At 71.8% G+C, this 113,472-nt stretch carries 94 protein-coding genes, 1 tRNA gene and 7 pseudogenes (1 of these 102 cut by a window edge); 48 read left to right on the forward strand and 54 right to left on the reverse strand.

Translation table 11 applies throughout. The annotated features are described in order from the left end of the window. Positions 1-417: 417 nt before the first annotated feature. Positions 418-780: pseudogene (locus tag ABZ919_RS01840) on the reverse strand (isocitrate lyase/phosphoenolpyruvate mutase family protein); the annotation flags it as partial. 138 nt (positions 781-918) lie between these two features. Here ABZ919_RS01840 and ABZ919_RS01845 point away from each other — a divergent pair. The 3 genes from ABZ919_RS01845 (at position 919) to ABZ919_RS01855 (ending at position 4,848) form a co-directional block, all read left to right on the forward strand. Further along, a complete protein-coding gene (locus ABZ919_RS01845; RefSeq protein WP_361241222.1) occupies positions 919-2,544 on the forward strand; it encodes an ABC-F family ATP-binding cassette domain-containing protein in 1,626 nt (541 codons plus the stop codon). Positions 2,545-2,839: 295 nt separating this feature from the next. Further along, positions 2,840-3,616, forward strand: a complete 777-nt coding sequence (ddaH, locus tag ABZ919_RS01850) for a dimethylargininase (RefSeq protein ID WP_361241225.1) — start codon at positions 2,840-2,842, stop codon at positions 3,614-3,616. 257 nt (positions 3,617-3,873) lie between these two features. Next, positions 3,874-4,848 (forward strand): acyl-ACP desaturase, encoded by a 975-nt coding sequence (locus tag ABZ919_RS01855; RefSeq protein ID WP_361241228.1) that lies wholly within the window; start codon positions 3,874-3,876, stop codon positions 4,846-4,848. Between the two features lie 412 nt (positions 4,849-5,260). Here the strand turns inward: ABZ919_RS01855 and ABZ919_RS01860 are convergent, their stop codons facing one another. From ABZ919_RS01860 to ABZ919_RS01875, 4 genes are all read right to left on the reverse strand, one after another. Beyond that, the gene (locus tag ABZ919_RS01860) at positions 5,261-6,460 is read right to left on the reverse strand and encodes a ribonuclease inhibitor (RefSeq protein WP_361241231.1); all 1,200 of its coding nucleotides are present in this window, start codon (positions 6,458-6,460) and stop codon (positions 5,261-5,263) included. Next, positions 6,454-7,773: an SDR family NAD(P)-dependent oxidoreductase gene (locus ABZ919_RS01865; protein WP_361241805.1), complete on the reverse strand. Its 1,320-nt coding sequence runs from the start codon at positions 7,771-7,773 to the stop codon at positions 6,454-6,456. Before ABZ919_RS01865 ends, ABZ919_RS01860 begins: the two co-directional genes overlap by 7 nt. Positions 7,774-8,025: 252 nt before the next feature. Then, positions 8,026-8,097: transfer RNA gene (locus ABZ919_RS01870), tRNA-Ala, on the reverse strand. 164 nt (positions 8,098-8,261) lie between these two features. After that, complete coding sequence (locus tag ABZ919_RS01875; protein WP_361241234.1) at positions 8,262-8,507, reverse strand: WhiB family transcriptional regulator; 246 nt, start codon at positions 8,505-8,507, stop codon at positions 8,262-8,264. A 271-nt stretch (positions 8,508-8,778) separates the two neighbouring features. Here ABZ919_RS01875 and ABZ919_RS01880 point away from each other — a divergent pair, with 271 nt between their 5' ends. Next, positions 8,779-9,570, forward strand: coding sequence for a VOC family protein (locus ABZ919_RS01880; protein ID WP_361241237.1), 792 nt, complete (start codon positions 8,779-8,781; stop codon positions 9,568-9,570). A 235-nt stretch (positions 9,571-9,805) separates the two neighbouring features. Here ABZ919_RS01880 and ABZ919_RS01885 read toward each other — a convergent pair whose 3' ends face one another. Continuing rightward, a complete protein-coding gene (locus ABZ919_RS01885; protein ID WP_361241240.1) occupies positions 9,806-10,906 on the reverse strand; it encodes a LacI family DNA-binding transcriptional regulator in 1,101 nt (366 codons plus the stop codon). Between the two features lie 670 nt (positions 10,907-11,576). Next, positions 11,577-12,596, reverse strand: coding sequence for a non-homologous end-joining DNA ligase (ligD, locus tag ABZ919_RS01890; protein ID WP_361241243.1), 1,020 nt, complete (start codon positions 12,594-12,596; stop codon positions 11,577-11,579). Between the two features lie 73 nt (positions 12,597-12,669). Between ligD and ABZ919_RS01895 the strand changes: the two genes are divergently transcribed. Then, positions 12,670-13,746 carry an ATP-dependent DNA ligase gene (locus ABZ919_RS01895; protein WP_361241246.1) on the forward strand — a complete coding sequence of 359 codons (1,077 nt, stop codon included), beginning with the start codon at positions 12,670-12,672 and terminating at the stop codon, positions 13,744-13,746. Between the two features lie 65 nt (positions 13,747-13,811). On the opposite strand, the gene ABZ919_RS01900 is transcribed toward ABZ919_RS01895, so the two are convergent. The 3 genes from ABZ919_RS01900 to ABZ919_RS01910 form a co-directional block, all read right to left on the reverse strand. Continuing rightward, positions 13,812-14,354, reverse strand: a complete 543-nt coding sequence (locus ABZ919_RS01900; RefSeq protein WP_361241249.1) for a TetR/AcrR family transcriptional regulator — start codon at positions 14,352-14,354, stop codon at positions 13,812-13,814. A gap of 59 nt (positions 14,355-14,413) precedes the next feature. Beyond that, a complete protein-coding gene (locus ABZ919_RS01905; protein ID WP_361241252.1) occupies positions 14,414-15,283 on the reverse strand; it encodes a 3-hydroxyacyl-CoA dehydrogenase family protein in 870 nt (289 codons plus the stop codon). 201 nt (positions 15,284-15,484) lie between these two features. Then, a complete protein-coding gene (locus ABZ919_RS01910) occupies positions 15,485-16,516 on the reverse strand; it encodes a LysR substrate-binding domain-containing protein (protein WP_361241255.1) in 1,032 nt (343 codons plus the stop codon). Here ABZ919_RS01910 and ABZ919_RS01915 point away from each other — a divergent pair. After that, positions 16,509-17,243, forward strand: a complete 735-nt coding sequence (locus ABZ919_RS01915) for an acetoacetate decarboxylase (RefSeq protein WP_361241257.1) — start codon at positions 16,509-16,511, stop codon at positions 17,241-17,243. The two genes, ABZ919_RS01910 and ABZ919_RS01915, sit on opposite strands and share 8 nt — an antisense overlap. A gap of 182 nt (positions 17,244-17,425) precedes the next feature. On the opposite strand, the gene ABZ919_RS01920 is transcribed toward ABZ919_RS01915, so the two are convergent. Next, a complete protein-coding gene (locus ABZ919_RS01920) occupies positions 17,426-18,616 on the reverse strand; it encodes a zinc-dependent alcohol dehydrogenase (RefSeq protein WP_361241260.1) in 1,191 nt (396 codons plus the stop codon). 411 nt (positions 18,617-19,027) lie between these two features. Here ABZ919_RS01920 and ABZ919_RS01925 point away from each other — a divergent pair, with 411 nt between their 5' ends. Beyond that, complete coding sequence (locus ABZ919_RS01925) at positions 19,028-20,041, forward strand: DUF3048 domain-containing protein (RefSeq protein ID WP_361241263.1); 1,014 nt, start codon at positions 19,028-19,030, stop codon at positions 20,039-20,041. Positions 20,042-20,081: 40 nt separating this feature from the next. Here the strand turns inward: ABZ919_RS01925 and ABZ919_RS01930 are convergent, their stop codons facing one another. Continuing rightward, positions 20,082-20,546, reverse strand: coding sequence for a MarR family transcriptional regulator (locus ABZ919_RS01930; protein WP_361241266.1), 465 nt, complete (start codon positions 20,544-20,546; stop codon positions 20,082-20,084). Positions 20,547-20,728: 182 nt separating this feature from the next. Between ABZ919_RS01930 and ABZ919_RS01935 the strand changes: the two genes are divergently transcribed. From ABZ919_RS01935 to ABZ919_RS01975, 9 genes and pseudogenes are all read left to right on the forward strand, one after another. Continuing rightward, positions 20,729-21,484, forward strand: a complete 756-nt coding sequence (locus ABZ919_RS01935; protein WP_361241269.1) for a CoA transferase subunit A — start codon at positions 20,729-20,731, stop codon at positions 21,482-21,484. Beyond that, positions 21,484-22,128: a CoA transferase subunit B gene (locus ABZ919_RS01940; RefSeq protein ID WP_361241271.1), complete on the forward strand. Its 645-nt coding sequence runs from the start codon at positions 21,484-21,486 to the stop codon at positions 22,126-22,128. The genes ABZ919_RS01935 and ABZ919_RS01940 overlap by 1 nt, the downstream gene beginning before the upstream one ends. A gap of 9 nt (positions 22,129-22,137) precedes the next feature. After that, a pseudogene (locus ABZ919_RS01945) lies at positions 22,138-22,365 on the forward strand (3-oxoadipyl-CoA thiolase); the annotation flags it as partial. Further along, the gene (locus tag ABZ919_RS01950) at positions 22,352-22,483 is read left to right on the forward strand and encodes a hypothetical protein (protein WP_361241274.1); all 132 of its coding nucleotides are present in this window, start codon (positions 22,352-22,354) and stop codon (positions 22,481-22,483) included. The pseudogene ABZ919_RS01945 and the gene ABZ919_RS01950, both read left to right, overlap by 14 nt. Before the next feature lie 41 nt (positions 22,484-22,524). After that, complete coding sequence (gene pcaH, locus ABZ919_RS01955; protein ID WP_361241277.1) at positions 22,525-23,298, forward strand: protocatechuate 3,4-dioxygenase subunit beta; 774 nt, start codon at positions 22,525-22,527, stop codon at positions 23,296-23,298. A 5-nt stretch (positions 23,299-23,303) separates the two neighbouring features. After that, complete coding sequence (pcaG, locus tag ABZ919_RS01960) at positions 23,304-23,906, forward strand: protocatechuate 3,4-dioxygenase subunit alpha (RefSeq protein ID WP_361241280.1); 603 nt, start codon at positions 23,304-23,306, stop codon at positions 23,904-23,906. Next, positions 23,903-25,243 carry a 3-carboxy-cis,cis-muconate cycloisomerase gene (pcaB, locus tag ABZ919_RS01965; RefSeq protein WP_361241283.1) on the forward strand — a complete coding sequence of 447 codons (1,341 nt, stop codon included), beginning with the start codon at positions 23,903-23,905 and terminating at the stop codon, positions 25,241-25,243. The genes pcaG and pcaB overlap by 4 nt, the downstream gene beginning before the upstream one ends. Beyond that, entirely contained in the window at positions 25,240-26,376 is a 1,137-nt protein-coding gene (pcaD, locus tag ABZ919_RS01970; protein WP_361241286.1) for a 3-oxoadipate enol-lactonase, read from the forward strand. The genes pcaB and pcaD overlap by 4 nt, the downstream gene beginning before the upstream one ends. Positions 26,377-26,440: 64 nt before the next feature. After that, positions 26,441-26,784, forward strand: a pseudogene (locus ABZ919_RS01975) (SDR family NAD(P)-dependent oxidoreductase). A 6-nt stretch (positions 26,785-26,790) separates the two neighbouring features. On the opposite strand, the gene ABZ919_RS01980 reads toward ABZ919_RS01975, so the two are convergent. The 11 genes from ABZ919_RS01980 to ABZ919_RS02030 form a co-directional block, all read right to left on the reverse strand. After that, the gene (locus ABZ919_RS01980) at positions 26,791-29,469 is read right to left on the reverse strand and encodes an AAA family ATPase (RefSeq protein ID WP_361241288.1); all 2,679 of its coding nucleotides are present in this window, start codon (positions 29,467-29,469) and stop codon (positions 26,791-26,793) included. 294 nt (positions 29,470-29,763) lie between these two features. Beyond that, entirely contained in the window at positions 29,764-30,060 is a 297-nt protein-coding gene (locus ABZ919_RS01985; RefSeq protein ID WP_361241291.1) for a DUF6059 family protein, read from the reverse strand. Continuing rightward, positions 29,964-30,983, reverse strand: coding sequence for a methyltransferase (locus ABZ919_RS01990; RefSeq protein ID WP_361241294.1), 1,020 nt, complete (start codon positions 30,981-30,983; stop codon positions 29,964-29,966). Before ABZ919_RS01990 ends, ABZ919_RS01985 begins: the two co-directional genes overlap by 97 nt. A 100-nt stretch (positions 30,984-31,083) precedes the next feature. Then, entirely contained in the window at positions 31,084-32,568 is a 1,485-nt protein-coding gene (locus tag ABZ919_RS01995; RefSeq protein ID WP_361241297.1) for a methyltransferase, read from the reverse strand. Position 32,569: 1 nt separating this feature from the next. Next, on the reverse strand, positions 32,570-32,848 hold the full coding sequence (locus tag ABZ919_RS02000; RefSeq protein WP_361241300.1) for an acyl carrier protein: 279 nt from the start codon (positions 32,846-32,848) through the stop codon (positions 32,570-32,572). 43 nt (positions 32,849-32,891) lie between these two features. Further along, positions 32,892-34,088: a ketosynthase chain-length factor gene (locus ABZ919_RS02005; RefSeq protein ID WP_361241808.1), complete on the reverse strand. Its 1,197-nt coding sequence runs from the start codon at positions 34,086-34,088 to the stop codon at positions 32,892-32,894. A gap of 29 nt (positions 34,089-34,117) precedes the next feature. Further along, entirely contained in the window at positions 34,118-35,398 is a 1,281-nt protein-coding gene (locus tag ABZ919_RS02010; protein ID WP_361241303.1) for a beta-ketoacyl-[acyl-carrier-protein] synthase family protein, read from the reverse strand. A 1-nt stretch (position 35,399) separates the two neighbouring features. Then, entirely contained in the window at positions 35,400-35,816 is a 417-nt protein-coding gene (locus tag ABZ919_RS02015) for a cupin domain-containing protein (RefSeq protein ID WP_361241306.1), read from the reverse strand. A 43-nt stretch (positions 35,817-35,859) separates the two neighbouring features. Beyond that, entirely contained in the window at positions 35,860-36,189 is a 330-nt protein-coding gene (locus tag ABZ919_RS02020) for a TcmI family type II polyketide cyclase (protein ID WP_361241308.1), read from the reverse strand. A 2-nt stretch (positions 36,190-36,191) separates the two neighbouring features. After that, complete coding sequence (locus tag ABZ919_RS02025; RefSeq protein ID WP_361241311.1) at positions 36,192-36,527, reverse strand: antibiotic biosynthesis monooxygenase family protein; 336 nt, start codon at positions 36,525-36,527, stop codon at positions 36,192-36,194. Positions 36,528-36,531: 4 nt separating this feature from the next. After that, a complete protein-coding gene (locus tag ABZ919_RS02030) occupies positions 36,532-38,223 on the reverse strand; it encodes an FAD-dependent monooxygenase (protein WP_361241314.1) in 1,692 nt (563 codons plus the stop codon). Positions 38,224-38,758: 535 nt separating this feature from the next. Here ABZ919_RS02030 and ABZ919_RS02035 point away from each other — a divergent pair. Then, entirely contained in the window at positions 38,759-39,571 is an 813-nt protein-coding gene (locus tag ABZ919_RS02035; protein ID WP_361241316.1) for a class I SAM-dependent methyltransferase, read from the forward strand. A gap of 99 nt (positions 39,572-39,670) precedes the next feature. On the opposite strand, the gene tcmA is transcribed toward ABZ919_RS02035, so the two are convergent. Further along, positions 39,671-41,314: a tetracenomycin C efflux MFS transporter gene (gene tcmA / locus ABZ919_RS02040; protein WP_361241319.1), complete on the reverse strand. Its 1,644-nt coding sequence runs from the start codon at positions 41,312-41,314 to the stop codon at positions 39,671-39,673. Between the two features lie 136 nt (positions 41,315-41,450). On the opposite strand from tcmA, the gene ABZ919_RS02045 reads away from it, so the two are divergent. Then, positions 41,451-42,113 (forward strand): TetR/AcrR family transcriptional regulator, encoded by a 663-nt coding sequence (locus ABZ919_RS02045; RefSeq protein WP_361241322.1) that lies wholly within the window; start codon positions 41,451-41,453, stop codon positions 42,111-42,113. A 42-nt stretch (positions 42,114-42,155) separates the two neighbouring features. Here ABZ919_RS02045 and ABZ919_RS02050 read toward each other — a convergent pair whose 3' ends face one another. Further along, positions 42,156-43,301: a class I SAM-dependent methyltransferase gene (locus ABZ919_RS02050; RefSeq protein WP_361241324.1), complete on the reverse strand. Its 1,146-nt coding sequence runs from the start codon at positions 43,299-43,301 to the stop codon at positions 42,156-42,158. Between the two features lie 322 nt (positions 43,302-43,623). Between ABZ919_RS02050 and ABZ919_RS02055 the strand changes: the two genes are divergently transcribed. After that, positions 43,624-44,703: a DUF2510 domain-containing protein gene (locus ABZ919_RS02055; RefSeq protein WP_361241326.1), complete on the forward strand. Its 1,080-nt coding sequence runs from the start codon at positions 43,624-43,626 to the stop codon at positions 44,701-44,703. A gap of 149 nt (positions 44,704-44,852) precedes the next feature. Here the strand turns inward: ABZ919_RS02055 and ABZ919_RS02060 are convergent, their stop codons facing one another. Beyond that, complete coding sequence (locus tag ABZ919_RS02060; RefSeq protein WP_361241329.1) at positions 44,853-45,467, reverse strand: TetR-like C-terminal domain-containing protein; 615 nt, start codon at positions 45,465-45,467, stop codon at positions 44,853-44,855. A gap of 251 nt (positions 45,468-45,718) precedes the next feature. Here ABZ919_RS02060 and ABZ919_RS02065 point away from each other — a divergent pair, with 251 nt between their 5' ends. Further along, the gene (locus ABZ919_RS02065; protein WP_361241332.1) at positions 45,719-46,528 is read left to right on the forward strand and encodes a phosphatase PAP2 family protein; all 810 of its coding nucleotides are present in this window, start codon (positions 45,719-45,721) and stop codon (positions 46,526-46,528) included. Next, positions 46,525-47,484: a hypothetical protein gene (locus ABZ919_RS02070; protein WP_361241334.1), complete on the forward strand. Its 960-nt coding sequence runs from the start codon at positions 46,525-46,527 to the stop codon at positions 47,482-47,484. Before ABZ919_RS02065 ends, ABZ919_RS02070 begins: the two co-directional genes overlap by 4 nt. Before the next feature lie 7 nt (positions 47,485-47,491). On the opposite strand, the gene ABZ919_RS02075 is transcribed toward ABZ919_RS02070, so the two are convergent. Then, entirely contained in the window at positions 47,492-47,827 is a 336-nt protein-coding gene (locus tag ABZ919_RS02075; protein ID WP_361241337.1) for a hypothetical protein, read from the reverse strand. A gap of 111 nt (positions 47,828-47,938) precedes the next feature. On the opposite strand from ABZ919_RS02075, the gene ABZ919_RS02080 reads away from it, so the two are divergent. After that, positions 47,939-48,901 (forward strand): SDR family NAD(P)-dependent oxidoreductase, encoded by a 963-nt coding sequence (locus ABZ919_RS02080; RefSeq protein ID WP_361241340.1) that lies wholly within the window; start codon positions 47,939-47,941, stop codon positions 48,899-48,901. Between the two features lie 106 nt (positions 48,902-49,007). Here ABZ919_RS02080 and ABZ919_RS02085 read toward each other — a convergent pair whose 3' ends face one another. Both ABZ919_RS02085 and ABZ919_RS02090 read right to left on the reverse strand, forming a co-directional pair. After that, on the reverse strand, positions 49,008-49,892 hold the full coding sequence (locus tag ABZ919_RS02085; RefSeq protein ID WP_361241343.1) for a phospholipid scramblase-related protein: 885 nt from the start codon (positions 49,890-49,892) through the stop codon (positions 49,008-49,010). Between the two features lie 66 nt (positions 49,893-49,958). Further along, positions 49,959-52,007 (reverse strand): phosphocholine-specific phospholipase C, encoded by a 2,049-nt coding sequence (locus ABZ919_RS02090; RefSeq protein WP_361241346.1) that lies wholly within the window; start codon positions 52,005-52,007, stop codon positions 49,959-49,961. 755 nt (positions 52,008-52,762) lie between these two features. On the opposite strand from ABZ919_RS02090, the gene ABZ919_RS02095 reads away from it, so the two are divergent. Both ABZ919_RS02095 and ABZ919_RS02100 read left to right on the forward strand, forming a co-directional pair. After that, positions 52,763-54,811 carry a spermidine synthase gene (locus tag ABZ919_RS02095; RefSeq protein ID WP_361241349.1) on the forward strand — a complete coding sequence of 683 codons (2,049 nt, stop codon included), beginning with the start codon at positions 52,763-52,765 and terminating at the stop codon, positions 54,809-54,811. 3 nt (positions 54,812-54,814) lie between these two features. After that, a pseudogene (locus tag ABZ919_RS02100) lies at positions 54,815-54,954 on the forward strand (oxidoreductase); the annotation flags it as partial. Positions 54,955-54,967: 13 nt separating this feature from the next. Here ABZ919_RS02100 and ABZ919_RS02105 read toward each other — a convergent pair. The 3 genes from ABZ919_RS02105 to ABZ919_RS02115 form a co-directional block, all read right to left on the reverse strand. Next, positions 54,968-57,145, reverse strand: coding sequence for a discoidin domain-containing protein (locus ABZ919_RS02105; protein ID WP_361241352.1), 2,178 nt, complete (start codon positions 57,143-57,145; stop codon positions 54,968-54,970). A 144-nt stretch (positions 57,146-57,289) separates the two neighbouring features. Beyond that, positions 57,290-58,288: a LacI family DNA-binding transcriptional regulator gene (locus ABZ919_RS02110; RefSeq protein ID WP_361241355.1), complete on the reverse strand. Its 999-nt coding sequence runs from the start codon at positions 58,286-58,288 to the stop codon at positions 57,290-57,292. 158 nt (positions 58,289-58,446) lie between these two features. Beyond that, entirely contained in the window at positions 58,447-59,118 is a 672-nt protein-coding gene (locus ABZ919_RS02115; RefSeq protein ID WP_361241358.1) for a hypothetical protein, read from the reverse strand. Positions 59,119-59,358: 240 nt separating this feature from the next. Between ABZ919_RS02115 and ABZ919_RS02120 the strand changes: the two genes are divergently transcribed. The 3 genes from ABZ919_RS02120 (at position 59,359) to ABZ919_RS02130 (ending at position 61,354) form a co-directional block, all read left to right on the forward strand. Beyond that, the gene (locus ABZ919_RS02120; RefSeq protein WP_361241361.1) at positions 59,359-60,015 is read left to right on the forward strand and encodes a helix-turn-helix transcriptional regulator; all 657 of its coding nucleotides are present in this window, start codon (positions 59,359-59,361) and stop codon (positions 60,013-60,015) included. A gap of 14 nt (positions 60,016-60,029) precedes the next feature. Continuing rightward, positions 60,030-60,587: a toxin-antitoxin system, toxin component gene (locus ABZ919_RS02125; RefSeq protein WP_361241363.1), complete on the forward strand. Its 558-nt coding sequence runs from the start codon at positions 60,030-60,032 to the stop codon at positions 60,585-60,587. A gap of 539 nt (positions 60,588-61,126) precedes the next feature. Beyond that, positions 61,127-61,354 (forward strand): hypothetical protein, encoded by a 228-nt coding sequence (locus ABZ919_RS02130; protein ID WP_361241366.1) that lies wholly within the window; start codon positions 61,127-61,129, stop codon positions 61,352-61,354. Between the two features lie 47 nt (positions 61,355-61,401). On the opposite strand, the gene ABZ919_RS02135 is transcribed toward ABZ919_RS02130, so the two are convergent. Together ABZ919_RS02135 and ABZ919_RS02140 are read right to left on the reverse strand one after the other, a co-directional pair. After that, the gene (locus tag ABZ919_RS02135; RefSeq protein ID WP_361241369.1) at positions 61,402-62,082 is read right to left on the reverse strand and encodes a 4'-phosphopantetheinyl transferase superfamily protein; all 681 of its coding nucleotides are present in this window, start codon (positions 62,080-62,082) and stop codon (positions 61,402-61,404) included. Further along, positions 62,030-62,935 (reverse strand): metallophosphoesterase, encoded by a 906-nt coding sequence (locus tag ABZ919_RS02140; protein WP_361241372.1) that lies wholly within the window; start codon positions 62,933-62,935, stop codon positions 62,030-62,032. The genes ABZ919_RS02135 and ABZ919_RS02140 overlap by 53 nt, the downstream gene beginning before the upstream one ends. A 310-nt stretch (positions 62,936-63,245) precedes the next feature. On the opposite strand from ABZ919_RS02140, the gene ABZ919_RS02145 reads away from it, so the two are divergent. Continuing rightward, positions 63,246-64,355: an ATP-grasp domain-containing protein gene (locus ABZ919_RS02145; protein ID WP_361241375.1), complete on the forward strand. Its 1,110-nt coding sequence runs from the start codon at positions 63,246-63,248 to the stop codon at positions 64,353-64,355. A 73-nt stretch (positions 64,356-64,428) separates the two neighbouring features. On the opposite strand, the gene ABZ919_RS02150 is transcribed toward ABZ919_RS02145, so the two are convergent. Beyond that, on the reverse strand, positions 64,429-65,766 hold the full coding sequence (locus ABZ919_RS02150; protein ID WP_361241378.1) for a 6-phospho-beta-glucosidase: 1,338 nt from the start codon (positions 65,764-65,766) through the stop codon (positions 64,429-64,431). 229 nt (positions 65,767-65,995) lie between these two features. On the opposite strand from ABZ919_RS02150, the pseudogene ABZ919_RS02155 reads away from it, so the two are divergent. Both ABZ919_RS02155 and ABZ919_RS02160 read left to right on the forward strand, forming a co-directional pair. After that, positions 65,996-66,610 (forward strand): annotated as a pseudogene (locus ABZ919_RS02155) (beta-galactosidase domain 4-containing protein); the annotation flags it as partial. Positions 66,611-67,030: 420 nt separating this feature from the next. Then, positions 67,031-68,861, forward strand: a pseudogene (locus ABZ919_RS02160) (LamG-like jellyroll fold domain-containing protein). A gap of 237 nt (positions 68,862-69,098) precedes the next feature. Here ABZ919_RS02160 and ABZ919_RS02165 read toward each other — a convergent pair. Beyond that, complete coding sequence (locus ABZ919_RS02165) at positions 69,099-71,009, reverse strand: hypothetical protein (RefSeq protein WP_361241381.1); 1,911 nt, start codon at positions 71,007-71,009, stop codon at positions 69,099-69,101. Positions 71,010-71,331: 322 nt separating this feature from the next. Between ABZ919_RS02165 and ABZ919_RS02170 the strand changes: the two genes are divergently transcribed. Further along, positions 71,332-71,715, forward strand: a complete 384-nt coding sequence (locus ABZ919_RS02170; RefSeq protein WP_361241384.1) for an AQJ64_40280 family protein — start codon at positions 71,332-71,334, stop codon at positions 71,713-71,715. Between the two features lie 695 nt (positions 71,716-72,410). On the opposite strand, the gene ABZ919_RS02175 is transcribed toward ABZ919_RS02170, so the two are convergent. Continuing rightward, a complete protein-coding gene (locus tag ABZ919_RS02175) occupies positions 72,411-73,085 on the reverse strand; it encodes a formylglycine-generating enzyme family protein (RefSeq protein ID WP_361241387.1) in 675 nt (224 codons plus the stop codon). A gap of 307 nt (positions 73,086-73,392) precedes the next feature. On the opposite strand from ABZ919_RS02175, the gene ABZ919_RS02180 reads away from it, so the two are divergent. Further along, entirely contained in the window at positions 73,393-74,793 is a 1,401-nt protein-coding gene (locus ABZ919_RS02180; protein WP_361241390.1) for a glycoside hydrolase family 16 protein, read from the forward strand. 479 nt (positions 74,794-75,272) lie between these two features. Then, a complete protein-coding gene (locus ABZ919_RS02185; protein WP_361241393.1) occupies positions 75,273-79,454 on the forward strand; it encodes a S8 family serine peptidase in 4,182 nt (1,393 codons plus the stop codon). Between the two features lie 86 nt (positions 79,455-79,540). Here ABZ919_RS02185 and ABZ919_RS02190 read toward each other — a convergent pair whose 3' ends face one another. Then, entirely contained in the window at positions 79,541-80,446 is a 906-nt protein-coding gene (locus ABZ919_RS02190; protein ID WP_361241396.1) for an AraC family transcriptional regulator, read from the reverse strand. Between the two features lie 146 nt (positions 80,447-80,592). Between ABZ919_RS02190 and tkt the strand changes: the two genes are divergently transcribed. From tkt to ABZ919_RS02225, 7 genes are read left to right on the forward strand one after another with little or no spacing between them, the layout of a single operon-like run. Continuing rightward, on the forward strand, positions 80,593-82,668 hold the full coding sequence (gene tkt / locus ABZ919_RS02195; protein ID WP_361241399.1) for a transketolase: 2,076 nt from the start codon (positions 80,593-80,595) through the stop codon (positions 82,666-82,668). A 31-nt stretch (positions 82,669-82,699) separates the two neighbouring features. After that, positions 82,700-83,845 (forward strand): transaldolase, encoded by a 1,146-nt coding sequence (gene tal / locus ABZ919_RS02200; RefSeq protein WP_361241402.1) that lies wholly within the window; start codon positions 82,700-82,702, stop codon positions 83,843-83,845. Then, on the forward strand, positions 83,842-85,431 hold the full coding sequence (gene zwf / locus ABZ919_RS02205) for a glucose-6-phosphate dehydrogenase (protein WP_361241405.1): 1,590 nt from the start codon (positions 83,842-83,844) through the stop codon (positions 85,429-85,431). The genes tal and zwf overlap by 4 nt, the downstream gene beginning before the upstream one ends. After that, positions 85,428-86,354 carry a glucose-6-phosphate dehydrogenase assembly protein OpcA gene (gene opcA, locus ABZ919_RS02210; RefSeq protein WP_361241407.1) on the forward strand — a complete coding sequence of 309 codons (927 nt, stop codon included), beginning with the start codon at positions 85,428-85,430 and terminating at the stop codon, positions 86,352-86,354. The genes zwf and opcA overlap by 4 nt, the downstream gene beginning before the upstream one ends. A 1-nt stretch (position 86,355) precedes the next feature. After that, complete coding sequence (pgi, locus tag ABZ919_RS02215) at positions 86,356-88,002, forward strand: glucose-6-phosphate isomerase (RefSeq protein WP_361241410.1); 1,647 nt, start codon at positions 86,356-86,358, stop codon at positions 88,000-88,002. A gap of 16 nt (positions 88,003-88,018) precedes the next feature. Further along, a complete protein-coding gene (gene gnd, locus ABZ919_RS02220; RefSeq protein WP_361241810.1) occupies positions 88,019-88,897 on the forward strand; it encodes a phosphogluconate dehydrogenase (NAD(+)-dependent, decarboxylating) in 879 nt (292 codons plus the stop codon). Between the two features lie 6 nt (positions 88,898-88,903). Further along, complete coding sequence (locus ABZ919_RS02225; protein ID WP_361241412.1) at positions 88,904-89,497, forward strand: histidine phosphatase family protein; 594 nt, start codon at positions 88,904-88,906, stop codon at positions 89,495-89,497. 17 nt (positions 89,498-89,514) lie between these two features. Here the strand turns inward: ABZ919_RS02225 and ABZ919_RS02230 are convergent, their stop codons facing one another. Then, positions 89,515-91,473: a glycosyltransferase family 39 protein gene (locus ABZ919_RS02230; RefSeq protein WP_361241415.1), complete on the reverse strand. Its 1,959-nt coding sequence runs from the start codon at positions 91,471-91,473 to the stop codon at positions 89,515-89,517. Between the two features lie 306 nt (positions 91,474-91,779). Between ABZ919_RS02230 and ABZ919_RS02235 the strand changes: the two genes are divergently transcribed. After that, positions 91,780-92,445 carry a TetR/AcrR family transcriptional regulator gene (locus ABZ919_RS02235; RefSeq protein ID WP_361241418.1) on the forward strand — a complete coding sequence of 222 codons (666 nt, stop codon included), beginning with the start codon at positions 91,780-91,782 and terminating at the stop codon, positions 92,443-92,445. Positions 92,446-92,495: 50 nt separating this feature from the next. Here the strand turns inward: ABZ919_RS02235 and ABZ919_RS02240 are convergent, their stop codons facing one another. Together ABZ919_RS02240 and ABZ919_RS02245 are read right to left on the reverse strand one after the other, a co-directional pair. After that, a complete protein-coding gene (locus ABZ919_RS02240) occupies positions 92,496-92,837 on the reverse strand; it encodes a VOC family protein (RefSeq protein WP_361241421.1) in 342 nt (113 codons plus the stop codon). A 70-nt stretch (positions 92,838-92,907) separates the two neighbouring features. Continuing rightward, entirely contained in the window at positions 92,908-93,504 is a 597-nt protein-coding gene (locus ABZ919_RS02245; protein ID WP_361241424.1) for a helix-turn-helix domain-containing protein, read from the reverse strand. A gap of 106 nt (positions 93,505-93,610) precedes the next feature. On the opposite strand from ABZ919_RS02245, the gene ABZ919_RS02250 reads away from it, so the two are divergent. Then, a complete protein-coding gene (locus tag ABZ919_RS02250) occupies positions 93,611-94,489 on the forward strand; it encodes an NAD(P)-dependent oxidoreductase (protein WP_361241426.1) in 879 nt (292 codons plus the stop codon). Positions 94,490-94,510: 21 nt separating this feature from the next. Here ABZ919_RS02250 and ABZ919_RS02255 read toward each other — a convergent pair whose 3' ends face one another. Beyond that, positions 94,511-94,960, reverse strand: coding sequence for a PPOX class F420-dependent oxidoreductase (locus ABZ919_RS02255; protein ID WP_361241429.1), 450 nt, complete (start codon positions 94,958-94,960; stop codon positions 94,511-94,513). Positions 94,961-95,049: 89 nt separating this feature from the next. Between ABZ919_RS02255 and ABZ919_RS02260 the strand changes: the two genes are divergently transcribed. The 3 genes from ABZ919_RS02260 to ABZ919_RS02270 all read left to right on the forward strand — a co-directional run bounded on the left by ABZ919_RS02260 (position 95,050) and on the right by ABZ919_RS02270 (position 98,745). Next, the gene (locus ABZ919_RS02260; protein ID WP_361241432.1) at positions 95,050-95,634 is read left to right on the forward strand and encodes a TetR/AcrR family transcriptional regulator; all 585 of its coding nucleotides are present in this window, start codon (positions 95,050-95,052) and stop codon (positions 95,632-95,634) included. Next, complete coding sequence (locus ABZ919_RS02265) at positions 95,631-97,049, forward strand: MFS transporter (RefSeq protein WP_361241435.1); 1,419 nt, start codon at positions 95,631-95,633, stop codon at positions 97,047-97,049. The genes ABZ919_RS02260 and ABZ919_RS02265 overlap by 4 nt, the downstream gene beginning before the upstream one ends. A gap of 472 nt (positions 97,050-97,521) precedes the next feature. Further along, the gene (locus ABZ919_RS02270) at positions 97,522-98,745 is read left to right on the forward strand and encodes a serine hydrolase domain-containing protein (protein ID WP_361241438.1); all 1,224 of its coding nucleotides are present in this window, start codon (positions 97,522-97,524) and stop codon (positions 98,743-98,745) included. Positions 98,746-98,798: 53 nt separating this feature from the next. On the opposite strand, the gene ribA is transcribed toward ABZ919_RS02270, so the two are convergent. Beyond that, positions 98,799-99,470: a GTP cyclohydrolase II gene (ribA, locus tag ABZ919_RS02275; protein ID WP_361241441.1), complete on the reverse strand. Its 672-nt coding sequence runs from the start codon at positions 99,468-99,470 to the stop codon at positions 98,799-98,801. A 35-nt stretch (positions 99,471-99,505) separates the two neighbouring features. Between ribA and ABZ919_RS02280 the strand changes: the two genes are divergently transcribed. Further along, a complete protein-coding gene (locus tag ABZ919_RS02280; RefSeq protein WP_361241444.1) occupies positions 99,506-100,285 on the forward strand; it encodes a creatininase family protein in 780 nt (259 codons plus the stop codon). Positions 100,286-100,410: 125 nt separating this feature from the next. Here the strand turns inward: ABZ919_RS02280 and ABZ919_RS02285 are convergent. The 5 genes and pseudogenes from ABZ919_RS02285 to ABZ919_RS02305 form a co-directional block, all read right to left on the reverse strand. Continuing rightward, positions 100,411-101,676 (reverse strand): annotated as a pseudogene (locus ABZ919_RS02285) (lysylphosphatidylglycerol synthase transmembrane domain-containing protein); the annotation flags it as partial. Continuing rightward, a complete protein-coding gene (locus tag ABZ919_RS02290; protein WP_361241447.1) occupies positions 101,673-102,815 on the reverse strand; it encodes a class I SAM-dependent methyltransferase in 1,143 nt (380 codons plus the stop codon). The gene ABZ919_RS02290 and the pseudogene ABZ919_RS02285, both read right to left, overlap by 4 nt. After that, positions 102,812-103,993, reverse strand: coding sequence for a glycosyltransferase family 4 protein (locus tag ABZ919_RS02295; RefSeq protein ID WP_361241450.1), 1,182 nt, complete (start codon positions 103,991-103,993; stop codon positions 102,812-102,814). Before ABZ919_RS02295 ends, ABZ919_RS02290 begins: the two co-directional genes overlap by 4 nt. Continuing rightward, complete coding sequence (locus ABZ919_RS02300; RefSeq protein ID WP_361241452.1) at positions 103,990-104,388, reverse strand: 6-carboxytetrahydropterin synthase; 399 nt, start codon at positions 104,386-104,388, stop codon at positions 103,990-103,992. The genes ABZ919_RS02295 and ABZ919_RS02300 overlap by 4 nt, the downstream gene beginning before the upstream one ends. Before the next feature lie 111 nt (positions 104,389-104,499). Then, positions 104,500-105,489 (reverse strand): zinc-binding alcohol dehydrogenase, encoded by a 990-nt coding sequence (locus ABZ919_RS02305; protein ID WP_361241455.1) that lies wholly within the window; start codon positions 105,487-105,489, stop codon positions 104,500-104,502. Between the two features lie 107 nt (positions 105,490-105,596). Here ABZ919_RS02305 and ABZ919_RS02310 point away from each other — a divergent pair, with 107 nt between their 5' ends. After that, positions 105,597-106,367 carry a CDP-alcohol phosphatidyltransferase family protein gene (locus ABZ919_RS02310; RefSeq protein WP_361241459.1) on the forward strand — a complete coding sequence of 257 codons (771 nt, stop codon included), beginning with the start codon at positions 105,597-105,599 and terminating at the stop codon, positions 106,365-106,367. A gap of 64 nt (positions 106,368-106,431) precedes the next feature. Here ABZ919_RS02310 and ABZ919_RS02315 read toward each other — a convergent pair whose 3' ends face one another. Further along, the gene (locus tag ABZ919_RS02315; RefSeq protein WP_361241462.1) at positions 106,432-107,151 is read right to left on the reverse strand and encodes a YcnI family protein; all 720 of its coding nucleotides are present in this window, start codon (positions 107,149-107,151) and stop codon (positions 106,432-106,434) included. A gap of 38 nt (positions 107,152-107,189) precedes the next feature. Beyond that, positions 107,190-107,873: a hypothetical protein gene (locus ABZ919_RS02320; RefSeq protein ID WP_361241465.1), complete on the reverse strand. Its 684-nt coding sequence runs from the start codon at positions 107,871-107,873 to the stop codon at positions 107,190-107,192. Between the two features lie 806 nt (positions 107,874-108,679). On the opposite strand from ABZ919_RS02320, the gene ABZ919_RS02325 reads away from it, so the two are divergent. After that, entirely contained in the window at positions 108,680-109,585 is a 906-nt protein-coding gene (locus ABZ919_RS02325; RefSeq protein ID WP_361241813.1) for a YceI family protein, read from the forward strand. 194 nt (positions 109,586-109,779) lie between these two features. Here ABZ919_RS02325 and ABZ919_RS02330 read toward each other — a convergent pair whose 3' ends face one another. The 4 genes in view from ABZ919_RS02330 to ABZ919_RS02345 are tightly spaced (at most 34 nt apart) and all read right to left on the reverse strand, a layout consistent with a single transcriptional unit that may run on beyond the window. Continuing rightward, positions 109,780-111,144: a GH1 family beta-glucosidase gene (locus ABZ919_RS02330; RefSeq protein WP_361241468.1), complete on the reverse strand. Its 1,365-nt coding sequence runs from the start codon at positions 111,142-111,144 to the stop codon at positions 109,780-109,782. Between the two features lie 29 nt (positions 111,145-111,173). Continuing rightward, positions 111,174-112,013 (reverse strand): carbohydrate ABC transporter permease, encoded by an 840-nt coding sequence (locus tag ABZ919_RS02335; protein WP_361241471.1) that lies wholly within the window; start codon positions 112,011-112,013, stop codon positions 111,174-111,176. A gap of 34 nt (positions 112,014-112,047) precedes the next feature. Then, positions 112,048-113,037: a sugar ABC transporter permease gene (locus ABZ919_RS02340; protein WP_361241815.1), complete on the reverse strand. Its 990-nt coding sequence runs from the start codon at positions 113,035-113,037 to the stop codon at positions 112,048-112,050. An 8-nt stretch (positions 113,038-113,045) separates the two neighbouring features. Further along, on the reverse strand, positions 113,046-113,472 hold the end of the coding sequence (locus ABZ919_RS02345; RefSeq protein ID WP_361241474.1) for a sugar ABC transporter substrate-binding protein. Its footprint extends 890 nt past the window's final position; the window shows 427 of its 1,317 coding nt (coding positions 891-1,317); its start codon lies off the right edge, out of view; the stop codon is at positions 113,046-113,048.

The following is a 113,472-nucleotide window of genomic DNA, read 5'->3' on the forward strand; positions in this document are numbered from 1 at the left end:
GTGAGGCGGCGTACCCGGCCGGGCGCTACGCGCGCGTGAGCAGCTCGTTGAGCTCGCCGTAGTCGTAACCGCCGGCCGGCGCCCCGTACGTCCCCGCCTCCAGCAGCTCCCGAGCGGCGGCTGACCAGGGCGTGGACGGCCCGGGCGAGCCCGGAGCCCGCGCTGATCCGGGCGCCGCCGAGGGACGCCGGCTCGGCGACGGACGGCGCGCCTGGAAAGACCGTCCCGTCGACCGGGCCGTCGATGCCCGCGACCAGCTCCTTCACCGTCCCCCGGGTCGACGGCCCCGGGGGACGAAGATCCCGTCGGTGCCCGCGGTGCGGAAGGCCGCGGCCCGCTCCAGGGTGGCGTCCGCTCCCCCGCCCCGTGCAGGAACGTGTCGATCCGCGCGTTCACGGCCAGCGGTACGCCCGCGTCGTCGGCGCCCGCGCGGGCCGCGGCCAGTCGCTCGGCCTGCTCGACGACGGGCAGCAGCGGCTCGCCGCCCTGCTCGTGCCGGGCGCCCTCGATGTTGACGCCGACCGCGCCCGCGGGCAGCACGGCCCGGACGGTGTCGGCGACCCCGGCCGGGTCCGCTGCGTAGCCGGCCTCGAGGCCCGCTCCCGAAACGCCGGAGCACCGGGGCGGAACACAGCCGGTCGGGGCCGCTTCAATTGCGTTGACAGCGCTCACGCCCGTTCCTACGGTGTATATCGGTCCTGTTGCCGTCGATTGGAGAAGGACGTTGCTCGTCTGAGGTCCTGAGGCATCGCGTCGCACCGGTTGAGGTGTGCGCGGCATGCGACCTCGGCGTCCGAGCCGTCCTCCGGCACAGGCCTTTTCTCATGGCCTCTTCCGTGCCCCACGACTCTTCGGTTCCCGCCTCGCGGTGTCTCGACATGCGCCCACCCGACCGCACGAAAACCTCGCGAGGCCCTCATGTCAGCTTCCCTCACCTGTACGTCCCTGTCCTTCACCTGGCCCGACGGCACCGCCGTCTTCGACGGCCTCGACATCGCCTTCGGATCCGGCCGTACCGGACTCGTCGGCGTCAACGGGTCGGGAAAGTCGACCCTGTTGAAGCTCCTGGCCGGCGAACTCCCGTCGGCCGCCGGCACCGTCAAGGTGGCCGGCGAGGTCGGCTACCTCCCGCAGAACGTCACCCTCGACACCGCCCTCCGCGTCGACCAGACCCTCGGCATCGCCGAACGGCGTGCGGCGCTGCACGCCATCGAGGCGGGCGACGTGGCCGAGGAGCACTTCGAGACGCTCGGTGACGAGTGGGACGTCGAGGAACGCGCCCTGGTCACGCTCGGCGAACTCGGTCTCGGTCACATCAGCCTGGACCGCACCGTCGGCGAGGTCTCCGGCGGCGAGTCGGTGCTGCTGCGGCTGGCCGCGCTGCTGCTGCGCCGGCCGGACGTGCTGCTGCTGGACGAGCCCACGAACAACCTCGACCTGTACGCGCGCCGCCGGCTGTACCAGGCCGTGGCCGCGTGGCCGGGCGTGCTGGTCGTGGTCAGCCACGACCGGGAACTGCTCGACCTGGTCGACCGGATCGCGGACCTGCGCTGCGGGGAGGTCACCTGGTACGGCGGCAACTTCTCGGCCTACGAGGAGGTGTTGGCCCTCGAGCAGGAGGCGGCCGAGCGGATGGTGCGCGTCGCCGAGGCCGATGTGCGCAAGCAGAAGCGCGAACTCGCCGACGCCCAGGTCAAGCTGACCCGCCGCAAACGGTACGGGCAGAAGATGTTCGAGCAGAAGCGCGAACCGAAGATCGTCATGGGGGCCCGCAAACGCGCCGCCCAGGAGTCGGCGGGCAAGCACCGCATCATGCACGAGGAGCGGCTCGCCGAGGCCAGGGAACGCCTGGACGAGGCGGTGGAGGCGGTACGGGACGACGACGAGATCCGTGTCGACCTGCCGTACACGGCCGTGCCGCCCGGCCGGCAGGTGCTCACCCTGGAGAACCTGGCGATCGCCTACGGGGCGCGGGTCAAGGGGATCCTCGACCTGCGCGGCCCGGAGCGGGTCGCGCTGGTCGGCCGGAACGGCGCCGGCAAGACGACGCTGCTGCGCACCGTCGCCGGGGAGCTGGCACCGGTGGCCGGCGAGGCGCGGGCGCACGTCCCGCTGCGCTTCCTGCCGCAGCGGCTGGACGTGCTGGACGACGCGCTGACGGTCGCCGAGAACGTGGCCCGGTTCGCGCCGGGCACCACCAACAACCGGATCCGGGCGCGCCTCGCCCGCTTCCTGTTCCGGGGCGCACGGGCCGACCAGCAGGCGGCCACCCTGTCGGGCGGTGAGCGCTTCCGGGCGGCCCTGGCCGCGCTGATGCTCGCCGAACCGGCGCCCCAGCTGCTGCTGCTCGACGAGCCGACCAACAACCTCGACATGGCGAGCGTGCGGCAGCTGACCTCGGCCCTGGAGTCGTACGAGGGCGCCTTGCTCGTGGCCAGCCACGACCTGCCGTTCCTGGAGGCGATCGGCATCACCCGCTGGCTGCTGATGGAGGAGGGAGAGCTGAAGGAGATCGCGCCGGAGGATGCCGAGTATCCCGCCTAGGGCCTGCAAGTCCTCGGTACGACACGGGTGGTTCGCGGGGCTTGCCCGAAGATGTCTGCCCGGAGTGCCGCGTGGCACGGCTGCACCGGCCGCTCGGGGCGCGGGACCGGCGACGGTGGAGCGTGTGCGCCGTGTGCGCCGTGTGCGCCGTGTGCGCCGTGCGACGGGTGACGTCTCAGGAGAGGCACAGCCTGACGACGGGGGTTTTGTCCTGGCCGGAGCGGACTGCATGATGGCGGACCGGCGCCGCGTTCACCGGCGCCGGCCACCGCACCACCGATTCGAAAGGCCCCTCGTGCCCAGCAAGAAGGCCCTCGTCCGCCGCCCCAGCCACCGCCTCGCCGAAGGCCTGGTGACGCACATCGAGCGGGAGAAGGTCGATTTCGGGCTCGCCGTCGAGCAGTGGGAGGCCTATGCCGAGGCCCTGCGCACGCACGGCTGGGAGACCATCGAGGTCGACCCGGAGGACGACTGCCCGGACTCGGTGTTCGTCGAGGACACCGTCGTCATGTACAAGAACGTGGCGCTGATCACCCGGCCGGGCGCGGAGTCCCGGCGCGCGGAGACGGTCGGCGTGGAGGAGGCGGTGGCCCGCCTCGGCTGCTCGGTGAACTGGATCTGGGATCCGGGCACGTTGGACGGGGGTGACGTCCTGAAGGTCGGCGACACGGTGTACGTGGGCCGCGGCGGGCGGACCAACGCGGCCGGTGTGCAGCAGGTGCGGGCCGCCTTCGAGCCGCTGGGCGCGCGCGTGGTGGCCGTGCCGGTGAGCAAGGTGCTGCACCTGAAGTCGGCGGTGACCGCGCTGCCCGACGGCACGGTGATCGGGCACATCCCGAAGGTCGACCGGCCGTCGTTGTTCCCCGGTTTCCTGTCCGTACCGGAGGAGTCCGGCTCGCACGTGGTGCTGCTCGGCGGGCACAAGCTGCTGTTGGCGGCGAGCGCCCCGATGACCGCGGAGATGCTGACCGATCTCGGCCACGAGGTGGTCGCGGTGGACATCAGCGAGTTCGAGAAGCTCGAGGGATGTGTGACGTGTCTCTCGGTGCGGCTGCGGGAGCTGTACGCCTGACGGGTGGTTCCCTCACGCTGAAGGTCCCGGGATCCGCGGGCCCGGGGCCGTCCTCGATGTCGGGGCAGTGCCGGGGAAACCGCGCGGCCGTGCGCCGCGGCGGCCGGTCCGGCCCCGCTGATCAGCAGCCTTTACGGAGGCCTTAACCTACGGCTTCGTAACCTACGGCTTCGTAGCCTACGATCACGTAGGTTCCGGCACCGCTCGCCGGACCGCCCTCATGCCTCCCCGTTGTTCGGCGTCCCCCTGGAGTTCCCGTGACGATCACCTCTCCTCACCTCGGCAGCCCGTCCGCATGGACCGACGCGCGGCTGCTCTTCGCGCTGGAGGAAGTGGTCGAGAACGAACTGAACCGGCATCTGAAGGTAGCCAAGGACTGGATGCCTCACGAGTACGTGCCGTGGAGCGACGGCCGCAACTTCCCCGGCCTGTTCGAGGACGGGGAGGCCTGGGACAAGGACCAGTCCGAGGTGACCGAGATCGGCCGTATCGCGCTCGTGGTCAACCTGCTCACCGAGGACAACCTGCCGAGCTACCACCACGAGATCGCCTCGCTCTTCGGCCGCGACGGCGCCTGGGGCACCTGGGTGCACCGCTGGACGGCCGAGGAGGGCCGGCACGGCATCGTGATGCGCGACTATCTGCTCACCTCGCGCGCGGTGGACCCGGACAAGCTGGAACGCTTCCGTATGGCACACATGAGCGAAGGGTTCGAGTCCGACAACCGGCACTCGATGCTCCACTCGGTCGCCTACGTCGCCTTCCAGGAACTGGCCACCCGGATCTCGCACCGCAACACCGGTCACCAGTCCGGCGACCCGGTGTGTGACCGCATGCTGGGCCGCATCGCGACCGACGAGAACCTGCACATGATCTTCTACCGCAACCTCCTGAAGGCCGCGTTCGAGCTGGCCCCCGACCTGACCATGCAGGCGGTGCGGGACGTCGTGGTGAACTTCCGCATGCCCGGACACGGCATCCCCGGCTTCGAGCGGGCCGCCGCGCAGATGGCCATCGGCGAGGTGTACAACCTGCGCATCCACCACGACGACGTGCTGCAGCCCGTGCTGCGCTTCCTGAAGGTCATGGAGATCGACGGGCTCGGCGCCGAGGGGCGTCAGGCGCAGGAGGAACTCGGCCTGTTCATGGGCGGGCTGAACGCGGAGGCCTCCAAGTTCGACGAGAAGCTGGCCGCACGCAAGGCGCGGATGGCGGCGCGCGCGGAAGCCTGACCGACACGGCCGGGCGGCGGTCCCGCGCACCCGTCTCGCATCCGCGGGCGGCAACCCTCGTGCGGCCCGTCCACGGCCTTCGGCATCGTGCCCGCATGCGGGCTCGCACCAGGGCGGCACAGGCCGTCGGCTTCCTTGTGAGGCTCGTCGACGAGCGGACCGCGGCACGGATCCGGGGTGGACGGGCCTGCCGCGCTCCCGAACGGCCTGAAAGTCCTCGCAGCGCCCCGGCGCGAACTGCTGCCGGCGAGGGGCACGGTGCACCTCGGCGACGGCGTGTACGCGCCCGCGCCGCCCACCGCTCCGATCGACCGCTTCGAGGGCAGACCGCTGAGGGGGCGTCGGAGAAGCGGCAGCGGTTCTGGACGCAGGTGTTCACGAGCACGGGCCGCGGCGGACCGCGCCCTGCCGGTCATCCGGCGCCGCGCGGTGGTGCGGTGCGGTGCACGCTGCGGACGGCCATCACGTCGGCCGGGACCTCGGGCTCGGGGACGTGGGAACTGAGGTCGGCGAGGCGGCGCTTGACGCTGGCGGCGATGCCGGTGCCGAGGCGGTAGCGGGTGGCGGTGGGTGCGTGGACTGCGTGGTCGAGGAGGCGGTGGGCCTCGCGGCTGCGCATGCCGGTGTGGGCGAGGACGAGATGGCTCAGGCGGTGCTCGGCGCCCGCGAGGGCACGGCCGATGGCGTCGGTGGCGGTGAGGTCCAGCCGGTTGTCCTCGGCCGCGAGAACCGCGGCGGCCCGGACCCGGCCCAGGTCGAGCAGGGTGACCCCGGCCGTGGCGGCGGCAGCCACCAGCCGGGCGGCGGCTCGCGGGCCGATGCCGTTGCCGGCCGCGGACAGCCGGGTGAGCCGCCCGTGCGGGGCGCGGTCCAGCGCCGCGGCCAGTCGCAGGGCGCCGGCGTCCCCCAGCCGAGCGGCGGAGACGTACAGTTCGTCGACCGCGCCGGCGGCGACCACCTCGGCCAGCGCCTGGGCGCCCGGCTCCCCCAGCGGGTTGCCGCCGACGAAGAGCCGTTCGATGCGGCGTCCGCCGTCGGCCGCGGCCAGCAGCGCGTCGGCGAGAACGGCAAGGCCCGCCGGGTCCAGCCCGGTCTGCACCAGGTCGAGGGTGCGCAAGCTGCGCGCCGACTCGATGAGTTCGGCGGCCGCCTGCCCACCTGCGCCGCCCAGCGGGTTCCGCTTGAGCCAGACGCCCGTGACGACCTGGGGGGAGGCGCGCAGCTGATCGGCGATCCGGCAGGCACCGGCCGCGGTGATGCCGTTGCAGCCCAGATAGAGGGTCTCGACGGCCGTGCCCGCCCCGGCCACGGCGGCGGCGCCGTCGTCACCGAGCGCATCCGTGCCGAGCAGCAGATGCCGTACCGGAGAGGGCCCTTGGGCCAGGGCACCGGCGATCAGCGCGGCGCCCTGCGCCCCGACGGCCTGTTTGCACAGGTCGAGCCGCCCGTCCGGCAGAGCCGTACCGGCCGCGAAGTCCAGCCGCTGCCCGGCCGGGCGTCCGGCACGCAGCCAGTCCAGCAGGGGCACGAGGTCGGCGAGCGGGCGCGGAACGACCTGTGGAACCCCGGCGAACCCGGTCGCTGGCTCGCCGCTCGTCCCCGCGCTCACCATGCCGCCTCCCGGTAGTCCTTCAGGAACACGCCCGACACCGGGTCACCGGCCTCGCCGCGCACGATCGGGTCGTACACCCGGGCCGCCCCGTCGACCACGTCCAGGGGCGTGCGGAATCCGGCGCGCGCCATGCGGGTCTTCTTCGGTGCCGGGTTCTCGTCGGTTATCCAGCCGGTGTCCACCGCGCACATGTGCACACCCTGCGCGGCGAGTTCGCCGGCGCTGGTGCGGGTGAGCATGTTCAGGGCGGCTTTGGCCATGTTGGTGTGCGGGTGACCGGCCGTCTTGTTGCGGACGGCGAAGCGGCCCTCCACGGCGGTCACGTTGACCACGTAGCGGCGCGGGTGCGGCGAGGCGAGCAACAGCGGCAGCAGCCCGTCGCACAGCAGGGCCGGGGCGAGCGCGTTGACCAGTTGGGTCTCCAGCACCTCGGCCGGGTCCAGCGCGCCCAGCCGGGCCGACCAGGAGTTCTGCGGGGACGGGTCGGGCAGCAGACCGGCCTCGTCGGCCTCGCGCAGCAGCACGGGCAGGGCGGCGGCCGAGCCGGGCAGCGTCCGCATCGGTGCGAAACCGGGCGCCTGCCGGGCACCGTGGGGCAGTGCGTCGGCTTCCCCGGCGGCGAGCAGCGCGTACGACTCGGGTGGCCGGCGCACCGTCTGGGCCGCGTTGTTCACCAGGACGTCGAGCGGCCGGCCCTGCCGCCTGAGGTCCTCGCACAGGCCGAGGACCTGGCGCGGGTCGCGCAGGTCGACGGCGATGACGGTCAGCCGCTCCAGCCGGCGCGTGCTGCCCGCGGCGGCCCGGAAGCGACGCATGGTGTCGTGCGGGAAACGCGTGGTGACCAGCACCTCCGCACCGTCGCGGAGCATCATCAGGGCCAGTTGGAAGCCGATCTTCACCCGGCCTCCGGTGAGCAGGACACGGCGGCCGGTCAGGTCGGTGCTCAGGGCGCGGCGGGCCGTGTTGTCGGCCGCGCAGCGCGGGCAGAGCCGGTGATAGAACGAGTCGACCTGTCGATAGGGCGACTTGCAGACGTAACAGGTGCGCGGCTTGCGGAAGACGCCTTCGGCGCCGGCCTCGCCGAGGGGGGCGTCCTCGCGCCGGTCGAGGGCTCCGGTGGCCGTCGCTGCCATGGCCGCCGCGTCGGCCGCCGACGCCTGCGCGCCGCGCGCCCTGCGGCGCCTGAGCCTGCCGTCGCGGGCGAAGGAGGCGGCGACCTGTTCGGCCCGCAGCCGCACCGGGTCGTCCTCGGGCAGCGCGCGGAGCTTGCCCACCACCTGGTGGAAGGCCGCCAGTTCCGCCTCGGTGACCACCGGCTCCGCCTCGGTGACCGTGTCACCGGCGGGGTCTCTGGCGGTGTTCCCGGCCCGGTGTGCGGTGCTGTCTGCGGCCCGGGTTCCGACGGGCCGGTCCGCGGTCCCGGTGCTCGTCTTCCCGGTCGCCTCGCCCATCCGTCCCGCCCGCCCCATTCCGTCGCACCGCGGTGGTCCCGACCGGATTCCAGCCGGCGTGACCGCCTGAGCAGGAGGCGAGTCTGCCTCTGCTCCGCAGGACCCCGAGACGCGTCCGGACGACCGGATTCGAACCGGTGTGTCCCGCATGCCATGCGGGTGCGCCTGCCTCTGCGCTACGTCCGGACGCGCCTCTGGATCTTAACCGCAGACCCCGTCGCGGCCCATGGGCCGACCGGAGCGGTTCAGCGGGGGTCCGCCGGCGTACGCGGCAGGTCTTCAGCGGGGCGTCCGCCGGGGTGCGCGGCAGGAGTTCAACGCGAGGTCCGCCCGGAGTGCGCGGCAGGAGTTCAATTCGAGGTCCGCCGGAGGGCGAGGCGCTCCTTCTCGGACAGGCCGCCCCAGACGCCGAAGCGCTCGTCGTTGGCCAGCGCGTAGTCCAGGCAGGCCGGCCGCAGCTCGCACATGGCGCAGATGCGCTTCGCCTCGCGTACCGAGCTGCCGGGCTCGGGGAAGAAGAAGTCCGGCCCGGTCTGCGCGCACAGGGCCTGCGCCTTCCAGGTGTCGTCGGCCGGGTTGATCGTTTCGGAGTGCATGAGCAGGATCGTGTCGCTCGGCGAAAAACGTTCGATCAACGCCGGGTCAACGCCGCCGGCGGGGCCTCCGGCCACCCCGATGATCCTCCCCCGCCTCGCACGGGCGCACGGCGGCGCGCGGGGCGCCGCGGAAACCCGCGGAACGCGTCCGGTCACCCAGGGTGAGGGTGCGATCAGGTCCGGCGCGTCGCGGTCTTCCGGCGGCGTTTGTCAGTGGGCGGTGCCAGACTCGGCAGTGCAGAGGACGGGACCCCTTTCGAGGAGGGCGAAGATGCTCACCACCCGTTTCGTCGACGGCGCCCCTAACTGGATCGACATCGGCACCCCGGACATCGACGGCGCCATCTCCTTCTACGGCGGTCTTTTCGGCTGGCAGTTCCAGTCGGCGGGGCCGGACGCCGGAGGCTACGGATTCTTCCAGCTGGGCGGCAGGACCGTCGCGGGCGGCATGCAGTCCGGCCCCGAGCAGGGCCCGCCGGCGTGGACGGTGTACTTCCAGACCGCGGACGCCCAGGCCACGGCCAAGTCCGTCGAACAGGCCCATGGCAGTGTGCTGGTCCAGCCGCTGGACGTGATGGGCCAGGGCCACATGGCCGTACTCGCCGACCAGGCACACGTGCCGTTCGGCATCTGGCAGCCCGGGCAGACCAGGGGCGTCGACGTGGCGAACGAGCCGGGTGCGCTGTGCTGGGTCGAGCTGTACACCCCGGACGTCGCGGCGGCCGCCGCCTTCTACCACCGGGTGCTGGGCCTGGAGACCTCAGCCGTGCCGTTCCCGGGCGGCACGTACACGTGCGTCAACCCGGCGGAGGGCGGGGACGACGCGATGTTCGGCGGCATCGTGCCGCTGGCCGATGCCCCGTCCGAGGCCGAGGGCGGCCCGTGCTGGCTGCCGTACTTCGAGGTCGAGGACACCGACGCCGCGGTCGACAAGGTCCAGCAGCTCGGCGGGACGGTGCGCATGCCGGCGACGACGATGGAGGGTGTCGGCCGCATGGCCAAGTTCACCGACCCCTACGGCGCCCGCTTCGCGGTGATCAGGAGCGAGCCGCAGCAAGGCTGAGCCGGTCGGCCCACCGGGCCGGGGCCGCCCGCGCGGCGGCTGGTGCTGTGACCGGAAAGGTGTGCCGGAAGGCTCGCGGCGTCCGGTGCCGGGGGCACCTCCCACGCCCTTCAGGCACTGGGGGAGCATCGCAAGGCGGAGCGTCGCCCGCGTACGGGATGTACCCGGGTGAGGCGACAACGCGGCGAGGTCCCGTGCCGGGTGTCGCGAGCCGGTGACCTTTCCGGCCGCAGCACTAGGCGGACGCCCGTCGGATCAGCGTGGTCGGGAGGATCACGCCGCCGGCGGCAGCCCGCTCCGCAGTGGCTCCGGTCCGGTCGCGGCCGTCGGACAGCCCACGCAGCAGCAGGCGGGCCATCAAACGCCCCATCTCCTCGATGTCCTGACGGACCGTCGTCAGGGGTGGATCGGCCTCTTCGGCGACGGGCAGCATGTCGTCGAATCCGATCACGGCCACGTCCCCGGGCACTCGCCGGCCGCTCGCACGCAGCACGCGCAGGGCACCGAGCGCGGTGAGGTCGTTGGCGGCGAACACGGCGTCCGCGTCCGGGCAGCGGTCGAGGAGTTCCCGCATGGCGCGTTCGCCCCCGGCCGGGGTGAAGTCGCTCTCCACCACGAGCCGGGGATCGTTCCCGCCCGGTATCTCGTTCATGACATCCCGGTAGCCGTCGAGCCGGTCCACCGCCGACGTCTGGTCCAGGGGGCCGGTGAGGTGCGCGATGCGGCGGCGGCCGAGGCCGACCAGATGCCGTACGGCCGCGCGGGCCCCGCCCCGGTTGTCGCAGTCGACGTACGCCACGCCCGGAATTCCCGCCGCCCGTGCCGGACGCGCGGCGGCGGCCGCCCGGCCTTCGTCGCCCCAGCCGGGCCGTCCGCCGAAGACGGTGGGCACGCCGGCGTCGTGGATGAGACCGGGCAGCGGGTCGTCGAGGTGCAGCGAGAAGACGAGCGCGCCGTCGACATGGCCTCCGGCGAGATACCGGGCCACGCGGGCGTGATCGTCACGGCCCTCGGTGAGCAGCAGCACCAACTGGTTGTCTTGGGCGGTCAGTTCCTTGCTGATGCCCCGCAGTTGCAGCGCGAAGAAGGGGTCGGCGAAGACCCGTGTCTCGGGCTCGGCGATGACGACCGCCACGGCGTCGTGCCGCCGGGTGACGAGGCTGCGCGCCGCCTGGTTGGGAACGTACCCCAGCTCCGCCACGGCCTGCCGGACCCGCTCGGCCAGGGGTTCGCGCACCCCGTCGCCGCCGTTGACGACCCGCGACACGGTGGCCCGGGACACACCGGCCCGCGCGGCCACGGCCTCCAGCGTGGGACGCGACACTGCCTCGGTCACTTCGGGACTCCTCATCGGCGGCTGCCGGTCAGGATAACCGCGTGGTGAACGCGCCGTCCGCGCCGCGACGGGGGCTTGCCTCAAGGCTGGTTAGGGGCTCGCGCCGCCGGCCGGCGGGGGTGCCGGTGCTGGTGCTGGTGCCGGGTCCCGGTTCGGGTGCCGGTCCTCGTGGTTCGGGTGCCGGTCCTGGTGCGGGTACCGGTCCTGGTGCCGGTACCGGTCCTGGTGCGGGTGGCGCCATGTTTCTCGGCGGGTACGGCGGCGATCACGACCGACTCGCCGACCGCCGATTGCCGAATGCCGACTGGCCGGGAGGCCGGGAGGCCGTGCAAGTGGTGGCGGAACAGCGGCTGACGGGCCCCGGCGGCGCCCCGCTCGGCCGCCGCGACCGGATCCTCCCTCCTGCCTCCTCCCCCCGGGGGCCCGGCGCTGCGTCCGGCCACACCAGTGGGCCGAACCGCGGGCCGGCGGGGCCAAACCAGTGGGCCGGGCCCGTGGGGCCAAACCAGTGGGCCGGACCGGTCGGGCGGGCGGGCCGCTCGTCCAGGGCGCGGAAGCGCTCTGTCGGTCGGCCCGGGCAGTCGGGCCGCCCCCGCAGTGACCGACGGGGTCGCCTCCGGTCGGGCCGGCCGGGTGCGAGGACGGCGGCGTGCCCGATGCGGCCACGCCTTCAGGACGTGGACCCCGGCCGGGCCCGGCTCGGCTGGACGCGCTTGGGCTCGCCGGGCATCTTCGGGTACTCGGGCGGGTAGGGCAGATCGCCCAGGCCGTGGTCGTGCTCGTCGCGGCGGGCCAGCTCCAGCAGGGCGTCCAGGGAGTAGGCGTGGTCGTCCATGTCGGCGTGCACGTCGCCGAGCTCGGCGAAGCGGGCCGGCATGGTGGCGAGGTCGAAGTCGGCCGGGCGGGCGACGCCGACCTCCTCCCAGCGCAGGGGCGCCGAGACGGGGGCGTCGGGGCGGGGGCGTACGGAGTAAGCGGAGGCGATGGTGCGGTCGCGCGCCGTCTGGTTGTAGTCGAGGAAGATACGGCGGCCCCGCTCCTCCTTCCACCACTTGATCGTCACCTGGTCCGGCATCCGGCGTTCCATCTCCCGGCCGACGGCGATCGCGGCGCGGCGCACCTGGGTGAAGGTCCAGCGCGGTTCGATCGGGACGAACACGTGCAGGCCCCGGCCGCCGGAGGTCTTCGGCCAGCCGCGCAGTCCGCCGAACTCGTCCAGGACGGCGCGCAGTTCGTGCGCGGCGCGGACCGCGTCGTCATAGTCGGTGCCGGGCTGCGGATCGAGGTCGATGCGGAGTTCGTCGGGGTGGTCGACGTCCGCGGCGCGCACCGGCCAGGGGTGAAAGGTGAGCGTGCCGTACTGAGCGGCCCAGACGACGGCGGCCTGCTCGGTGGGACACATCTCGTCGGCGCTGCGGCCGCTCGGGAAGGTGATGTGGGCGGTCGGGATCCAGCCGGGCATGCCCTTCGGGGCGCGTTTCTGGAAGAACCACTCGCCGCCCACCCCGTCCGGGTAGCGCTCCAGGGTGGTGGGGCGGTTGCGCAGCGCGCGCAGGATGCCGGGGCCGACGGCGACGTAATAGCGCGCGAGGTCCAGCTTGGTGAAGCCCCGCTCCGGGAAGAAGACCTTGTCCGGGCTGGACAGCCGTACGGTCCGGCCGGCCACCTCCAGTTCCACCGCAGCACCCATGCGGCCACGGTAGGCGCACGCCGCACAGCTCGCACACCGGGCGCCACGCCGCGTATGCGAGCAGAATCGGAGCATGGATCTGCCGGTGATGCCGCCCGTGAAACCCATGCTCGCCAAGTCCGTGGCGCGGATCCCGCCCGGCATGCACTACGAGGCGAAGTGGGACGGCTTCCGTTCGATCGTGTTCCGGGACGGCGCCGACGTCGAGCTGGGCAGCCGCACGGGAAAGCCCTTGACCAGATATTTCCCCGAGCTGGTCGAGGCGCTCGAGGAGCGGGTGCCCGCGCGGTGCGTGCTGGACGGGGAGATCGTCATCGCGCGGGACGGCCATCTGGACTTCGACGCGCTGACCGAGCGGATCCACCCGGCCGACTCACGGGTGCGGATGCTGGCCGAGAGGACACCCGCCTCCTTCGTCGCCTTCGACCTGCTCGCCCTGGACGACCAGTCCCTGCTCGACGTACCGCTGACCGATCGGCGGGCCCTGCTGGAGCGGGCGCTCGCCGGCGCGACACCGCCGGTCCATGTGGCGCCTGCGACGACGGACATCGAGGTGGCGCAGCGGTGGTTCGAGCAGTTCGAGGGCGCCGGCCTCGACGGGGTGGTCGCCAAGCCGCGCGACCTGCGCTATCTGCAGGACGAGCGGGCCATGTTCAAGATCAAGCACGAGCGGACGGCGGACGTCGTGGTGGCCGGGTACCGGTTCCACAAGAGCGGGCCGGTGGTGGGCTCCCTGCTGCTCGGCCTGTACGACGGCGACGGGCGGCTCCAGCACGTGGGCGTGTCGGCCGCCTTCTCGATGAAGAAGCGGGCCGAACTGGTGCAGGAGCTGGAGTCGTTGCGCATGGACGACGTGGCCGGGCACCCCTGGGCGGCCTGGTCGGACGAGGCCGCCCACGAGACGGCCCGGCTGCCGGGTGCGCCGAGCCGCTGGTCCGGCAAGAAGGACCTGTCCTGGGTGCCGCTCCGGCCCGAGCGGGTCGCCGAGGTGGCCTACGACCACATGGAGAGCGGCCGGCGCTTCCGGCACACCGCCCGCTTCCGCCGCTGGCGGCCGGACCGTACACCGCAGAGCTGCACCTACGCCCAGCTGGAGGAGCCGGTGCGCTACGACCTCGCGGAGATCCTCGGCGAGAAGGACCGCGGCTGAGCCGGGCGGGACCCGCCGCGCGTACGAGGAGTACGGCCGTACGAGGAGTACGGCGCCGGCAGTGATCAGCCTGCGGTGATGGCGCTCAGCACGCGGGGGATGATGCGTTCGCGGAACGCGACGGCCGACGCGCCGTGAATGATTTCCCGTGCGGTGATCCCCTCGTGCATCGCGGTGACCAGAAGGGCGATGTCGCGCCTGTCTTGCGGTGCGGTGTCGTGAAGGAGGCCGGAGAGGATTCGGACCATACCGGCGATGAGACGGTCCTCGCGGGGCGCCAGCTCGGCGGCGATGCCGGGATTGCGCCCGGCGTGAAGGGTGAACTCCATGGAGGCGAGGAACCACTGCTCGTCATCGCGGCGGTGGGTGGCGAGCAGTTCGAGGACTCGCCGGGCCGCGGACTCGCCGCCGGCGTCGTCGTGCGCGGCACGTTCGAGATTGCCGAGGATACGGTCGGTCTCGGTGTCGTAGAGCGCGAGGAACAGGTCTTCCTTGCTCCGGTAGTTGGAGTAGAAGGCGCCGCGGGTCAGGTTGGCGTGCCCGCAGATGTCGCTTATGGAGGTTGCGTGGTAGCCGCGCTCGATGAACAGTGTGCGGGCGCTGTTCATCAGGGCGGCCACCGTTCGTGGCCGGGTCTTCGTCGGCGACTTGGGCATCGTGTACCTGGTCAGCCCTTCGCGTAGTCGTCGTGGAATCCTGCGCCGCTCTTCACGCCGAGCCGGCCCCTGCTGATGTAATCACGCAGCACCGCACGGGGGCCCTCCGGGTACTCGGGGTGTTCGGCTGCGTAGTGCTCCTCGATGTCGAGCACGACGTCCAGGCCGACCTGGTCCATCATCCGGAACGGTCCGCGCTCGAGGCCGGTGTTGACGCGGAAAATCGCATCGATGTCCTGCGGGGTGGAGACTCCTTGCGCCACGAGTTCCAGGCATTCCCGCTTCACGGCCGCCCATACCCGGTTGAAGATGAACCCGGTGCTCTCCTTGTGGGCTTCGAAGGGTGACACACCGAACTCGGGGAGGGTGGCCAGCACGAAGTCCAGCACGGCGCGGTCGGTCTTGCCGCACGACATCACGTCGACCGCGTTCTGCGTGGGCGGCATATAGAAGTGGATGTTGAGAACGCGCTCGGGATGCCGGACGTGGTCGAGGAAGTTGCTGCTGGCGTAGGACGAGGAGTTGCTCGCCAGGATCGCGTCCGCCGGGACGATCGCGTCCAGGTCGCCGAAGATCTTCTTCTTCAGTTCGAGCCGTTCCGGGACCGCCTCGATCACCAGCCACGCGTCCTGGACCGCTGCGGCGAGATCCGCGGTGGCGACCGCGGTACCCGGCCTGCCCCCCGGGAGACGTCCGGCGACCTCGGCGACGTTGTGGCCGACATAGTTCACCGCCGCTTCGCGCTGTGACCGGGAGAGATCGTAGATCCGCACGAGGCCACCACGGGTGGCGAACATGAGCGCCATGCGGCGGCCGAGAGTTCCGGCGCCGATGACAGCCACCGGACGGGATGCGTAGTCGGTGGGCAGGGTGGAGCTCACGGCACTCACTCCTTCCGTGAGGTCTCCGCCGCGGCCTTCGCGGCGGGGAGAGGGGGAGAACGACGCCCTGTGAGGTGCGCGCCCCGAAACGAGTACAGCATGAATCCGATACATACTGTATGCGTTTCGGGAACGGATGGGCCGGTGCGGGCCGGAGAGTGAGATGTGCAACGCGTAGGTTCCCGGCCGTGAGTGGGGAAGTCACCCGAGGTTTCGGCGGGTGATCAGCTCGAGCAGACGGAGTACGGCCACGTCCGCTTCCGGTCGCCGTACGGCGACGACGGTGGTTCTCAGATAGGGCGACTCGCCCCGCAGAGGAACGAAGGCGACCCCGGGCACGGGAAAGCCGCGGAGACGTTCCGGCAGCAGGCTCACGCAGAGCCCGGAGGCGACGTAACCGATCAGGCCCGTGAGATCGTCGGCCACCGCGCGGCTGCGAGGTATGAACCCCGCCTCGTGGCAGGCGAGTTGCACTTGCTGGGCCATGGCCGGCAATGCCGCGGCGCCGGGCAGGACGAAGTCCTCGTTCCGCAGGTCCTCCAGGCCGATGTCGTCGGCTTCGGCCAGAGGGTGGTCGTGCGGTACGGCCGCGGCGATGCGCTCGACGGCGAATTCCTGGGTGACAAGGTCGGCCGACAGGGGCGTGGGGTCACGGATGAACCCCAGGTCCAGCGTGCCGGAGCGCACCATGTCAGCGAGCGTTGCCGTCGGCTCCTGCCGCAGATGGATGCGCAGCCCTGGCAGTTCCTCGGCCGACGCCCGGAGGAGTCCGGGCAGGTAGTAGTGGCCGAGGACGCTCACGTATCCCACCCGGACTTCTCCGTCCAGGCCGCTCGCGACCCGCCTGACCCGCTCGATGGCAGCGGCCTGGGCGTCGAGGAGCCGCTGTGCGTCGACGGCGAACGCCTCGCCCGCCGGAGTCAGGGTCACCCCTCCCGGGCCCCGCTGGAACAGCTGCACGCCCAGTCCTCGCTCCAGGCGCTGGATCGACTGACTGAGCGGCGGCTGACTCATGGAGAGACGTTCCGCGGCGCGGCCGAAATGCTTCTCGTCGGCCACCACCAGGAACTTCTCCAGCAGGCGCTTTGTCAGGCTGATATCGTCACCCATATGGATCACGATTAAATTATATATTGGACAGAATTGCATCGAAGGGCATCCACTGGACGCCGGGTGCTCACCGATGAATCGGGCGCCCTGTTCGAGAATTCGATGCGAGGTCGAGATGGACAAGCAAGAGGTCGCACGGCTGGTCACCACACCGCTGGATTCCCCTGCCTACGCACCCACCCGGTACCGGTTCAGCGACCGTGAGTATCTCAATGTCGTGTACCGCACCGATCCTGAAGTGCTGCGCCGACTCGTGCCCGAGCCGCTGACGGTCAGCGAGCCGCTGGTCCGCTTCGAGGTCATGCGGATGCCCGACACCACTGGCCTGGGTGACTACACCGAGGCGGGTCAGCTCATTGCCGTCGAACACGACGGCGAGGCGGGTGAGTTCAACCTGGCCATGTACGTGGACAGCGTCCCCGCGATCTCCAGCGGACGCGAATTCAGCGCCTACCCGAAGAAATCCGGTTCCCCCGCCCTCTACGTCGACTCCGACACCTTGATCGGAACTCTCGACTACGGCACCGTGCGCGTGGCGACGGCCACCATGGGCTACAAGCACCGCGCGATGGATCTCGGCGAGGCCCGCGCGGAAGTCTGCCTGCCCAATTTCATGATCAAGACCGTGCCGCACTACGACGGCACGCCCCGGATCTGCGAACTGGTCCGCACCCAGATCACCGATATCACCGTCAAGAGCGCTTTCACCGGCCCCGCACGGCTGCAGCTCTTCGCCCACGCGATCGCTCCGCTCGCTGATCTGCCCGTCCTCGAAGTGGTCAGCGCCAGCCACATCGTGACGGACCTGACCCTCAACCCCGTCGAGGCCGTTTACGACTACCTCGCCTGATCGGGTTCGCCGTGCCGCGTGCCCGGGCACGTCCGGCCATGGGGGAATCGAGATCGTGTCCGCGAAGCGGCACCGCCTGAGGGGCACCTCTGCCCCCGGACCTGACGACGCCGCGAACCGGGCACACCGCTTTGCGGACGCGGCACGGGCCCGCATCCAGGCCCTGAGGCCGCATCCGCGATCTACGGCTGCATGAGGATCTTGATGGCGCCGTCCTGCTTGTGCTGGAACATCTCATAGGCGTGCGGTGCCTCGGCGAGCGGCAGCCGGTGGGTGGCGAAGTCCTCCACGCCGAGCGGATCCTCGTCGGTCAGATAGGGCAGGACCTCGTCGGTCCAGCGGCGGACGTTGGCCTGGCCCATGCGCAGCTGGATCTGCTTGTCGAACAGGGTGAGCATCGGCATCGGGTCGGCCATCCCGCCGTACACGCCGCTGAGCGAGAGGGTGCCGCCGCGCCGGACCAGGTCGATCGCCATGTGCAGGGCACCGAGCCGGTCGACCGAGAAGCGCTCCGCGAGCGGTCCGCTCAGCTTGCGGGGCAGCAGCCCGGTGGCCGTCTGGGCGAGCTTGGCGGCCGCGCTGCCGTGTGCCTCGGTGCCGACGGCGTCGATCACGGCGTCCGGGCCCCGGCCGCCGGTCTCGTCGCGGATCGCGTTGACCAGAGCCTTCTCGTCGTCGAACGCCCTCAGGTCGTAGGTCTCCACGCCGTTCCGGCCGGCCCGCGCGAGCCGTTCCGGCACCAGGTCGATGCCGAAGACCCGCTCGGCGCCGCGGGCCCTGGCGATGCGGCAGGACATGTCGCCGATCGGCCCGAGGCCGAGGACGGCGAGGGTGCCGCCCGGCGGGACGGCGGCGTACTCGACCGCCTGCCAGGCTGTGGGCAGCACGTCGGAGAGGTAGACGAAGCGGTCGTCCGGCGGGCCCTCGGGGACCTTGATCGGGCCGAACTGCGCCTGCGGTACGCGCAGATACTCGGCCTGGCCGCCGGGGACCGCGCCGTACAGGCGGGTGTAGCCGAACAGGGCGGCGCCCATGCCCTCGCCGGTGACCTGGGTGGTCTCGCACTGCGTGGGCAGCCCCGTCAGACACATCCAGCAGTTGCCGCAGGCGATCTGGAACGGCACCACGACCCGGTCCCCGGCCATGAGGTCGGGCACTGCTGGGCCGACCTCCTCGACGATGCCCATGGGTTCGTGCCCGAGGATGTCGCCCGGGGTCATGAACGGGGTGAGCACCTCGTACAGGTGCAGGTCCGAGCCGCACAGTCCGGTGGATGTGACGCGGATGACGGCGTCCGTGGGCTCCTCGATCCGCGGGTCGGGCACGTCCTCGACCCGGACGTCCCGCCTTCCGTGCCAGGTGACTGCCTTCATGGGGTCGCGCTCCCTCGGTCGCGTGGACTTTTCGCGGTGGCGCCCGGGTACCCGTGCCACCTGCGACGAACCCCTCGCCGCGGCCCGGCACGCCACCGGTCAGGCCCTGCCCCGGCCTGTCACCCACCACCGGCGTCACCCAACCACCGGCCGGCCGCCGCCCGTCGCCCGCCACCTGCCGGCCGTCACCTGCCGACAGCGCCCACCACCTGCCGGCAGCGCTCGCCACCTGCCCGCCACCCGCCACCCGCCACCCGCCACCCGCCGGCCAGGTGCCCACCATGTGCCGCCAGGCTGCCCACCAGCTTGCGCCCGCCAGGGTGTCGCGGGTCCGATCGGCCCATGGCGCGCCCGTGGCGGTAAGCGTTCGGGTATGGCCAGCAATGACCTGATGAGCGCACAATCGGATGAATGAACGGCGTGGCCACGGTGGGCATGGGGCAGGGAAAGCGCACGCGACGTGCAGCACTGACGGCGGCCGTGCTGGCCGCCTCGCTGACCGTCTCGCTCACGGCCGGCTGCGCCCACCACGGCCGGGACGACCACCGCGCCCCCGGGCACACCCCGGCGCCCACCGCGCCACCGGCTCCGACGCGCTCGGTCGCGGCGGCCGGTTCACCGCTCGCCGTGAAGATCGACAACGTGTCCGCGGCCCGCCCGCAGACCGGTCTCGACGCCGCGGACGTGGTGTACGCCGAGCAGGTGGAGGGTGGGCTGAGCCGGCTGATGGCGGTGTACGCCACCCGGCTGCCGAAGAGCGTCGGACCGGTGCGCAGCGCTCGCGAGTCCGACCTGGAGCTGCTGCGTCAGTTCGACCGCCCGACGCTCGCCTTCTCCGGCGCCCAGCGCAAACTGCTGCCGCTGATCGGCGAGGCGCCGCTGCGGGCGGAGTCCCCGGACAAGGCCCCCGCCGCCTACTACCGCGGCAGCGGCAGGGCCGCCCCGCACAACCTCTATCTGCACCCCGCCAAGCTGCTGCCGTCCGCGCCGGGCAGGGCGGCGCTGACCACCGGCTTCCACTACGGTCCGGCCCCGTCCGGCGGCACCCGGACGGCCGCGCGCACCGTCCGCTACCCGGCCGCCCGTCTCACCTTCACCTGGTCCGCCGAGCGGCACCGCTGGCTGGTCGCGATGGACGGCACGCCCACGGTGACTGCGGACGGCACGCCGGTGGCACCGGCCACGGTCGTCGTGCAGTACGTGCGGGTCCGCACCTCCCGCTACCACGACGTGCTCGGCAACCACACGCCGTACACCGAGACGGTCGGTTCGGGGAAGGCCCGGGTGCTGCGCGACGGACGCTCCTTCGACGCCTCCTGGTCACGGCCGGGGGCGACGGACGGCACGACCTTCACGGCGGCGGACGGCAGCCGGATGAACTTCGCCGACGGTCAGGTGTGGGTGGTGTTCGCAGCGGCGCCGTGACACGTGCGGCCGGGCCCGCCCGGTTCGGAGCGGCGTGGGGTCAGCTTTGTGCCGCCAGTGGCTCGGCCGGGTTGCGCAGGCCCTCGGCCGCGTCCGCCACCCTGCGGATCAGATCGAGGAACACGGTCTGCTCCTCGGCGGACAGCGGCGCGAGGAAGACCTGGTTCATCCGCGCGGTGCGCAGGGTCAGCCTGCGATGGGTGCGCGAGCCCTCGTCGGTGAGGCGGAGCAGGAAGCGCCGGCCGTCCTGGGGGTCGCGCACCTTGTGCAGCAGCCCGCGGCGGCCGAGCCGGCTGATGACCTCGGCGACGGTCGACCGGTCCAGGCCCACCCGCTCTCCGACGGTCCGCTGATCGACGCCCGGCTCGGCGACGAGGGCGTTCATGACGGCGAACTGCGGAGAGGTGATCTCCTCCGAGACCATCGCGTTCCACAGCAGGTAGTGCGCCTGCTGCAGCCGCCGGGCCAGGTGCCCGGGATGGGTGGTGAGGTCCACCGCGTCCATGTGCACTCCCCTGGTCAGTTCGTTGGTGCACTGAACAATACCTGGCGGCCACCGAGCTGTCGCTCATGAGAATCGCCGGTAATCCCATGTCTTGACGGCTCCCACACGCAATGGCAGCGTGTGGAACACCTCGTTGAAACACTCAGTGCGCTGATTAATGGCGAAGAGATGAGGCTTCACGGATGGACAAGGTGGTCGCCACCGCCCTGGAGGCGGTGGCCGATGTACCGGACGGCGCGTCCCTCGCGGTCGGCGGGTTCGGGCTGAGCGGTGTGCCCAACGTGCTCATCGAGGCGCTGTACGAGCGCGGCGTCGGCGGGCTGAGCGTGGTGTCGAACAACTGCGGGGCGATGGAGACCGGGCTGGCGGTGCTGCTGGCCGCCGGGCGGATCGCCCGGGTGACCGGCTCGTACATCGGCGCCAACAAGGAGTTCGCCCGCCAGTACCTGGGCGGCGAACTGGAATTGGAGCTGATCCCGCAGGGCACGCTGGCCGAGCGGCTGCGCGCGGGTGGTGCCGGCATCCCGGCCTTCTACACCCCCGCCGGGGTCGGCACCCAGGTGGCCGAGGGCGGGCTGCCCTGGCGTTACGACGGCGCGGGCGGCGTCGCGGTGGCCTCTCCGCCGAAGGAGGTACGGGAGTTCGACGGCGTGGACCACGTGCTGGAGCGCGCCATCCGCACCGACTTCGCGCTGGTCAGGGCCGCGAAGGGCGACCGGCACGGGAACCTGGTCTTCAACAGGGCCTCCCGCAACTTCAACCCCCTGGCCGCCATGGCGGGGAAGGTCACCATCGCCGAGGTGGAGGAGCTGGTCGAGCCCGGCGGGATCGACCCGGACGCGGTGCACCTGCCGGGGATCTTCGTCCAGCGGGTCGTGGCGCTGACCCCGGAGCAGGCGGCGGACAAGCGGATCGAGCAGCGGACGGTGAGCGGCTGATGGCCTGGACACGCGAGGAGATCGCCGCCCGCGCGGCACGCGAGCTGCGCGACGGCCAGTACGTCAACCTGGGCATCGGGCTTCCGACGCTGATCCCGAACCACCTCCCGCCGGGCGTCGAGGTCGTGCTGGAGTCGGAGAACGGGATCCTGGGCACGGGCCCGTACCCGACCGACGACCAGGTCGACCCGGACCTGATCAACGCCGGCAAGGAGACCGTCACCGTCCTGCCGGGCGCCTCCTTCTTCGACTCGGCGCTGTCCTTCGCGATGATCCGCGGCGGGCACATCGACGTGGCCGTGCTCGGCGCGATGCAGGTCTCCGCCGGCGGCGACCTGGCCAACTGGGCGGTGCCGGGCAAGCTGGTCACCGGCATCGGCGGCGCGATGGATCTCGTACACGGCGCCCGGCGGGTGATCGTGGTGATGACACACACCGCGAAGGACGGTTCACCGAAGATCATGGAGCGGTGCACCCTGCCGCTCACGGGCAAGGCGTGTGTGAACCGGATCATCACGGACCTGGCCGTGCTGGACGTCACCGAGGGGGGGCTCGTCCTGGTGGAGACCGCGCCGGGCGTGTCCGTCGAAGACGTCGTCATCAGGACCGACGCGGAGATGAGGATCGGGGAGAACGTGCTGTGAATCCTGACGGATCCGCAGTGGACGGTACCGCTCGGCGAGAGCGCCGGGCTGACCGCGGACAAGCACGGGATCACCCGTGAGCAGCAGGACGGGTTCTCCCCCGCCTCGCACCGCAAGGCGGCCGCCGCTCGGGAACAGGGCCTGTCCGGCGCGGAGTCGGTGCCCGTGGCCGTCCCGCGGCGCGGGGGCGAGCCGGTCTCCTCGGCGGCCGACGGGTGCGCGCGTGCGGACGCCTCCCGGTGCCCGGCTCGCCGCTACGGTTGCCCGCCGGCTCGCCCGCCGCGGCTCCGGCACCGGCGTGGCCGGCCTCTGCACCGGCGTCGGCCAGGGCCTCGCCCGCGTGCTGGAACGCTGAGGACCTCACCCTCGAACGCCAAGGAAACGTCAGGTATCCCCATGACACTCACCCAGCAGGACATCGACCGGGAGATCGCCGCCGAGCACGCCGCGTACGAGAAGCGCGTCGCCGCCGGCGGCCCCGTCGAGCACCATCCGCGCCGCGACTACCCGCCCTACCGCTCCTCGGCGCTCCGCCACCCCGAACAGCCCCTGGTCGCCGTCGACACCGCGCGGGACCCGGAAATGGTGGAACTGCACTCCCCCGCTTTCGGGGAACGCGACATCACCGAGATCGACAACGACCTGACCCGGCACCACCGGGGCGAGCCGGTCGGCGAGCGGATCACCGTGTCCGGGCGGCTGCTGGACCGTGCCGGGCGCCCGGTGCGCGGCCAGCTGATCGAGATCTGGCAGGCCAACTCGGCCGGCCGCTACGCCCACCAGCGAGAACAGCACGACGCCCCGCTCGACCCGAACTTCACCGGGTTCGGCCGCACCCTGACCGACGCCGAGGGCCGCTACCGCTTCACCACGATCCGGCCCGGCCCCTATCCGTGGCGCAACCACGTCAATGCCTGGCGTCCCGCGCACATCCACTTCTCGGTGTTCGGCACGGCGTTCACCCAGCGCCTGGTCACGCAGATGTACTTCCCGAACGACCCGCTCTTCCCGTACGACCCGATCCTGCAGTCGGTGACGGACGACGCGGCCCGGCAGCGGCTGGTCGCCGCCTACGACCACAGCCTCTCGGTGCCGGAGTTCTCGCTGGGCTACCACTGGGACATCGTGCTGGACGGCCCGGCCGCCACCTGGGCCGAGGACGGACGCTGACCGCCATGACGAAGAACCAAACGAGTGGCCCGGAGCAGGTGCCGCCCACTCCGTCCCACACGGTCGGCCCCTTCTACGGCTACGCGCTGCCCTTCCGCGGCGGCGAGGAGATCGCCCCGCTGGGTCATCCGGACACGATCACCGTGCACGGGTACGTCCTCGACGGCGCGGGCGGGCCGCTGCCGGACGCGCTCGTGGAGCTGTGGGGTCCGCGCCCCGACGGCACGGTCCCGCGGGTGGACGGCTCCCTCCGGCGCGATCCGGCGACCGGCGGGTATGCGGGCCGCAACGGCGTGGAGTTCACCGGCTGGGGCCGCGTCCAGACGGACGCCGACGGGCACTGGTACGCCCGTACGCTGCGACCCGGTGCCCGGGGGCAAAGCGCACCGTACCTGAGTGTGTGCGTTTTCGCGCGCGGCCTGCTCGTGCACCTGTTCACCCGGATCTACCTGCCGGGCGACGAGGCCGCACTCGCGGTGGACCCGCTGCTCGACCGGGTGGGCGACCGGCGCGACACGCTGATCGCCGCCGAGGAGGTACCGGGCACCTACCGTTTCGACATCCGCCTTCAGGGCGAAGGCGAGACGGTCTTCCTGGAGTTCCAGTGACATTTGCGTCTCCTCCCTGCGCCGACACCGGCCTGCTCGCCCCCGAGTGGGGGCTGTCGAAAGCCGCGTCCGAGACCGGTGACCACGCGTATCTGCGGGCGCTGCTCGACGCCGAGGCCGGGCTGACCCGGGCGCAGGCCGCCCTGGGACTCGCCCCGGCCGAGGCCGCGGCGGCGGTGACCGAGGCGGCCGTCCCGGACCGGTTCGGCCTCGGCTCCCTGGCGGCGCGTACCCCGGACGGCGGCAACCCGGTCATTCCGCTGGTGGCCGATCTGACCAGGGCGGTCGGCGAGGAGTACGGCCCCTACGTCCACCGGGGCGCCACCAGCCAGGACATCATGGACACGGCGACGATGCTGGTCGCCGTGCGGACCCTCGGCCTGGTCCTGGCCGACCTCGGCCGCACCGAGCGGGCGCTGGCCGCACTCGCCGCCGAGCACCGGGACACGGCCATGCCGGGACGGACGCTGACCCAGCACGCCGTACCGACCACGTTCGGGCTGAAGGCGGCGGGCTGGCGCTCGCTGGTCCTGGACGCGGCGGACCGCGCCACCCTGGTTCGCGATTCGCTCCCAGCCCAACTCGCAGGCGCCGCCGGGACCCTGGCGGCCTTCCAGGCGTACGGAGCCCCGGACGCGGCTGCCCTGACACGGGAGTACGCCCGCGAAGTCGGTCTGGCCGCACCGGCGTTGCCCTGGCACACGCTGCGTACGCCGATCGCGGACCTGGCGGGCTGCCTGGCCCTCACCGCGGGGGCTCTGGGCAAGTTCGCCGTGGATGTGCTGACGCTGTCGCGCACCGAGATCGGCGAGGTGAGCGAGGGCAGCGGCGGCGGTTCGTCGGCCATGCCGCACAAGGCGAACCCCGTGCGCTCCACGCTCCTCGTGGCCGCCGGCCGGCGTGCTCCCCAGCTCGCCGCCACGCTGTACGGCTCCCTCGCCGCCGAGGACGAGCGGCCGGCCGGCGCCTGGCACGCCGAGTGGGAGCCGCTGCGCGACCTGCTCCGGCTGGTGGGCGGCGCTGCATCCCACGCGGCCGGGCTGGCCGAGGGGTTGCGCGTGCACCCCGCCGCGATGCGCCGGAACCTGGACGCCACCCGGGGGCTGATCGTCTCCGAACGGCTGTCGGCCGCCCTCTCCCCCGTCCTCGGCCGGACGCGCGCCAAGGAGCTGCTGACCGAGCTGGCCCGCCGCGTCCACGCCGAGGACCGGTCCCTCATTGAACTCCTCGCCGAACAGGCGGAGTTGCAGGACGTCGACCTGGACGACCTGACCGACCCCGCCCGCTGCACCGGTTTCGCCGGTGCCCTCACCGACCGTGCCCTGGAGCGACATTGACCACGAAACTCCTCAACCACCTGGCGGAAGGCCCCTCCTCCGCTCCCGCACTGCTGCTCGGACCGTCGCTGGGCACCTCGTACGCCCTGTGGGACGCGGTGGCGCCGGAGCTGTCGGCCGCCCATCGCGTGGTGCGCTGGGACCTGCCGGGGCACGGCGGTTCGGCACCGGACCTGATCGGGGCGGGCGCGACCGTCGGCGACCTCGCCGCGCTGGTGCTGGGCCTCGCCGATGCGCTCGGCATCGACCGGTTCGGCTATGCGGGCGTCTCCCTCGGCGGCGCCGTCGGCCTCCACCTGGCCGTGCACCACCCCGACCGGCTGACCTCCCTGGCGGTGCTCTGCTCCTCCGCCCACTTCGGCGAGGGCACGCTCTGGCGCCAGCGGGCGCGGCGGGTGCGCGGCGAGGGCATGGAGTGGCTGGTGGAGAGCGCCGACGCGCGCTGGTTCACGCCGGGCTTCACCGTGCCCGCACTGGTCCAGGACCACCGGGAGGCCGATCCGGAGGCGTACGCCGCCTGCTGCGACGCGCTCGCGGCGTTCGACCTGCGCGACCGGCTCGCGGACATCGCCGTACCGACGCTGCTCGTGGCGGGCCGGCAGGATCCCGCGACGCCGCCCGCCCATCTGCGGGAGATCGCCGACGCCGTGCCCGGCGCGGCGCTGGTGGAGCTGCCCGGTGCCTCCCACCTGGCGCCCGCCGAATGTCCGCGGGCGGTCCTGGCCGCGCTGCGCACCCGGTTCGACGGGCCGCCGGCGCGCGGGATGGCGGTGCGCCGGGAGGTGCTGGGCGACGCGCACGTGGACCGGGCGCAGGCTGGGCAGACCCCCTTCACCGCCCGGTTCCAGGACTTCATCTCCCGCTACGCCTGGGGGGAGATCTGGACCGATCCGACGCTGTCCCGGCGCGAACGCAGCCTGATCACACTGACCGCGCTGGCCGCCCACGGACACTACGACGAGCTGGCGATGCACGTACGGGCGGCGCGGCGCAACGGGCTGACGCCGGAGGAGATCGGCGCGGTGCTGCTGCAGACCGCGGTCTACTGCGGGGTGCCGGCCGCCAACTCCGCCTTCGCGACGGCTCAGCGTGTCCTCGCCGAGGAGGCGGATGAGAGCGAGGGACCGCGGTGACCCTGCCGGTCGTAGCTTCGACAGCACCCCTCTCACGGCAGCGGGGCATGCCTGCGCTGGGAGCATGTCCACCCTCCTGATCACCGGCGCCACCTCCGGACTCGGCCGGTACGCCGCCTTCGAACTGGTCCGCTCGGGCCATGTCGTCCTGGCCCACGGCCGCGACCGGGACCGTACCGAGCGGCTGGTCGCGGAGCTCCGCACCGAGGGCGAGGCCGAGGGGTTCGTCGCCGACCTGGGAACTCGGTCGCCGACGGCGCTCCGGGCGTCCTGGCGCCGGCCACGCAGGAGAGGGGCAGCGGCGGCTACCTCGACGGCACGCGACCGGCACGGGCGCACGAGGAGGCGTACAACCCCCGGATGCGCAGGCGACTGGCGGCGGTCACGGAGCAGCTGCTCACGGTGTGAGCCGGCTCACCGCAGCCCTCGCCCCGTCTCCAGCACCTCCCGGGCCTGGGCCACCAGCCCGTCCGCGCCGCAGGCCCGGGCGAGGTCCAGGCCCCGGCGAAGCTCCGCCACGGAGCGGGCGGCGATGCCGTACTCCACCCGGGCCGCCGCGTGTTCGTACTGGCAGGGCGAGGCTTCCAGGTAGGTGACCGCCTGGGCGGCGAGCTGGACCGCGCGGCCGCCGGTCGCCAGGGCGGCGGAGCAGCGCAGGGCCTCGCCGATGGCGGTGTCCGTGCCGAAACGCTCGGCCTGCCGGCGGGCGTCGGCGGCGAGCTGTGCGGCACGGACCGGGTCCTGGCCGGCGAGGGCCCTGGCGAGTTCGGTGGACCAGGGCGACAGGACCGGGTTGTGGCCGCCGCGCGAGGCGGCCGTCTTCTCCGCGGCCTCCAGTTCGTGGATCCCGTCCTCGGTGCGGCCCACGGCGAGCAGCAGGCGGCCGCGTACGGAGCGGATGTCGGGCAGCACGATCGTCGACGGGTAGGGAGGTGCGAAGCCGTACTGCTCGGCGATCGACCAGGCCTCGTCGACGCGGCCGCGGGCCAGCAGGGTGTCGACCAGTCCGCAGGTCGCCGACCAGTACAGCGGCAGCCGGCGGCCGACGCGTTCGGCGAGGACCAGGGCCTCGCGCAGGATGGACTCGGCGTCGCGCAGCCGGCCCTGCCTGCGGTAGGCGAGCCCGAGGAAGGCGTTGGCGAGGGACAGGTGGCCGCCGCGCCAGCCGGCACCGGTGTAGACGCGCAGCGCCTCGGCGAAGAGGCTCTCGGCGCGGTCGAGCCGGTCGGCGTAGGCGTACGCGCTGCCGAGCATCATCAGCAGCTCTATGCCCCACTCGGGGTCGGTCCAGCCGAGGCCGGGCGCGAGACGGCCGTTGACGAGGGCCCGGTCGCACAGTCGGAGGACCTCGTCGGCGCTCTCGCCGTGGGTCATGGCGTCGAAGCCGCGCAGGATGAGCAGGGCGCGCTCGGAGTTGTCGCGCCCGGTGCAGGTGCTCGCGAGCTCGGACAGGCGCCGGGAGCGGGCCGGGGAGACGGTCTCGCCGTGGATGCCCTCCCACATGAACTGCACGGCCTGCAGCCGCATCCTCTCGGGGCCCGGTTCGTGCCGGGCGGCCTCGGCCTCGACCGTGCGGACGGCCTCCTCCAGCTGGTCGTTGTGGAGCAGCGCCTGGGAGAGCCGGACCACCGCGTCGACCCGCCGCTCGGGGGCGAGGCCGGGCGTGCCGAGGGCGTGCTGGAGGTGCTCGATGGTGACGGCGGGCGCGGTGAGCAGGGTGGCACAGCCCAGTTCGTACAGGAGGTCCGCGTGCACCGCGGGCAACGGCGGCTCCAGCAGCGCGCGCTCGAGACAGGTACGGGCCGCGTCGGGTGCGCCGACGGCGAGATGTTCGCGGGCGGCCTCGCGCAGCTGCTCGACGAGTTCCTCGTCGCCGTCCGGGTGCACCTTCAGCAGGTGCCGGGCGGCCTGGGCGGCGCCGCGTCCCAGTTCGGTGATGAGCTGGGCGGCGACGCCGTGCATGGCGGTGCACACCCCGGAGGGGATGGAGTTGTAGACGGTGGTGGCGATGACCGGGTGGACGAACTCCAGCTCGCCCTCCTGGCGTTCGCCGCCGGGCGCCGGCTCGGTGAGGATGCGGGCGGTGCGCAGCAGTTCGGCGCAGTGCCCTGCGACGGCCACGTCCATGGTGGCGAGGCGGGCGACCATGTCGACGCTGATGTCGGTGCCGAGGATGGCGGCGGCCCAGGCGAACTGGGTGGCCTCCAGGCCGAGCCCCTTGAGCCGGTCGACGAGTCCGCCGCCGCGGGCGGCGCGGTTGAGGGCGCGCAGTTCGCCGGCCCGGGCCTCGACCGGTGTCACTTCGCTGTCCTGCACCTTGGCGAGGAGTTCGACGGTCTCGTAGGGGTTGCCCGCGGTGACGGCCCAGACCTCGCGGCAGAACGCGTCGTCCGCGTGCCGGCCGAGGGTGGCGCGGGTGAGTCCCGCGGCGGCGTCGGGGCTGAGGGCCCTGAGGCTGGTGACGGGACGGCCCGCGGCGGCGGCCACCGCGTCCAGGTGGCGCGCGCCTTCGCCGCCGACTTCGCCGGGGCGGCGCGCGACCACGACGAGGACGGAGAGGTCGTCCAGGCGCTCGGCGAAGGCGGCGAGCCAGCGCAGGCTCTCCTGGTCGGCCCAGTGCGCGTCGTCGATGAGGAGCACGAGCGGCCACTCGCGACGGGCGAGCCGGCGTACGGCGGCGACGAGGCCGTCGCACACGTACTGCGGATCGGCGCTGCCCTCCTGCGGGTCCGCTATGCCGAGGGCGGGACCGGCGATGTCGTACCAGTCGCCGAGGTACTCGCGTGCCTCCTCGGGCAGTAAGGACAGCAGGGCCGGCTGGAGCAGCTGCCTCACCACGTTGAAGGGGACGGACCGCAGGGTCTCCGCGCCGCGCGCGGACCACACGGCGCAGCCCCGGCGTTCGGCGATGCGGCGCGTCTCGGCCAGCAGCGCGGTCTTGCCGAGGCCCGCCTCGCCGCAAAGGACCAGCAGACTGCCCGCGGACGACTGGTCGGCGCACAAGAGGTCGAGTGTGTGTGCGACGGCGGCGATCTCCGCGTCCCGCTCCCACAGGGGAGCCGAGGCGGCCGCCGGGGGCCGTCCCTCCGTCATCCCGTTCCCTCCCCAGGTCGCCCGAGTGACGTACAGACATGAGCCTAGCCGTCCGCCGGGATGTGTGGTGTCCGGTCGGGGCAGCCGTTGCCCCGGCGGGTGAAAGCGGGGGCGGTCGGGCGACGCGCAACCGGGCCGAGCGGCCTGCCGGCAGCAGACCGGGCGTCAACTTCCCCTGATCGAGAGCGATTTCGGCACACCCGCTTCCTCGCGCGGACCGGCGGTGCGCGCGGTGGCGGTGGGGTGGGTGGCGGTGGGGTGGGTCGTCGTCACCTCCTGGCGAGCCCCTGTTCCTCACAGGTCGCGGATCCACCCGAGCTCGCGCGCCAGGATCCGCTCCTGGCGCGTCAGCGCCCCGGGGACGAGCCTTTCGGGATGCCCGGTCGGCGGTAGGCGAGCAGTCCGGCCGTACCCTTGCAGGCCCACGGGTGGCTGCCCGGTATGGAACGAGCCGAGGCTGATGAAACCCAGCCAGATCGTCCTCCCGAGCCACCTCACCGGTGCTTGCGGCCGATCGCGAGGGTGTCGGGCCCGCTCACCGCGGTGGTGCGGATGTCCGTGAAACCGGAGGCGGACAGCCACCGCGTGCACTCGGCGGGGGTGTACTCACGTCCTTCGTCGGAGGTCAGCAGCATGTTGAGGCTGCCGAGAAGGCTCAGTGCGGCGCTTCGCCGGTCGTCGTCGATCATGCGGTCGTAGACGAGCACGACGCCGCCCGGGGTGAGCGCCTGGTGGATGCGGGCGAGCAGATCCTCCCGCTGCCGGAGACCGAAGTAGTGGAGGATGTGCCCGACGACGAAGACATCGGCTTCGGGCAGGGCGTCCTGGAAGAAGTCGCCCGCGACGAAATGCACCTGGCCCGTCATGTCCAGGGACTTCATGTGCTCCTGGAAGAACTGCTCCATCTCCGGCAGATCGAAACAGGTGGCGTGCAGGTGGGGATGAGCCCTGTACAGGTGGGAGGCGAGGTTCCCGCGCGCACCGCCGAGATCGACGAAGGAGGAGTGCTCCTTCCAGTCCAACGCCCCGGCCAGAGCGTGACCGACGCCGCTGTTGACGGCGTCCATGGCGCCGAGGAAACTGCGGGCCGCTTCGGGGTCCGCATAGCCGCCGAAGAAGCCCCCCTGGCTCGGTACCTGCTTCTCGCCCGTTCGCAGGGCGTCGGTCAGATGCGCCCAGACGGGGAACAACTTGGTGTCCGCGAGGCGGGTGTAGCCGCCGACGTATCCGGGCTTGCACCGGTCCAGACAGCGGTCGGCGGCCGGACTGTTGGCGTAGGTCTCGTCGTCCTCCCGCTCCAGGAGCCCGAGTGCCACCAGAGCGTCGAGGAAGTCCCGCGCGCCGCGGGGATGCATACCCGCCCGGTCGCACAACTCCCCGGCGGTCATGGGCTTTTCGGCGAGGAGGGTGAAGAGGTCCAGCTCGACGGCGCTGATGAGGGCCCGCGATCCGTAGAAGGCCATGGTCAGCTGCAGGATCTCGCGCGGTCCGCTGACTTCTGTGTGCGGTGTCATGTGTGACGGCTCTCCTTGACGTGAGGATGGCAGAGCAGGCGCGCGGGGTCCGGTACGGCCGGGCCCCGCACTCCGAAGCGTCCGAGAAGGGTCCCTGGCACTAGACGGGGCGGCACTCCAGCGTCGTCCACGTGTGGGACGGGGTGTTGACGAGTTCGAAGCCGGCCTGGTGGAGAAGCTGCCGCCACTCGGCCGGCGTCCGTTCACGGCCTCCGAAGAGGACCAGCATGTCGACGTCCAGCAGCTTGGAGTGGTCCCATTCGTTCTCCGGGGCCATGACCTGGTCGAAGATCAGGAGGCGTGCGTCGTCGTCACCGACGGCGTCCCGGACCCGGCGCAGCACGGTCACGGCCCGGTCGTCCGACCAGTTGTGCAGAACACCCTTGAAGAAGTAGGCGTCGCAGCCGGTGGGGACGGGATCGGTGAAGAAGTCACCGGGCAGCACGGTGACGCGGTCGGCGACACCGGCCTCCTCCAGTACCGGCCGGGCCGACGCGGCCACCCGCGGGAGGTCCATGAGGATGCCCGTGGCTTTTGGATTGCGGCTGAGGACCTGGGCGAGGAACCAACCGTCTCCACCGCCGAGGTCGGCGATGCGCGAGAAGCGCTCCATGCCCGTGTCGGCCAGCCCGTCGAGGACGAGCCGGCGGCTCCAGTGCGCCATGAAACGCTCGAAGAACTCGCCTTCCTCCGGGTTCTGTTCCAGGTGCTCGAAGAACGACCTGCCGTACACCTGCCGGAACGCCGGTTCTCCGGTGCGCACACTGTGCATGATCTCGTCGAACGGCCGCCTGGTGAGTTCCATGTTGTTGTACCTCACCAGCGGCAGCACGCCGTCCGGGTTGTCGGCGCGAAGCCCGTCCGACAGAGGCGTCCCGGAGAAGGTCCCGACGGGCCCCTCGGCGAAGATGCCGACTGCGGCGGCGCTTCGCAGGATGCGGTAGAGGGACAGCTCGTGGGCGCCCGCCTCCTTGGCCAGTTCCTCGACACTGCGGGGGCCGCCGGCCAGCAGGTCGGCGATCCCCAGCTCGACCAGCACGTGGACGACCCGGGCCAGGCGGCCGGGGGCCGCCAGCAGGAGCAGCTGCTGGGCGTGGAGTTCTGCGGGAAGAGCGGACTCCGCGGTCTCCTGGCGCGCGCGGTGCCTGTCTTCGATGACTTTCTTGATGCGTTCCATGTTGGCCCGCGTCGTGGAGTTGATGTGTGCCGTCATGTGCTCGTTGTCGAACGGGGCCCCGGCCTTCATGTCGAACTGCTGGACCCACCGCATCTCGGTTCCTCCGGCGACGGCCCGGTAGGTCCAGTGCAGGTTCATGTAGGCGAAGGGCCCGGTCTCGATGCGGTGGGCCCGGACGGTGCGGGACTCCTTGTCGGGCGACCGGTGCGAGACCCACTCCCAGACGTTCCCGTTCGCGTCGGGGCGGGTCTTGAGCCGGAAGTCGATTCCGTCGTCGTCCCGTCGGAGTATCTCCGCCTCGGCGTACTCGGAGAACAGTTCGGGCCACGACTCGACGTCGTTGGTGATGTCCCACACGAGCTCGAACGGGGCGTTGACCACGATGGAGTTGTCCGTGCGCGCTGCCATGTCAGGCGGCCTCCCCGGCCATCTTGGCGTTGATGAGCTGCAGAGTGTTCCGGGGGGTCCGTATCTCGTCCTCCGGTATCGCCACTCCGTAGTCCTGTTCGATCTTCGCGGAGATCTCCAGAAGGGCGAGCGAGTCGTAACCCAGGTCCTGGAAGGTGACGTCGAGAATGTCGCCGTCCAGATCCCGTTCGTCGGAGTCTCCGGCGCATTCCCGGATGATTCGGACGAGTTCGGACAGGTTGATGTGGGACACCATGATCCTCCGGGTGAGTGACGTCATGTGCTGAGGTGCGCTCGAGCGCGACCGGAACGAAGCGGCTCGGTCAGTGGTGCCGCTGAACGACCAGGGCGGAATTGAACCCGCCCGCTCCCCGCGCGACGACCAGGGCGGTGTCTATCCGCGTCTCGCGGGGCTGATGGAGTACCAGGTCGAGGCCGAGCGCCGGCGCGACCGCACCGGTGCCGATCGTCGGGGGTATGACCGAGTCCCTGATGGACAGCAGCGCGGTCGCGGTGTCCAGCGCCGCTCCGCCTGCGTAGAGTCGTCCGGTCATCGTCTTCGGTGCGGTGACCGGCACGTTCGCGGAGCCGAAGACGTCGGTCAGGGCTTCTGCCTCCGCCCGGTCGAGGGCCGGTACCCCGAAGGCGTCCGCGAAGACCACGTCGACGTCGTCCGGGTTGACCCGGGCTTCGTCGAGGGCCAGGCGGATGGCCCGGGCCAGTCCGGCGGGCCTGCCGGTGCCGGGGCGCGCGTCGAAGGTGGAGGCGTGCCCCGCGATCTCCCCGTAGATCGAGGCGGCGGCCCGTTCCCGCGCGGTGTCCGCCCGCTCGACGGCCATGATGGCCCCACCCTCACCGGGCACATATCCGCAGGCCTCCGCGTCGAACGGCAGATAGGCGCGGTGGGGGTCGGTGGCCCGGCTCAGCAAGCCGCCCGGAATCTGGGCGACCAGGCCCCAGGGGCAGAGCGAAGCCTCGAATCCTCCGGTCAGGGCGCTTTCCAGCGTGCCCTTCCGCAGCAGGCGTGCCGCCTGGGCGGCTGCGTCGAGTCCGCCGGCCTGTTCCGTGACGAACACGGAACTGTGACCCCGCATACCGTGGCGGATGGAGATCTGGCCGGTGTTCACCGCGTAGAACCAGGCGAACGACTGATAGGCGCTGACGCGCTCGGGGCCGGTTCCCCAGAGTTTCTGCATCTCGCGCTGGCCGAACTCGAACCCTCCGGATCCGGCGGCCGTGAGGACTCCGAGCCCGTACTCGTCGTGTTTCCCGGGTTCCAGCCCGGCGTCGGCCAGCGCCCGTTCGGCGGCCACCAGGGCATGCTGGGTCATGCGGTCGGTCTGCGGCAGCAGGCGCTTGGGGAGGTGTGCGGCGGCGTCGAAGGCGAGCACCTCACCGCCCACCCGCACGGGGTACCTCCGGGGATCGAAGCGCCGGATGACGTCGATGCCGCTCTTCCCCGCGAGCGTGGCCGCCCAGTACTCCTCGGTTCCGATGCCGTTGGGTGCCACGATTCCCATGCCGGTGACCACGGCGGCATGTGGTGTGCTCACGAGGTGGCCCTCCCTGGCCGGCCCAGCACCGCGGCGCTCTGGAAGCCGCCGAATCCGCTGCCGACGCTGAGCACGGTGTCCACCTGCTGCTGCCTCGCCACGTTCGGCACGTAGTCGAGGTCGCACTCGGGGTCGGGCTCCTCGTAGTTCGCCGTGGGCGGGATCACGCCGTGTTCGATGGCCAGCGCCGAGGCGGCCAGTTCAAGGGATCCGATGGCGCCGAGCGAGTGTCCGATCATGGACTTGATGGAGCTCACGGGCACGTCGTACGCCTGCCGGCCAAGGCTTCGCTTGAAGGCGGCCGTCTCGTGCCGGTCGTTCTGCCGGGTGCCGGAGCCGTGCGCGTTGATGTAGTGCACATCGTCGCCCGTGCAGTGGGCCTGACGCAGGGCCGCCGTGATGGCCTCCGCCATCTCCCGGCCGTCCGGCTTCAAGCCGGTCATGTGATGGGCGTTCGACCGGGTCGCGAAGCCGCGGATCTCCGCGTACGCGTGCCCTCCTCGCCGTCGCGCGGCCGACAGCTCCTCCAGGACGAAGACCGCCGCGCCTTCCCCGAGCACGAATCCGTCGCGGTTGCGGTCGAACGGGCGCGACGCGTGGGCCGGGTCGTCGTTGTTCGCCGACGTGGCCTTGATGGCGTCGAAGCAGGCCACGGTGATGGGGGAGATGGGAGCGTCGGTGGCGCCGCAGACGACCACGTCGGCACGTCCGTCCCGGATGAGCTCCGCGCCGTGTCCCACGGCGTCGAGGCCGGAGGTGCACCCTGTCGACACCACCGTCACCGGGCCCTCGGCGCCGGCCTCCCAGGCGACCTCCCGGGAGATGGAAGTGGGCACGAAGTAGTCGAAGAGCTGCTCCACGGCGACGGTGTGGTCCACCAGCCATTGCGCGCCGCCACCGCTGACCCGCTCGTACTCGCGATCGAGGCTGGTGGTGCAGCCGACGGCGGTGCCGATACTGACTCCCACCCGTTCCGGATTCAGCTCCGCCGGGACGAGTCCACTGTCCGCCAGCGCCTCGCGGGTACAGAGGACGGCCAGCTGCGTGGCACGGTCGTACGTGGACACCTGCTGGGGTGACAGGCCTTCACCGAGCGGGTCGAGGTCGATCTCGGCGGCTATCCGGGACCGGAAGGGAGACGGGTCGAACAGGGAGATCTTCCTGGTGGCGGTGCGTCCGGCAGTCAGCAGATCCCAGAAGGCCGCGGTTCCGACGCCTCCTGGGGCCCGTACGCCGATACCGGTGATCACCACCCTCTTCTCCACGTGTTCCGTCATGTCAGCCTCCTACCTTCGGTGGTGCGGACTGCGGGTGGGGCACGGGCTCGGTGTCGACGTGGCCGAGTTCGGGCCGGGGCGCGAGCGGCGCGATCTGGAACACCAGCCGTGCGGGGACGTTTCCTTTGTTCTCGATGCGGTGCCGCTGGCCACGTGTGACGAACAGCGCCTCGTCCTGCTCGAGGCTCACCTCCTCGCCGTTCACCCGGACGATGACGGTCCCCTCGACCAGGTACAGGTACTTGTCCGAGAAAGGGTGGTAGTGCTCTGTGATGATCTCCTCGGGCGCCAACTCGATGTGGCCCAGGAAACCGGACGTCGTACCCACCGATGACGGAGTCAGCAGGGCTCGGGTGCTTCCCCCCTGCCGGTGACTGGGTGCCACACTGGACATGGCGATCTTGGTGGCGGCTGCCACGGCCTCTTCTCCTTCGTACGGGGTGCTCACTGATGGCCGGCGTTCAGGAGTCAGGGGCGGTCCAGGTGTAGAACACCTCCGCCTTGGAGTCCCTGATCTCCCTCCAGTCCTGGGCGTACGGGGTGAGGAACTGCCCCACACGCTCGTTGACCTGCTGGAAGAGCGGGTTGCTCCGTGCCTCGTAGAGCCGGTCCATGATGTCGTCGTCGGCTTCGATCAGGTGCATGTACAGGTCGTGGAACCTGAAGAGGACCCGTCGCCTGACCCCGATCTCCACCGGCAGTTCCGTCTTGTCGTGCTCGGCGAAAGCGGCCGCCACGTGGTCCGCGTCCGCGGGGTCCATGCGCAGCACCATGAGTGCCCGGTAGGCCATGTTCACTCTCCATCGGGTTCGGCGTCGTAGACGTACGCGACGTCGCAGAAGATCGGCTTGGGCCGGGAGACGGACCGGCAGTAGTCGAAGTGCTCGCGCAGCCGCGGGTCGGCGTGCATGGCGCGGAAGTCGGCTTGCGACCTCCACTGGGCGTAGTTGACGACATGCTCGCCGTCGTGACTGAGATGGAAGGCGGCGGAGACGAACCCCGGCATGTGCCGGATGAGTTCCTCGGTCACCTCGGTCAAGTGGTCGCAGAGCTCCTTCTGGTGGCCGGGTGCGACGGTGAAAACGTTGACGAGAGTGAACAGTTGCGAGGCCGGTGAGATGGTCGCCATCCGGTCAGCCCTCCGTCGCCGGCGCCGTGGCGGGAGCCGTCCGCGTCGGGCGGGCCAGGATCCGATCGAGCACCGTGCGCAGCGTGCCGGGAGCGTCCTCCGGCAGGCTCTCCGCCCGCCACGCCACGAAGTCGTCCGGGCGGATCAGCAGCGCGCCGCTGTCGGTGAGTCCGGTGGTGCTCAGGAAGGCACCGTCCGGATCGGTCAACTGGCCCTCAGGTCCGACCGTGCAGCACTGCAGGGGTATGCCCGTCTCCTGGGCGACCTTGTCGGCCGCCGTCTGCCACTCGGCCCCGGCCGGCCCGGTGAGCAGGACGAACTGGTCCGTGCTGAGATCGACCGTCGACACGCGGTCGCTGCCACGTCCCAGCCAGAGGTGGGGGACACGGTGTCCTGGCGTGCCGGTGAGGTCGTGCTCCGTGGGGATGGGTTCGGGGTGGGCGGGACCGGCGATCGCATCGGAGGTGTAGCGATAGCCCGTGGCGACCAGTGTCGACTCACGCAGCGCGCGGCGAAGCTCCTCGGAGTCGTTCAGCCTCCAGGTGTGGCGGATCCAGGCCTGCTCGGCGACGGCGGCACCGATCGGCAGCCGCTCCTGCTCGTAGGTGTCCAGCAGAGCGTCGCCGGCTGTTCCGTTCAGGACGGCCGCCAGCTTCCAGGAGAGGTTGTGCGCGTCCTGGATGCCACCGTTCGCGCCGAAGGCACCGGCAGGCGGGTGCACATGAGCGGCGTCCCCGGCGAGGAAGACCCTTCCGTGCCGGTAGGACCGGGCGCTGTTGTGGGACATCTCCCAGGGCCTGGCCATCTGCACCTCGACCGCGAGGTCCGGCATGCCGGTCGCGGTGCGGATGATCTGCGCGCAGCGCTCGTCGGTGAACTCCTCGGCCGCGGCTTCCCGGGGGTCGTAGAAGAAGCCGAAGATCCAGCGCTCCTCGTCGAACAACTGGAGCACGGCCGGTACCTCCGGCATCTGGAGCACTCCGGGTTCGGCGGGGTTGGGCAGGTAACAGATGACGAAGCGCCGGCCCTTGACCGTCTCCTTCAGGTCCGCCTTGAACAGGACGCTCATGGCGTTGCCGATCGTGCCGTGCCCGGTGCGGGTGATCCCGAGCTCCTCTCGCACCGGGCTGCGCACCCCGTCGGCTGCGATGAGGTACCGGGCGCGGACCGTGGTCTCCTCTCCGGTGGTCCGGTCGACGATCGTGGCCGTCACGCCGTCCGTGTCCGCCGTGAACGCGTCCATACGGGTGTTGAAGTCGATGCGGGCTCCACGGCGGACCGCCTCGTCGCGGAGGATGGGTTCGAGCCTGTCCTGTCCGCACCAATAGGGCCTGGTCGGGCTGAGGTGTCCGACGTCGAGAGACGGTTCCTCGACGGTCACCGCGTTCTCCAGGTCGTGCAGCCCGTTCGCCCGGATCACGACCCAGGGGATCTGGTTCGCCGGCTGCCCGAGTTCGCGCCAGCGGGCCCCTTCGATGAGCTTCGGCCCGCGCTCCACCACGGTCTGCTCCAGGCCGGCGTCGCGCAGCAGCTCCATCGTGCGGGAGCTGATTCCGGACGCCCTGGTGAGCACCGTGGTTCCGCGGTGCTTCTCGACCAGGCGGCAATCGACTCCGTGCTGGCTGAGAAACAGTGCCGCGGAAAGTCCTGTCAGACCTCCGCCAACGATGAGTACGGGAACTTCTTCAGCGGGCAAGGTTCATCCTTCCACGGGAACCGGAGCCGCGCGCACAAATGGCCCGGCAGCTGAAATCGAACGCTCACCAGACGACGGGTGCGGCGGTGCATGGCCCATACAGGCGAACATTGCAGCACTTGCCGAGTCAACTGAGATAAATCCTTCAACATTGGTCCGGAAAATCACACCTGACAATCTGTCAGCCGCGTGTCCCCCAAATTGGCCCGGCATGTATACCCGGGAAATCCGTTCTGCAAACACCGCCCCTCCGGGCTTCCGGATTCCCTCCCGAAAGAAAGCGAAATCCCTGCCGGAAAGGAGGGTGGCCGCATTGTTATGTACCGAAAAGATCCGGCCGCTTCGGGTGCAAGGCACCTATGGTCCTGCGGTCAAAATCGCGCCAAGCCAGGTGGTGATAGCACAGCCTGTTTGACTGGCAATATCGAGAAGTGTCCTAATATCTCGATCGACTGAATGTGTCCAGAAATGTCGTCTGCGGCACAGTCGGTATGCGCTTGACGCTGCACGGAGCGAACTCGGAAAGTGCTGTCCCATGGGTGAAAAGATCCGGCTGGCCGGCGTGCACGAGACGCTTCTGGCCACACTTCAGGCCCGAGCCATGGACTATCGACAACCGGAGCCCGTACTGGGCGATGCAACGGCGGCTGACCTGCTGCGTCGTATCGACTACGACTTCAGCCGCATCAGGACCGCCACCAAGGACGTGCGGATCGTGACGTACCGCGCGAAGAAACTGGACGAGTGGACTTCGGAATTCCTGTCAGCGCATCCGGACGCCATGGTGCTCCACCTTGCGTGCGGTCTGGACAGCCGCGCATTCCGCCTGAAAGTGCCACCCCGTGTCCAATGGATCGACGTCGACGTGCCGGACGTCATCGAGTTGAGAAACCGGCTGTACCCGAACCGCGACCGATACCGGATGATCGGGGCATCGGTCACCACGGACGAGTGGCTCAGCGCGGTGGCAGACGATCGCCCGACGCTCGTCGTCGCCGAAGGGCTGACGCCTTATCTCCGGGAATCCGACGGAGAGGCAATGCTCCGGAGGCTCACCCGGCACCTCCCGACGGGAGCAGTCATGTTCGATGCCGTGCTCCCGTGGACCCTCCGATTCGCCAAGTACTTGCAACTTCTGCGAGCCACAGGTGCCACATTCGGCTGGGGAATAGGAGATCCACGAACACTGGAGCACCGGGTCCCGGGTATGCGGTTCGTAGCACAGTGGTCTCTGCTTGACTCGCCGCACCTGGCCAGTTCCCGCCCCACCGAAAGGGCTTTGGGAGCCGCTATGCGAAGCATTCCGCAACTGCGATACGCACACCGGCTTCTGCGCTACGCCTTCTGAATCCAAAACGCCGGCGCAGCCGGTGTGCTGACATGGTGGTGCCGCCGACGGGGGCCCGGCGGCACCACCATGGGCTGGTGTTGCCCGCGCCGACGGCTCCTAGGTGTTCCGGGCGGCCGATGCGCGGTGCGGTTCGCCTCCTTGGACGGAGTCCGTGGAGGCGGCGGGGCCGGGTGCTTCCGCCGGCTTACCCTTCTTGGTCAGCACGGCGACCATGGCCGCTACGAACGCGACGATGCCGGCCACGGTGAAGGCAAGTCCCATTCCCGAGATGAACGAGGAGTGCACGACGTCCGACGCCGTCCCGGCGTTCCGGCCGGGCAGGGCCGCGGGTGAGGGAACGACGCCGACCTTGGCCGCGTCCTCCCAGACCGCGGTCTCTTCCCGGCCGAGCCGCGGCAGCTTCGCCTCCGCCCACCGGCCGGGGAAGACGTCGCTGACCCGTGACGCCATGAGGACGCCGAGGACCGCGGTGCCGAGACTGCCGCCGACTTGCATCGCCGACTGCTGCAGACCGCCTGCCACACCGGCCAGTTCGGCCGGAGCGTTGCTCACGATCACATCCGTCGTTCCCACCATCACCGGGGCGAGGCCGAGGCCCAGCAGCACGAACCAGACCGAGGTGACGCCCATACCGCTGTCGGCCTTCAGCGTCGCCATGCCCCACAGGGACGCGGCGGTCAGGAGCATGCCCACCACCAGCGGAAGGCGTGGTCCGAACCGGCCGATCACGGCACCGGAAACCGGAGCACCGACGATCATCATGCCGGTGAGCGGCAAGAGGTGCAGGCCGCTCTGCACCGGGCTCATGCCATGGACGTTCTGCAGGTAGAAGGTGACGAAGAACAATCCGCCGATGAACGAGAAGGCCATCAGTACCATGAGCACGGTGCCGGCGGAAAGCGGCACGGAACGGAACATGCTCAGGGGCACCAGCGGTTCGGCCGCTCGGTTCTCACGCAGCGCGAAACCGGCGAACGCGAGTACGGCGGCGGCCAGGAACCCCAGTGTCCGCGCGTCGCCCCACCCCCATGCCGGAGCCTTGATAAGGCCCCAGACCAGGCAGAACATGGCTCCGGACAGGAGCACGACGCCAAGTGCGTCGAAGGACTTCGGTGCGCGCTCTGCGCGCGCGTCCTTCAGGATGAGCACGCCGCACACGAGCGCCGCCAGGCCGACAGGCACGTTGATGAAGAAGACCGCTTCCCAGCTGACGTGCTGGACGAGGAGCCCACCGATGATCGGGCCGGCGGCGGTCGACGCGCCCACCACGCCACTCCAGATGCCGATGGCCATGTTGAGCTTTTCGGGCGGGAACGTCACCCGCAGCAGGCCGAGCGCCGACGGCTGCATCAGAGCGCCGAACAGTCCCTGCAGGACGCGGAAGACGACGATGGCGGTGACGCTCTCGGACAGGCCGATGGCCGCGGAGGTGACGGCGAAGCCGGCCACCCCGATCAGGAATGTCTGGCGATGCCCGAACCTGTCGCCCAGTTTGCCCGCGGTGATCAGCGAGACGGCGAGGGCCAACAGATAGCCGTTGGTGATCCATTGCACGTCTGCCAGGGAGGCATGGAGGTCGCGCTGGATGGCGGGGTTCGCGATCGCGACGATGGTGCTGTCCAAGGCCACCATCATCACGCCGACAGCGACTGCGAGAAGAGTCGGCCAGGGACGTCCGCGCAGACCGGAAGCGGGGGCGGGTGCGACGCGTGACGGCTCATCGTGCGTTGCCGTGCTCATTCAGCGTCCCCCTAAGGATTTCCGGCATGACGGACACATGCGTGACGAGGAGAACATGCGGCGAAGCTAACAGCAGTGAGTGACATTTGACAACCTCACGCATAAGTCAGGGAGTGGCGCGAGGTAGGGTTTCCGGGTGAACTCCGGCACACCGAACTCAGCCACCAGCCCCGGTCTGCGGCAGCGGAAGCTCCGCCGTACCCGCGAGCAACTGATCCGCACGGCTCTGCGGTTGTTCCTGGCGCAGGGCTACGAGCACACGACCGTGGAACAGATCACCGATGCGGTCGAGGTGCACCCGCGCACCTTCTTCCGGCACTTCGCCAGCAAGGAAGAGGTGGCCCTCACCCCCATCAGCAGCATCGACGAGGCCTTCCTCGCCGCGCTGGAAGCCCGGCCGGCCCACGAGAACCCGTTGCAGGCCATGAGCGGCGCCTTCCGGGCCGTCCTCGAGCGCGTACGCGACGGCGAACTGGACGGCGTGGACGGCGCGCTGCACATGGACATGATGCGGCTGGTCGAGCGCACCCCCGGGCTCCTTGCGGAGCATCTGCGCCGCAGCGAGGAGATGGAGGGACGGCTGGCGCAGATCATCGCCTGCCGTGAAGGCGTGGATCTCGCCGACGACTTCCGGCCTCAGTTCATCGTGGCGGTGTTCAAAGCGGTCGGCCGCGTCGTCAGTCGCGTCTGGTACCTGCGAGCCGACGCCGACCTGCAGGCACTCTCACTGGCGTTCGAGTCCGCCCTGGACTCGCTGGGACCGGAGTTGTTCGGCGACTGGAAGCGCCCGGAAGCCTGACCGGCCCTCAGACAGGCCGGTCAGGCTCCCGGCGCCGGCTGTTCAGTGGGCTTCAGCGGGCGTCCGGACCGCTGCGAGACGCCACAGCGACGTCACCTCTGCCGTCCGCGCGGCATGCAGCGGATCGTCGGGGTTGTGGGCGCGGGGATGACGGGGCCGTGTGTCGAGGCGCCCCACCACGCTCAGGCCCGCCTCGGCGAAGAGCTCGGGCAACTCCGTGCGAGAGCGCAGGCCGAGGCGTTCGGCCAGGTCGGAGATGATGAGCCAGCCCTCGCCCCCTGGAGCCAGGTGCGCCGAAAGCCCCTCCACGAAGCCGCGGAGCATACGGCTGCCCGGGTCGTAGACGGCGTGTTCGAGCGTGGTCCGGGCCCGGCCGGGAAGCCACGGAGGGTTGCAGACGACGAGGGAGGCCCGGCCGGCGGGGAACAGGTCCGCCTGCCGGACGTCCACGGCCGAGGACAGGCCCAGGCGGCTGATGTTCTCTCGCGCGCAGGCAAGTGCCCGCGCGTCACAGTCCGTTGCCACCACCCGCCGGACCCCGCGCCGGGCCAGAACGGCGGCGAGCACGCCGGTACCCGTGCCGATGTCGAAGGCCGTGGACAGCGACGGCAGCGGCGCTTCGGCCACCAGGTCGACGTACTCGCCCCGCACCGGGGAGAACACGCCGTAGTGGGGCGTGATCGACTCGTTGAGCGCCGGGACGTGCACACCCTTCCTGCGCCATTCGGCAGCTCCCATCACCCCCTGCAGCTCGCGCAGAGACACCACATAGGCCTCATCGGACTGCCCGTACGCGTGTTCGCAGGCCAGTCGGACGTCCGGAGCCCGGCGCAACGGGATGACATGCCCCGCCGCGACCGGCAGCAGCAGCATGCCGAGGATCCGTGCGCGACGCGACTGCGCCTGACGGTACAGGTGGAAGCTGTGCGCTGCCGACGTGCCTGGTTTCTGCTGCTTCCGGTCCGCACGGCGGGCCATCGCCTGCAGCAGCTGACGCGCGTTGTGGAAGTCGCCGCGCCATAACAGCGAGGTGCCTTCGCACGCCAAGCGGAAGGCGGTGTCCGCGTTCATGCGGTCATCGGCCACCACGACCCGCTTCGGCGGCAGGGCTCCGGTCGCCGATCGCCACGGGGCACAACGCTCCTCTCCCGAACTCTCCGACCAGTTAACGGTTTGTTCTGTACTCACCTCTTCATCATCCCCGAGTGGTCACTCGACCCCCGCTCGCTGTGCGGGAGTTCGGCCAAGCCCGGCCTCGTCGTTCGGCCGGACCCGGAGCGGCCACCCGCCGCCGCGACACGGGAACCGCGGTTCGCGGACGCCGGGATGCCACCGTGATCACTGCAGCGCGGCTGACCTCACGGGGCGCCGGCACGGGTCTGCGCGGCCGGTGGCGGAGGAGGAGTCGGCCGGCGGTGGCGGAAAATTCCCGGCGCCGAAATGTCCGGTACGGTCGATTGACACCCGATCCTCTCATCACACTTTCACCGTCGCCTCATACGGTGGGGGCATGACGCAGGTGACTCCTCCCGGGTGGTACCCCGACCCCGGGCAGACGAATGACGGTCCGCCCACCGAGCGCTGGTGGGACGGCAAGGCCTGGACGGACCAGACCCGCCCCGCCGGGACGGCCGCCATGTGGGGTCCCCCGCCGCAGCATCCGGCGGCCGGCGGCCCGCAGCCGGCGTATCCGACGGCGCCCTCCGCTCCGCCCGCGTACGGCGCGCAGCCCGGGTATCCGGCGTATCCGGGCTACCCGGCCCCGCCTCGGACCGGGTCCCGGCGCGCTCGCACGGGCGCGGCCGTCGCGGTGGCGACCGTGGTCCTGGCGTGCATCGGGGTCGGCGTGTACGCCCTCACCAACCAGCACGGCGCCGGCGACGCCGACCGGGCCGGGTCCCGGCAGGGGGCGGCGCGCGGTCAGGACGGCGGCGGGTTCGGCGGCCCCGGCGGAGGCCCGGGGGGCTCGGACGGCTCCGGAGGCTCCGGAGGTTTCGGCGGTCCGGGCGGCTCCGGTGGGGCCTCGCCCTCGCCGGGCCAGTCGGAGGCACCCAGGATCAAGGGCGGCGGCACGGTGGCGGACCCGGTGAACGGCATCAGCCTGCCGGTGCCGAAGGGCTGGACCGGGCAGACGATCAGCGTCGGCGCGCAGGTGACCTCCGACGACTCCTACAAGTGTCCGGGCAACTCCGCCCAGACCTGCACCTCGGGCGGCGCCTACACGGCTCCCGCCGAGGCGCTGGGCATCTCGGGCGACACGGCCGAGCAGGTCGCCAAGGCGGACATCGCGGCCAACGCCAAGCAGTCCTACGGCGGCAGCACCTACGGCAGCATCACCTCGCACCAGGTGCTGGACTCGGGCACGGTGACGGTGGCCGGACAGAAGGGGTACATGGTGCGCTGGAAGGCGGTCACCAGCAAGGGCGCCGACGGTTACGTCGAGTCGGTCGCCTTCCCCTCGCCCGACACCGCGGGGCGGATCGTGGTGGTGCGCTTCGGCGTCGACGTCGGGCAGCAGACGGCGGTCATCGACCAGATCCTCAAGGGGATCAAGGTGTCGTCCGGTGACGGGAGCGGCCAGGACGTCTGATCCGTGGCCGCCGGGACATGATGCGGCCGGGTGGGGCACCCCTCCGCTCAAGAGGAGCCCCACCCGGCCGGGGGTGCGCGCCGCCCCCGTCCCCACGGTGCGGCGCGTCAGGCCGCCGTTCAGTCATCCCGTGAACGGCGGCCTGGGTCTCAGGTCAGTCCGAGCGTGGGCAGCACGGCGGCCTCCACGAAACGGACGAGGTAGTCGGCGTCGGCGTACTGGCCGCTGAGCACGGGCCGGACGCGCAGCACGCCGAACATCATGGCGGGGATGTACTCCAGTGCCGGGTTGTCCGCCCGGATCTCGCCCCGCGCGACGCCCCGCGCGAGCATCTCCTGCAGGGCGGCGATCTCCGGATGGACCAGCGCCTCGCGCAGCGCCTGCGCCAGTTCGTGGTCGGCGGTCACCGCGGGCCCCAGGGCCTGCAGCAGCTTGGTGTCCTTGCCGGACCAGTCGCCCGCGGCCCGCGCCGCCTGGCGCAGGTCCTCGGCGAGCGATCCGGTGTCGATCCCGGCGAACCGCACCCGGCGGCTGGCACGCAGCGCGGCCGCGACGAACTGGGGCTTGGTCTTCCACTGCCGGTAGAGCGTGGACTTGCTGCACCGGGTGCTGGCGGCGACGCCCTCCATGGTGACGGACTCGTAGCCGCACTCGCGGATCCGGTCCAGCACGGCGTCGAAGAACTCCCGCTCACGCTCCGGCGTGATCTTGGAGCGGCGCGAGGCGACGACCGTCTCCGGTCCGTCCGCGGCCTGCGACGTCATACGGTGCTTCCCCTCACTCGTGTCCGGTCATTACTGCACGGCGCGCTGAAGCATGGCCGAAGCCGGGCGCCCGACGCTGTCTCCAGTGTGTCGCACATCAATCGATACGCCAGTGTACCGGTACTCAGCCGTATCGGTACACTGGCGTATCGGTACGGGGACGTATCGATGAGCGGGGCCCGAAGACCGGCGCTCGTCAGCACCACCACATGCACCACCACACGCACCACCGTCAGCGAAGGGGCCGGGGGATGACTGCCCGAACCGAGCCTGCAGAGGCAGAAGCGGAAGCGGAGCCCGACGCGGCAGCGCGTCCGCCGCTGCTGCGCGAATTCCTGCTCGTCGCGGGGCTGTTCCTGGTCTACAAGCTCGGCCGGCAGCTGGCCACCGGCCACACCGCGAACGCCCTTCACAACGCCCGCCGCGTGTGGGACCTGGAGCGGGCACTGCACCTCCCCCGCGAGAACGCCGTGCAGTCCGCACTGCTGCACGGCGACACCCTCGCCCACCTCGCGAACGCCTACTACGCCACTGTCCACTTCCCGGCGACGCTGGCCTTCCTGGTCTGGATGTACCTCCGGCGGCCCGCGCACTACATATGGGCGCGCCGGGTCCTCGCGGTGGTCACCACGGCCGCCCTGGTGCTGCCGTTCACGTTCCCGCTGGCGCCGCCGCGCATGCTGACCGGCACCGGCCTGGTGGACACCGCCCGCCTGTACGGCCCGTCGGTGTACGGGCCGCCGTCCAGCGACCATCTGTCCAACCAGTTCGCGGCGATGCCGTCGCTGCACTTCGGCTGGGCGCTGATGGTCGCGATCGGGCTGATCGTGGCCACCCGGTCCCGGTGGCGCCTGCTGTGGCTGCTGCATCCGCTGATCACCCTGCTGGTGATCGTGGGCACGGCGAACCACTACTGGCTCGACGCGATCGTCGCGACGGCCATGCTCGGCACCGCACTCGCCGTGATCCGTCCGCCGCACCCGGCGGCCACCGTCACGGCACGCGGCGGCCGCGGCCGGCTCGCGCCGCGCGAGACCGCCCTGGCGGGAGCGGCCCGATGAGCGCCGCCGCCCTGATCGCCGTCGCCCTCTGCCTGCTCTCGGCCGTCGCCTACGCCCTGGCCGCCGTCGCCCAGGAACGCCTCGCCTCCCGCACCACCGGCACCGGCCTGCTGCGGCTGCTCGGCACCGGTGCCTGGTGGTCGGCGGTGGGGCTGAACGCGGCCGCCGCCCTGCTGCACGTCGTCGCCCTCAAGTACGGCCCCCTCACCCTCGTCCAGCCGCTCGGCGCGCTCACCCTGGTCGCGGCGGTGCCGCTCGGGGCCCGGGCGGCCGGGCGCCGGGTGAGCGTGGTGGAGTGGCGCGGCACGGCGCTGACGTTGCTCGGGCTCGCCGCACTGCTCGTCACCGCCTCCGGCCCGGCGCCCGCGCGCGTGCTGTCGCTGACCGAGGCGCTGGCGGTCGCCGGTACGACCGCCGCCGCGATCGGACTGCTCTCCTGGCCCGGCGCCCGGCCGGGCCTCAGGCACGCCACGGCGTCCGGCTTCGCCTCCGGTGTCGCCTCGGCACTGACCCAGACGGTGACCGTGGCGGCCACGGACCGCACCGGCCCCGCTCTGAGCACCGAGGTGATCGTGGTCGCCGTGCTGGTCGCCGCCTTCGCCGTCGGCGGCCTGCTGCTGTCGCAGACCGCCTACCGCGGCGGTCTAGGGGCCCCGCTGGCCGTGGTCACCCTCGCCAACCCGGTGGCCGCCGCGGTCATCGGCCTCACTCTGCTCGGCCAAGGCCTTCACGGCGGCCCGGTCGGCGTGCTGCTGGCCCTCGCCGGAGCGGTCCTGGCCACCTGGGGCGTAGTCCTGCTCACCCGGGTCGCGCCCGGCGTCACGCCGGAGCCGGAGCACACGGACGAGAACCATCCCGTGGCCGCGGTACTGGCCCTGGAACCGGGCACGGCGGCCACCGAACCCGCGTTCGTGCCCCGCCAGGCGGAACACCCCGGACATCTCACGGCGCTCTGAACCCGGATCACTCCGGGTGGGCCACTGCGTCCTTCTGCAGTTGCACCGCGGCCAGCAGACTCAGCCTCGGCTCCGCCTGACGCAGTGCCTTCAACGCCGCGATCGAGGCGACGTCCCCGTCGAAGCCGACCGCGGCCAGCCGGTGGCGGACCCAGCGGGCGCGCACCTGGCTCTCGGTGGCGGCCGCGGTGGACTCGACGAGTGCGGCGGCGCGTTCAAGGCCCGGCCGTTCCTCCGGCGATGCCCCGGCCAGTGCCTGGCGCAGGGCGGCTGCCACCATGTCCGCGTCCCGGATGACGGGCACGACGTCGTGTTTGCTTCTGAATCCCGCAAGAGTTGCCATGTGGATCATCGTGCCCGCCGCACCCCCGCCCGGCACCGCACTTGAGCCTTTTCAGAGGCACGACGGCGCACGCTTGACCTCGAGAGCACTCGAACTCGTAGCGTTCCGGACATGAGCACCGCACAGCACAAGATCGGATCGGGTTTCGGCGCCACCAGCACCGCCGACGACGTCCTGCAGGGCATCGACCTGACGGGCAAGCTCGCCCTCGTCACCGGGGGTTACTCGGGCATCGGCCTCGAGACCACCCGCTCGCTCGTCGGAGCCGGCGCCCACGTGGTCGTGCCCGCCCGCCGCCGGGCCACCGCCGAGCAGGCGCTGGCCGGCGTCCCCGGTGTCGAGCTGGACGAGCTGGACCTCGGCGACCTGGAGAGCGTGCGCGCCTTCGCCGAGCGGTTCCTCGCCACGGGACGCCACATCGACATCGTGATCGACAGCGCCGGGATCATGGCGTGCCCGGAATCACGGGTGGGGCCCGGCTGGGAGGCCCAGTTCGCCACCAACCACCTCGGCCACTTCGCCCTCGTCAACCGCCTGTGGCCCGCGATCGCACCGGATGGGGCCCGAGTCGTCTCCGTCTCCTCCCGCGGACATCACTTCTCCGGCATCCGCTGGGACGACATCCACTGGCAGCAGCGCTACGACAAGTGGGAGGCCTACGGCCAGGCCAAGACCGCCAACGTCCTGTTCGCCGTCCAGCTCGACAAGCTCGGCCGCGACGCCGGGGTCCGCGCCTTCGCCCTGCACCCCGGCGGCATCATCACCCCGCTCCAGCGGCACCTGCCCAAGGAGGAGATGATCGAGCGCGGCTGGATCGACGAGGACGGCAACGTCCTCAATCCGGAGGGCTTCAAGACGCCGCAACAGGGTGCGGCCACCCAGGTGTGGGCGGCGACCTCGGCGCAGCTGGACGGGCTCGGTGGCGTCTATCTCGAGGACTGCGACGTCGCCGAGGCGGCCTCCGGGGACGACGAGCGGTCCGGCGTCAAGGACTGGGCCGTCGACCCGGAGCAGGCCGCCCGGCTGTGGGAGCTGTCGGCGGAGCTGACCGACGTCGACGCGTTCGCCGCCTAGTGCTGTGACCGGGGCCGGCACGCGCGCGTCCCGCGCACCGGCCGCCGTCGCCGTACTCGCCGTGTCCGGGTGTTCCCCCGGCCCCGCTCTCCCCGTGGGGTCCGGCTCAGTTCCAGCCCCGCGAGTCCTGCTTGAGGGCGGTGTCGACGGTCAGGGCCGTCGCCACCACGAGGCTCAGCAGCGGCTCGGGCAGCTGGTAGTGGATCTGCAGGACGTAGTTGTCCGCGGTCGTGAAGAGCGTCTTGGCGAGGCCCTCCCAGGTCTTGGTGATCCGGGCGACCTCGTTGTCCGCGTGGTCGACGATCGCGAAGTTCCACGCCCGCCAGTTCTCCGCCTTGATCGCGCCGACCTGCTGGCCGTTCGCGTTCATCGCGAAGTTGATCTTGCCGATCATGTTCTGCTGGACGATCTCACCGACCGGCGAGCCGTCCGGACGCGTCACGACGACCCGGGACTTGAAGATCTTCGCGGGCCGGGTCAGCAGCAGCTGCGGCTGGCCGTAGGCGTCGCGGATCTCCAGCTTGTGGGTCAGGAACTGGTCCCAGTTGGAGATGAAGCGGAAGATCTTCCGCAGCACACCCTGGCCGACCTCGGTGACCGAGCCGATCTCCCGGCCGTTCTGATCCATGACCTTGTACTCGTTGGTCACCTCGATCAGCTTGGCCTTCTGGTTCACCACCAGGACGGGCTCGGTGAAGAGGGTGCCACCACCGGGGCCACCGGCCACGACTCCGGCCTGCTGCTGCACCTGGCGCTGCACCTTGGGGTCGGCGGCCGGTGCCTGCGGGGCGCCGAACTGCTGGGCGGCGCCGTGCTGCTGGGGCGCGCCGTGCTGCTGGGGCGCGGCCTGCTGATGGGGCACCTGACCGGCGGGCTGCTGGGCCGGGTTGGTGTGCTCGGTCCACTGCGCGCCGTCCCAGTAGCGGAGCGTCTGCGCCGCTCCGTGCGGATCCGGGTACCAGCCTGCAGGAGTGTTCGAATGCGTGGTCACCGGGGCACACTACCCTGATGTGACCGGTACCTGACCAGTCCGCACGGAGCGCTGTTCATCGCCCGGTCACTCCGCGGCGATCGCCGGATCGCTGACGCCGGGGTGCCCGTTCTCGACATGGCCGGCGAAGCCGCGCAGGAAGGCCGGGTCGGCGTCGCAGGTGACCGTCACGTCGTACCAGCGCCTGCTCGCCGTGAGGTCGACGGTGTGCCGGACGGTCGACCCGGGCCGCACGGTCACGGAGGCGGGGTGACCGCCGTAACCGTTCACCACCTTCAGTTTCACGGTGCCCGAACCCTTGTTGGTGAAGGTGAGTTCCAGGTCGTCGCCCGCCTGCCGGGCGGTGGCCTCGGGTCCGGCCGACTTGGCCTTGCCCTTGAAGACGCGCAGGAAGCCGTTGGGGCCGTGCACGGCGAGGTCGTGCACACCACCGGAGTAGGCCGCGTTCCAGGTGTCGGAGAGCGACTTGCCGGCCTCGGTGGTGTAGGTCCAGGGGCCGTCGGTGCGGTTGCCGGAGGTCACCAGGAAGGCGGCGCCCGCGTGCCTTCCGGAGGCGAACGTGAGCGTGAAGGTGCCTGCCGCGGTGTCCGCGCAACCGTCCACCGCCGGGGCGTACTTCAGCGGGCGGGTGGGCCGGTGGCCGCGTTCCTGCTTGGGCAGGGACGGGTTGGCGGGCGGCTTGGGCACGTAGTCCGGGTGACGGTTGTGGTCCGGCGGCTCATAGGCGGCCGTGGACGGCAGCGCGACCGGCTTGGTGTCCTTGCGGGAGAAGTCGAAGGCGCTGGTCAGGTCGCCGACGACGGCACGGCGCCAGGGGGAGATGTTCGGCTCCTGTACACCGAAGCGACGCTCGATGAACCGGACGATCGAGGTGTGGTCGAAGGTCTCGGAGCAGACGTAACCGCCCTTGCTCCACGGGGAGACGACGAGCATCGGCACGCGCTGGCCGAGCCCGTAGGGGCCGGCGACGTGGCTCGCGTCGCCCTTGTACAGGTCGAGGGAGGCGTCCACCGTCGACTTGCCCTGGGCCCCGGAGGCCGGCGGGAAGGGCGGTATGACGTGGTCGAAGAAGCCGTCGTTCTCGTCGTAGGTGATGAACAGCGCGGTCCTGCCCCAGACCTCGGGGTTGGAGGTGAGGGCGTCGAGGACCCGGGAGACGTACCAGGCGCCGTAGTTGGCGGGCCAGTTGGGGTGCTCGGTGAAGGCCTCGGGGGCCACGACATAGGAGACCTGCGGCAGCTTGCCGGCCTTGACGTCGGCCTTCAGCTGGTCGAAGAAGCCCTCGCCCTTGCGGGCGTCGGTGCCGGTACGGGCCTTGTCGTACAGCGGGTCGCCGGGCTGGGCGTTGCGGTACTGGTTGAAGTAGAGCAGGGCGTTGTCGCCGTAGTTGCCGCGGTAGGCGTCCTGGATCCAGCCCCAGCCGCCGTTCGCGTCGAGGCCGTCGCCGACGTCCTGGTAGATCTTCCAGGAGACCCCGGCCTTCTCCAGGCGCTCGGGGTACGTCGTCCAGCCGTAACCCTTCTCGTCGTTGCCGAGCACCGGGCCGCCGCCCTGGCCGTCGTTGCCGACGTATCCGGTCCACATGTAGTAGCGGTTCGGGTCGGTCGAGCCCATGAACGAGCAGTGGTAGGCGTCGCAGATGGTGAAGGCGTCGGCGAGCGCGTAGTGGAACGGTATGTCCTCGCGCGTCAGGTGCGCCATGGTCGTGGTGCCCTTGGCCGGGACCCACTTGTCGTACTTGCCCCCGTTGAAGGCGGCGTGCGTGTCCTGCCAGCCGTGCGGCAGGTCCTGGATGAAGGCCAGCCCCAGGTCGTCGGCGTCCGGGTGGAAGGGCAGGATGTCCTTGGTGCCGTCGGACTGCTTCCAGACGGACTTGCCGTTCTGGGAGACGGAACGGGGGTCGCCGAAGCCGCGGACGCCGCGGAGCGTGCCGAAGTAGTGGTCGAAGGATCGGTTCTCCTGCATGAGGACGACGATGTGCTCGACGTCCTCGACCGTCCCGGTGCGATGGTGCGCGGGCAGGGCGGCGGCGCGCTGGATGCTGCTGGACAGCGCGGTGAACGCCGTTGTGGCGCCCGCGAGTTGAAGGAAACGGCGCCGGTTGACTTCGGCCATGGGTGGGAGGGTCCTCTCGTCCTGACGTACGTGATGCCGTACAAATGACAGAATCTGCGCGGAGCGAGTGTTCCAAGAGCACCAAACGTCAGGGAAGGGTCCGGTGGCGCCCGCGTGAAACTCGGCGGTCCGTGCGGTGCCTTCCACCGGCCGCGGTGCCGGCGCGCACCAAACGGGGTCCGGGCGCGAGGGATTGCGTCGGCCGTCTAGCGGGCCGACGGCGCACGAAGGCCGCCACCCCGGCTCGAGCCGGCCGACGGCTCCTGGACCAAGCCAGTGCGTCAAGCGCCGCCCTGGCCGACGCAATGCCCGCCCCGGGGCCGGTAAAGGCTTGCGCGGGAGGGAAGTTCCCGTCGCGGCGGGCGGAGTCCGGGCTTCGGCCCCGCCGGGCGGCGCGGTTACGGCGAGTCGGCCGCTGCCCGTACCGAAGCCCACGGCGAAGAAGACTCCGCCCCCTGAACCCCCGCCACGCTCCACCCCCGCCGAGGGCCGACCCCTGATCTGTGGCCGCGGCGGCATGCATCAGGCCCCGCCCCACCTGCACGGAGCTCGCGCCGTCTTCGCATTCCGGTGCGAGGCCGGTGCCACGGTCCCCTAAGCCGCCGGGGGGTGCATCGCGGCGGATCGGCCGGGCAGGTGTTCTTCCCGCGGGCGGCGGCGGTGGCGAAGAGGGCGCATTACCGGCATAAATTGTTCATTTTCGAATCAGACTCCCGGGATGCGAAATGGCAACGAAGACGGCACCGTAAATACACATGAAGCTGACTGGAACCGGACAAAAGTTCCACCCGGTACGCTGGAGGCTGCTGCTGGCCAGCGCCACCATGCTCTTCGTCGAGTTGGCCCTGATCAGGTGGGCGGGCGCCAACGTCGTCCATCTCAGCTACTTTTCGAACTTCGTCCTTCTGGGGTCGTTTCTCGGTGTCGGGATCGGTTTCCTCATACCCGCCACGCGCGGGCAGTGGATCGTACGATGGGCACCGGTCCCGCTCGCGGTTCTCGTCGTACTGGTGCGCGCGTTTCCGGTGCAGGTGCGTCAGAGCAGCCAGCAGATCATCTACTTCACGTCCGTGAAGACCACCGGCTTTCCCGAATGGGTGACGCTGCCCGTCATCTTCCTGCTCACCGCGGTGATCATGACCGCGATCGGCAAGATCACCGCAGACCTCTTCCGCCGGCTTCCCTCACTCGATGCCTACCGCTACGACCTGCTCGGCAGCCTCACCGGCTCGGCGTCCTTCGCCCTGCTCTCCTGGCTACGGGCTCCATCGGTCGTGTGGGGCGTGCTCGCCGCCGCGGCCCTGCTGGTCCTCGGCGGACGACGCAACATCCTGCGGTACTCCGTCCCGCTCACGGCGATGGTCGCCGCGCTGTTCGTGGAGACGACGACCGTCGGCATCTCCTGGTCGCCCTACTACAAGATCCAGGTCACACCGTTGTCACCCACCGTCCCGGAGTACACCATCTCCGCCAACGGCGTCCCGCACCAGGCGATCGTGCCGCTGTCGGTGCTGATGCAAGCGGGGTCGCCCTATCGGCAGGCATACGACGAGACCCCCGCCAATCCGCACAAGCGCGTGCTCGTCATCGGAGCGGGTAACGGCAATGACGTCGCCGTCGCGCTGGCGCACGGAGCACAGCGCGTGGACGCGGTCGAGATCGATCCCCGACTGCAGCAGATCGGCGCACAGCTGCACCCCGCCAAGCCGTACGGCGACCCCAGGGTGCACGTCCACATCAACGACGGACGGGCTTTCCTGGAGCGTACGCACGCCAAGTACGACCTCGTCGTCCTCGCGCTGCCCGACTCGCTGACGCTGGTGGCCGGGGCGAGCAATCTGCGCCTGGAGAGCTACCTGTTCACGCACCAGGCGTTCGAGGCCGCGCGCGATCACCTGACGCCGCACGGTGCCTTCGCCATGTACAACTACTACCGGACGAGCTGGCTGGTCGACCGCTTCGCCGGTTCCCTCAACGCCATCTACCGCCATGCGCCGTGCGCGACGACGTTCGCCACGAACGCGGCCGTCCTGGTGGCCGGAATGACGCCCGCCGACCAGTCGTGCAAGCAGATCTGGCGGCCCAGCGGCGCGGTCCCGGCGGCCGCCGGCGACGACCACCCTTTCCCGTACCTGCTGCACCGTGACATCCCCACGCTCTATCTGGGCGTGCTGGGCGGGATCCTGCTGGTGACGCTCGTGGCGGTGCGTCTGACCGGGGTCCAGATCCGCAGCACGCTCCGCTACACCGACATGTTCCTGATGGGCGCTGCCTTCATGTTGCTCGAGACGAAGAACGTGATCGGCTTCGCGCTCTACTTCGGTACGACCTGGCTGGTCAACGCCCTGGTCTTCATCGGCGTCCTGCTCGCCGTCCTCGGGGCGGTCGAGGTCCGGCGCCGGCTGCGGCGGGTCAACCTGCCGGCGCTGCAGCTACTGCTGTTCGGCACCCTCGCGACAGCGTGGCTCGTTCCGGCGCACGTCGTGCTCGCGCTGCCCTTCCCCGGACGGCTCGCCGCCGCCATCGCCCTGGCCTTCGCCCCCATCTTCTGTGCCAACCTGATCTTCTCGGACCGCCTCGCGCTCGCCCCTGATCCGGTATCCGCGTTCGGCGCGAATCTGCTGGGCGCCCTGACCGGCGGTGTGCTCGAGTACCTCGCCCTGGTGACGGGCTACCAGGCCCTGCTGCTGGTCGTTGCCCTGCTGTACCTGGGAGCGTGCATCATCATGCGGTTCACCGGGCGCAGGCCGGACGCGCAGTCGACGTCCGCACCGGACGGCATGGTGACCGTCCACAACCAGTAGCGCGGCACCTGCGAGACGGACGTGCTGCGGGCGCCCCGGACCACCGGCACTCGGTCCTCACATGGGAGGTGCGGACCGCGGGCGAGACGACGATGATCTGCGTGTCCCGGTGCCGGGGCGCCCGTCTGGTGCTGGATCTGTGACCCCGCTCCCGGATCAGGACGTCAGGTACGCCTCCACCTCGCTGAACTGCCCGGCGGGCCAGCCGGTGTTGGCGCTGACGGTGAGGCGGAGGTACCTCAGGTTCGTGCCGCTCGGCAGGGGGACGGTGGCCGTATTGCCGGTGGCGGGGTCGAAGCGGTGGCCCTGGGAGCCCACGACGGTCGAGTAGTTCGAACCGTCGGTGCTGCCGAGCACGGTGATGGTCTGGGTGCGGGCGCCCCACGCCGAGGACGGCGGCAGCTTGAGCACCAGGCGGCGTACGGCGTAGGACGAGCCGAGGTCGACCGTCCAGGACTGCGGGAAGGCGTTGTTGGTGGACTCCCAGTAGGAGTTCGCGTCACCGTCGACCGCCTTGCCGGGTGTGTAGACGTCCTGGGAGCCGGTCGCACTCGCCGGCCGGCCCTTGGCGAGGTCGCGGTTGGGGTCCGGATCGGGGTTGCCCTGGCCGGGCTGGGGCCAGGTGGAGCAGTCCGACCAGGTGCTGTTCCACCCCGAGTCGCCGCCGCCGTCGGTGAGGGTGAACGAGCCGGAGTTCGCCGGGTAGGGGCAGTTGTAGATGCCGGCTGCGCCGACCTGGGTGGCGGTGACGTTCTTGAAGGTGGCCGCGCCCTGCGCCTCGGCCTGGACGACGACGGTGCCGGTGTTCCGCACGGTCGCGCCGGTCACGTTGACGTTCCGCACCGGGTGGCCCTGCCCGCCGCCGGAGACGAACTCGAAGGCGCTGTAGGGGCTGTCGGTGATGGTGGTGTTGGTGATGTCGACGGTGGCGGTGATCGCGCTGTCGTAGGAGTCGACGCGCAGCGCGCCCATCGGGTGGTTCCAGTTGGGGTTCATCGCTCCGGTGCGCACCAGGGTGTTGCCGTCGACTGTGATGGTGCCGGACAGCGGGGAGAACGGGTCCATGAACTTCTGGTTGGAGATCGCGATACCGCTGCCGAGGGCGTTGGTGTCGGAGACCAGGTTGTTCCGCACGGAGATGTCGGTGCCGCCGTAGATCGCGATGCCGTTGGCCAGGTTGGGCTGCGAGATCGTGTTGTTCTCGAAGCTGGAGTTCGTGTCCGGGGAGTACAGCGACCACATGGCGAGGGAGTCGTCGCCCTGGTTGCGCAGGAAGTTGTTGCGGACGACGACGCCCCTCGCGGTGCCGTTGAGGTTGATGCCGTCGGCGGTGGTGTCGAGGAAACGGTTGTTCTCCACGACCAGGTCGTCGTTGGTGCCCATCAGCCACATGCCGCACTTCATGTGCTGGATCCACATGCCAGAGACGGACGAGTTCGGGCCGAGCGAGCCGTTGACGAAGTTGTCGGGGCTGGAGTCGACGCGTTCGGTGACCTCGCCGATGACCGCGAAGTCCTTGATGTGGACGCCGCCGGAGGAGGAGGACTGGTCGATGAACCGGGAGGTGTGCACCACCGAGTACCAGCTGCCGGCGCCCTGGAGCGTCACGTTCTGCACGCCGTTGAGGGAGGAGGTGATGCGGTAGTCGCCGGGCGGGATCCAGACGGTGCCGCCCTGGGCGGCGGCGATGGCGTCCCGGAAGGCTTGGGTGGAATCGCCGTTGCCGCTGGGATCGGCGCCCCTGGAGACGACGGACACCGAGCCGGCGGGCTGGGCCGCGGGCGCCGCGACCTGCTCGAAGTCGGCGACGTCGACCGTGACCTGGGTGCCGGCGGCCTCGACGGCGACCTTGTCGCCCGGCTGGACGTCCTGGCCCAGCAGCATCCGGGTGTCGTCGAAGAAGTGGTGCGTCCTGGCGCCGGCGATCCAGCCGGTGTCGATGTACGAGTACTTGGACGTCACCGGCAGCGTCTTGGCCAGCTTCGTTCCGTTGACGTACACGTTCAGCGAACCGGACTGCCCGTCCGGGACGCTGTAGGCGAGGTTCACCGCGTTGGACGCGCGCGGCACGGTGAACTCCACCCGCTGCCCGGCCGACAGCCGGACGGCCTGCCGTCCGGAGGCCTCCGAGGCGAGGGTGCCCTGCGTGTAGTCGGGGCCGATCCTGGTGCCGGTGGTCGTCGCCGACTCGGCCTCCACGGAGGTGAAGGGCAGGGTGGCGCCCGCGGCCGCGTGTGCGGCGGGGGCCACGGTGACGAGCATGCCGGCGGCGAGGGCGACGACCGCCCCGACGGCTGGCATGCGCCTGACATTCCTGGCGGTGCTGGAGTGCATGTGCTGATCCCTTCATGGTGGGGGTGTCTGGGACAGCGGGTGCGGGCACGGGGGGCGGGCACACTCAAGCACCACCGACATCGCAATGCAATATGTCGGTACAAGATCTGCAATTATTCGACAGCTTGCTGGAGCTTCTCGATCTCAGCCTCGTGGAGCTTGCGCGGTCGACCCCCGCACCACCAGCTCGGGCTCGAACAGCAGCTCCTCCGCGGGGACGGCGGCGCCGCCGATCTGCGCGTTCAGCAGCTCGACGGCGGCGCGCCCCATCGCCTCGATGGGCTGGCGGACGGTGGTGAGCGGGGGTTCGGTGCAGTTCATGAAGGCCGAGTCGTCGTAGCCGACGACGGAGATCTGCCGGGGCACGTCGTACCCCTTGCGGCGCGCGGCCCGGACCGCACCGAGCGCCAGGGGGTCGCTGGCGCAGATGATGCCGGTGACACCGCGGTCGATCAGCCGGGACGCGGCGGCGTGACCGCCCTCCAGGGAGAAGATGGCCCGGGCCACGAACTCCTCCGGCAGGTCGCCGGCGAAGGCACGCGCGGCGGCCAGCTTGCGCGCCGAGGGCACGTGGTCGCCGGGGCCGAGGACCAGTCCGATGCGTTCGTGGCCGAGGGAGACCAGATGGCGCCAGGCCTGCTCCACGGCGACGGCGTCGTCGCAGGACACGCCGGGGAAGGCGAGGTGTTCGATGGCCGCGTTGACCAGTACGACGGGGATGTTGCGGTCGGCGAGCAGCCGGTAGTGGTCGTGCGGGGCGTCCGCCTGGGCGTAGAGGCCGCCGGCGAAGACGACCCCGGAGACCTGCTGGTGCAGCAGCAGGTCGACGTAGTCGGCCTCGGAGACGCCGCCCTTCGTCTGTGTGCACAGCACCGGGGTGAGCCCCAGCTGGGCCAGGGCACCGCCGATGACCTCGGCGAACGCCGGGAAGATGGGGTTCTGCAGCTCCGGCAGGACCAGGCCGACGAGCCGGGCGCGTTCACCGCGCAGCTGGGTGGGGCGCTCGTAACCGAGGACGTCGAGAGCCGTCAGCACCGCCTGCCGGGTGGCCCCGGAGACCCCGGGTTTGCCGTTGAGCACCCGGCTGACCGTGGCCTCGCTGACCCCGACCTTCTTCGCCACTTCGGCCAGTCGTCGCGTCATGTACGCAAGCGTAGCGCAAGTCGCGCAAATGGCTTGCGTCGGATGCGTGCACGGAAAGAACGTGCGGCAACGCGCACGGGGGCACGGGACCGCGAGGCGGACGGACGCGGCCCGTTCGACCCGGCGCCGCCGGCGACCTGAACGCCGGCGGTGCCGGGTCAGCTCTCGGGCGCCGGGACGACCGTGAGGTGGGCCGCCGTCCCCCGCGGCCGGCGCGGCCGGCGTACGGGCGCGGCGGGGCGGCGGTTCTCGCGCAGCACCATGGTCAGGCGCCGGTAGCCGAGTTCCCGCAGGACCTCGGGCGCCTCCTCGACGATGCGGCACTCCGTGGGGCCACGCCGCGGGTCGGGGTGGTGCAGCAGCCGCACGGCCCCGTCGAGCCGGGTCGCACTCTCGCCGACGGCACGGATCCAGTGCGGCAGCCCCTGCCGGAAGGCGGCCTCCATGAGCGGGTCCTGGGCGATGTCCCGGCGGATCGCCTGGAGTTCGTGGTCGTGTCCGTACACCTCCAGGGCCGACCTGAGGTGGGCCAGCATCGGCAGGCACCAGCCCTGCTCGTGCTCGGCGAGGACGTCGGCCGCGTCCGCGTGGAACAGAACGAACCGCAGGAAGTTGTCCCCGGGCATGGCCGTCGCCTGCCGGCGGACCCCGCGGAAGAGTGTCCCGAACGCGCCGTTGGCCATGACGACGTCCCAGCGGTGGTCGACGACCAGGGACGGGCAGGCGAGGGACTCCAGCAGTACGGCGTAGTCCTGGAGATACGCCTGGGTCTCGCAGGTCTCGGGGACGGGCAGCGGTGCCGGCCGCTGCCCTCCTGCCTGATGTGCCATCGGGAGGTCACCCCTCTTGCCTCTGCGGCCTTCACGCGGCTCTGCGATCCTGCGGCCCGCGACGAGACCGTGTCAACTATCGTGGCATTCCGCGCCCATGTACGGCTGAAATTCGCCACAGTTGTGGCGACACCTGGATGTGAGTTCGAGGCACCCGCTACTCTCCGGGAAGTTCACGGCGATCGCTCGTGAGAAGCACGGACGCATCTGAAACCCTCGAGAGACGTAGGAGTTCTGTCGGTGACGGATGGCTACGAGGATCCGGGCGCCACGGCGACCGCCCAGCTGCCGGCCGTCGTCGCCCGCGTCACCGCGCTCGCCGACCGGCTCGGCGTGCCGCACACCGAGGTCTACGACGTCGGGCGGCTCTCCGTGGCCTGCGGTGTCCCGGAGCCGGTGGTCAAGGCGCTGCTCGCCGGCCGGCCCGCCGGCGAGCCGGACGTGCAGGCGCGTTTTCTGCAGCGCCTGGGCCTGCTGCGCCGCACCCGGCTGAAACCCAACGGCCGCAAGTACACCCAGCAGGAGATCGCCGACGGCGCGGGCATGTCCCGTCAGCAGGCCGGCGCCCTCATCAACGGCGACCGGCGCCCCACCATGGAGCACTGCGACGCGCTGCAGCGTTTCTTCCGGGTGCACGCCGGCTTCCTCACTGCCGAGGACCCCGAGGCGCTGGCGGGCGCGCTGCAACGCACCGAGCAGGAACTGCTGCAGAAGCTCGCCGACCGGGAGCGGGCCGCAGCCGGGGCCGACCAGGATCCGCTGGAACGGCTGCTGCAGGACCACGGGGTGCGGGGAATCGCCTGGCGGGCCGCGCAGTTGCCCACCGACCAGCACCGGGACAAGGTCGCGGAGTGGCTCGACATGCTCCTGGAGAGCGTCAAACGGCCCGAGTCGTGAGCCGGGGGAGGACTGTGGGCATCGGCAGGGACATGCGCCGGCTGTGCAACGAGCTGGTGGGCGGACTGGCGCTGGCCGCGCCGGCGCCGCCGCGGGAGCTGTACGGCGCCCTGTGTACGGCGATGAGCCGCCGCCGGGGCCGCCCGGTGCACTTCCGTGCGGCCGCGTTCCCGCCGGGCACGGCGAGCGGGCTGTGGCTGGACCTGACCGACCGCGACCTCGTCGTCGTGGAGGAACGCACGGCGCCCGACCACCAGTTGGTGATCCTCGGCCATGAGCTGTGGCACATGCAGGCCGACCACCGTGGGCACCACGTGGACGGCGTGGGGGTCGCCACGCGGCTGCTGCACGACGACACCGACCAGGCCGCGCTCGAGGCCACGGTGCAGCGGGTCGCGGCCCGGACCCGCTTCGACCTCGCCGAGGAGCGGGACGCCGAGACCTTCGGTCTGCTGCTGGCCAGCAAGTGCCGTACCTGGCTCGCCGGTTCCCTCCTGCGCGGTCCGGTGCAGCGCGACGACGTGGCCGGGCGCATCGAGGCGTCCCTCGGATATCCCGGGGCACAGGGCTGAACCGGCACCGTCCGGCGCGGCACGCGGATGAACCCGGATGGCCCGGCGCGGCACGCGGATGAACCCGGATGGCCCGGCGCGGCACGCGGATGAACCCGGATGGCCCGGCGCGGCACGCGGATGAACCCGGACGGTCCGGCGCGGCACGCGGATGAACCCGGATGGCCCGGCGCGGCACGCGGATGAATCGGGACTGATCGGGCGCGGCAGAGGGGTGAGCCGGGGCCGTTCGGAGCGGCACGGAACTGATCCCGGACCGTTCGGGCGCGGCGCAGCGGTGTGCCGGGGCCGTCGGGCGCGACGCGGCGGAGCTCGTCTTCCTGCGCCGGCCGGGCGCGGCCCGCCGGCCCCGCCGCGGGAGCGGAATGCGCTGTCGGCGGTACGCCGGTCACCCCTGCAGGTGCCACCGGAAGGTTTCGCCCTCCGCTGAGCGGGCGAACCGGAACGCGGCCGAACGGCGTTGTCAGTGGTGGGCGGCAAGCTGGAGGAGTGCGCCTCACGGCGCGCGACCGTGACGCCTACTCGGGGAGAGCCGACCGATGCCCACCGCCGTACTGACCGACCGTGAGCGTACCGCCGTACAGGCGTACCTGCGGCTGCTGCATACCGTACGCGCCGCCTTCGACGGGCCGCCGGACGGCCACCGGCCCACCGTGGTGCCGCCCGCCGTGCTGGCCGAGGCGGAACAGGCCCTGGCCCGGGCCGGGCTCGTGGGCAACGAGGAGGGGTTCTTCCGGCTGCTGCGCGACTGGTGCCCTCCCGTCTGAGCGGACGCCGCAGGTCGCTGCCGGCCGCGGGGCCGCGGGGCCTTGGATCAGGGGTGCGGGACGACGACGGACGTGGCGACCACTCCGTCGCGCACCAGCCACCGGCCGTCGAACACCTGGAGCCGGCGGTCACCGACCCGGGGCCCCGGGACGAGGAGTTCGGCCCGCAGGGTGCCGCGCGAGTCGTCGCCCGGGCTCGGGGACATGCTGATGTCGGCCTCGCTGAAGTCCAGCCAGCTGCGCGTCAGCGGGAACCACGCCTTGTAGACGGACTCCTTGGCGCTGAACAGGATCCGGTCCCAGTGCACGGCGGGCCGCTGCCCGGCGAGCCGGGCGATCCGCTCGGCCTCGGCGGGCAGGCACACGGCCGGGAGGACGTCCGGCGGGAGCGGCCCGTGCGGTTCGGCGTCGATACCGAGGGAGGCCAGGTCGCCCGCGTGGGCCAGGGCGGCGGCGCAGTAGCCGTCGCAGTGGGTCATGCTGCCGATCAGACCGGCCGGCCAGCGCGGCGCGCCCCGCTCGCCGCTGAGGACGGACTGCGCCGGCACGCCGAGCTTCTCCATGGCCCGCCGGGCACAGCCGCGCACGGCGGCGAACTCCCGGCGGCGCTTGGGCACCGCACGCTCGACGAGCGCCGCCTCCCCGGGGTACAGCGGGGAGTCCCACAGCGGGTCGTCACGGTGTGCCTCCACGGCCACGACCGACTCCGGAAGCAGATCCTCGATCACCGGCTTCGACCTCCATCGGCAGGATGCGGCGCAGCTGTCCCGGCGGCTGCGGCCGCTTGCGCCATTCACGGGGATAGCCTACGGAAACCTCTTCGAAGCGGACTCCGTCGTGCCAGGTGGTGCGCGGGATGTGCAGATGGCCGTAGACCATGGTCGCGACGGGGAACCGGCGGTGCCAGTCGGCCGTGAGCGTGGTGCCGCACCACATGGCGAACTCGGGGTACCACAGCACCTCGGTGGGGTGCCGGTGCAGCGGGTAGTGGTTGACCGGTACGACCGGAAGGCCGGCGGGAAGCGCGGCCAGTCTGCGCTCGGTCTCGGCGACCCGCGCCCGGCACCAGGCGTCCCGGGTCGGATAGGGGTCCGGGTGGAGCAGGTACTCGTCGTTGCAGACGACGCCGGTGTCGTGCGCGTAGGCCAGGCCCTCGGCCTTGGTGGCGCAGCCGGGCGGCAGGAACGAGTAGTCGTACAGCAGGAACAGCGGGGCGACGACGACCGGGCCGCCGGATCCCCGCCACACCGGGTAGGGGTCCTCGGGCGTGGTGACGCCCAGCTCACGGCACAGCTCGACCAGGTGCTCGTAGCGGGCGACGCCGCGCAGGGTGACCGGATCCTTCGGGTGGGTCCACAGCTCGTGGTTGCCGGGAGCCCACAGCACCTTGCGGAAACGGCCCGCGAGTCTTTCCAGGGTCCAGCGGATGTCGGCGACCGTCTCGGCGATGTCACCGGCGACGATCAGCCAGTCCTCGTCGCTCGTGGGCCGCATGTCCTCGACGAGGGCGCGGTTCTCCGCATAGGTGATGTGCAGGTCGCTGATGGCCAGCAGCTGTCCGGCCCCGGCCGCAGACTCCACCCCGCACCCCTTCCGATCATCTTCCGCCGGGACCACGAGAACACATTTCCCCGACACCGGACAAGAGGCGCCGGGGCGTACGTCACGGTCGGGCGGACGGCGCGGAGACGGACGTCCGCGGAACCGTCCCGAGGGCGACGGAATCCGTAACATCCGCGTTGCACGCGCGGGCTCTTGAAAGCCGTATGATCGCCCCGACACCGGCACCCCAACCTCCCCCTCTCGGCAGGGGTTGTTCGGCGTCCCTTCCTCCCTCCTGCCCGGGCACGGGCCACCGAGTCCTGCCCGAAAACCGTGAAAGGCGGCCTGCATGCTCTCTCGCGTACGCGTCTGGCTCAACCGCACGTACGCGGAGAACGTGTTCTTCATGGATCAGCTCCGCAGGAATCCCAGCGACCGCGCGGTGGAGATCCACGCCACCCACGGGGACCCCGACTCCCCGGTGCTGGCCGCCGCCGACACCGCCGATCTGGAGCCGGAGGGCCTGTCCCCGGCCGCATACGTCGAGTACGCCCTCGACCAGTGCGCCCGGCGCGGCATCGATGTCTTCGTGCCCCGGCTGCACCAGGCCGCGATCGTGGCGCACCGCGCGGAGTTCGCGGCGGCCGGTACGGCACTGCTGGCCCCGACGCCCGAGGCCGTGGCGGTGTTCGAGGACAAGGCCACGGCGTACGAGGCGGTCCGCTCGGTGGGGGTCCCGGTGCCGCCGTGGTGGCGGGTGCGTACGGCCGACCAACTCCTCTGTGCTGTCGAGGAGTTGGAGGCAGCCGGATACAAGGCCTGCTTCAAACCGGCCTCGGGTGCCGGCGGGGTCGGCTTCCGGGTGATCACCCGTGCCCCGTTCTCGCTGGCCCACCTCGCGGGGTACCCGGGTCCGTACGTCCAGCTCGACCCGGTCGTCGAGGCGCTGCGACGGGCCGGGGAGCCGGTGGACTGGCTGGTGATGCCGCGCCTGGAGCAGCCCGAGGTGTCCGTCGACTGCCTCACCGGGCGGGACAACCGGCTGCGGCTCGCGGTGGGCCGCACCAAGAACGGCCGCCGGCGGGGCTTCACCCTGGACGAGCGGTGGCTGGAGCCGGCCCGGCTGATCGCGGAGGGCTTCGGCCTGCACCACCTGTCCAACATCCAGTTCCGCATGCTCGGCGACCGCCCGGTGCTGCTGGACGTCAACACACGGCCCGCCGGGGGGCTGCACCAGCTGTCGCTGTGCGGGGTGAACGCCCCGTGGGCCGCCGTGCGGTTGGCGCTGGGCGAGGATCCCGGGGTGATCGAGCCGCCGTTCCTGGGGCAGGACTACACGGTGGTGTCGGGGCCGCGGTCCCTGCTGCCCGTGGCACTGCCCCGGCAGCGGGACGCGGAGATGGCCCTGCCGGCGCTGCCCGCGCAGGCGGCTTCGGCGGTGGAGGCCCTCCCGCTGTAGGTCGTTCGCCGGCTGCGGGTCCGCCGTGGCCGGTCGCGCGGCTTCCCGCGCCCCTCGGGCGCGGGACCGGCGCTCACTTGAGGTACGCGAGGCCGGGATGGACCTCGAGGTAGCCCTCGAGCAGTCTGCGGGCCACGTTGACCGAGTCGACGAGGGGATGCAGCGCGAACGCCTTCACGGCCGTCTGCCGGGAACCGGAGTCGGCGGCGGCGAGCACCTCGCGCTCGACGGCCTTGACCGAGCAGACCAGCCCGGTGGCGTGCCCGGGGAGCGGGGTGACGGCGACCGGGTGGGCGCCGCCGGCGTCGACCAGGCACGGGACCTCGATCACCGCGTCGGCGTCGAGCGCCGGAAGCGTGCTCGCGTTGCGCACGTTGAGGATCAGCGTGGTCCGCTCGTCGCGGGCGATGGCCCGCATCAGGGCGAGCGCCACCTTCTCGTAGCCGCCGGACAGGTCGTCGTCCTCGCGCTCGCCCGCGCCGGCACTCTCCCGGTTCTCGGCCATGTAGGTGGCCTCGCGTTCGGCACGGGTCCGGTGCCAGGCCCGCAGTGCGGAGCGGTCCGTGCGCAGGGCGTCCGCGTAGAACCGGGCCTGCTGGTCGCGCAGGAAGGCACCCCGGGTCTGCTCGGCCTGCCGGTAGGCGCGCACGGCCTCCCGGTTGAAGTAGTAGTAGTGCAGGTACTCGTTGGGGATGGCGCCGAGCGACTGCAGCCAGCCGGCGCCGAACAGCCTTCCCTCCTCGAAGGAGCCGAGCAGGGCGGGGTCGGCCAGCAGACGCGGGAGTTCGTCGCGTCCGGCCACGCGCAGGCCGCGCACCCAGCCGAGGTGGTTGAGGCCGACGTAGTCGACGAAGGCCTCCTCGGGATCGGCGCCGAGGACACGGGCGATGCGCCGGCCCAGGCCGACGGGCGAGTCGCAGATGCCGATGACCCGGTCGCCCAGGTGCCGGGACATGGCCTCGGTGACCAGGCCGGCCGGGTTGGTGAAGTTGATGACCCAGGCGTCCGGGGCGAGGCGGGCCACCCGCTCGGCGATGCCGACGGCGACGGGGACGGTCCGCAGTCCGTAGGCGATCCCGCCCGCACCGACGGTCTCCTGGCCGAGCACCCCCTCGGCGAGCGCCACCCGCTCGTCGTGCGCCCGGCCCTCCAGGCCGCCGACGCGGATCGCGGAGAAGACGAAGTCGGCGCCCACGAGCGCCTCGTCGAGGTCGGTGGTGGCGGTCACGCGGGGCGCGTCGGGGATACCGGCGGCCTGTTCGTCCAGCACCCTGGTCACCGCGTGCAGGCGACGGTCGTCCAGGTCGTGCAGGACGACCTCGGTGACCCGCCCCTCGGCGTGGTCGCTCAGCAGGGCACCGTACACGAGCGGCACCCGGAACCCGCCACCGCCCAGAATCGTCAGCTTCACGTCTGCACCCTTCCCCGGACTCGCGCCACGACCACCTCGGCACCGGCCTCGCGCGGGGCGGACCGGGTGGCCGCATCCACCGGCGACCCGGTCACGACACGAGCGTCCCGTCCACCGGACATGGGCGGCTTCGGCGTCCCACCATCCTGCACCGTCACCGGACGCGCGCGCCGTCGGGGCGGCCCGGCGGGCACGGGATCGCCTGCCGCTGACCGGTGCCGGTCCGGACACGCTCGCGGACCACTGCGCGGCCATCGAGTCAACGCCGGGCCTTCAGGGCGGCTTCATCCGGGAGTTCCTGGCCCACGGAATCGTGCAACGCGTGAGCGAGGGAAGACCGGCCGGGCGCTTGGGCGCCCCACACGACAGCGGTGTCGCCGCGCCCCGACGCCCCCGGGCGCACGGCGACGACGGCGGTGGTGCGGTGCGCGACGGCGGCGGTGCGGTGCGCGACGGCCGGTTCGACGTGGCCGGAGCCGCCCTCGGCAGTCGCTCCCCCGGGCCGGCCCCGTACGAGGGCCGGGACATCGCCGCGCCGGTGCGCATCGACTGCTACCAGCACGAGGGCATCGTCCTCGGCAACCAGCAGCGCGTCCGGGGCCTGGCCTGGCTGGCCGGCGAGTGGGAGCTGGCCCTCGCCGACGGCCGCAGGCTCACCGGTGCCGCCCGGCTGCCCGATCTGCGGCCCGGCGAGACGGCGGCGGTACCGCTGCCCTTCGGAGTGCCGCGCGACGGCGGCGAGGCCTGGCTGACGCTGCGGGTGACCGTGGCGCGGGAACAGCCGGGGGCGCCGCGCGGGACCGAGGTGGGTGTGAGCCGGGTACGGCTGCGCGGGGCCGCCCCGCTCGGGACGCGTCTTGCACAACCGCCGCCGAGGCCCGGCGGCCGGCACGACGGACCGCATTCCACCCCGTCCGGGCCGTCCACCTCGTCCACGTTGTCCGAGCTGTCTGAGCTGTCTGAGCTGTCCGGGCCGTCCGTGCTGTTCGAGCTGTCCGAGACGTCCGTACTGTCCGTGCCGGACGCCACCGGCCGCGCGGTCCTGCTGGACGAGCCCCGGCAGGCCCCGGTGGCCCGGCGCCGCGCCGAGGGACGGACGGCCACGGCACGGCACGACGCACCCGTGCCGACCGGCTGCGCGGTGCGCGTGGACGCGCCGCACCGGGGACCGGACCCGGTGCCGTACGCCCCCGCCCTCGGTCCTCACCCTCAGCACTCCCCCGCCCTCCCCGTCACCTGACCCCACCTCCCTCACGGAGCGCACGTGTGTACGTCGCATGACCCCCAGGGCGAGGCCGCAGGCCGGTGCCGGAAGACGCGGTTTCCTCAGGGCCACCGCACTCCTGGGTGCCGCCGCCACGGCCGGTGTCGCCCTGCCGGCCGCCGCGCAGCCGGCCCGGGCGGCCGAACGGGCCGGCCGGCGGCCCGACACGGACAGCCGCCGGTTCACGCTCGCGGTGATGCCCGACACCCAGTACCTGTTCGACGGTCCCAGCATCCACCCGGCGCCGCTCGAGGCCTCGTTGCACTATCTCCTGGAGCACGGCGAGGAGGACGACATCGTCTTCCTGGCCCACCTCGGCGACCTCACCCAGAACGGCTCCGAGGAGGAATTCGCCGCGATCGGCGAGGCGTTCGCGGTCCTCGACCGGTGCGGTGCCGGCTACAGCGTGCTGGCCGGCAACCACGACATCAGGTCGTCGACGGACGACCAGCGCGGCTCGACGCCGTATCTGGACACCTTCGGGCCGCGACGGTTCAGGAACAGCCCGACGTTCGGCGGCGCCTCCGCGGACGGCTACAACACCTGTCACCTGTTCCGGGCCGCCGGCCGCGAGTGGATGGTGCTCGCCCTGGACTGGCGGCTGTCGGCGGAGGGGTACGCCTGGGCCAAGGACGTGCTCAGCCAGCACCCGACGACGCCGGTCGTGCTCACCACGCACGAACTCGTCGCGGGCGACGACGAGTTGTCGGCGTACGGGCAGCAGTTGTGGGACCAGCTCATCGCGGACCACGACCAGATCTTCCTCACGCTGAACGGCCACTTCTGGCCGGCGGGGCGCGCAACCCGCAAGAACGCGGCCGGCAACGACGTGCACCTGCACCTCACCAACTACCAGAACCGCTACTTCGGCGGCGCGGCCATGATCCGCCTCTACCACTTCGATCTGGACCGGAACGTCATCGACGTGGAGACGGTCTCGCCCTGGATCCTCGGCCGGGCGGGCCAGGGCCTCAACGAACTGGAGCGGCAGGAGATCGAGCTCAGCGGCGACGCGGACCGCTTCTCGGTGGGGATCGACTTCGCCGCCCGGTTCTCCGGCTTCGACCCGGTGCCGGCCCGCCCGGGCCGGCCTGCCTCGAAGATGCTCGTCCGGGGCACGGTCGCGTACTGGCGCTTCGAGTCGCCCGTCTCCGGCGGCGTCCGCGACCTGTCCGGCCAGGGCAACGACCTCACCCTCGTCAGCGTGGGCGGCGGCACGCTCGGCTGGTCCGGCGACCACCACCCCGACCAGCCCGGCCACGGCAGCCTGGAGTTCCAGGGCCACAAGTCGCCGCTGCGGGGGGCGTACCTGAGGACGGTCGACGGCGCACCGCTCAACTCGGCCACCTTCAGGGCGGGCTACACCATCGAGGCGTTCTGCCGCCTGCCCGCCGACTGGGACCCGGACCACAACGCCTGGTCCGGCGTCGTCAACCGTACGGGCACGGGTGGCGCGGCCGGGAAGACCGCCGACGACCCGGACGAGCCGCTGGCCACCCTCTCGTTGTCCGACGACCGCGAGCCGCAGTGGGCGATGCGTCCGCTCGACCAGGAGGGCATCGCCACCAACTGGGGCCAGGAGACGCCGCTGGAGACCTGGCGGCACCTCGCGGTGGTGAACGACGGCAGGCACACGACCCTGTACGTCGAGGGCTGCCCCGTCGTCCGCAACCCGGTGGCGGACGCGGTCGGCATCACGTCGGTCGGACTGCCGTGGCTGCTCGGCGGCTACGAGTACGCGGGGAAGATCGACCAGATCCTGTACGGCCGCCTCGGCGACGTCCGCATCGTCTCCAGGGCGCTGCCCGTCACGTCCTTCATGACCCACTGACCCCCGGTACGCCCGGCGCCCCCGGTACGCCCGGTGCTCCCGGGTGCTCCCCGACCGTCGGTCACGATCCGCCCCGTCCGGTGCCTGACGGACAGCGGGCGCCGGGTCCGGCTCAGCCTCACCACCGGCGCACGTACGACCGGGTACGGCGGGTCCTCGCGGAGTCGCAGCAGGGTGGCCGGCCAGGCGTGCCGGAGTTCAGCGGACCGCCACGGCCTCCGTCCGGGGTGTCGGGGTTCAGCGCCGGGCTTCCACGGCCGCGGCCAGGATGCGGTGCAGGACGGAGACCGGGATCGCCGGGTTGGTGACGGCTGCGCATGCCGTGTCGCGGTCGTGCAACAGCCCGGCCAGGACGCGGGCCGGCAGCCGCGGATTGCGCACCGCGGTGCCGCGGACGCAAGCCTCCGGGTCGTTCAGCAGCCGCACCGCGTCGGCCGGTGACAGCCGCGGGTCCTCTGCCGCGCGGCGGCGCACCTCGGCTTCGGGATCCCGTGCCAGGCGTGCGACGTCGGCCGGTGTCGACTCCGGATCGTCCAGGGCCAGGCGACGCATCCGCCCGCTGGGGTCGGCGGTATAGCGCAGCAGGCCCGCACGGGGGAAGTTGGGGTGGCTGCGGGGCCGGTCGGGGTGGCTGAAGCTGCCGCCCCACCAGCGCCAGACCTCCAGCAGCATGTCGGCCGGCGCGTCCTCGCACGATTCGGCGAGGAACAGGCGGACCACCCGGTCCCCGTCCCGTGCCAGGCGCGCCACGACATCCGGCGGGAGGTGCCGGGCCCGGGCCACACTGCGGCGGACCAGCGGGTGGGACGACGCGGCGAGACGGCGCATCGCGTCGGCGTCGCCGTGCAGGTCCTCGACCCAGGGCAGGGTGTGCGACATCGACGTCGGGTCGAAGTCGTGGCGCACCCCGGCACGTTGCTCCTCGGTGAGGTCGGGGCGCAGCGCCACCGCGGAGCGGACGTCGTCCTGCGGGTCCTCCGCCAGCACGGCGACGCCGTGCGCGCCCAGGCCCGGGTTGGCGGCCAGCGCCCGACGTACCTCCGCGTCCCCGTTCCGGACCAGCTCCTCCTCCAGCTCGGGCGCGAGGCGGCACCGTTCGAGCGCCCGCCGCGGGTCGGGCAGGTCGGCGAAGACCTCGCGAGGCATGGGTACGCCGGTGTGGTGGGCGAGCAACGCAGCCGTGCGCACCACGTAGTCGGTGTCGGCCAGCAGCCGCTCCCGCAGCGGCGCGGCGAGGTCCTCCCACCGGGCACAGGCAGCCGCCCGCACCCGGGGATCGGCGTCGGCCGCGAGGTCAGGGAGGTGCTGCGCGGGGAGCCCCGGGAGTTCGGCGGCTCGCGCACGGGACGGACCGGCGAGGAGGTCGTCGTACAGGTCCCCGGGGAGTTCGGCGCCCCAGATGCAGGCGAGCTCCGCCCAGAGCACGCGTCGATGCGGCGACGGCTCGGCGCGGACCAGGTGTACCCACTGATCGGACGTGAGCTTGGGCCGGAAGGTGTCGGCGGCCCTGGACCGCACCCGCGGATCGGGGTGCGCCACGGCGGCGTCGAGGACGGCGGGCCGGTCGCATCCGTGCAGGAAGCCCTCCTCCACATCCAGCAGCCGGATCAGCAGTTCGTCCGTCGCGGCCGGGTTGGACCCGATCCCCTCCGCCCAGTGCAGAGGCCACGCGCGTCGGCCGGGCACCGCCGCCCACACCTCGGCACGCTCGACCTCCGTCTCACGCCCGGCGGCCTCGGCGGCCTCCTCCAGCCGCTCCGGCAGTCGGTCGAGGGCCGTCACCCGGGGTCCGCCCGCGCCGGGCACCTCCGCCAGCAGCACCTGCCCGTCGGGGGAGAGCGCCACGAACCCGGGGGCTCCGGTCAGCTCCGGCACGCCGCTCCCGGCGTGCCGGACCCGGGTCCACCAGGAGTCGTTGCCGCCGATCCGGTGCCCGAGGACGGCCACGAGGAACTCGCCGCCGGCATCGCGAAGACGGCGCCACCACGCGGCTTCGAGCGCTTCCCGGGCCGCGCCGTCCGGCGCCGCGATTCCGCGCGCGATCCGCCAGCCGGCTTCAGGCGGCAACAGGCCGCCCGCGGGGACGTCCCCGACGACCGTGAGTCCGGCGCGTGCGAGTAGCTGGTGAAGTTCCTCTGGGTGCTGCACGCGGTCATGATCCCCGCCGGCCTCGCGGTGGGACAAGGCCGTCAGCCCAGGCCCAACCGGCCCTCCGGACGGACCGCCCCTGCCCTTGACGAGCGTGCGTCACGCTCCTCCCGGAGGCCGTTCGTCTCGGGGTGAGTGCCTCCCGGGCAGGGCAACCTGGCGTGGCGAAGGCATGTGTCGAGATGTCTGAAGCCGTGCTCGTTGCGGCTCGAGCAACCTTCGCGAGCGCCGGGCGGTCTTGCCGGATGCCGAGGCAGCGCCATGCCGACGCACCGTCGTACGGGCGGAAGACGACATGCCGAGTGCCTGAGTGAGGGTGGAGATGACGAATCCGAGCACCGTCGTGACGTGGGTGGACGCACGCGAGAGTCTCCCCCGGAGCGGTACACCGGTGGCAGCGGCGATCACGGGCCGCTACCCGGCCGACGACGCCGGCGAGTCCGGTGACGCGTTGGGTGAGGAGTTCTGGCTGGTGAGGCCGATGTACTTCACGACCCTGCACTGGAGCGAGGACGGGGCTGAACACCGAGACTGCTTCGTCGACTCCGACGGGGTCGTCCGTCTGCCCTACGGCCGTGCCGGTGCGGAAACCGTGACCCACTGGGCCGAGCTGCCCACCCTGCCAGGCGGGAACACGCACATCCTTCTCGGAAAAGACGTGCCGTCAGCTCTCCAGACCGCATGGGGCACGCGTCCCGGCATATGACCCACAGCTCCCCCCAGCGGATGCCTCGGCCACCTGGTCGGCAGGACAGCTCTGGCGCCCCCCGTCATGCCCCCTCGGCGGTGAGCCGACCGACCGCTCGGATGACCTGCCGGCGGCTGGCCAACCTACGGGCGAGGGCGGCCATCACCCGTCCGGGTGGCGCCAGGAGACAGGGCCAGCACCCGCAGACCGGCGCCGCGCGACTCCTCCCACAGCGCCTCGGTGAGGCTCAGCACGAATGCTTTGGCCGCCCCGTAGAGCGAGACTGGCGAACCCAGCGTTGTCGACCAAGCTGGTGACCTGCAGGCCGAGCAGATCCACCAGCGTGGCCAGGGTCTGGCCGGGGTTGTCCGTGGCCAGGTCCATCGCCACCACGTCGACCCGGATCGGATGGAGTGCGCGCAGCTCGGCGGCCAGTTCTTCTGCTGCGACCTGCGATCCAAGGCGATCGCCGCGACGGCCTTCGCCTGCGTGGACACGGCAACCGAGCTCTGGGCCGAACACGAAGGACGGCTCGTCCTGGCCGACCTCTACCACCAGTGCCTCGCAGCGGTGCGGGGCACCGACTCAGGCGCGCACCTCCTCCCCCATCACGAAGGCCCTCGGCTACCCCGACCGGACCGCCACCCGTCTCGTCACGGAAGCCAGCGGAGCCCGGAGCCGATACGCTCCCTGGGGAGCACGCACGGTGAGGGTCAGCCCCTGACAGACCGTGCGATGCGAAAGCCCACGTCGTCGACCTGGAAAGTCGGGTGGCTGCGGCGGCGCACGGAGGCCCGGCAGCTCCAGTGCTCGTCGAACCAGCCGCCGCCGCGCAGCACCCGGTAGGTGCCGTAGACCTCGGCGTCGTAGACGTCCCAGCACCACTCCCAGACGTTGCCGAGCATGTCGTACAGGCCCCACGGGTTCGGCCGCTTGCCGCCCACGTCATGCACTCGTTCCTGCGAGTTGCCGCGATACCAGGCGACCTCGTCGAGCGGCCCGTAACGCGGTCCGGTCGTCCCGGCACGGCAGGCGTGTTCCCACTCGGCCTCGGTCGGCAGCCGGTACCCATCGGCCGACGGATCCCACGCGATGCCTTCACCCTCGGCGGGGAAGCGGTAGGCGGGTGTGAACCCGTCACGCCGCGACAGGGCGTTGCAGAACCGGACCGCGTCCCACCAGGAAACTCCCTCCACGGGTGACTGGTCCTCCGGAGAGGTCCCCGGCCGCTTCCCGGTGATGTGTGCGTACAGCGCCTGAGTCACCTGGAACGCCGCCAACCGGTATGGCGCAAGCTCGAGCGACCAACTGCGTTCTGTCCGCCGGTCCGACAGCATCACCTGCCCCGGCGGAACGGCGATCATTTCGCTTCCTACGCCCGTGTCCATCAGCAGGTAACCCTAATGCGCGCGGGGCATCTCACGGGCGCCGGGCCGGCGGCCGGAACGACGCGAGCGGTGACCGTCGACGCTCGCCGATGATCCGTTCACCCGAGGCGGCAAAGCGATCTGAGCCGGTAAGGGAGGCTTCACCCCCTGAACTCCCTTGCGAAGCACAGGACTTTATTTGTTTCAAGCCTTGACGGCCGTGGGGGCGGGGAGCACATTGGCGGCACCGTGAGAGCGCTCTCAGAGAGCGTGAGGGCGCCCTGCGAGGCTCCCCGCACACCCCACCCGTATCCGAGAGGCCTCCCCCATGACCGCATCCTCCGGCACAGCAAGACCCCGCCCCCTGCGGCGCGCGCTCGTCGCCGTCGTCGCCACGCTCGGCCTGGCCGCCGCGGTCGCCACGGCGGCCACCTCGCCCGCGGGCGCCACCGCCCCCGCACCTCCCTCGGGCTGGAACCAGGTCTTCCTGGACGACTTCAACGGTGCGGCCGGCTCGGGCGTCAGCACGTCGAACTGGCAGTACGACACCGGGACTTCGTACCCGGGCGGGGCCGCGAACTGGGGCACGGGCGAGGTCGAGACGATGACGTCGAGCACGAACAACGTCTCGCTCGACGGCAACGGCGACCTGCTCATCACCCCGCGTCGCGACGCCGCCGGCAACTGGACCTCCGGCCGCATCGAGACCACTCGCACCGACTTCCAGCCCCCGGCCGGTGGCAAGCTGCGCGTGGAGGCCCGTATCCAGATGCCTGACGTGACCGGGAACGCGGCCGCCGGCTACTGGCCGGCGTTCTGGATGCTGGGCGCGCCGTACCGCGGCAACTACCAGAACTGGCCGAGCGTCGGTGAGCTGGACGTCATGGAGAACGTCCAGGGCCTGAACAAGACCTGGGCCACCATGCACTGCGGCACCAACCCCGGCGGCCCCTGCAACGAGACGACGGGCCTCGGGAACTCGACGGCCTGCCCCAACTCCACCTGCCAGTCGGGCTTCCACACGTACACGATGGAGTGGGACCGCTCGGTGAGCCCGGAGGCGATCCGCTTCTCCGTCGACGGCGTGAACTACCAGACGGTCACGGCGAACCAGATGGACGCGACGACCTGGGCCAACGCCACGAACCACGGCTTCTTCGTCATCCTGAACGTGGCGATGGGCGGCGGCTTCCCCGGTGCGTTCGGCGGCGGCCCGACCGGTGCCACCGAGTCCGGCCACCCGATGGTCGTCGACTACGTGCAGGTCCTGCAGTCCTCGGGCAGCGGCGGCGGCACCACTCCCCCGCCCCCCGGCAACCGCGACGCCTACAGCGCCGTCCAGGCCGAGTCCTACGACGGCCAGTCCGGCATCGCCACCGAGCCCACCACGGACACCGGCGGCGGTCAGGACGTCGGATACATCGCGAACGGCGACTGGGCGCTGTACAAGGGCGTGAACTTCGGCTCCACACCGGCCACACAGTTCTACGCACGCGTGGCGAGCGGTGCCGCGTCCGGGGTGAGCGGCCTGGTCGAAGTACGCCTGGACAGCCGGAGCAACGCGCCCATCGGCAGCTTCGCGGTCGGCAACACCGGAGGCTGGCAGAGCTGGAGAACGGTCCCGGCCAACATCGCCGCCGTGACCGGAACGCACGACGTCTACCTGACCTTCAGCAGCGGCCAGCCGGCCGACTTCGTGAACGTCAACTGGTTCGACTTCGGCCACTGAGCGCCCGGTGCCGGGGGCTGACCTGCGCGTACGGGTCAGCCCCCGGAGCCGCTTACACCGCCACCGGCGGTCGTGGCATCGACGGCTCGCCTCGCCGGGTGCGACGGCGTCAAGTTCCCTCTGCAGATCCGGTCCTCCCTGGTCACCAGCCGCCACCTGCCGGAATTCGGCCACGGGGCCGTCCTTGCGCGCCCTCCGCTCGAGGTGACGTCCGCCCCCGGTTCGGGCTGCTGTCCGCCGCGGGTCGCGGGCACATCGCAGGGACGGCGACGGCCCGGTGCCTGCGCCGACAGCACGTCGGACGTCGCCACGTCTCGCCGGTCGGGTGGCGACTTTCTGCCGGCTGGCCGAAGCCCGCCGCCCTCGTCGTCTTGTGCCTGCAGGTGCAGGTTGACAGATTCCCCACGGTCCGGGCGCCGCTGGGGGATCGGCGCCCCCTCCTTGGTTCCCCGAGTTCTTCTGCAAGAAGTGGAGTGCCCATGAAACGGCGGAGACGAGCGATCGCTCGCGGCCTCGCCACCATAGCCGGGGCGGCCGTACTGCTCGGCACACCCGTGGAGTACGCGTCGGCCACCGGCGGGCGGACCCCGGCGGCCGGCACCGGCGCGAGAGGTCCGTCCGCCGGGACCGCTCTGCCCTCCCCGCCCGGATCCTCGGCGCTCGGTCCGTGGCGCTCGTTCCTCAAGCCCACGCCCGCGCAGTCGGCGAAGCCCGGCTCCCATCAGGTCCTTGTGGTGCTCGGCAACGACACCCACGTGACCGGCGAGTCCCTGGGCACACAGCGCAATCTGCACGTGCACACCCCGTTGACCTCGGACGACACGGTCAACACCGCCCTCCACCGGGCCCACGCCGTCTCCTTGCGGCCCCTGCTGCCGGGTCTCACGGACGCCCAGGCCCGGCAGTTGCACTCGGCCGCCCGGGCGAAGCTGGGCCCCACGGCGATCGATCTGTCCAAGGTCCAGGTCGTCCAACTGGCCGGCGGCGACCCCTCGGCGGCTGCCCGGACACTGGCCGCCGCTCCCGGTGTCGTCTACGCCGAGCCCGACCGGACCGTCTCTCCCATGAACACCGGCGCCGTACCGCTGCCCCCATCGGTGCGCGCCGCGGCCGGCAGGGCCGGCTCGCCGGCGAAGGACCAGGACGGCGGCGCCACCGGCGCCGACGGTGTGCCCGGCAACGCGGCTCTCGGCACCTCGCTGCAGAGCTTCCTCAACGCCGGTGGCGTCGACGCGACGGGCGCCTACAGCCTGCTGAAGCGGAAGTTCGACCAACTGCCGGGCGCCGGGGAGACCATCACCAACGTCTCGGTCGGCGACCTGACGGACGCGTCGACGCCGCACCTGGGCCCTGCGGGGCCGACGACCGTCGTCCAGAACGGCCGGCGGTACCTGGACATCCCCACGATGCCCTTGATCCCCACCTACACCGCGGACGGAACCGGCGCACTCGACCCGACCGGCTCGACCCAGGGGCAGGACGCCGCGCTGGGTGAGGTGCTGCTGGACTTCTCCGTGATGGCGCCGCTGCCGCACGACCTGCAGCGCCCGGGCATGCAGGGCAGTGGGCCCTCCGACCTGCTGGGCATCGCCCCGGGGGCCGACTACCGGCTCGTCGTCCCGCAGCAGCCGACGTTCAGTCAGATCGCGGTGGCCCTGCTGGCCGCGGCCCGGCAGACGCCGCGGCCCGACGTGATCACCGCCAGCCTGGGCTACGGCACCGACGCCTACGGTGTCGCCGGCCGCTACCTGGAGGACGACCCGGTCCAGCAGTCCGTGATCGCGTCGATCGTGCAGCAGTACGGCATCACCATGGTGGTCTCGTCGAACGACGGGACCAGGCTGTACACCAACGCCGCAGTCGGGCCCGACGGCGGCAGCACCCCGACCGACGTGGCGCGCCGGGCCGCCGACGCCACCAGGATCGACGACGACCAGCTGTCGACCACGCCCAGCAGGGTCCTGGACTCCGGCTCGATCGCCGCGGGCGGCACCACGACCGACGACACGCTGTCCGTTCCGCCGCAGAACGGCTCGGCCGCCTCGGGCAACGGGACCTGGGCGACCACCAGGCTCAACGGCTCCGGGGGCTTCTCCTCGGGATTCGGCACGCGCGTGGACGTCTCGGCGCCCAGTGACGCGATCCCCGCCTTCGAACACCAGGGGCAGACCGCGCAGTCGGTCGCGGAGGTCCTCAACGGAGGCACTTCGGCGTCCGCGCCCGAGATCGCGGCCGCCGCCGCGGTCGTGCTGCAGGCCTCGCGGCTGACCGGGCAGCACCCGTCGCCGCAGGACGTCCGTTCGCTGCTGGAGCGCACCGGCCGGGCCGTACCCACGCCGCCGCAGATCGACCGGCCGCTGCACGTCGGTCCGCAGCTCGACGTCACCGCCGCGGTGCAGGCGGTCCTGGACCAGGCACACGGCGGCGGGGCCGGCGCGGGCACGCCCCGGATCGTCCGGCTCTCGGTGGCGCATCGCCAGACCACGGGCGGGCTCGGCGGCTCCTATCTGGAAGCCACCGATCCCGGACGCATCGACCTGGCGGGACCGGGCACGGGCGCCGGCGCCACCGGGGAGGGCCTGGTGGGGCCCGTGACCATCGGTGCCGACGTGACCGGCCTGCCCGACCGGCGGGGCGTCAGCTACGCCCTGCGCATCGGGAACCACGAGTTCACCTCCGACGCGCCGGCGATCCGGCTGACCCCCACGCAGATGCTGACGGCGGCGGGACTGCCGGTCCTCTCCACGACGGACCGTCAGCTCTCGCTCACCTTCGAGGTGCGCCACGGTCACCAGGTGCTGGCCTCCGCCGCCCACGAGCTGACCTTCGGGCCCACCGACGGGGGCTACGCCGAGGCACTCGCCCCGGTGGTCCGGCCGGTGGTCGAGGCGGGGCGCTCCGTGCGGGTGAGCTACGACCTCACCGGAGTGCGGAAGGTCAGCTCGCCCCAGTTGGTCGTGTCCGGAGTCGGCCACTGGAACCCCGCATCGGCGCCCATCTTCTCCCCCGCCTACACCGCCCCGCTGACGGGACTTCGCGGCACGGTCACCGTCCCGGCCGACGCGTTCTCCGCCGGCGGCGGCATCTACGGGATCGGTATCCTCCAGAACCCCACAGGCAGCTCCAAGCGCGGCCCGGTGTACGGCGAGTTCGCCTCGATCCGGGTCGACGGCGGCTCCCCCTCGCAACGCCCGGCGGCGCCGACACTGGCCGCGAAGGCATCCGGGGAGTTCGGCCACCTGCTGGAGATCGACCGGGCCGCACCGAAGTTCTCGGTGCACTACGACGTGTCGCGGGTCGAGGGCGCCACCGGCACGCTGCTGGAGTTCTCCGCGCCCGGACCGAACATGTACAACTCGTACAACATGGTCAGCAACCAGAACGGCACCACCCGCGACCACGACGGGGTGGACAGCCCGGCCACGCTCGACCGTTCCTTCCAGGGCACGCGAGGTACCGCGGACCTCGACGCCCGCGCGCTCGAACTCCCCTCCTCGGTCGCCTACGACCTGCGGGTGTTCGCCGTCGACCGGCAAGGCAGAACCGTCGGGCAGGCTTCGCCGACGTCCCTGCTGGCCTACGACGACGGGGTGGCCCCCGACGGCACGAACCTGACCGACTTCGCGATCGTCCCCGGCGGTACGTCGGTCGCGGCGGTCGAAAGCCCCACGGGTGAGGGCTCGGTGTACGACTACGACACGGCCACCGGAACCTACGGACGCAAGCTGACGAGCGATCCGGCGTACGGATCCGTCTACGAGGTGTTCGGCGTCGACTCCGGGCACCGCACGCTGGTCCTGCACAAGCAGACCACCACCGGCGAGCAGTGGCTCGAGACCTACGACACGAGCACCGGCCAAACGGTCGGCAGCCCCGTCCGGGTCGACGACCAGTACGTCGTGACGGGCGGACGGGTGGACACCGAGCGCCACCGCGCAGCGGTGCTCGCCTACCGGTCGGGCGACCGGGCGGGCTTCGTCCTGCCCGTGGACACGGCGACCGGCGCCATGGGCACCCCCCTCCAGCTCGACCCCACCCCGGACGGGAGGACCTCGTACGGGCTTCTGGACGTGGACGAGTCGACCGGCGTCTTCTCCGCGCAGCTGACCGGGAGCACCGTCAACTGCCTGGCCTCCGTGGGAGGCGGCACCGTGGCCACCGTCGACCTCGACAGCGGAACGGTCACCCACAGCCAGGGGGGAACCCCGTGCGCCGGGGACCTCGCCTCCGACCAGAAGGGCAACCTCTACGAGACGTGGTACCACTCCTACAGCGTCAACTTCGCCGGCACGGCATACTTCGCACAGTTGCCCGGCGGGGACCCGGTGAACATCGGAACGGCGCAGACACCCCTCGCGCTCGCCGTCGACGGCGAGCACCAACTCGCCCTGTTCGCCTTCCGGTTCCCGGACCTGAAGCCGACGGGCGGCTACCAGCAGTACGGCTTCGGTGACAACAACGCCACCGGCCGCATCGCCGTGGTCGACCTGAGGACGGGCCGGACGGTGGGCGCGGTCACCGGCGTCGAGTACCCGCTGTTCGGCTCCTGGAACGGCAGGCTGCAGAACCATCGCGAGCGCGTCGTCCAGCTCGACCCGGCGACCCGGACCGGCTGGACGTACGCAGCCGACGGCAGCCAGATCCAGCAGTTCACCTACTGATCGGGCACGCAGCTCGACCACCCGGGTCCGCGGGCGCCACAGCGCCCGCGGACCTTCGGCGTTCCCGGGACCGAGCGCTGAACCGCTCAGCGCAGTTCGGCCCGGAACACGGCCGGTGTCTGCCCGGTGTGCAGCTGGAAGAACTTGGTGAAGTTGGCCGCGTCGGGGAAGCCCACGGCAGCCCCGACGCGGCCGATCGGCATGTCCGTGTGGGCGAGGAGGCGTTTGGCCTCCAGGACGACGCGTTTGTCGATGAAGCCCTTGGGGGTCTCGCCGGTGGCGGCGCGGACGGCGCGGACCAGGGTGCGACGGGAGTAGCCGAGGGCGTCGGCGTAGGCGCTGACGCTGTGGTTGGTGGCGAAGCCGTGCTCGACGGCGTCGCGGAAGCGGGTGAAGGTGCTGTCCGTCTGCTGCCGGCCGGTCGGCGCGGAGCTGGCCGCGAGGTGGGCGAGGCGCAGCAGGCACGCGGTGAGGGTGTGCCTGAGGACAGCGGTGTGCAGGCTGAGGGGGAGCGTCGCCGTGTCCTCGTACTCGCGGCGCAGCTGGTCGAGCGAGGCCTGCAGGGCGGCACGGCGGGCCCGGTCGGGGCGCAGCAGGGGCGGGAGGTCGTAGCGGTACAGGCCGGTGGCCTCGACGGTGACACGGGGCAGGAAGCCGGGCTGCATGGTCAGAACGGTTCCGCGGTACACGGACTCACGGGAGAAGCGGTGGACCTGTCCGGGGCGGATCCACAGCAGGTCGCCGGCCGTGGCCTCGTACTCGGCGAAGTCGATCATGTGCCGTACGGGGCCGTCGGTGAACAGCATGACGACATGGAAGTCGATGCGGTGGACACGGTGCAGAGGGGCGTCGGCGTGCCAGGTGTGGTCCGTGCCCATGGGACCGATCTGCATGCCGACGCCGCCGACGGCCAGCTCGGCCGGGAAGGGGAAGGTTCTGATTCCGTCGTGGCCCGTAGGACCTTCGCCGGTTTGCGGCGTTGCGTCAGCCATGTCCTCTTCGTGCCGTCCCTGTCGCGCGATCACTGTCCCAGATTCACCACAGGCTGACACACCCCCACCTTCCGTCGAAAAAGTCAGACTTTTAAGTTTGAACGCGCCAGGCCAGAAATCTCGCACTGAACGAGGACTTCTTGAAGATGACCACGCAGACCTCCGATGGCTTCGAGTGGACGGACCTCGACCGGCGTGCCGTGGACACCGCCCGTCTCCTGGCGGCCGACGCGGTGCAGAAGGTGGGCAACGGACACCCCGGTACGGCGATGAGCCTGGCACCCGCCGCATACACGATCTTTCAGAAGGTGATGCGTCACGATCCCGCCGACCCAGAGTGGACCGGCCGGGATCGTTTCGTTCTCTCCCCCGGGCACACCTCGCTGACCCTGTACACCCAGCTGTTCCTCTCGGGCTACGAGCTGGAGCTGGAGGACCTGAAGGCCTTCCGCACGCACGGCTCGAAGACGCCCGGCCATCCCGAGTACGGCCACACCGCCGGCGTCGAGACCACCACCGGCCCGCTCGGCCAGGGCGTCGCCAACGCGGTCGGCATGGCGATGGCCGCCCGCTACGAGCGCGGCCTGTTCGACCCGGAGGCCCCCGCGGGCGCCTCCCCGTTCGACCACACCGTCTGGGCGATCGTCTCCGACGGCGACCTGGAGGAGGGCGTCTCCGCGGAGGCCTCCTCACTCGCCGGTCACCAGAAGCTCGGCAACCTCGTCTTCCTCTACGACGACAACCACATCTCCATCGAGGGCGACACCGCCACCGCGTTCTCCGAGGACGTGCTGCAGCGGTACGAGGCCTACGGCTGGCACACCCAGCGCGTCGAGCCCACCGCCGACGGCGACATCGACGTACCCGCCCTGTATGCGGCGCTGAAGGCCGCGCAGGCCGAGACCGAGCGGCCCTCGATCATCGCGATGCGCACGATCATCGCCTGGCCCGCGCCGAACGCGCGGAACACCGAGGCCTCGCACGGCTCCGCGCTCGGCGAGGAGGAGATCGCCGCCACCAAGCGCGCCCTCGGCTTCGATGCGGAGCGGACCTTCCAGGTGGACGACGAGGTGCTCCGGCACACCCGCGGGGCGCTGGACCGGGGCGCCGAGGCGCACGCCGCCTGGGACAAGCGGATCGCCGAGTGGCGCGCCGCGCAGCCGGAGCGCGCCGAGCTGTTCGAGCGCGTGAGCAAGGGCGAGCTGCCCGAGGGCTGGGAGGACAGCCTCCCGGTGTTCGAGGAGGGCAAGTCGGTCGCGACGCGTGCCGCCTCGGGCAAGGTGCTGCAGGCTCTCGGCCCGGTGATCCCCGAGCTGTGGGGCGGCTCCGCCGACCTCGCCGGCTCCAACAACACCACCATCGACAGGACCAGCTCCTTCCTGCCGCGGGGCAACCCGCTGCCCGAGGCCGACCCGTACGGCCGTACCGTGCACTTCGGCATCCGCGAGTTCTCCATGGCCGCGGAGATGAACGGCATCGCCCTGCACGGCAACACCCGTATCTACGGCGGCACCTTCCTGGTGTTCTCCGACTACATGCGCAACGCCGTGCGGATGTCGGCGCTGATGCAGCTGCCGGTGACGTACGTCTGGACCCACGACTCCGTCGGCCTCGGCGAGGACGGCCCCACCCACCAGCCGGTCGAGCACCTGGCCTCGCTGCGCGCCATCCCGGGCCTGAACGTCGTCCGCCCGGCCGACGCCAACGAGACCGCGGTGGCCTGGGCCGAGATCCTGAAGAGGCACGCCACCGACCCGGCACCGCACGGGCTCGCGCTCACCCGCCAGGGCGTGCCGGTGTACGCGCCGAACGAGGACGCGGCCAAGGGCGGCTATGTGCTGCGCGAGTCCTCGACCGAGGTCCCGGAGGTGGTCATCATCGCGACGGGCTCCGAGGTGCAGCTGGCCGTGGCCGCGCGGGAGCAGCTGGAGGCCGAGGGGATCGGCACCCGGGTGGTGTCCATGCCGTCCGTGGAGTGGTTCGAGGAGCAGCCACGCGAGTACCGGGACCGCGTGCTGCCGCCGGCCGTGAAGGCTCGGGTCGCCGTGGAGGCCGGCATCGGTCTGACCTGGTACCGCTACCTGGGCGACGCGGGACGCATCGTCTCCCTCGAGCACTTCGGTGCCTCCGCGGACGCCACGACCCTGTTCGCCGAGTTCGGCTTCACCCCCGACAACGTCGCCGCGGCGGCCCGCGCCTCGCTCGCCGCCGCGCGCGCCTGACACCGACGCCCGACAACGATCCGAAAGAAGAATGATCACTGTGACCGAAGCAATCGCGACCCCGGGAGCCCTCAAGCTCCTCGCCGACGAGGGCGTGTCCATCTGGCTGGACGACCTGTCGCGGAGGCGGATCACCTCGGGCAGCCTCGCCGAGCTGGTGGCGAGCGGCAGCGCCGTCGGCGTCACGACGAACCCGTCGATCTTCCAGGCCGCCATCGGCTCCGGAGAGGGCTACGAGGAGCAGCTCGCCGACCTCGCCGCGCGCGGGGTGACGGTGGACGAGGCGGTGCGCATGATGACGACCGCCGACGTGCGCGACGCCGCCGACATCCTGCGCCCGGTGTACGACGGCACGGACGGCCGTGACGGCCGGGTCTCCATCGAGGTCGACCCGCGCCTGGCCCACCGCACCGAGGCGACCGTCGCCGAGGCCAAGCAGCTGGCCTGGCTGGTCGACCGTCCCAATGCGATGATCAAGATCCCGGCGACCGAGGCGGGTCTGCCGGCGATCACCGAGGTCATCGGGCTCGGCATCAGCGTCAACGTGACCCTGATCTTCTCCCTGGAGCGCTACCGCGAGGTCATGGCCGCCTACCTGGCCGGCCTGGAGAAGGCCCGCGCGCGTGGCATCGACCTCTCGACGATCCACTCGGTGGCGTCGTTCTTCGTCTCCCGCGTGGACTTTGAGATCGACAAGCGGCTGACCGCCCTCGGCACCGACGAGGCCCTGGCCCTCAAGGGCCGCGCGGCCCTCGCCAACGCCCGGCTCGCCTACGAGGCGTACGAGGAGGTCTTCGCCTCCGGCCGGTGGTCGGCGCTCGCCGAGGAGAAGGCGAACAAGCAGCGTCCGCTGTGGGCGTCCACCGGTGTGAAGGACCCCACGTACAAGGACACCCTGTACGTGGACGAGCTGGTCGCGCCGGGCACCGTCAACACGATGCCGGAGGCCACGCTGAACGCCGTCGCCGACCACGGCGAGATCACCGGCGACACGGTGACCGGCGGCTATGCGCAGGCCCGCGCCGACCTGGACGCCCTCGAGCGCCTGGGTGTCTCCTACGACGAGGTCGTCCAGCAGCTGGAGGACGAGGGCGTCGCCAAGTTCGAGGCGGCCTGGCAGGAGCTGCTGGACGCCGTAGCGAAGTCCCTGACGAGCAAGGGAGTTGACGCCCGATGACCGAGCACGCACCCGCCCAGGCACCCGCACCCGAGGCGGTGCGGGTCCCGGTGGCCCCGGCCGCCGGCTGGGAGAACCCGCTCCGGGACACCCGCGACCGCCGGCTCCCCCGGATCGCCGGTCCGTCCGGCCTGGTCATCTTCGGGGTGACCGGTGACCTGTCCCGCAAGAAGCTGATGCCGGCGGTGTACGACCTGGCCAACCGCGGTCTGCTGCCACCGGGCTTCTCCCTGGTGGGCTTCGCGCGCCGGGACTGGGAGGACCAGGACTTCGCCCAGGTCGTCCACGACGCGGTGCGCGAGCACTCCCGCACCCCCTTCCGTGAGGAGGTGTGGCAGCAACTCGCCGAGGGCATGCGGTTCATCCCCGGCGACTTCGACGACGACACCGCGTTCAAGCAGCTCAAGGACGCCGTCGACGAGCTGGACGCCTCCCGCGGCACCGGTGGCAACTTCGCCTTCTACCTCTCGGTGCCGCCGAAGTTCTTCCCGAAGGTCGTGCAGCAGCTGAAGAAACACGGCCTGGCGAACCCGCCGGAGGGCTCCTGGCGGCGCGCGGTCATCGAGAAGCCGTTCGGCCACGACCTGGCCAGCGCCCGCGAGCTGAACGCGATCGTGCACGAGGTGTTCGAGCCGGACCAGGTGTTCCGCATCGACCACTACCTCGGCAAGGAGACCGTCCAGAACATCCTGGCGCTGCGCTTCGCCAACCAGATGTACGAGCCGATCTGGAACCGGTCGTACGTCGACCACATCCAGATCACCATGGCCGAGGACATCGGCATCGGCGGGCGCGCCGGCTACTACGACGGCATCGGCGCCGCCCGTGACGTCATCCAGAACCACCTGCTGCAGCTCATGGCGCTGACCGCCATGGAGGAGCCGATCGCGTTCGACGCGGAGGCGCTGCTCACCGAGAAGCTGAAGGTGCTGAAGTCGGTGCGGCTGCCGGCGGACCTCGGCAGGCACACCGTGCGCGGGCAGTACGCGGCCGGCTGGCAGGGCGGTGAGAAGGTCGTCGGTTACCTCGAAGAGGACGGCATCGACCGGCAGTCGAAGACCGACACCTACGCGGCGATCAAGCTGGAGGTCGACAACCGCCGCTGGGCGGGCGTCCCCTTCTACCTGCGCACCGGCAAGCGCCTCGGCCGCAGGGTCACCGAGATCGCCGTGGTCTTCAAGCGGGCCCCGCACTCCCCCTTCGACTCCACCGCCACGGAGGAGCTGGGCCAGAACGCGATCGTGATCCGTGTCCAGCCGGACGAGGGCATGACCGTGCGGTTCGGGTCCAAGGTGCCGGGCACGTCGATGGAGATCCGGGACGTGTCGATGGACTTCGCCTACGGCGAGTCGTTCACCGAGTCCAGCCCGGAGGCGTACGAGCGGCTCATCCTGGACGTGCTGCTCGGGGACGCGAATTTGTTCCCCCGTCACCAGGAAGTGGAAGAGTCCTGGAAGATCCTCGACCCGATCGAGGAGTACTGGGCGGCGCACGGCAGGCCGGCGCAGTACGCGTCGGGCGGCTGGGGACCGAGGGAAGCGGACGAGATGCTCGCACGAGACGGACGGAGCTGGCGCAGGCCATGAAGATCGACCTGACCGACACCACGGCAAGCAAGATCAACAAGGCGTTGGTGCAGGGCCGCCGCGCCATCGGCACCCCGGCCGTGGGCATGGTCCTGACGATGGTCATCGTCACGGACGAGGAGAACGCCTACGACTCGCTCAAGGCCGCCGAGGAGGCCTCGCACGAGCACCCCTCGCGGACCCTGGTCGTCATCAAGCGGCACGCCCGCACCCTGCGCGACCGCACCCACTCCCGGCTCGACGCCGAGGTCCGGGTCGGCTCCGAGGCCGGCACCGGCGAGACGGTCGTGCTGCGCACCTACGGCGAGGTGTCCGACCACGCCGACTCGGTCGTCCTGCCGCTGCTGCTGCCGGACGCGCCCGTCGTCGTGTGGTGGCCGGTGGAGGCGCCCGACACCCCGTCGCAGGACCCGCTCGGCGCGCTGGCCCAGCGGCGTATCACCGACCTGTACGCGGTCGAGCGGCCGATGGAGGTCCTGCAGACCCGCGCCCGCAACTACGCCCCGGGCGACACCGACCTCGCCTGGACCCGGCTCACGCTGTGGCGGTCGATGCTGGCCGCCGCCCTGGACCAGGCCCGGGCGAAGGTGATCTCGGCGGCCGTCGAGGCCGAGGCGGACAACCCGAGCGCCGAACTGCTGGCCCGCTGGCTGGAGGCCCGGCTGCACGTGCACGTGGACCGGGTGGTCACCGCGGGTCCGGTGGTCACGGCCGTACGCCTCGGCACTGCCAACGGCGACGTCGTCATCGACCGCCCCGAGGGCCCGCTCGCGACGCTGACCCTGCCGGGCCAGCCGCCGCGCACCCTGGCGCTGAAGGTCCGCCCCACCTCCGAACTCATCGCCGAGGAGCTGCGCCGCCTCGACGCCGACGAGATGTACGCCATCGCCCTCAAGGGCGAGGCCGCCAAGGAGAACGCCTGAGATGGCAGAGTCCGAGTTCCCGAAGCTCACCAACCGGCCCGAGTGCACGGCCCTCGCCGACCACCGCGCCGAGGGGCAGCCGCACCTGCGCGAGCTGTTCGCGGCGGACCCCGGCCGCGCCGAGCGGTATGTCGTACGGGTCGGCGACCTGTACATCGACTACAGCAAGCACCTGATCACCGACGAGACCCTCGCCCTGCTCCAGGAACTCGCCGCCGCCACCGGCGTGTTCGCGCTGCGCGACGCCATGTTCCGCGGCGAGAAGATCAATGTCACCGAGAACCGCGCGGTGCTGCACACCGCGCTGCGCGCCGCCCGGGACGCGGTGGTCGAGGTCGACGGCGAGAACGTCGTGCCCAAGGTGCACGCCGTACTCGACAAGATGGCCGGCTTCGCCGACCGGGTCCGCTCCGGCGAGTGGACCGGCCACACCGGCAGGCGGATCAGGAACGTCGTCAACATCGGCATCGGTGGCTCCGACCTCGGTCCCGCCATGGCCTACGAGGTCCTGCGCCCCTACACGGCACGGGAGTTGACGTTCCGTTTCGTGTCGAACGTGGACGGCGCCGACCTGCACGAGGCCACCCGGGACCTGGACCCGGCCGAGACGCTGTTCATCGTCGCGTCCAAGACGTTCACCACGATCGAGACGATCACCAACGCCACCTCGGCGCGCTCCTGGCTGCTGAAGGCCTTCGAGGGCGACGAGAAGGCCGTCGCCCGGCACTTCGTGGCCCTGTCGACCAACGCCGAGAAGGTCACCGAGTTCGGCATCGACCCGGACAACATGTTCGAGTTCTGGGACTGGGTCGGCGGCCGGTACTCGTACGATTCGGCGATCGGCCTGTCCCTGATGATCGCCATCGGCCCCGACCGGTTCCGGGAGATGCTCGACGGCTTCCGGCTGATGGACGAGCACTTCCGCACCGCGCCCGCCGAGGCCAACGCGCCTTTGCTGCTGGGCCTGCTGGGCATCTGGTACGGCAACTTCCACGACGCCCAGTCGCACGCGGTGCTGCCGTACAGCCACTACCTGTCGAAGTTCACCGCCTACCTCCAGCAGCTGGACATGGAGTCCAACGGCAAGTCGGTGCAGCGCGACGGGAAGCCGGTGGACTGGCAGACCGGCCCGGTGGTGTGGGGCACGCCCGGCACCAACGGCCAGCACGCCTATTACCAGTTGATCCACCAGGGCACCAAGCTGATCCCGGCGGACTTTATCGGCTTCGCCCGGCCCGTCGGCGAGCTGAGCGCTGAACTCAAGGCGCAGCACGACCTGCTGATGGCCAACTTCTTCGCCCAGACCCAGGCGCTCGCCTTCGGCAAGACTGCCGAGGAGGTCCGTGCGGAGGGCGTGCCCGAGGAGCAGGTGACGCACCGCACCTTCCGCGGCGACCACCCCACCACCACGGTCCTCGCCGGCGAGCTGACCCCGTCCGTGCTCGGTCAGCTGGTCGCCCTCTACGAGCACAAGGTGTTCGTGCAGGGCGCGGTGTGGAACATCGACTCCTTCGACCAGTGGGGCGTGGAGCTGGGCAAGGTGCTGGCCAAGCGGGTCGAACCGGCCCTCACCCAGGGCGCCGACGTACCCGGCCTCGACCCGTCCACCACGGCCCTGGTCGCCGCCTACCGCACGCTTAGGAAGTGAATCTGTCATGACAGCCATGCAGTTGGGCCTGATCGGTCTCGGCAAGATGGGCGGCAACATGCGCGAGCGGATCCGCCGCGCCGGCCACACCGTCATCGGCTACGACCGCAACCCCGAGGTGTCCGACGTCAAGTCCCTGGCCGAACTGGTCGAGAAGCTGGACGCGCCCCGGCACGTGTGGGTGATGGTCCCGGCCGGCACCGCCACCCAGACCGTCGTCGACGAGCTCGGTGACCTGCTGGAGCCCGGCGACACGGTGATCGACGGCGGCAACTCCCGCTGGACGGACGACGAGAAGCACGCCGCCGCGCTCGGCATCAAGGGCATCGGCTTCGTCGACGCCGGTGTCTCCGGCGGTGTGTGGGGCCTGCAGAACGGCTACGCGCTCATGGTCGGCGGCGACAAGGAGTACGTCGAGCCGCTGAAGCCGATCTTCGACGCGCTCAAGCCGGAGGGCCCCTACGGCTATGTCCACGCGGGCCGGGTCGGCGCCGGGCACTTCTCCAAGATGGTCCACAACGGCATCGAGTACGCGATGATGCAGGCGTACGCCGAGGGCTGGGAGCTGCTGGAGAAGGTCCACTCGGTGGAGAACGTCCGTGAGGTGTTCCGCTCCTGGCAGGAGGGGACGGTCATTCGCTCCTGGCTCCTCGACCTGGCGGTCAACGCCCTGGACGAGGACGAGCACCTGCAGAAGCTGCGCGGCTACGCGGAGGACTCCGGCGAGGGCCGCTGGACGGTGGAGGCGGCCATCGACAACGCGGTCCCCCTGCCCGCGATCACGGCCTCCCTCTTCGCCCGGTTCGCCTCCCGGCAGGACGACTCGCCGCAGATGAAGATGATCGCGGCGCTGCGCAACCAGTTCGGCGGCCACGCGGTCGAGAAGAAGGACTGAGCCGCCGTGGGGGACCTGCTGCTGGTCCGCCACGGTGAGACGGAGTGGAGCCGGTCGGGACAGCACACCAGCTGGACCGACCTGCCCCTGACCGGGCACGGCGAGGAACAGGCCAAGTCCCTCGTCCCGCTCCTCACCGGCCGGACCTACGCCCTGGCGCTGGCCAGTCCGCTGGGCCGCGCGATACGCACCGCCGAACTGGCGGGCCTGAGCGGGGTCGTGCCCGACCCCGACCTGCACGAGTGGGACTACGGCGGCTACGAGGGCGTCACCACGGCCGACATCCACCGCTCCCGACCCGGCTGGGACCTGTGGACCGACGGCGTGCCGCCCGGCCGCGACGGTCACCCGGGCGAGTCACCGCAGGACATCGGGGCCCGCGCCGACCGGGTGCTGGCCCGCGTCGGCCCCGCGCTCGCCGAGGACGCCGGGGACGTGGTCCTCGTCGCCCACGCCCACTTCCTGCGCGTCCTCACCGCCCGCCGGCTGGGTCTGCCGCCCGCCGGGGGCCGGCTGTTCCAGCTGGCCACGGGCACGGTCAGCCGGCTGTCCACCGAGCACGGGCGGCCCGTGATCGCCGAGTGGAACAGACAGCCGTAACAGCCCCTGGACCACAACTACCGTGCTCCGCGGCCCGGTTCACCTCTGGTGGCCGGGCCGCAGTGGTACAGCAGCCGGGTCCGGTCACCGGGATCGTAGGCAGCCGGCGGGACGAGCGCGCAGTGAGCCGCGGTCCAGCGCAGCAGCGCACCGGCGGGACGGGCGCCCCAAGCGGCGCCCGGACGCAGGGCGGTGCGCGGCACGAGGACGTAGTGCAGCCGCCCGGTGTCCACCAGCCGGCGGAAGGCGACCGGCGCGGGATAGGGGACGCGGCCGGTGAAGCCGCCCATCGGCAGCACGGGCGCGTCGGCGGCGATGACGTACGGTGCCGCGCTCTCCCAGCCGGGCACGGCGGCCAGGTAGCGGGCGCCGTCGCGGTGCGCGGTCAGGTAGGCGAGCAGCCGCCGGTGCCGGGGGCCGAGCGTGGCCGACGCTGTGGAGGCGCGGGTGCTGGTGGGGCCGACCCGGCCGAAGCCGCCGGGCTGGTTGTAGCGCAGGGAGAGCGCGGACGCCGTCCAGACGGCGGGGACCAGCAGCACGGCGGCGAGGGCGGTGGCGAGGGCGGTGGCGAGCGCGGCCGGCCGGCGCAGTCCCGCGAGCAGGACGGCGAGCAGGCCCAGGGCGACCGCACAGGGAGCCGACCAGGGCTGGAAGCGCGGGTACCAGAGGGTGAGGGCCAGGCACCAGACGAGGTTGACGGCGAGGACGGCGGGGAGCGCGCGGGAGCGGCGGGCCGGGGCGAGGGAGGCTGCGGGACCCGCACCGAGACGGCAGGCCTGCACGATCCCGGCCGCGGCGAGCGCGGCCACGGCCACCGCGACGACACCCATGTAGTAGGTGTGGCCGGTGACGCTGCCGAAGCTGAAGGCCGCGAAGAAGGTCACGAACCACACGCCCCACAGCACATGTCCGGCCAGCAGCCGGTCGGTGCGCGGCACCCGGCGCAGCGCCAGCAGCCCGCCGACGAGACCGAACGCAGCCAGCGGGTACAGCCAGCCGGTCTGGGTGGCCAGGCCCGGGCTGAACATCTTGCCCACGCCGTCGCCCATGCCCGGTCCCAGGTGTCCGCCCGCGCGGGCCGCCCGGCTCACCACGATGCTGCCCGTGCCGGCCGCGCTGACGCCGACGGCGTGGAAGCGGGTGAGGAAGTTGTAGCCGACGACCAGGCCGAACGGCGAGTCGTCGGTGGTGCCGTCGAGGTACGGGCGGGCGCCCGCCGGGGTGAGGGCGGCCACCAGCATCCACGACGCCGACACCGCCACCGTCACCACGCCGGCCAGCGCGACATGGCCGACGCGGCGGCGCCGGGCGCCGGGTGCGGCGACCAGGTAGGTCGCGGCGAGTGCGGGCAGCACCGCCCATGCCTCCAGCATCTTGCACTGGAAGGCGAGGCCCACCCAGACGGCCGCGAGCAGCAGGGTGCGCGGGCGGCCCTTCTCGGTGGCCCGCCAGGTGGCCTCGGCGGCCAGCAGCAGAAGCAGCACGAACGGGGCGTCCTCGGTGACGGAGCGGCCGAGGCCCACGGTCACCGGGGTCAGCGTCAGGAACGCGGCGGCCAGCAGCCCGGCGGGCACCCCGGCCCAGCGGCGCACCAGCAGGTGCAGCAGCAGGACGCAGCCCACCATCTCCAGGGCCTGGGGCAGTACCAGCACCCACGGGTGGAAGCCGAGGACCAGCGCGGCGAGGGCCTGCGGCCACAGGAAACCGGGCAGCTTGTCCAGCGTGATGGAGCCCGCAGGGTCGAAGGAGCCGTAGAAGAAGTCGGCCGGGCCGTCGGTCATGCTGCGCACCGCGCTGGCGTAGAAGGCGTGGTAGCTGCTGTGGCCGAGCCCCCACAGGCACAGCACGGCGGCGAGCACGGCTATGCCGGCGAGCACCGGCCGCTCGTAGCGGTCCGCGCGGGCCGGTATGGGCGGGACGGGTGCGGTCGGTGGCGGGCCGGGGCGCAGCAGCGGCCGGCCGGCGGGGATCGGCATGGGACTTCCAGGGGCCCGGTCCGGGACTCTCGGGTCCGGGACACCGGGAATGCCGCGGACCGTGCGAGTATCGGCCGCCGCACCAGGGGGCGGCGCGTGACGGGGCCGGGTCTCACCGAGGTCTCACCGGCTCCTTCACCGCTTCTTTCACCGCCTTTTCCGCCGCCTTCTCACCGCCGCCCGGCGTGCTGGGCCGCGAGCCGGACCGTGAGGAAGACCTCGCAGACGCCCCGGGGTCCTGCTTCTACAATCACCGGCACGCACCACGAGCGCGCCCCCAGGCGTCCGCCGGCCCGAAGGAAACCGATGACCGTCGTCGAAGAACCGGCACGACCCGGGGGACGGGTGCGCGACGCCGCCCGCACCAGGGGCGAGATTCTCGACGTGGCCACGCAGGAGTTCGCGCGGGCCGGTTACGACGGCGCCCGGGTCGACGAAATAGCGGCCCGCACCCGCACCACCAAGCGGATGATCTACTACTACTTCGGCGGCAAGGAGCAGCTGTTCACGGCCGTGCTCGAGCGGGCCTACGGGGTGATCCGCGACGCCGAGCAGCAGCTGGACGTCGAGCACCTGGACCCGGTCGCCGCGATCCGGCGCCTGGCCGAGCTGACCTTCGACCACCACGAGCGGCACCCGGACTTCATCCGCCTGGTCGGCATCGAGAACGTCCACGGCGCCGAGCACATCGCCGCCTCGGAAAAGCTCGGGAGCATCGGCTCCCCGGCCCTCGGGGTGATCCGCCGGATCCTCGCCGCGGGACGGGAGTCGGGGCTGTTCACGGTCGACGCGGACGCGGTCGACCTGCACGCCATGATCACCTCGTTCTGCTTCTTCCGGGTCGCCAACCGGCACACTTTCGGCGCCCTGTTCGGCCGGGACCTGGCGGACCCCGCCCGGCGGGAGCACTACCGGACCATGCTCGGCGACATGGTGATCGCCTATCTGACGGCCGGGCGCACCGGCGGCTGAGCCCTCCAGGGCCCGCGGTGTCCCGCCGTCCGCCGCGTGCGGCCCGGGGGCTACGGCCGCGGGTGGCGGGGCTCGTAGAGGGCGAGTTCGCCGCCGCCCGGCAGGCGCAGGGCGGTCACCCGGCCCCAGCGGGCCTCCTCGACGAGGCGGGTGAACTCCACTCCCCGGTCGGTGAGGTGACGCTGCGTCGCGTCGAGGTCGTCGCACATCAGCATCAGCTCGTGCGTGGGCTCGCCGTCGGTCGGATGACAGGCCACCTCGGCGGGCGGCGCCTGGAAGATCAGCCATCCATGCCCCGCGTCGACGTGCGCCCATCCGAGGGTGTCGCGCAGGAAGGCCCGGTCGGCCTCGGCGTCCCGGCTGTAGAGGACCACATGTGCACCGTTGATCACGCGCGGAGGCTAGTTCAGCGGGCGGTGCCGGACAAGCACCGGCTGCCGGCGACCCGCCGCGCGGCTGTGCTCAGCCTGCCCGGTCGGCCGCCGAGTCGAGCAGGGGGCCGAGCTCTCGTACCGCCGTGGTCAGGGGCCGTACGTCCTGTTCGGCCCGGGCCATCAGGATCGCGCCCTCCAGGGCGCTGATCATCAGCGTGGCCAGCGATTCGGCGCGGGCCCCGGGGACGCCCATGCCGGTCAGGGCCTCGGCGAGCGGGGTTCGCCAGGTCGTGAACGCGGCGGCCACGGCCGCACGGGTGGCCCCGCCTGCGGAGGCGCACTCGACGGTGGCCGCGGCGACCGGGCAGCCCGCCGCGAACCCGTCCGCCGCGTACTCGTCGGTCCACTGTGCGGCCATCGCCGCGAACAGTCCGCTGGGCGTCGGCTCCTCGAGCCCTGCGAGAAAGCGCGCGATCCGCTTGCCCGCGTAGCGTCCGGCCCAGCCGACCGCCTCGTTCACCAGTTGTTCCTTCCCGCCCGGGAAGTAGTGCTGGAGCGAGCCGCGCGGTGCGCCGGCGTGCGCGGCGACCTCCCGCATGCCGGTCGCGGCGACGCCGTCGCGCCGGATGAGCTGGGCCGCGGCGAAGACCATGCGCTCTCGCGGCCCGTGTCGCCCCTCGGTCATCCCCGGCCTCCGTTCCCCACTGCTCCCCCGCACTCTATGACCGATGTCATAATGCCCGCTACTATGACAGCGGTCATAGCCACGGCCCCGAGTGAAGGACGGTCCCGTGAACCTCGGCTTCATCGGTCTCGGAGTGATGGGCCGGCCCATGGCCCGGCGCCTGGTGTCCGCCGGGACTCCCCTGGTGGTCTGGAACCGGACGCCGGAGCGCATCGCACCCCTGCGCGCGGCCGGGGCCGCCGTCGCCGCGGACGCCGCGGAGGTGTTCGCGCGGGCGGACGTCGTGCTGCTGATGCTCGCCGACGAGTCCGCCGTCGACGCCGTCCTCGGACGGGGCACGCCCGCACTGGCCGCGAAGGTCGCTGGGCGCACCGTCGTCCACATGGGCACCACCTCGCCCGAGTACTCGCACGCCCTGGAGAGCGACATCCGCGCCGCGGGCGGGCGGTACGTCGAGGCGCCCGTCTCCGGATCCCGGGTGCCGGCGGAAGAGGGCCTGCTGGTGGCGATGCTGGCCGGGGAGCAGGACGCCGTGGACGCCGTACGGCCGCTGCTCGCGCCGCTGTGCCGGGAGACGTTCGTGTGCGGCCCGGCGCCCAACGCGCTGCTGATGAAGCTGTCCGTGAACCTCTTCCTGATCACTCTGGTGACAGGGCTGACCGAGGCGTTCCACTTCGCCGAGCGCCAGGGCCTGGACCGGCGACTGTTCCTGGACGTGCTGGACGCGGGCCCCATGGCCAGCGGCGTCTCGCGGATGAAGGCGCCGAAGCTGTTCGACCGGGACTTCGCGGTGCAGGCCGCCGCGCTGGACGTCCTGAAGAACAACCGGCTCATCGCGCAGGCGGCGCGCAAGGCCGGCCTCGCCTCGCCGCTCCTCGACGTGTGCCACGCGCTGTTCGAGGAGACGGTGGCACAGGGGTGCGGCGGCGAGGACATGATCGCCGTGCTGCGGGCGATCGAGACGCGGACGGCCGAGGCGGCGTAGACGGGAACGGCCGTCCGTGGCTCAGCGCTTCGGGATGCCGTACGCCCGGTCGACGTGCAGCCGCACCACCAGGCGGCGGTCGCGGACCATCGCCGCCCGGTAGTCGTCCCAGTCCGGGTGCTCGCCGAGCACGTCCCGGTACAGGCGGACGAGTTCCTCGACGGTCTCGTCGTGCGGGTCCCGGGCGACCGGGGACAGTTCGGCCGTGCCCTCGGCGACGGTGAACGCCCAGCGGTCGGCGCTGGTGACGTGGTAGGAGGCGCGGGGGTCACGGCGCAGGTTGCGGGTCTTGGCGCGGTCGTCGGTGACGGAGATCCGGATGATCCGCTCGTCGGGGCAGTAGGCGTGGCTGACGTTCGACAGCTGCGGGCGGCCGTCGCCCTTCAGGGTGACCAGTACGCCGCCGTTGCCTTCGCAGAGCAGTCCGAGCAGCGCGTCCTGTGCATGATCTGAAGTCGCATCTTCGCTCATGACAGGGTCAACTCGCCCGTGGGGGCCTGCATTCCCACACGCCCACAAGGCGGTAGACAGTGTCTACGCACCCCTGGTAGACACTGTCTATGACTGAGTCCGACAACGGGTTGCGCGAGCGTCTGGTCGACGCCGGCGTGGCCCTGCTGGCCGCCGACGGGTTGCAGGCGCTCACCCTACGGGAGATCGCCCGGCGCACCGGCGTCTCGCACGGGGCGCCGCGGCGCCACTTCCCCACCCACCTGGAACTGCTGTCGGCCATCGCGCGCCGTGGCTTCGACGACCTGGCCGGGCGGGTGCGGGCGACGCCCGCGCACGAGCCCGCCGGACCGCGCGCACAGGTGGCGGCGCTGGCACGGACCTACCTGGAGTTCGCGCTCGACAACCCCGGCATGTACGAGCTGATGTTCCGTCACGACCTGCTGGAGAGCGGGCATCTGGGGTTGCGGGAGAGGAGTCTTCCGTTGTTCGGGGTACTCGTCGGACTCGTCGGTGCGGCCCGGCCCGAGGCCGACGCGCGGCGGGTCGCGGGAGCCCTGTGGGCGAATCTGCACGGCATCGCCCAGCTGTGGCGCTGGCGCAGCCTGCAACTCGCCCTTGGCGACGAGGACTTCGGTCCGCTCCTGGAGACCGTGCTGGTGGCCCACCTCGGCGCCGCGCAGAGCGGCCGGTGAACCGGCGGTGGACGCTGGCGAGCAGCGTGGCGGGCGCGGTGGTCGTCGCGCTGGACGGTACGGTCCTCACGGTCGCGCAGCCCCGTCTGCAGAGGGAACTGGGCGCGTCGCTGGCGCAGGTGCAGTGGACCAGCACGGCGTATCTCGTCGCGGTGGCGAGCCTGCTGGTGTTCGCGGGCCGGCTCGGTGACCGGTACGGGCAGCACCGCGTGTTCGCTGTGGGCCTGCTGGGGTTCGGGGCCACGTCGGCGGGGATCGGCGTCGCCCCTGGCGTGGCATGGGTGATCGGGCTGCGCGCGGTGCAGGGAGTGTTCGGGGCGCTGCTGCAGCCGGCCACACTGGGTATGCTGCGGGCCGTGTTCCCACCGGACCGGCTGGCCGCGCCCCTCGCCGCGCGGACCGCCGCGATCGGGCTCGCTGCGGCAGCCGGTCCCTTGGTGGGCGGGGCGCTGGTGACCGGTCTGGGCTGGCGGGCGGTGTTCTTCGTCAACGTGCTGCCCGCGCTCGTCTTCGGCCTGCCGGCGCTGCTGCGTCACCGGCTGTCCGCCGCGGGCTCCCGTGCGCCGCTGGACGTGCCCGGTGCCGTGCTCCTCGCGGTGACGCTGGCCTGCCTGGTGCACTCACTGACCGAGCGGCCCGCTTCCGGGACCGGGCTTGCCGTCGCGGCGGTCGCGGCCGTCGTCCTGGTACGGCACGAGCGGCGTACGGCGAGCCCGCTGCTGCCGCCCGCGGTCATCGGCTCGCGGGCGGTCGGGGCCGCTCTCGGTGTGCTGGTCGTCGTGTCCGCGGCCCTGTTCGGCGCCCTGTTCGTGGCCACCTATCTGCTGCAGCGCCGGCTGGGACTCGACCCGTTGGGCAGCTCGGTGCGCAGTCTGCCCCTGGCGGTGCTGATGGTGGCGTCCGCGGCACTGTGCCCGGTGCTGCTGCGCCGGTTCGGGGCGCGCGGTACGACCACGGTGGCGACGGGACTCCTCACCCTCGGGGTTCTCGTGCTGTCCCGAGCCGTGTCCGCGCCGCCGCTCGGCTGCGCGTTCGCCCTGCTGGGCGCCGGATTCGGCACGGTGATGGTGGCGGCGACCCAGGTGGTCGTACGGCGGGCGGAGGTGGCGGTGGCCGGCGTGGCGGGCGGGCTGCAGCAGACGGCGCTCAACATCGGCCCGGCCGTGGGGGTGGCCACGGCGAGCGCGCTCCTGCACACCGGCACCGGCCCCACCCTGCTCACCCTGACGGCCGTCGCCGCACTCGGCATCCCCCTGGCCCGCGCACTGCCGGGGACGGACGAGGCACACGTGCCGCCGCGAACCGGCGACGACCACACTCCACGAACAACCGGCGAGGACCGCTCCGCCCGGCTGTCCGGGGCCGAAGGACCGCATGCTGCCGGAAACCGACCGCGCGCCGCCCGGAACCGGTGAGAACCGGGCACCGTCGGGACCGGCACCAACCGCGCGCACCACCCGGAGCGGTGAGACCCGCGCGCACTGCCCGGACCGGTGACAACCGCGCGCACTACCCGGATCGACGGCCGCCGCGCGCCGCCCGGGACCGGCAGCGACCGTGCCGGCCGGCGGCCCGGAGCCGACGGACCGCGCACCGCCGGCGACCGGAGGCGACCGCTCCTCTCACCCCCTGCCCGCCACCGGCGGCCAAGGACCGTCGCCCGGTGTCCGGCGTCCGGCGTCCGGCGTCCGGCGTCCGGCGTCCGGCGTCCGGCGTCCGGCCAGGGTCCGGCACCCTCCCTGCACCTCCGCTGGACCGGTCGCGTCGTGTCGATCACAAACGGCGCTGATGAGCGGGTCCGTGACGGTGTTCCTGGGCGACGATGAGGGCGGTGTGCGCACCGGCGGCAGCCGGTGGCGGCGCGTACGAGGCGACCGGAGGAGAGCGATGGCACAGCTGCGGCAGGAAGTCGACCCGGGTGAGGCGGGGCTGGACGTCGAGGCGCTGGACCGCCTGGACCGGCATGTCGCCCACTACGTCGCCGAGGGGCGGCTGCCGGGCTTTCTGGTGGCCCTGTCGCGCGGCGGCCGGGTCGCCCACCTGACCACGCACGGACTGCGCGACGTCGCTGCCGGGCTGCCCGTCGAGGCGGACACCCTGTGGCGGATCTACTCGATGACCAAGCCGGTCACGGCGGTTGCGGTGCTGCTGCTGGCCGAGGAGGGCAGGCTGTCCCTGGACGACCCGCTCGACCGGCACCTGCCGGCGTTCGCCGACCCCCAGGTGTACGACGGGGGTTCAGGGGCCGGGATGCGCACCCGCCCGGCCGCCGGCCCGATCCTGGTCCGCCATCTGCTCACCCACACGGCCGGCCTGACGTTCGGCTTCTACCACCGGCACCCCGTCGACGCCCTCTACCGCGAGTCCGGCCTTGAGTACTCGGTGCCGCCGGGCGCCGATCTGGCCGAGACGGTCGAGGTGTACGCGCGGATGCCGCTGCAGTTCGATCCGGGCACGCAGTGGAACTACTCGGTGGCCTCGAACGCGCTGGGCCGGGTCGTCGAGGTGGTGTCCGGGCAGGCGCTGGACGCGTTCTTGGCCGAGCGGATCCTGCGTCCGCTCGGCATGACCGACACCGGCTTCCACGTCGCTCCCGGACAGGCGTACAGACTGGCCGAGTTGTACGGCGAGACGGACGAGGGCGGGATCGAGCCGGTGCCGGGGCTGCCGGTGCGCGGCCGGCCCCGGTTCCTGTCCGGCAGCGGTGGCCTGGTCTCGTCCGCGTACGACTTCCACCGGTTCATGGAGATGCTGCGCCGGGGCGGCGAACTGGACGGCGTACGGGTGCTGTCCGCGGAAAGCGTCGCGCGGATGACCAGCAACCAGCTGCCGGGCGGCGCGGTGTTGCGGTCCTTCGGCGCCCCCGTGCACCAGGAGGCGGGCAACGACGGGCTCGGATTCGGCTTCAACGTCTCGGTGGTCACCGACCCGTCCCGCACTCTGGCCCCCTCCAGCCTCGGCACGTACGGCTGGACCGGTGCGGCCACGACCGCGTTCTGGGTCGATCCGGCCCACGAGCTGACGGTCCAGTTCATGAGTCAGGTGCGCCCGAAGACACTGAAGATCTTCCCGGAGCTGCGTCGGCTGGTCCACGAGGCGCTGGTGGACTGAGCCCGGAGCGGTCCGCCGCCCGCCGCCCGGGGGCGGCGGGCGGCACGGTCGCCTCAGGAACCGTGCGCGACGGCGTCCAGGTGGGGCAGGATGTGGTCCATCCGCTCCCGCTTGGTGCGCAGATAGGTGATGTTGCTCTCGCACGGCTCGATGAGCAGCGGCACCTGCTCGGCCACCTGGATGCCGTGCCGGACCAGCGCCTCCCGCTTGCGCGGATTGTTGGACATCAGGCGGACCGAGCGCACCCCGAGGTCGCGCAGGATCTCGGCGGCGACGCCGTAGTCGCGGGCGTCGACGGGCAGGCCGAGCGCGAGATTCGCCTCGACCGTGTCGAGGCCCTCCGCCTGCAGCGCCATCGCGCGCAGCTTGGCGAGCAGTCCGATGCCGCGCCCCTCGTGGCCCCTCAAGTAGACGACGATCCCGCTGCCTTCGGCGACCACCGCCCGCAGCGCGGACGCCAGCTGGTCGCCGCACTCGCAGTGCCGGGAGCCGAACGCGTCCCCGGTCAGGCACTCGGAGTGCAGCCGGGTGAGCACGTTCTCGGTGCCGATCTCGCCGTACACCAGGGCCACTTGCTCGTCACCGCGATCGTGGTCCAGGTAACCGATCGCCTGGAATTTCCCGTACACGGTGGGCAGCGGTGCATTCACGATGCGTTCCGCGCCCGAACGCCGCGCGGACTTCTTGCCGAGTACGCCGAGGTTGACACCGGTGTTTTCTGTCATGATCTGATTCCTAAACAGAGACGAAAGGCCGTGAAATGACGAGTGATTCGGGCGCGCGGGCGGCGGCATGGGCGGCGGCGTACGGCGTGGTGCCGACGGACACCACGGAGGACGTGCGGAGTCGGGGGGTGAGCGCTTCAACACAGGTGGCCGTCCTTCCCGTCGGCAGTTTCGAGCAGCACGGTCCGTTCCTTCCGCTGGCGACCGACACGCTCGTCGCCTGCGCCGTGGCGCGGGAGATCGCCGCCGCGTACCCGGTGCACCTCCTTCCTCCGTTGACGGTCTCCTGCTCGCACGAGCACGCGGACTGGCCGGGGACCGTCAGCATCTCCTCCGTGACCCTGCATGCGGTGGTCTCGGACATCGCGGCGTCGCTGCGCCGCTCCGGCGTCGACGCGCTGGTCGTGGTCAACGGGCACGGCGGCAACTACGTACTGGGCAACGTCGTCCAGGAGGCCTCCGCCCGTGGTGAGCGGATGGCGCTGTTCCCGGCGGCCGAGGACTGGGAGACGGCCCGGGAGCGGGCAGGGGTGCGCACCTCGCTGCTCAGCGACATGCACGCGGGCGAAATCGAGACCTCGATTCTGCTGCACGCTCATCCCGAATTCGTCCGCCCTGGTTACGAGTCCGCCGATTTCACCGCTGACGACCGTCGTCATCTGCTCACCGTGGGAATGTCCGCCTATACCGAGTCGGGCGTCATCGGCCGTCCTTCCCTGGGGTCGGCGGAAAAGGGGGAGGAACTGCTGGCGAGCCTGGCGGAATCCTTCGAAGCTTGCTTCGCGTTGTTCGCCTCGGTGGCGGAGCGCGGGTAGTCCGCCGCGGGCGCCGGGTCCTGCGCGGGGTCCGTCACGGAGGCCGAGGGGGTGTGATCCGGCCCGGTGGTGGCGCGCAGGCCGGTGTACCAGCGCACGGCGAGGACGGCGGCGCCGGGGAGGCTCGCCACCAGGCTCAGCACGCCGTAGACGACGGCGACGGCGACTCCGGTGCTCGCGCCGAGTCCCGCGGCCCCGAACGCCCAGGCGGTGACGCCTTCGCGGGGGCCGAAGCCGCCGACGTTCAGCGGCAGCCCCATGGCGACCAGGGCGAGTACGGCGAGCGGGACCAGGTCCACGACGGAGGCGGCGGAGCCGGCGACGCGGGCCGCCACGACGAACATCGCCAGATGCCCGGCCAGCACGAGGGCGGAGGACAGCGCGATACCGGGTCCGCCCCGGCGGGAGAACAGGCCCTGGCGTACCTCGCCGAGGGCGGTGCGCAGCCCCCCGACCCGGCGGGAGGGCGCACGGTTCATCCGGACGGAGAGGACGACGGCGAGCGCGCCGGCCGCGGCCAGGGCCACCAGCGGCGCGAAGTCACGGGCCTCGGCACGGACCGGGGACGGCACGGTCGGCAGCACCGCGGCGGCGAACACGGCCAGCGCGATCTGCCCGGCGACGCGCTCGAGTACGACGGCCTGCACGCCGCGCCGCAGGTCCCCGGCGCTCTGTCCGTGCCGGACCGCCCGGTGCACGTCGCCCAGGATCCCGCCGGGCAGCGCGGCGTTGAGGAACAGGGCCCGGTAGTAGTCGGCCACGGCCGCGCCCAGCGGCAGCCGGATGCGCAGTCCACGGGCCACCAACTGCCAGCGCCAGGCGCTGAGCACGGTGGTGACCACACCGATACCCAGCGCGGCCAGCACGGTCACGGTGTCGATCCGCCGGAGCCCTTCGACGAGCACGCCCGTGCCCAGCCGCCACAGCAGGGCCCCGACGATGAGCACACCGGCGGCGGTCCCGAAGTGTGTGCGCAGCGCGCGCAGGCCGGGACGCCGGGGGGCGGGGGGCCGGGCGGTCGCGGACACGGCCCCGGACGACGGCGGTTCGGCGCACGAGGACGGCGGTTCGGGGAGCGTGGACGGCGGTTCCGGGGGCGTGGACGGCGGTTCGGAGACCGGCGACGACGATCCGGGGACCGCCGACGGCCGTTCTTTCAGCACGGTCCCGGTGGCGAGGGACGCCTGCGGGACGCCCGCGACCGCCCCCAGCGGATGAAACGTGCCTGCTCCGAACACGCACACATCGGCCGGGCCGCCGTCGTGCACACGCGCGTGCGTCCCGGAACCGTGCACACGCGCCTGAGCCGTGCCGGCAGGCGTCACCCGGCCGTGCGTGCCGGCCCCCGTGACCCGGTGCCCGGACTGCGTCGCCGCCGGCCTCGCACTCATGACGCCCCGCCCGTCGGCCGGGGCAGGGCCAGCAGGTCGCTGTGGTGGACCACGACCCGCAGGTCCCCGGCCGCGCAGGCGGCGAGCCGGTCCCGCAGGTAGCGCTCGGCGCGCTCGCGCAGCTCCGGCCGCTGCTCCACGGCCGCGCCCACCCAGCCACGCAGCCACTGCTCGGTCAGCGCGGCCTCCGCGGGTCCGAGCCGCCACGGGCTCGGATGCACGCGTACGGCGGCCCCGCGTGCGGCGAACGCCTCGCAGGCCACGGTGACCGCGTCCGGGCCGAGCAGCCCGGCGTGCCGCTGATGGTCGTTGAACGCCTCGGTGATCTCCGCGTCCAGCGGGTCGGCCGGGGTCACTTCGACGCGTCCGGCGACGGACAGCGTGAGCAGCGCGGGGCAGCCGGCCCCGGCGCAGGCGTCGGCGAGGGTGACGATCTGCTCGCGGGTGAGGACGTCGAGCAGCGCGGAGGCGGTGACCAGTGCGGCGCCCGCCAGCGCGTCCGGGGTGAGCCGGGCGACGTCGCCGCGCCGGGTCTCGACGGTGACGCCGCTACCGTCGGCGGCCGAGCGCGGGGAGCCCACGGCGGCGAAGTGCAGCAGGTAGGGATCGCGGTCGTGCAGGATCCAGTGCTGGGGGCCGTCCAGGCGGGGCGCGAGCCAGCGGCCCATGGAGCCGGTGCCGCAGCCCAGGTCGTGCACGGCGAGTGCGCCGGTGCGGCCGGGCAGGTTCGCCAGCCGGATCCGCAACGGGTCCAGCAGCTCCTCGGCGCGGGCGGCCGCGTCGGCCCCTTCCCGCAGGCGCAGCCATTCGGGCGCGTACCGGGGCGGTTCGTCGGGCTCCCCGTCGCGCAGCCGTACGGTGGCCCGCTCCCCGGGACGGCCGACGGGCCCGGCCCCGGCGACCACCGAGGCGTCCGTGCCGCGCCCCACGTGACCGGCGGCGCCGCGGTCACCGCTCCCCTCCCCCGCACCGGATGCCTCCGAGCCCGTCACGGCGTCCGGGGCGGCAACGTCCTCGCGACCGGCCTCGCGCACCGGCTCCTCCTCGCCCTCGGTCCTCCGCACCGCCCCGGTGGCCCGCGGGCCGGCCTGGGCCGGGATGGACGCCATGCCGTTCGTCGTCGTCTCTGGTGTGGTCATGCCGCCCTCCCGGGGGCTTCGGGGAGCCGGGCGAGAACTCCGGCCAGGCTGCGTGCGGTGGTGGCCCAGCCGTCGAGCGCGGCGCGGCGGCCACGGGCGGCGGCCTTGAGCCGGCGGCGCACATCGGGTTCGCCGAACCAGCCGCGCAGTTCCGCGGCGAGCGCGGCCGGGTCCTCCGGCGGCACGAGGATGCCGGGCACCCCGCCGTCGGGGGCGCGGCCGACCGCCTCCGGCAGGCCGCCCACGTCGGTGGCGAGGACCGGGATGCCGCGGGCCAGGGCCTCGGTGACCGCCATGCCGTAGGTCTCGGCGTAGGAGGTGAGGACCATCAGGTCGGCGGCGGCGTACGTGGCGTCGAGTTCTGCGCCGGAGCGCGGGCCGGTCAGGCGCAGCCGGTCGGCGAGGCCGTACCGGTCGACGAGGGTGCGCAGCCGGGTGACGTACGCGGGATCGTGACCGAGTCCGCCGACCAGCTCGCAGGTCCACGGCAGGTCCCGGACGGCCGCGAGCGCCTCCACGAGCCGGTGCTGCCCCTTGCGCGGGGTGACGGCGGCCACGCACAGCAGCCGCGAGACGCCGTCGGTGCCGGGCGCGAGCGGCGCGATGTCGGCGCCGGGCGCGGCGACATGCACCCGATCGGGGGCGAGGCCGTGGTGGGACACGAGCCGGCGCACCGCCCAGTCGCTGGTCGCGACGACGGCGGGCACGGCGCGCAGCACGGCGCGTTCGCCGGCGTCGAGGTCGGCCGCGACGGCCGGGTCGAGACCGGTCTCGTCGCCGAGCGGCAGATGGACCAGCACGGCCAGGCGCAGACGGTCGGCGTGCGGGGTGACGACCTCCGGGACACCGCAGGCGACGAGCCCGTCCAGCAGCACCACCGCGTCGTCCGGCAGGTCGCTCAGGGTGCGGTCGAGGCGGTCGCGGGCAGCCCGGTCCGGACGGGGCCAGGCGCCCGGCGCGGCGTGCCGGGCGACCTGCCAGCCGAAGCCGGGAAGGTCCAGGCATACCCGTCGGTCGTAGGCGTTGCCGCCGCTGGGCGCGGCCGGGTCGTCGACGCCACCCGGCAGGACGAAGTGCACGGTGCGCAGGGACATGGGAATGATTCCGGCCTTCTCGACGGCGGTGGCCTGCGCCGGCACGTAGGTCAGGCGGGTTCGCTCCGTGGTCGTTCCGGTCACAGGCCACGCTCGTAACTCGCCCAGGCGATGTGCGACTCGTGCAGGGTCACGGTGATGCCCGCGAGGCCCTTGGCGCCCTCGCCGAGGGCGCCCTTGTGGACGCGTTCGGCGAGCCGGTCGGCGATGACCTTGGCGAGGAACTCGGTGGAGGTGTTGACGCCGGCGAACTCGGGTTGGTCGTCCAGGTTGCGGTAGTTCAGCTCGGCCGTGATGAGGTGCAGCTCCTGCGTGGCCAGGCCGATGTCGACCACGATGTTGTCCTCGTCCAGCTGCTCGCGGCGGAAGGTGGCGTCCACCAGGAACGTGGCGCCGTGCAGGCGCTGCGCGGGCCCGAACACCTCGCCGCGGAAGCTGTGGGCGATCATGATGTGATCGCGGACGGTGATGCTGAACAACGGACGACCCTCCAGGTACGACGCGTCTGGTCCCCCTGTCCTTACCCGTCGGGGGATGCCGAGTAGTACGGCTCTTCGCTTCCCCGCGTTCAGCCCTCTCTCACTCTTTTCTCAGGTCAGGCCCGTCTCGGCGTACCGGATCCGGTGGCACAGGGCAGGGATCCCGCCCGAGGCGAGCTCCGGCATGACGTCGGGGAGTTGCTCGAAAGCGCTCTCCCCGGTGATGAGCGCGTCCAGTGCCGGATCGGCGAGCAGATCGAGGGCCAGCGCCATCCGGTCGGCGTACGTGCGGCCGGGCCGGGCGGCCGGGGAGACGCTGCCGACCTGACTGCTGCGCACGGTGAGCCGGCGGGAGTGGAAGGCCTCGCCGAGCGGCAGGGCCACGCGCCGGTCGCCGTACCAGCTCAGTTCCACCACGGTGCCCTCGGGGGCGAGGAGTTGCAGGGCACGGGTCAGGCCGGCCTCGGTGGCGCTGGCGTGCACGACGAGGTCGCAGTCGCCGAGGGCGTCGGCGGGCGTGGCGAACTCCACACCGAGCGCCTCGGCGGTCCTGGCCCGCGCCGGGTCCGCGTCGACGAGCTGCAGCCGGACGCCGGGGAACCGGGCCAGCAGGGCGGCCACCGAGCAGCCGACCATGCCGCCGCCGACCACCGCGATCCGGTCGCCGATCTGCGGCGCCGCGTCCCACAGGGCGTTCACGGCGGTCTCCACGGTCCCGGCGAGCACGGCCCGGGCGGCGGGCACCCGGTCGGGCACGACGGTCACGGCGTTCACCCGAACGACGTAACGGCTCTGATGCGGATACAGGCAGAAGACCGTACGCCCGATCAGGTCGGCCGGCCCCTCCTCGACCTCTCCGACGCTGAGGTAGCCGTACTTCACCGGTCCCGGGAAGTCGCCCTCCTGGAACGGCGCCCGCATCACGGCGTGTTGGCTCTCCGGGACGCCGCCGCGGAAGACGAGCGTCTCCGTGCCGCGGCTCACCCCCGAATAGAGAGCACGCACCACGACCTCGTCGTCGGCGGGCTCCGCGAGGGTGATGTCGCGCAGCTCGCCGTGGCCGGGTGAGCGCAGCCAGAACGCGCGGGCCGAGCGGTTCATCGGCATCCTCCTGAACAGTAGGGAAGTTGTTCACGTACCGAGAAGTGCACAGGCCGCGCACAGTACGCGGCGTTGATCGACTCTGTCACTCGGCCGGAGGGTGTGCGGTGGCCCTGAACAACACGTATGACGCCAGGCCCCAGCAGGAGACCGCGGTGGGAGCGGGCATACAGCTCCTGCTGCTGGCCCTGCTCGGTACGGCGATAGGCATGGGGCCGGCCGGCTGGCTGACGGGGCTGGCGTTCGCGTTCGCCACCTGGGCGGTGCTGGCGCGGGCGCTGCACCGTGCGAGCCTGCCCTCCTTCGGCCCCGCGAACCGTGTCACGCTCGGCCGGGCGACCCTGGTGGGCGGGGTGACCGCGCTGGTCGCGGACTCCTTCGAGAGCGCGCCGCCGGTGACCCTGCTGGTCGCCCTGACGGCCGTGGCCCTGATCCTGGACGGCGTGGACGGCAAGGTCGCCCGCCGTACCGGCACCTCGTCCGCGCTCGGCGCGCGCTTCGACATGGAGGTCGACGCGTTCCTGATCCTGGTGCTGAGCGTGTACGTGTCCATGCAGCTCGGCCCGTGGGTGCTGCTGATCGGCGGTATGCGCTACGCCTTCGTCGCCGCGGCCCGTGTGGCCCCCTGGCTGAACGCCCCGCTCCCGCCGTCCTTCGCCCGCAAGACCGTCGCCGCGGTCCAGGGAATCGCCCTGCTCCTGGCCGGCGCCGGGTTCCTCCCCCACCTGGCGAACCTCGCGATCGTGTTCCTCGCCCTGGGCTCGCTGCTGTGGTCCTTCGGCCGGGACGTGTGGTGGCTGTGGCGCACCTCCCGCATCTCCGTGGAGGCGGCGGCCGGGACGGCCGGGACGGAGCTGCTGGAGCTGGCGGCGCGCTGAGGCCTCCGGCACGGGGAAGGGCCCGGACCGGGTTGCCGGTCCGGGCCCTTCCGTCTCTTCCGGGTTACGAGCGTGCGGCCCGGCTCCGTACGATCGCGAACGCGGCGGCCGCGAGGCCGAGGACCCCGACGACGAGCCCGGCGATGCCGAGCCCGCGGGCGGTGGAGTCGCTCGTGCCGGCCGCCTTGGCACCGGCGGTGGAGGCGGAGGCGGTCTTGGCGGGCGCCGGTGCACCGCTCGCGTCACCGGCCGTCAGCTTCAGCACCGGGGCGGGGTTCTCCGGCTCGGCACCGCCGGCCGGTTCCTCGATCCAGCGCGCGACCTTGCCGTCGGAGTAGGTCTGCAGGGTCTTGAACACCAACTGATCGGTGTCGTCCGGCAACTGGCCGAAGGCGATGTTGAAGTCCTCGTACTGCCCGGCGCCGATCTTCCCGCCGGTGAAGGTGATCGCGGAGGCCGCCTCGGTGATGGTTCCGTCGTCGGTCTTGACCGGCTTCTTGAGCTTGGTGGTGGTGACCTTGGCGGTCCAGCCGTTCTGCGGGTGGACCAGCACGCCGAGCACGGGGTGGTCGGTGGGCAGGAACACCTGCACCTTCGTGGTGGAGGCCGTGTCCTCCTCGTTGGGCACGCGGAAGGTCAGCACACCGTCGGTGGCTCCCTTGGCGTAGCTCTCGGGATGGACAGTGACGTGCGCGGAGGCGGCACCGGCGGCGAGCAGGACCGAGGCGGCGGCGACGGCGGTGACTGTGCCGGCGCGGCGCAGCCCGGTACGCGACATGGCCATGTTGAATCGATCTCCGTACGTGTGTGGTGTGAGGGGTGTCAGAACGAGTACGGGATCGAGACTGGAGGTCCGCGCCTGCTGACGGCGTGCCGCAGCAGAGCCAGGCGGGGTGGCTCGAGGACGGCCGGGACGCGCGGTGCGCGACCGGCGGAGCCGGGCAGCGGGGCATCCCGCCACCAGGCGACGAGACCGGGCACCAGCGCGACGGCCCGCCTCAGCAGCGACCACAGCGCGGCCTCGCCCCGCCGCAGCCACCAGGAGGCGACCAGCGCGGCGAGGAGGTGGGCGGCGGTGGCGTGCGCGGTGATGTGCTGATGGGCTGCCGGGTGGACGTCCGTCATGCCCATCATCTGCGCCACGGCGTGGGCCGGCATCGCCGTCGGGCCCGCTGGGTCCGCGCGTGTCGGGGCCATGGTGCCTGCCGGCATCACGCCCATGAGGTGGCCGGACATGGCCGCGCGGCCGGTGGCGCGGTGGGCGGCGTCGAAGCCGAGGTGCAGTGCGGCCTGGGTGAGCAGCATGGCAGTCCCGATGCCGGGCAGCGACCGCTCCCGCGCGCCGAGCGTCCAGCCGAGCGCGGACACGGCGACGAAGCCCGCCGCGTCGGCCCACAGCGGCGGCATGTCTCCCATGGCCAGCCCGTGCCCGGCGGCGCCGAGCAGCACGCACACCGCGGCGAACACCGCGGCACGCAGGGCTCTCACCGCCGGGGACGCGCTCATGGGGAGGGATACTGCCACGGTCGGGTGATACGTGAGGCAGGGTCCCCCCGTTCAGTTCTCAGTCGCGCGCCAAGTCTCCGCCACCGACCTGAGCCAGCAGTGGCGGCTCGGTGTCGCCCTCATACGCGAGGTGCAGATCTTGCCGGGCTCGGGTGGCCAGGGCGTAGTAGGTCGTGCGCAGCGCGCGCAGCGCCGCCGCAGGGGGATCGGCGGTCGCGTCCGTGTGCGAGTCGGGAATGACGACCGTGTCGAATGCAGCCCCTTCGCGCCGGCACGGTGGACCCGGACGAGTCCCGGGCTAGCGAGGTCCAGGGTGCGGGTACCGGCCCCTGTCCGGCCGGCCCCGGCCTGCCGCTCCCGTCCGCACGCGAGCTCCGGCTGAAGGGGCCCCGGCACATGAATGCACATGAACGGGGTCGAGTGACGCCGGTGCAGGCGGCGCCTCGGACGTGTGCGGCGTGCGGCGCCTGCAGCCGAACTGTGCGGGGTCCGGACCCCTCCACGGGTTCCCGCCCCGACTCTGAGCCGTCCCGACGTGCGCGGGATGTGTGGGCTGCGTGAGGGAACGGCGAGCCGCGCGTAAACCTCGCGGAATTCTGGGTGCCGTTCACCGCAGCAGTGATGCAAAGCCCGAGGCCGATGAGTCGCCATATGGGCCCCGGAATACGGCCGTTGGCGGTAGCCGGACGTGTTGGAAGACGTCGCCGCACGTCGACATCAGCGAGGAACCGCTCCACACCTCCTGCTCTATGATCGTTGAAAATTTGATCTCATCGCACCTGCAACCAGGAAGAAAGGTGATGAGCGTGGCCCTCGGACTGCTCCGGCGTCGGCGTTCCCGCACTGCCGCGCCGGGCCTCTCGGTACCCCTGCCGGCCGGCGCGGGCGCATACGGCTGCGAGGTCTTCGATCCCCTGGGGCAGCCCATGGGAGGTGCTGAGGTCACGGTGACCGCGCTGGACAGCCACCGTGTCGTCGCCCGCGGCACCACCGATCCCTACGGCCTGTTCATGGCGATGCTGCCGCCCGGCTCCTACAGCGTGATGGCCGCGGCGGAGGGGCTCACGCCCACTCGCGACAACGTCGACATTGCCGCCGGAGTCGTCCACTCCCCGGTGCGCATCACGTTGCCGCCCGCCCGTCAGCTGGCCCTCCCGCCGCCTGGAACCTGGTTGTTCGACCCTCCGCACACCGCGATCCGGTTCATCGCCAAGCACGTGGGCATGGCCCACGTCCACGGCCGCTTCACCCGTTTCGACGGCGGCATCCGGATCGCGCCGGACATGGCCGACTCCCAGGTCTCGGTACGCATCGACGCCTCCAGCATCGCCACGGGCAACAAGACCCGTGACAACCACCTGCGTTCGGCGGACTTCCTCGACGTCGAGCGCTATCCGTACATCGACTTCACGAGCACCCGGTTCGTCTACCGCGGCGGCTCCAAGTGGACGCTGCACGGCACGCTCACCATGCATGGCACCAGCCGTTCCGTGGGCCTGGACACGACGTACCTCGGTACGGTGAACGGCGGTTATGAGCAGGAACTCCGCTGCGCTGCGCTGGCGAGGACGGAGCTGCACCGCGAGGACTTCACCCTCAACTGGCGCTCGATGCTGGCCCGCGGCATCGCAGTCGTCGGGCCCACCGTGCAGCTGGAGCTGGACGTCCAGGCGATGCACCGCACCCCCGAGACCCCGACACCCCCGGAGTAGGCGACAGCCGGCCCAGGCTGCTGACCGCGCGGATCTCCTCGCGGGGTGGAGACGCACTCGCCGCTGAGGGCTGGCACTTGACCACACCGAGGCCGAGGCGCCGGTGGGCACGGGCTCCCCTCCCGTGCCCACCGGCCGTCCGGGCCCGGCTCAGTCGGCCCGGACACCGGCTCGGGCGAGCCGGCAGCACTGGCTCAGGCGGCCTGCCGCGCCTGCCCCCGGTGGACGCGGACGATGTCCGCGTAGCGGTGGCCGCTGCCCTTGATCGTGCGTGCCTGGGTGCGGTAGTCGACGTGGACCAGGCCGAAGCGCTTGTCGTAGCCGTACGCCCACTCGAAGTTGTCCAGCAGGGACCAGGCGAAGTAGCCGGCCAGCGGGGCGCCCCTGCGGGCGGCCGAGGCGCAGGCGGCCAGGTGGCGCTCCAGGTAGTCCTGGCGTTCGGGGTCGTCGACGCTGCCGTCGGGGCGGACGATGTCGGGGAAGGCGGAACCGTTCTCGGTGACGTAGATCCTCCGGGCGCCGTACTCCTCGGTGAGGCGCAGCAGCAGGGTCTCGATGCCGCCGGCGTCGATCTCCCAGTCCATGCCGGTGCGCGGGACACCCTCCCGGCGCACCACGCGGACGTGCGGCGCGGGGCCGTCGGGGGCGTCGGCCACGTACGCGGGGAAGTAGTAGTTCAGGCCGAGCCAGTCCAGGGGGGCCGCGATCGTCGGCAAGTCGTCGTCCTGGAGCGGGAGTTCGACGCCGTAGGTCTCCATCATGTCGGCCGGGAAGCCGCGGCCGTGCACCGGGTCGAGCCACCAGCGGTTGACGTGGCCGTCGTGGCGACGGGCGGCGGCGATGTCCTCGGGACGGTCTGTGGCGGGGTGCACCGTGGAGAGGTTGTTGACGATGCCCACCTGCGCGTCGGGGGCGGCGGCGCGGATCGCCTGGGCGGCCAGTCCGTGGCCGAGGAGGAGATGGCAGGAGGCGTGTACGGCGGCGGTCAGGTCCGTCCAGCCCGGGGCCATCGTGCCCTCCAGGTGGCCGATCCAGGCCGAGCAGCTCGGCTCGTTGAGGGTGGCCCAGAGCTTGACGCGGTCGCCGAGGCGGGCGGCGACGGCCGAGGCGTACTCGGCGAGCGCGTGGGCGGTGTCCCGCTCGGGCCAGCCGCCGCGGTCCTGGAGCACCTGCGGCAGGTCCCAGTGGTAGAGGGTGACGGACGGGGTGATGCCGGCCTCCAGCAGGGCGTCCACCAGCTCGTCGTAGAAGGCGAGGCCCCCGGGGTTGGTCCTGCCCGTCCCGTCGGGCAGCACCCGTGGCCAGGCGACCGACAACCGGTAGGCGTTGACGCCGAGTTGCCGCATCAGGCCGATGTCCTCGCGCCAGCGGTGGTAGTGGTCGCAGGCGACGTCGCCGGTGTCACCGTTCGCGACCTTCCCCGGGGTGTGCGAGAAGGTGTCCCAGATCGAGGGCGTACGGCCGTCCTCGGCGACGGCCCCCTCGATCTGGTACGCCGCGGTGGCCGTGCCCCACAGGAAGTCGTGCGGGAGTGCGGCGAGGTCGATGGGTTCGGACACGGAAGTCCCTTCGGAACTCGGGGTGTGGGTCACTTGACGGCGCCTGCCGTCAGACCGGCGACGAGGTAGCGCTGCAGGAGGAGGAACCCGGCGACCACGGGCACGCTGACGACCAGCGAGGCGGCCATGATCTGGTTCCAGTAGACGTTGTTGAGGGTGGAGTAGCCCTGGAGGCCGACGGCGAGGGTGCGGGTGGCGTCGTTGGTCATGACCGACGCGAAGAGCACCTCGCCCCACGCGGTCATGAAGGCGTAGACGGCGACCGCGACGATGCCGGGGATCGCGGCCGGTACGACGATCCTGAGCAGCGCGCCGAGCGGGCCGCAGCCGTCCACCAGCGCCGCCTCGTCCAGGTCGCGCGGCACCGAGTCGAAGTAGCCGATCAGCATCCAGATGGAGAAGGGCAGGGAGAAGGTGAGATAGGTGAGGATCAGGCCGCCGCGGGAGCCGAACAGGGCGATGCCGGTGGCGTCGCCGATGTTGACGTAGATCAGGAACAGCGGGAGGAGGAAGAGAATGCCCGGGAACATCTGCGTCGACAGGACCGTCACCGTGAAGACCCGCTTGCCGCGGAAGTCGTGGCGGCTGACGGCGTACGCGGCGAACACCGCGATCACCACCGAGCAGATCGTCGCCGCGCCCGCCACGATCAGCGAGTTCAGGAAGTACTTCGCGAGCGGGACGGTCGACCAGATGTCGATGTACGGGCGGACGGTCAGCCCGCTGGGCAGCCAGCGGAACTTGCCGGTGACGTCCGCGAGCGGTTTCAGCGAGCTGGACACCATCACGTACACCGGGATCAGCACGAACCCGGTGAGCAGGGTAAGGAAGATCCGCCGGGACCACAGGAACGAACGCGGCGGCGCCATGGGCGAGTTGTGCGCCGGGGATGCGAGAGGCGGACTAGACATCGGCGGCCCTCCGTCCGCGCGAGGTGGCGACCAGGTACACGCCGGTGACGACGAGCAGGAAGAGCAGCAGCAGGACGGACATGGCGGAGCCGGTGCCGAAGTTCCAGGTGACGAAGGACGCCTGGTAGATGTGGACCGAGATGAGGTCGGCGGCCTCCGGCGCGGACTTGCCGAACAGGACGTACGGCGTGTTGAAGTCGTTGAACGTCCACAGGAAGAGGACCAGGGCCAGCACCTGGTTGACCGGGCGCAGCGACGGCAGGGTGATGCGGCGGATCTGCTGCCACATGCCGGCGCCGTCCAGCGCGGCGGCCTCGTACAACTCCCGTGGGACGTTCTGGAGTCCGGCCATCACGATGAGGAAGGCGAACGGCCAGCCCTTCCACACCGACACGGTCAGCAACGCGTAGAAGCTGTTGTCGCCGATGAGCCAGAAGGAGGGCTTGCCCGTGAGGTGCAGCTGGTCGTGCAGGACGTGGTTCACCAGGCCGTTGTCGTGCTGGAACATGAACACCCAGGTGATGACGGCCGCGTAGACCGGCAGGGCGTACGGCACCAGGAACAGCGCCCTGAGCATGCCGCGGCCGCGGAAGGTGTCCTGCATGTAGATCGCGGCGGCGGTGCCGATCAGCCAGCACAGGCCGACGGAGAGCAGGGTGAAGCCGACGGTGACGAAGAAGGAGTGCAGCAGGGCCTCGCCGACGGGCGCGTCGCAGTCCACCGACACCTGGTAGTTGCCGAAACCGGACCAGGGGGCGCTGCTCCAGTCCCGGATGTAGAACTGGGTGAGCTCCTTGAAGCTCATCACGATGCCGATGACCATCGGCACCAGGTGCACGAGGAGTTCGAGCAGCAGGGCGGGCAGGAGCAGCAGGTACGGCAGGGAGACGCGGCGCAGCCGCCCGGCGCGGCGGCGGGGTTCGCGCGCCGCCGCGCCGGACGGTGCCTGCCGCACCGGTTCCTTGAAGGCGGTGGTCGTCATCTTCGCGCTCACGCCGCCGGCATCTGCTGCTGGGCCTTCTGCAGCGCGGCCTTGACCGAGTCGGTGGTCACCGCGCGCCCGGCGGCGGCGTCGGCGAACAGGTCCTTGACGGCCGTACCGACCGCCGTCTCGAACTGCGACTCGGACGCGACCTGAGGCAGGGCGGCCGCGCTGTTGGTGAACGTGTTCTTCAGTACGGCGTTGGCGGGCGTGCCGAACGCGGGGTCCGCCTGCGCGGACTTGACCGGCGGGATGGTGCTGTAGGCCTTGTTGAGGACCTTCTGCTCCGCGTCGGAGGTCATGAACTTCACGAACTCCGCGGCGCCGTCGAGGTTGTGGGTGTTCTTGAAGACGGCGAGGTTGATGCCGGCGACCATCGAGTCGACCTGGGTGCCGGTGCCGGGCGTGCCGGAGATCACCGGTACGGGCGCGATG

Source organism: Streptomyces sp. NPDC046759, from assembly GCF_040645475.1.
Classification (GTDB): domain Bacteria; phylum Actinomycetota; class Actinomycetes; order Streptomycetales; family Streptomycetaceae; genus Streptomyces.

What these genes read in the sequence shown, in the direction of transcription:
- ABZ919_RS01845 (WP_361241222.1), top strand. Translation starts at nt 919, where the DNA reads ATGTCAGCTTCCCTCACCTGTACGTCCCTGTCCTTCACCTGGCCCGAC.
- ABZ919_RS01860 (WP_361241231.1), bottom strand. Translation starts at nt 6,460, where the DNA reads ATGGTGAGCGCGGGGACGAGCGGCGAGCCAGCGACCGGGTTCGCCGGG.
- ABZ919_RS01875 (WP_361241234.1), bottom strand. Translation starts at nt 8,507, where the DNA reads ATGCACTCCGAAACGATCAACCCGGCCGACGACACCTGGAAGGCGCAG.
- ABZ919_RS01880 (WP_361241237.1), top strand. Translation starts at nt 8,779, where the DNA reads ATGCTCACCACCCGTTTCGTCGACGGCGCCCCTAACTGGATCGACATC.
- ligD (WP_361241243.1), bottom strand. Translation starts at nt 12,596, where the DNA reads ATGGGTGCTGCGGTGGAACTGGAGGTGGCCGGCCGGACCGTACGGCTG.
- ABZ919_RS01895 (WP_361241246.1), top strand. Translation starts at nt 12,670, where the DNA reads ATGGATCTGCCGGTGATGCCGCCCGTGAAACCCATGCTCGCCAAGTCC.
- ABZ919_RS01900 (WP_361241249.1), bottom strand. Translation starts at nt 14,354, where the DNA reads ATGAACAGCGCCCGCACACTGTTCATCGAGCGCGGCTACCACGCAACC.
- ABZ919_RS01915 (WP_361241257.1), top strand. Translation starts at nt 16,509, where the DNA reads ATGGACAAGCAAGAGGTCGCACGGCTGGTCACCACACCGCTGGATTCC.
- ABZ919_RS01920 (WP_361241260.1), bottom strand. Translation starts at nt 18,616, where the DNA reads ATGAAGGCAGTCACCTGGCACGGAAGGCGGGACGTCCGGGTCGAGGAC.
- ABZ919_RS01925 (WP_361241263.1), top strand. Translation starts at nt 19,028, where the DNA reads ATGAACGGCGTGGCCACGGTGGGCATGGGGCAGGGAAAGCGCACGCGA.
- ABZ919_RS01930 (WP_361241266.1), bottom strand. Translation starts at nt 20,546, where the DNA reads ATGGACGCGGTGGACCTCACCACCCATCCCGGGCACCTGGCCCGGCGG.
- ABZ919_RS01935 (WP_361241269.1), top strand. Translation starts at nt 20,729, where the DNA reads ATGGACAAGGTGGTCGCCACCGCCCTGGAGGCGGTGGCCGATGTACCG.
- ABZ919_RS01940 (WP_361241271.1), top strand. Translation starts at nt 21,484, where the DNA reads ATGGCCTGGACACGCGAGGAGATCGCCGCCCGCGCGGCACGCGAGCTG.
- pcaH (WP_361241277.1), top strand. Translation starts at nt 22,525, where the DNA reads ATGACACTCACCCAGCAGGACATCGACCGGGAGATCGCCGCCGAGCAC.
- pcaG (WP_361241280.1), top strand. Translation starts at nt 23,304, where the DNA reads ATGACGAAGAACCAAACGAGTGGCCCGGAGCAGGTGCCGCCCACTCCG.
- ABZ919_RS01980 (WP_361241288.1), bottom strand. Translation starts at nt 29,469, where the DNA reads ATGACGGAGGGACGGCCCCCGGCGGCCGCCTCGGCTCCCCTGTGGGAG.
- ABZ919_RS01990 (WP_361241294.1), bottom strand. Translation starts at nt 30,983, where the DNA reads ATGACACCGCACACAGAAGTCAGCGGACCGCGCGAGATCCTGCAGCTG.
- ABZ919_RS01995 (WP_361241297.1), bottom strand. Translation starts at nt 32,568, where the DNA reads ATGGCAGCGCGCACGGACAACTCCATCGTGGTCAACGCCCCGTTCGAG.
- ABZ919_RS02000 (WP_361241300.1), bottom strand. Translation starts at nt 32,848, where the DNA reads ATGACGTCACTCACCCGGAGGATCATGGTGTCCCACATCAACCTGTCC.
- ABZ919_RS02005 (WP_361241808.1), bottom strand. Translation starts at nt 34,088, where the DNA reads ATGGGAATCGTGGCACCCAACGGCATCGGAACCGAGGAGTACTGGGCG.
- ABZ919_RS02010 (WP_361241303.1), bottom strand. Translation starts at nt 35,398, where the DNA reads ATGACGGAACACGTGGAGAAGAGGGTGGTGATCACCGGTATCGGCGTA.
- ABZ919_RS02020 (WP_361241308.1), bottom strand. Translation starts at nt 36,189, where the DNA reads ATGGCCTACCGGGCACTCATGGTGCTGCGCATGGACCCCGCGGACGCG.
- ABZ919_RS02025 (WP_361241311.1), bottom strand. Translation starts at nt 36,527, where the DNA reads ATGGCGACCATCTCACCGGCCTCGCAACTGTTCACTCTCGTCAACGTT.
- ABZ919_RS02035 (WP_361241316.1), top strand. Translation starts at nt 38,759, where the DNA reads ATGGGTGAAAAGATCCGGCTGGCCGGCGTGCACGAGACGCTTCTGGCC.
- tcmA (WP_361241319.1), bottom strand. Translation starts at nt 41,314, where the DNA reads ATGAGCACGGCAACGCACGATGAGCCGTCACGCGTCGCACCCGCCCCC.
- ABZ919_RS02055 (WP_361241326.1), top strand. Translation starts at nt 43,624, where the DNA reads ATGACGCAGGTGACTCCTCCCGGGTGGTACCCCGACCCCGGGCAGACG.
- ABZ919_RS02060 (WP_361241329.1), bottom strand. Translation starts at nt 45,467, where the DNA reads ATGACGTCGCAGGCCGCGGACGGACCGGAGACGGTCGTCGCCTCGCGC.
- ABZ919_RS02065 (WP_361241332.1), top strand. Translation starts at nt 45,719, where the DNA reads ATGACTGCCCGAACCGAGCCTGCAGAGGCAGAAGCGGAAGCGGAGCCC.
- ABZ919_RS02070 (WP_361241334.1), top strand. Translation starts at nt 46,525, where the DNA reads ATGAGCGCCGCCGCCCTGATCGCCGTCGCCCTCTGCCTGCTCTCGGCC.
- ABZ919_RS02075 (WP_361241337.1), bottom strand. Translation starts at nt 47,827, where the DNA reads ATGGCAACTCTTGCGGGATTCAGAAGCAAACACGACGTCGTGCCCGTC.
- ABZ919_RS02080 (WP_361241340.1), top strand. Translation starts at nt 47,939, where the DNA reads ATGAGCACCGCACAGCACAAGATCGGATCGGGTTTCGGCGCCACCAGC.
- ABZ919_RS02090 (WP_361241346.1), bottom strand. Translation starts at nt 52,007, where the DNA reads ATGGCCGAAGTCAACCGGCGCCGTTTCCTTCAACTCGCGGGCGCCACA.
- ABZ919_RS02095 (WP_361241349.1), top strand. Translation starts at nt 52,763, where the DNA reads ATGAAGCTGACTGGAACCGGACAAAAGTTCCACCCGGTACGCTGGAGG.
- ABZ919_RS02105 (WP_361241352.1), bottom strand. Translation starts at nt 57,145, where the DNA reads ATGCACTCCAGCACCGCCAGGAATGTCAGGCGCATGCCAGCCGTCGGG.
- ABZ919_RS02110 (WP_361241355.1), bottom strand. Translation starts at nt 58,288, where the DNA reads ATGACGCGACGACTGGCCGAAGTGGCGAAGAAGGTCGGGGTCAGCGAG.
- ABZ919_RS02115 (WP_361241358.1), bottom strand. Translation starts at nt 59,118, where the DNA reads ATGGCACATCAGGCAGGAGGGCAGCGGCCGGCACCGCTGCCCGTCCCC.
- ABZ919_RS02130 (WP_361241366.1), top strand. Translation starts at nt 61,127, where the DNA reads ATGCCCACCGCCGTACTGACCGACCGTGAGCGTACCGCCGTACAGGCG.
- ABZ919_RS02145 (WP_361241375.1), top strand. Translation starts at nt 63,246, where the DNA reads ATGCTCTCTCGCGTACGCGTCTGGCTCAACCGCACGTACGCGGAGAAC.
- ABZ919_RS02170 (WP_361241384.1), top strand. Translation starts at nt 71,332, where the DNA reads ATGACGAATCCGAGCACCGTCGTGACGTGGGTGGACGCACGCGAGAGT.
- ABZ919_RS02175 (WP_361241387.1), bottom strand. Translation starts at nt 73,085, where the DNA reads ATGGACACGGGCGTAGGAAGCGAAATGATCGCCGTTCCGCCGGGGCAG.
- ABZ919_RS02180 (WP_361241390.1), top strand. Translation starts at nt 73,393, where the DNA reads ATGACCGCATCCTCCGGCACAGCAAGACCCCGCCCCCTGCGGCGCGCG.
- ABZ919_RS02185 (WP_361241393.1), top strand. Translation starts at nt 75,273, where the DNA reads ATGAAACGGCGGAGACGAGCGATCGCTCGCGGCCTCGCCACCATAGCC.
- ABZ919_RS02190 (WP_361241396.1), bottom strand. Translation starts at nt 80,446, where the DNA reads ATGGCTGACGCAACGCCGCAAACCGGCGAAGGTCCTACGGGCCACGAC.
- tkt (WP_361241399.1), top strand. Translation starts at nt 80,593, where the DNA reads ATGACCACGCAGACCTCCGATGGCTTCGAGTGGACGGACCTCGACCGG.
- tal (WP_361241402.1), top strand. Translation starts at nt 82,700, where the DNA reads ATGATCACTGTGACCGAAGCAATCGCGACCCCGGGAGCCCTCAAGCTC.
- zwf (WP_361241405.1), top strand. Translation starts at nt 83,842, where the DNA reads ATGACCGAGCACGCACCCGCCCAGGCACCCGCACCCGAGGCGGTGCGG.
- opcA (WP_361241407.1), top strand. Translation starts at nt 85,428, where the DNA reads ATGAAGATCGACCTGACCGACACCACGGCAAGCAAGATCAACAAGGCG.
- pgi (WP_361241410.1), top strand. Translation starts at nt 86,356, where the DNA reads ATGGCAGAGTCCGAGTTCCCGAAGCTCACCAACCGGCCCGAGTGCACG.
- gnd (WP_361241810.1), top strand. Translation starts at nt 88,019, where the DNA reads ATGCAGTTGGGCCTGATCGGTCTCGGCAAGATGGGCGGCAACATGCGC.
- ABZ919_RS02230 (WP_361241415.1), bottom strand. Translation starts at nt 91,473, where the DNA reads ATGCCGATCCCCGCCGGCCGGCCGCTGCTGCGCCCCGGCCCGCCACCG.
- ABZ919_RS02235 (WP_361241418.1), top strand. Translation starts at nt 91,780, where the DNA reads ATGACCGTCGTCGAAGAACCGGCACGACCCGGGGGACGGGTGCGCGAC.
- ABZ919_RS02245 (WP_361241424.1), bottom strand. Translation starts at nt 93,504, where the DNA reads ATGACCGAGGGGCGACACGGGCCGCGAGAGCGCATGGTCTTCGCCGCG.
- ABZ919_RS02255 (WP_361241429.1), bottom strand. Translation starts at nt 94,960, where the DNA reads ATGAGCGAAGATGCGACTTCAGATCATGCACAGGACGCGCTGCTCGGA.
- ABZ919_RS02260 (WP_361241432.1), top strand. Translation starts at nt 95,050, where the DNA reads ATGACTGAGTCCGACAACGGGTTGCGCGAGCGTCTGGTCGACGCCGGC.
- ABZ919_RS02270 (WP_361241438.1), top strand. Translation starts at nt 97,522, where the DNA reads ATGGCACAGCTGCGGCAGGAAGTCGACCCGGGTGAGGCGGGGCTGGAC.
- ribA (WP_361241441.1), bottom strand. Translation starts at nt 99,470, where the DNA reads ATGACAGAAAACACCGGTGTCAACCTCGGCGTACTCGGCAAGAAGTCC.
- ABZ919_RS02280 (WP_361241444.1), top strand. Translation starts at nt 99,506, where the DNA reads ATGACGAGTGATTCGGGCGCGCGGGCGGCGGCATGGGCGGCGGCGTAC.
- ABZ919_RS02290 (WP_361241447.1), bottom strand. Translation starts at nt 102,815, where the DNA reads ATGACCACACCAGAGACGACGACGAACGGCATGGCGTCCATCCCGGCC.
- ABZ919_RS02305 (WP_361241455.1), bottom strand. Translation starts at nt 105,489, where the DNA reads ATGAACCGCTCGGCCCGCGCGTTCTGGCTGCGCTCACCCGGCCACGGC.
- ABZ919_RS02315 (WP_361241462.1), bottom strand. Translation starts at nt 107,151, where the DNA reads ATGGCCATGTCGCGTACCGGGCTGCGCCGCGCCGGCACAGTCACCGCC.
- ABZ919_RS02320 (WP_361241465.1), bottom strand. Translation starts at nt 107,873, where the DNA reads ATGAGCGCGTCCCCGGCGGTGAGAGCCCTGCGTGCCGCGGTGTTCGCC.
- ABZ919_RS02335 (WP_361241471.1), bottom strand. Translation starts at nt 112,013, where the DNA reads ATGGCGCCGCCGCGTTCGTTCCTGTGGTCCCGGCGGATCTTCCTTACC.
- ABZ919_RS02340 (WP_361241815.1), bottom strand. Translation starts at nt 113,037, where the DNA reads ATGACGACCACCGCCTTCAAGGAACCGGTGCGGCAGGCACCGTCCGGC.